Raw genomic sequence first — 110,809 nt, 5'->3', positions numbered from 1 at the left:
TGAACCCGTACCCGGAGTCGGTGCCCATCAACAGCCTGGTGCGCGTGCCCGGCACGCCGCTGGCCGACTCGGAGCCGGTCGACCCCTTCGACTTCGTGCGCATGATCGCGGTCGCGCGCATCACCATGCCGACCGCGCGCGTGCGGCTGTCGGCCGGGCGCCAGCAGCTGGGCGACGCGGTGCAGGCGCTGTGCTTCATGGCCGGCGCGAATTCGATCTTCTACGGCGACAAGCTGCTGGTGACGGGCAACCCCGATGTCGAGGCCGACACGGTGCTGCTGCGCAAGCTCGGCCTCGGCGCGCGCCAGGTGCAGGAAACAAGCGAGGAAGGTTGCGCCGCATGACCACCACGACGACCACGACCGCCATCCACACAACCCGCCCCTTCAAGGTGCTGGGCATCCAGCAGATCGCCATCGGCGGCCCCGACAAGCTGCGCCTGCAGACGCTGTGGGTCGACATGCTGGGGCTCGAGGTCACCGGCACCTTCAAGAGCGAGCGCGAGAACGTCGACGAGGACATCTGCGCGATGGGCGTGGGCCCGTTCAAGGTCGAGGTCGACCTGATGCAGCCGCTGGACCCCGAGAAGAAGCCGGCCGTGCACACCACGCCGCTGAACCACGTGGGCCTGTGGATCGACGACCTGCCCAAGGCCGTGGAATGGCTCACGGCGCAGGGCGTGCGCTTTGCGCCGGGCGGCATCCGCAAGGGCGCGGCGGGCTTCGACATCTGCTTCCTGCACCCGAAGGCGAACGACGAGTTCCCGATTGCGGGCGAGGGCGTGCTGATCGAGATGGTGCAGGCGCCGCCGGAAGTCGTTGCGGCATTCAGCGCGTTCGGCGCGTCCGCCGCGTCCGCCGCGTCCGCCGCGTCCGCCACTACGCGTTGAGCACCTTGCGGATCGGCGGCCTCACGTCGGAGCGCTGCGGCGGCAGCATGGCCTGGTGCTCGCGCGCGGGGTTCAGGATGATCGAGGTGGCCGTCTCGGTCAGGATGCAGAACTTGGTGACCACCGCGTCGAGGTGGCTCACGTCGATGACCGCGATTTCCAGCACCCAGCTGTCCTCGCCGGTCACGTTGTAGGCATTGACGCACTCGGGCGTGTCCTGCACCAGCTTCACGACCAGGTCGTAGTCGGCGCGGCCGACGCGGATGATGGCGCGGATGCCGTAGCCCAGCTTGCCCAGGTTGACGGTGGCGCGGTAGCCGCTGATGACGCCGGCCGCCTCCAGCTTTTTCACGCGCTCGGTCACGGCCGGCTGGCTCAGGTGCACGCGTCGGCCAAGCTCGGCCATCGAGAGGCGCGCGTCGGCCTGCAGCTCGGCAAGGATGCGGGTGTCGTGCGCGTCCAGCGCGGGGTTCAAGGCGAAGTCCATGCAAGTCCTTCAAATCGACGGTGGGGCGGTGGAAGAACCATGAAACCTGCATGGCTCGCGGGGGATGGCTTTCATACCATGCTTGGCATTCAACACCAAGAACCCAGAGACACCTCGCCATGTCGACACTCGTTTCTTCCACCAATGAAATTTCCACAGCACGTTCAGGCTTGCCGCCGCTGCTGTGGCTCTGCCTTGCCGCCACGTGGGTGGTCTGGGGCTCGACCTACCTCGCGATCAAGTACGCGCTGATCAGCTTTCCGCCGTTCCTGCAGATGGGCTCGCGCTTTCTGGTCGCCGGCGTGCTGCTGGCGGTGTGGATGCGCTGGCGCGGCGCACCGTGGCCCACGCGCGTGCAGTGGCGCAACGCCTTCGTCGTCGGCGCGCTGATGCTGGGCGGCGGCATGGGCGGAACGGCGAACGCCGAGGTGTCGATCGGCTCGGGGCTGGTGGTGGCGTTCATCGCGGTGATTCCGCTGTTGATCGCCTTGCTGAACCTGATCTGGGGCGTGAAGCCGTCGAAGCTGGAAGCCGCCGGCATCGCGCTTGGGCTGGTCGGCGTGCTGATGCTCACGCAGGGCAGCGGCTTCAAGTCGTCGCCCGCGGGGCTGGTGGCCATCTGCATCGCGTGCGTGTGCTGGTCGCTCGGCAGCGTGCTGAGCCAGCGCAGCCTGCCGCTGGCGCCGGGCGCGATGGGTTTCGCGAGCGAGATGCTGTGCGGCGGCGTGGTGCTGATGGCGTTGGCCGCGGTGTCCGGCGAAACCATGGGCTGGCCGTTGCAGGCCGAGGCCGTGGCCGCATGGGTCTACCTGGTGGTGTTCGGCTCGCTCATTGCCTTCAACGCCTACATGGTGTTGCTGGCGAAGGCGCCGGCCGCGCTGGCGGCAAGCTACACCTTCGTGAACCCGGTGATCGCGATGCTGCTGGGCGTGTGGATCGCCCACGAGACGGTGACGCGCTTCGAGTGGTACGCCGTGGGCGTGGTGCTGTCGGGGGTGCTGCTGCTGCTCTTCAAGCGCAGGGGCTGAAGGCGCGCTGCGTGCGTCAGGCGCCGGGGCGGCGCCACACGGCCAGCGTTGCCGCGAGCAGCCACATGCCCACCGCGCAGCCGCGGTTCATCGCCTTCAGCCCGCGTTGCGAAAGAAAGCGCACAGCCTGCGTGCCGGCGCCCGCGTAGGCCAGCATCACGCAGGTGTCGAGCGCCACGAACATCGCGCCGAGCAGCAGGTACTGCGGACCCTGCGGCTTCGCGATGTCGACGAACTGCGGCAGGAAGGCCGCGAAGAACAGCACCGTCTTCGGGTTCGACAGCGCCACGGCCAGGCTGCGCATGAGCGCGATGCGGCCCTGCGGGCGCTCCTGAGACGACGACCTGGCCATCGCGGTGCGCAGGTCGGCCGCTTCGCTTCGCCACAGCTTCACGCCCAACCACACCAGGTAGGCCACACCGGCGACGCGGATCGCGTTGAACAGCCATTCGGACGCCGCGAGCAGCGAGCCCAGGCCGAGCGCGACCACGGCGATCAGCGTGATGCTGCCGAGCGAGGCGCCCGCGATGCCCCAGCTCGCGCGGCGCATGCCGCCCTCGATGCCGTTGGACAGCGCCAGCAGCATCGTCGGCCCCGGGATCAGCGCAAGCGCGAGCGAGGCGACGACGTAGATCAGCAGGGTGTCGAGCGTCATGGCGTGCGTTATGGCTTGGGCGTCGGCGGGCGCTGCGATGCGGCGCGGGCCCGCGCCAGGGCTGCTTCGACGATGGAGCGCTTGCGCTCGCTGGCGTCTTGCGGGGCTTGCGCCGCGGCGGGCTGTTCTGCCAGCCGGGTGTCGGTGTTGCGGTGCTTGCCGTGCACCTCGTAGCGGTGCCGCGCATGGTCGGCCTGCTCGGCGGACCACGCCTGCCAGCCGCTGAGGCCGGGTGTCTCGACCTCGAGCGAGATGCAGTCGACGGGGCACACCGGAATGCACAGCTCGCAGCCGGTGCAGTGCGCCTCGATCACCGTGTGCATGCGCTTGTTGATGCCGACGATGGCGTCGGTCGGGCAGGCGTCCAGGCACAGGGTGCAGCCGATGCACCAGGCCTCGTCGATGACGGCCATGGCGCGCGGGCCTTCGGTACCAAACTCGGGGTTCAGCGGGAGCGCAGGACGCCCGGTGATGAGCGCCAGCCGTTCGATGCCTTGCGCGCCGCCTGGCGGGCACTGGTTGATGCCCGCTTCTTCATCGGCCACGGCCTGCGCGTAGCCTGCGCAGTCCGGGTAGCCGCACCGGGTGCACTGCGTTTGGGGCAGTGCGTTGTTGATGCGTGCGGCGAGTCCGTTCACTGGAGGAGGCGGGCGCGCTTCAGCGCGCGGCGCGGGTGCCGGGCTTCTTGCGGGCGGCGGCTTTCTTGGCGGCCGGTGCAGTCGCTGGGATGGGAGCGGCAGGCGCTGCCACGGTGGCGGCCTTTCTGGCCGGCGCCTTCTTGGCGGCGACAGCGGCGGTTCGGCGGGTCGGTTTCACCGTGTCTTCGGCGGCAAGCTCGCCCCGGTCGCCAGCGCGGCTCTGCGGCTCGTCGTTGGCGGCGATGAACTTCACCACCTTCGGGTACACCAGCTCGCGCCAGCGGCGGCCGCTGAAGATGCCGTAGTGGCCCGCGCCCTTGACTTCGTAGTGTTCGCGCTTGCTGTCGGAAATGCCGGTGCACAGGCTGTGCGCGGCCTCGGTCTGGCCCGAGCCGGAGATGTCGTCGAGCTCGCCTTCGACGGTGAGCAGGGCGGCGCCGCGAATGTCCTGCGGGCGCACGCGCTCCACCTGGCCGTCGGGGTTCTTCACGTCCCACGTGCCGTTGACCAGGTCGAACTCCTGGAACACGGTGCGGATGGTTTCCAGGTAGTAGTCGGCGTCCATGTCGAGCACGGCGTTGTACTCGTCGTAGAACTTGCGGTGGGCCTCGGCGCTGGCGTCGTCGCCCTTGATGAGGTCCTTGAAGTAGTCGTAGTGGCTGGTGGCGTGGCGGTCGGGGTTCATGGCCACGAAGCCGGTGTGCTGCAAGAAGCCGGGGTACACGCGGCGGCCTTCACCCGGGAAGCCTTGCGGCACGCGGTAGATCACGTTGTTCTCGAACCACTCGAAGCTCTTGTTCATCGCGAGGTTGTTCACCGCGGTGGGCGACTTGCGCGCGTCGATGGGGCCGCCCATCATGGTCATGGTCAGCGGCAGCGCTTCGCCGCGGCTGGCCATGAGCGACACGGCCGCCAGCACCGGCACGGTCGGCTGGCACACGCTCACCACGTGGCAGTTGCCGTACTCGGCCTGCAGCAGGCGGATGAACTCCTGCACGTAGTTGATGTAGTCGTCGAGGTGGAACTCGCCTTCGGCCAGCGGCACGAGGCGCGCGTTCTTCCAGTCGGTGATGTAGACCTTGTGGTCCTGCAGCATGGTGCGCACGGTGTCGCGCAGCAGCGTGGCGTAGTGGCCCGACAGGGGCGCCACGATCAGCACCACGGGCTGGCTCTTCAGCGTCTTGAGGATGTGCGGCTCGTCGGTGAAGCGCTTGAAGCGGCGCAGCTCGCAGAAGGGCTTGTCGAGCTCGATGGCTTCCTGGATGACGACGTCTTCGCCGTCGACCTTCACCGACTTGATGTTGAATTCGGGCTTTTCGTAGTCCTTGCCCAGGCGATACAGCAGGTCGTAGCCGGCCGCCATGCGTTGCGCCATGGGCAACTGGCCCCAGACGGCGCCCTGACCATAGAGTTTGGAGGCTGCCTGGGCGAAGTCCGAGAAGGGCTCCATCAAGGAACGCTGGGCTTCGTAGAGTTGATAGAGCATCGCTGGTCTTGGAGTGGAATGTTGCAGTGCAATATATCAGCGCATTCGCAGCGGTGCAGGGGGCCTAACCCCTATGCCGACGCTGTTGCGCGGCTACTTCTTCCACGGAGCGTGAAGGAATTGCCACGCAGGCGATTCCCTCACACTTTGCTGTCACCTAGATGACTTTGGCAATCGAGGCACACACGTGCTCGATGTTCTTGCTGTTCAGCGCGGCCACGCACATGCGGCCGGTGTCGGTGCCGTACACGCCGAACTCATTGCGCAGGCGCACCATCTGGTCCTTGGTGAGGCCCGAGTAGCTGAACATGCCGATCTGCGTGGTGATGAAGCTCATGTCTTCCTTCACGCCGGCGGCCTTCAGGCCGTCGACCAGCTTCTGGCGCATGGCCTTGATGCGCACGCGCATCTCGCCGAGTTCCTTTTCCCACAGAGCGCGCAGCTCGGGGTTGCCGAGCACCGCGGCCACCACGGCGCCGCCGTGCGTGGGCGGGTTGCTGTAGTTGGTGCGAATGGCGATCTTCAGCTGCGACAGCACGCGGCCGGCCTCTTCCTTGCTCTCGCACAGCACCGACAGGGCGCCCACGCGCTCGCCGTACAGGCTGAAGCTCTTGGAGAACGAGGTCGACACGAAGAAGGTCAGGCCCGCTTCGACGAACTTGGCGACCGCGGCGCCGTCTTCCTTCAGGCCGTAGCCGAAGCCCTGGTAGGCCATGTCGAGGAAGGGCACGAGGTTCTTCGCCTTGACGGCGGCAACCACCTGGTCCCATTGCTCGGACGTGATGTCGTAGCCGGTCGGGTTGTGGCAGCAGGCGTGCAGCACGACCACGGTGCCCGCGGGCGCCGCGTTCAGGGCGGCGAGCATGCCGTCGAAGTTGATGCCGCGCCTGGCGGCGTCGTAGTAGGGGTAGCTTTCGACTTCGAAGCCGGCGTTGGTGAACAGCGCGCGGTGGTTTTCCCAGCTCGGGTCGCTGATCAGCACCTTGGCGCTGGGGTTGAGCTTCTTCAGGAAGTCGGCGCCGACCTTCAGGCCGCCGGTGCCGCCGATGGCCTGGATGGTGGCCACGCGGCCGGAGGTGACGGGTTCGCTGTCGGCGCCGAAGACCAGCGCCTTCACGGCGTTGTCGTACGCGGCGATGCCGTCGATGGGCAGATAACCACGCGCCGTGGGCGCTTTCATCATGTTCTGCTCGGCCGCCTGCACGCATTCGAGCAGGGGCAGCTTGCCGTTGTCGTCGTAATAGACGCCGACGCCGAGGTTGACCTTCTGGGGGTTGGTGTCGGCGGCAAATTGCTCGTTGAGGCCGAGGATCGGGTCGCGCGGTGCCATTTCGACCGCGGTGAACATAGACATGGAAAGGTCCTTTGGGATGAAAGCTTCGCTGGCAACCGGACTTGCGCTACGCTTTCCGGTTGCCTTGAATTTTACCGGCGTGATCGCCACCTGTCGGGAACAGCCATGCCAGAGAACAACGAAGCCATAGCAGACCTGAAGAAACTGGACCCGATCGGTCCGGCGAAACAGGGCGAATTCATCACCTACCCGGGCTCGCCGTTCGAGCTTTTCCAGCCGTATCCGCCGGCCGGCGACCAGCCCAAGGCCATCGAAGGGCTGGTGGAAGGGGTGATCGACGGCGAGGTGTTCCAGACGCTGCTGGGCGTCACGGGTTCGGGCAAGACCTTCACCATGGCCAACGTGATCGCCCGGCTGGGCCGCCCGGCCATCGTGTTCGCGCCCAACAAGACGCTGGCGGCGCAGCTTTACAGCGAGTTCCGCGAGTTCTTTCCGAAGAACGCCGTCGAGTACTTCGTCAGCTACTACGACTACTACCAGCCCGAGGCCTACGTGCCCCAGCGCGACCTGTTCATCGAGAAGGACTCGTCGATCAACGAGCACATCGAGCAGATGCGCCTGTCGGCCACCAAGAGCGTGCTGGAGCGGCGCGACACGGTCATCGTCGCCACGGTGAGCGCCATCTACGGCATCGGCACGCCCGAGGACTACATGGAGATGCGGCTGATTGCCCGCGTGGGCGACAAGGTGGGCCAGCGCGACCTGATCTCCCGGCTCATCCGCATGCAGTACACGCGCAACGAGCAGGACTTTGCGCGCGGCACCTTCCGCGTGCGGGGCGACACCATCGACGTGTTTCCGGCCGAGCACAGCGAGCTGGCGATCCGCTTCGAGCTGTTCGACGACGAGATCGAGTCGCTGCAGCTGTTCGATCCGCTGACCGGGCGCATCCGCCAGAAGGTGCCGCGCTTCACCGTGTACCCGTCGAGCCACTACGTGACGCCGCGCGACAAGGTGCTGGCGGCGGTGGAAACCATCAAGCTGGAGCTGAGCGACCGGCTCAAGGAGCTGGTGGGGGCGGGCAAGCTGGTCGAGGCGCAGCGGCTGGAGCAGCGCACCCGTTTCGACCTTGAAATGCTCGCCGAAATCGGCCATTGCAAGGGCATCGAGAACTACACGCGCCACCTGTCGGGCGCCGCGCCCGGCCAGCCGCCGGCCACGCTGACCGACTACATGCCGAAGGACGCGCTGATGTTCCTCGACGAGAGCCACCAGATGATCGGCCAGCTCGGCGGCATGTACAACGGCGACCGGGCGCGCAAGACCACGCTGGTGGAGTACGGCTTTCGCCTGCCGAGCGCGCTGGACAACCGGCCGCTGAAGCTGGAAGAGTTCGAGACGCGCATGCGCCAGTGCATCTTCGTGTCGGCCACGCCGGCGCAGTACGAGAAGGACCACTCCGGCAACGTGGTCGAGCAGCTGGTGCGGCCCACGGGGTTGATCGACCCCGAGGTCGAGGTGCGCCCGGCCACGCACCAGGTGGACGACGTGCTGGGCGAAATCCGGATTCGCGTCGACAAGAACGAGCGCGTGCTCATCACCACGCTGACCAAGCGCATGGCCGAGCAGCTGACCGACTACCTGGGCGACAACGGCGTGAAGGTGCGCTACCTGCACAGCGACGTCGACACGGTGGAGCGGGTGGAAATCTTGCGCGACCTGCGACTGGGCACCTTCGACGTGCTGGTGGGCATCAATCTGCTGCGCGAGGGGCTGGACATTCCCGAGGTGTCGCTGGTGGCCATCCTCGATGCGGACAAGGAAGGCTTCCTGCGCGCCGAGCGCTCGCTGATCCAGACCATCGGCCGGGCGGCGCGCAACCTGAACGGCAAGGCCATTCTTTATGCCGACCGGATGACCGAGTCGATGAAGAAGGCCATCGGCGAAACCGAGCGCCGCCGCACCCGGCAGATTGCCCACAACGAGGCCAACGGCATCACGCCGCGCAGCATCGTGAAGCAGGTGCGCGACCTGATCGACGGCGTGTACAGCGAGAAGACCGGCAAGGAAATGGCCAAGCTCGACCTGGAGCGCGCCAAGGTCGAGGACATGAGCGAGAAGGACATCGCCCGCGAAATCAAGCGGCTCGAGAAGCAGATGCTCGAGCACGCGCGCAACCTCGAATTCGAGAAGGCAGCCCGTGTGCGGGACCAGCTGGCGCTGCTGCGGGAGCAGGCTTTCGGGGCGTCCGGCGGGGACAACATCGTTGTTTCGCCTTAGCAGGTCCGGCGTTAGGTCAAACGTTCGCTTTCTTCAAGTGACCTGCGCTGGGGTTTACCCCAGCAGACCTCGGGGGCTTCTGTTATACTTGAGCGAAACAGTCAACAACAAAAAAAGAACTTCGCGATGAAGGACCGACTCCTACCAGCTGGTTCACCAGCGTTCGGGGTCGGGCAGGGCGGAGACGAAGTCACCGCGGTCCAGGACCAAGGTGTCATTTCAACGGTAAGCACTTGAAGGAGCTTGCGATGCGTCTCACTACCAAAGGCCGTTTTGCGGTCACAGCAATGATCGACCTGGCGCTGCGTCAGAACACCGGTCCGGTCACGCTGGCGGCAATCAGCCAACGGCAGCAGATTTCTCTGTCGTACCTCGAACAGCTGTTCGGCAAGTTGCGCCGTCACGAGCTGGTCGAGTCGACCCGCGGCCCCGGCGGCGGCTACAGCCTCGGCCGCAAGGCTGCGGACATCACCGTGGCCGACATCATTGTGTCCGTCGATGAACCCATCGACGCCACCCAGTGCGGCGGCAAGGAAAACTGCCTCGGCGAAGCCGGTCGCTGCATGACGCACGAGCTGTGGGCTTCGCTGAATCAGCGCATGGTCGAGTTCCTCGACTCCGTCACGCTGCAGAAGCTGGTCGACGACCAGATCGCCAAGGGCGTGCAGATCGAGAACAAGCCGGTCGTCAAGCGTGCGATCTCGGCCCAGCCGGTCGTCAAGCCGATTCGCGTGAATGCCCCGAATTCGGTGTTTGCGCTAGGCAACGCCTTCGCCAAGTCCTGAGCCCTGTGATTTCCCGGCAGCGCCTTCGGGCGCGGCCACGAGCAGCCCAGATCAAGAACAACCCCCACGCCAGCACGAGCCAGCCATGGACGTAACTCCTCATTTCCCGATCTATCTCGACTACGGCGCGACCACGCCGGTGGACCCCCGTGTGGTCGACGCCATGATTCCCTGGTTGCGCGAGCACTTCGGCAACCCGGCATCGCGCAGCCACGCCTGGGGCTGGGAGGCTGAAGAGGCGGTCGAGAAGGCGCGCGGCCAGGTTGCCGACCTGATCAACGCCGACCCGCGCGAAATCGTCTGGACGTCGGGCGCTACCGAGTCGATCAACCTCGCCTTGAAGGGCGCGGCCCAGTTCTACAAGGGCAAGGGCAAGCACCTGATCACGTTGAAGACCGAGCACAAGGCCGTGCTCGACACCATGCGCGAGCTCGAGCGTCAGGGCTTCGAAGTGACCTACCTCGATGTCGAGGAAAACGGTCTCGTCGACCTGGACAAGTTCAAGGCGGCCATCCGCCCCGACACCATCCTGGCCAGCGTGCTGTTCGTGAACAACGAAATTGGCGTGATCCAGGACGTGGTCGCGCTGGGCAACGCCTGCCGCGAAAAGGGTGTGATCTTCCACGTCGATTCGGCGCAGGCCACCGGCAAGGTCGACATCGACATCACGAAGCTGCCCATCGACCTGATGAGCCTCGCCTCGCACAAGACCTACGGCCCCAAGGGCATCGGCGCGCTGTACGTGCGCCGCAAGCCGCGCATTCGCCTCGAAGCGCAGATGCACGGCGGTGGCCACGAACGCGGCATGCGTTCGGGCACCTTGCCCACGCACCAGATCGTCGGCATGGGCGAGGCCTATCGCATCGCCAAGCTCGAGATGAAGGACGACATCGCCCACGCGCGTCGCCTGCAGCAACGCCTGCTGAACGGCCTGAAAGATGTCGAGCAAGTGTTCATCAACGGCGACCTCGAGCACCGCGTGCCGCACAACCTGAACATGAGCTTCAACTACGTCGAAGGCGAGTCGCTGATCATGGGCATCAAGGGCCTGGCGGTGTCGTCGGGTTCCGCTTGCACCTCGGCCAGCCTGGAACCCAGTTATGTGCTGCGCGCCCTCGGTCGCAGCGACGAGCTGGCGCACAGCAGCCTTCGCATGACCATCGGCCGTTTCACGACCGAAGAAGAAATCGACTACGCCATTTCGACCATCAAGCACAACGTTGCCAAGCTGCGCGAGCTGAGCCCCTTGTGGGAGATGTTCCAGGACGGCGTCGACATCAGCACGATCCAGTGGTCGGCCCACTGACCCCGGCCAGCCCACGGCTCCACGATTGAACAAAGTTTGAGAGGTACACCATGGCATATTCTTCCAAGGTCATCGACCACTACGAAAATCCCCGCAACGTCGGTTCCTTCGAAAAGGGCGACGACTCGGTAGGCACCGGCATGGTCGGCGCGCCGGCCTGCGGCGACGTGATGAAGCTGCAGATCAAGGTCAATCCGGAAACCGGCGTGATCGAAGACGCGCGCTTCAAGACCTACGGTTGCGGCTCGGCCATCGCCTCGTCGTCGCTCGTGACCGAATGGGTCAAGGGCAAGACGCTCGACGAAGCGGCTGCGCTGAAGAACGCGCAAATCGCCGAAGAACTGGCGCTGCCCCCCGTGAAGATCCACTGCTCCATCCTGGCCGAAGACGCGATCAAGGCCGCCGTGAGCGACTACAAGGCCAAGCACGGCGTCAAGACCGAAGCTGCTGCCGAAGCCGTCCACTGACATGGCCGTCACGCTGACCGAAGCCGCTGCGAGACACGTGACCCGCTACCTCGGCAAACGAGGCAAGGGCGTGGGCGTGCGGCTGGGCGTGAAGACCACCGGTTGCTCGGGCCTGGCCTACAAGCTCGAGTACGTGGACGAGTTCACGCCGGAAGACGTGGTGTTCGAAGACCACGGCGTGAAGGTGCTGGTCGACCCGAAGAGCCTGGCCTACATCGACGGCACGCAGCTCGACTTCGTGCGCGAAGGCCTGAACGAAGGCTTCAAGTTCATCAACCCGAACGAACGCGACCGTTGCGGATGCGGCGAGAGTTTTCGCATCTGATGCACCGTCGCTGACCGCGACAACAGCCGCCACCATGTCATGTGCTGGCGGTTTTTTCTTGCCATGAACCTGAACGACACCGACTTTCAACTGTTCGCCGTCCCGGCGACTTTTGCGCAGGACCGCGCCGCGCTCGACGCACGCTGGAAAGAGCTGCAACGCGAAGCCCACCCCGACCGCTTCGCCGCGCAAGGCGCCGCGGCGCAGCGCGTGGCCATGCAGTGGTCGGTGCGCATCAACGAGGCCTACCAGCGGCTGAAGGACCCGGTTCGCCGCGCCAGCTACATCTGCGAACTGCACGACGCGCCGGTCAACGCCGAGAACAACACGGCGATGCCGCCGGAGTTCCTCATGCAGCAGATGGAATGGCGCGAGTCGCTCGACGAGGTCGGTGACCTGCCCGCGCTCGAAAAGCTCCAGCAGGAAGTCGAGGCCGGCCGGGCACGCGCGCTGTCGTCGCTCGACTGGCTGATCGACGAGAAGGGTGACTACCCGGCCGCCGCGCAGCAGGTGAGAGCCCTCATGTTCATTGAGCGCTTCGGACAGGACGTCGAAGCCAAATTCGATCAGTTGGGACAATAGCGGCATGGCTCTTCTTCAGATTTCCGAACCCGGCCAGGCGCCCGACCCGCATCAGCGCCGCATTGCCGTGGGCATCGACCTTGGCACCACGCATTCGCTGGTGGCCTCGGTGCGCAATGGCGTGGCCGAGTGCCTGCCCGACGACCAGGGCCGCGTGCTGCTGCCTTCGGCCGTGCGCTACCTCGAGGGTGACCGCCGCCAGATCGGCTTCGACGCCCTGGCCGCGCGCGCGCAGGACCCGGCGAACACCATCACTTCGGTGAAGCGGCTCATGGGCCGCGGCCTGGCCGACATTGCGAACCGCGACGCCATGTCGTACCGCATCGGCAGCAGCGACGGTGGCATGGTGCAGGTGCACACGCTGGCAGGCGAGAAGTCGCCGGTCGAGATCAGCGCCGAGATCCTGGCCACGCTGCGCTACCGCGCGCAAGACACCTTCGACGACGACGAGCTCTATGGTGCCGTCATCACCGTGCCCGCGTACTTCGACGAGGGCCAGCGCCAGGCGACCAAGGACGCCGCGCAGCTTGCCGGCCTCAACGTGCTGCGCCTGATCAGCGAACCCACGGCCGCGGCCATCGCCTACGGCCTGGACAATGCCAGCGAAGGCGTCTACGCGGTCTACGACCTCGGCGGCGGCACCTTCGACATCTCGATCCTGCGGCTCACGCAGGGCGTGTTCGAGGTGATTGCGACCGGCGGCGACTCGGCGCTGGGCGGTGACGACTACGACCACGCGCTGGCCGACTTCGTGCGCGAGCAAAAGGGCCTGCAGGCCGGCAGCGACGCCGACAAGGCCGCGTTGCTGGTCGCCGCGCGTGCGGCCAAGGAAGCGCTGACCGAAGCAGCATCGACCGTGTTCAGCGCAAACGTCGCGGGTGAACCCGTCAGCTGCGATCTGGCCCGCGAGCAGTTCTATGCCGCCACCAAGCCGCTCACCGACCGCACCATCGCGGCCGTGCGCAAGGCACTGCGCGATGCCAAGCTGAAGCCTGAAGACCTGCAGGGCATCGTGCTCGTCGGCGGCTCGACACGCATGCCGCAGGTGCGCAGTGCGGTGGCCGAGTTCTTCGGTCGCGAACCGCTCGTCAACCTGAATCCCGACGAAGTCGTGGCGCTCGGCGCGGCCATCCAGGCGAACCAGCTGGCCGGCAACAACGGTGCGGGCGAACTGCTGCTGCTCGACGTGATTCCGTTGTCGCTCGGCATCGAGACCATGGGCGGGCTGGTCGAACGCATCGTGCCGCGCAACCAGACCATCCCCACCGCGATGGCGCAGGACTTCACGACCTACAAGGACGGCCAGACCGCGCTGGCGCTGCATGTGGTGCAAGGTGAGCGCGACCTCGTGTCCGACTGCCGCAGCCTCGCGCGCTTCACGCTGCGCGGCATTCCGCCGATGGCGGCCGGTGCCGCGCGCATTCGCGTCACCTTCACCGTCGACGCCGACGGCCTGCTGAGCGTGAGCGCGAAGGAGCAGGGCAGCGGCGTCGAGGCAAGCGTGGCGGTCAAGCCGTCGTACGGCCTGTCGGACGACCAGATCGCGACCATGCTGCAGGAGAGCTTCTCCACCGCGCAGCAAGACATGAAGGCCCGCGCGTTGGTCGAGGCGCGCGTGGACGCCGACCGCATGCTGCTCGCCACGCAGAGCGCGCTCGACGCCGATGGTGACCTGCTGAACGACGAGGAGCGCAGCGTCATCGATGCATCGATGGCGCAACTGCGCGAAGCCGCCAAGGCCAGCAACGAAGCCGCCGCCATCGAGGCCGCCACCAAGAAGCTTGCCGACGACACCGAGGCCTTTGCCGCCCAGCGCATGAACGCGGGCATTGCGCGCGCGCTCGCCGGTCGCAAGGTCGAATCTCTCTAGAACAACAACATGCCCACGATCAAGATCTACCCGCATCCCGAGTACTGCCCGCAGGGCGCCGAAATTACCGCGCCCGCCGGCACCTCGATCTGCGAGGCGCTGCTCGACAACCACATCAACATCGAGCATGCGTGCGAGATGAGCTGCGCCTGCACCACGTGCCACGTCATCGTGCGCGAGGGCTTCAATTCGCTCAACGAAGCGGAAGAGGGCGAGGAAGACCTGCTCGACCGCGCCTGGGGCCTGGAGCCGCAGTCGCGCCTGAGTTGCCAATCGATCCTGGCGCAGGAGAATGTGACCATCGAGATTCCGAAGTACTCGATCAACCACGCCAAGGAAAACCACTGATGTCCAGACTCATCGTTCTCGATACCGAAACCACCGGCCTCTCCGCGGAGAACGGCGATCGCGTCATCGAGCTCGGCTGCGTGGAGCTGTTCAACCGCAAGCTCACCGGCAACGACCTGCACATCTATTTCAACCCCGAGCGCGAGAGCCATGAAGACGCGCTGAAGGTCCACGGGCTGACCACCGACTTTCTGCGCGACAAGCCGAAGTTCGCGACGCTGGGCAACGACATCATCGAGTACCTGCGCGGCGCCGAGTTGATCATTCACAACGCGGCCTTCGACGTCGGCTTTCTCAACAAGGAGTTCGAACGGGCAGGCCTGCCGCCGCTGCGCACCTTCGTCAGCGAAGTGACCGACACGCTGGCCATGGCCAAGCTGGTGTACCCGGGCAAGCGCAATTCGCTGGACGCGCTGTGCGATCGCTTCGGTGTCGACCGTTCGAACCGCACCTTCCACGGCGCCAAGCTCGATGCGCAGTTGCTGGCCGACGTGTACATCAACCTCACGCGCGGACAGGATGCGCTGCTGATCGACGTGGCTTCGAACGAGCCGGCGCAGGGGACGACCATCGTGGCCGTCGACCTGAGCCAGTTCGAGCTGCCGGTGATCGTTGCGGGTGAGCAGGAGCTGGCCGCGCACGAAGCTGTTTTGACGCAACTTGATAAATCTAGTGGTGGTCGCACGCTGTTTCGTCAAAACAGCGAAAAAGCTGTGGCATAATCTGAGGCTTCGCACAACGCGATACGTGTTCAAGACACTGAACTCAAAAGCAGTGTCTCAGGGCGGTTAGCTCAGGGGTAGAGCACAGCATTCACACTGCTGGGGTCGGAGGTTCGAAACCTCCACCGCCCACCAAACAGAAAAAGCGACTTGGACTTCCAAGTCGCTTTTTTCTTGCCCGTCTGGTTTTGAGTTTGCTCATTTCGTCGTGACGGATCTGTCGGCTCTCGCCGACGGCAAATGGCGCCAAGAGATGGCGCACCGGTCGCCGCTGGGGTCTAGAACCGAAGCTGCAAAAGGAGCAAGACCATGGCCACCCATCCCGATCTTCCGACCCCCGTCACACCAGACTTGCCCGTCGAGCCCGACGAGGGCCCGAACACCGCACCCGACGAACCCACCGACCCCGAGCCGCCACCCAGCGTGTCCTGAGTGACTGAGCGCAGCGAGCCGCGCTAAGCTCGCGCGATGGATGAAATCGATTGCGCCGTCATCGGCGCCGGAGTGGTGGGCTTGGCTGTCGCGCGTGCTTTGGCGCTCGCGGGCCGGGAGGTGCTGGTGCTCGAATCGGAAGGTGCCATCGGCACTGGGACAAGTTCGCGCAACAGCGAAGTGATTCACGCGGGCATCTACTACCCGCAAGGTTCGCTCAAGGCGAAGCTCTGCGTCGAGGGCAAGCAACTGCTCTACGCCTACGCGGCGGAGCGCGGCTTGCCGCATCGGCGGTGCGGCAAGCTCATCGTCGCCACGTCGCCGGAACAGGCGGCCCAACTCGAAGTCATTCGAACAAAGGCTGCAGCCAATGGTGTCGATGACCTGGAGTTGTTGACTGCGGAGCAGGCGGTCGCCATGGAGCCGCAATTGCGGTGCGTGGCGGCGCTTCATTCGCCCAGCACGGGCATCGTCGACAGCCACGTGCTCATGCTGAGCCTGCTCGGCGATCTCGAGAATGCGGGCGGCATGCTCGCGTTGAAATCGCCCATCACGCGCGCTGAATGCGGAGGCAACGGGATCGTCTTGATCGCCGAAGACGGCACGGCGCTGCGCTGCCGCAGCGTGGTGAACGCGGCGGGCTTGGGAGCGCCCGCGCTGGCGCGTCGCTTCGAGGGCTTGCCTTCCGCAGCGGTGCCCAAAGAGTACTTCGCCAAGGGCAACTACTTCACCCTGTCGGGACGGGCGCCGTTCAGCCGCCTCGTCTACCCGGTGCCCGAGCCCGGCGGCCTGGGCGTGCACTTGACGATCGACCTAGGCGACCAGGCCAAGTTCGGCCCTGACGTGCAATGGGTCGAATCCGCCAACGACCTCGTCGTGGACCCGGCGCGTGGCGACGGCTTCTACGCCGAGGTGCGCAAGTACTGGCCCGCGCTGCCGGACGGCGCGCTGATTCCAGGCTACGCAGGCATGCGCCCCAAGATTTCCGGCCCGGGCGAGCCGGCGGCTGACTTCATGATCGACGGACCCGCCTCACATGGCGTGCCGGGCCTGGTCAATCTGTTCGGCATCGAGTCGCCAGGGCTCACGAGCAGCCTGGCCATTGCGCGCCACGTCTCGGACCTGCTGGCGCGCGCGTGACGCGTGGCCTCTCAAACTCTGCACTTCGTCGTGCATGAGGGTCTTTTGAGCCTGTAACATGACAGCACGCCATATGCTGGCGTGAAGCCGCCGGCGCGGTGCCGGTGTCATCACGGAGGAAAGATTCCAATGAGTGCATCCCAAAATCTTGAAGCAGCAGCCGAAGACATCGCAAGCGACGTGCGCGGCGTGCTGGCCAGCAAGGACCTGGATTCGGTTCCCCACATCAAGGCGCTGCGCCAGCGCATCGACACCAAGCTGGCCATCGCACGCGAACTCGCGGCCGAGAAAAGCAAGCTGGCCGCCAAGAAGGCCCGCGAAGCGGCCAATTCCGCCAACGCCTACGCCCACGACGAACCGTGGCAGATCGCCGGTGCCGCCCTGGCCGTCGGCGTGCTGGTGGGTCTGCTGCTTGGCCGCCGCTGACCTGAACACACACTGCAGCATCGTTCACCCGAACACCGCGGGAGCCGGCCGATGAGGCTGCTGTCCCTGTTCGGGCTGGATGCCCGCATCCGCCGGTTGCGCATCGCCGCGGCCGAAGGCGCCCTGGCGGCCGAAGACCGGGTGCAGTTGCTGCGCATGGCCTGGGAGGACGAGAAGCAGCGCCTGAAGCTGATGCCCCTGCTCGTGGTGGCCGTGCTGGGGCTGACCACGGTCACGGTGGCCTTGCTGTCCGTGGCGGTGGTGGTTCATTTCTGGGAAACGCCTTACCGCATCACGGCCGCATGGTCCGTGGCGGGCGTGTGGGTGGTGCTGTGGCTGGCGGCTGCCGTCGGCTTGCTGCTCACGCTGCGCAACGCTTCCAACAGCTTCGTGCCGGCACGCGACGAGTTCGGTCGTGACTGGACCTGGGTGCAGGACCAGTTCGGCCTTGGCAAGGATCCGGACCAGGACGACGAGGCGCCGCGTCCGCCGCGCCCCGCCACGCGCGAGGAACTGCTCGCGCGCATGGAGCGACAGCGCCAGCGCATTGCGACCCTGCAAGGCGGCCGCGAGACTCAGCCGGCCAGTGCTGACGGCATGGGTGGTTCGGGCGAGGCCGAAGCGCCTCCGCCCAACGAATCGGCTGGCGCTGCTGCGCTGCGCATGGCCCGCGCCCACCCGGTGGCTGCAGGCGTCGTGGCGGCAGCCGCCGTCGTGGTGATCCGGCCGAAGCGCCTGCTGCGCCTGGCCGCGTTCATTGCGCCCATTCTCTGGCGCATGCGCTGAAGAAAAAGCCGGAAAAGGCTCAGGCCTTGCTGCGATCGCGCAGCAGCGCCTGGGCGGCTTCGCGGACCAACCCCGGTCCGCGGTAGATCAGCCCGGTGTAGACCTGCACCACGTCCGCGCCCGCGGCGATCTTGGCCTTGGCATCGGCCGCGCTCAGGATGCCGCCCACTCCGATGATCGGAAACCCTGCACCCAGCGCCGCGCGCAGCTGAGAAATTACGCGGTTGCTCGACTCGCGCACCGGCGCGCCCGATAGGCCGCCGGCTTCCTCCGCATGGGGCAGGCCCTTCACCGCATCGCGCGCCAGCGTGGTGTTGGTGGCGACCACGCCGTCCATGCCGTGGCGTTTCAGCGTAGCCGCGATGACCGCGACCTGCGCTTCGTCCAGGTCGGGTGCGATTTTCACGAACAGCGGCGAGCGCTTGTTGTGGCGCGCGGCCAGCGCTTCGCGCCGTTCGGCCACCGCGCCGAGCAGCGCGTCGAGCGCTTCGTCGCTCTGCAGCGAGCGCAGGTTGGCGGTGTTGGGGCTGGAGATGTTGATCGTCACGTAGTCGGCATGCGGGTACACGCCGTCGAGGCAGGCGAGGTAGTCGTCCGTCGCGCGTTCGATCGGCGTGGCGGCGTTCTTGCCGATGTTCAGGCCCAGCAGCATCGGCGGCTTCGCGGTGCCGCCGGCCTTGCGAAAACGTGCCTTCTGCACATTGGCCAGGAAGGCGTCGAGCCCGTCGTTGTTGAAGCCGAGGCGGTTGATGAGCGCGTCGCGCTGCGGCAGCCGGAACATGCGCGGCTTCGCGTTGCCGGGCTGGGCCTTCGGCGTGACCGTGCCGACCTCGACGAAGCCGAAGCCCATCGCGGCAAAGGCGTCGATGCAGCGGGCGTTCTTGTCGAGCCCGGCGGCCAGGCCCACGCGGTTGGGAAAGGTCAGACCGGCGAGCTGGACCGGGTCGCTCACGCGCGGTGACGAGTAGGCGCAGGCCAGCGGCGTGTTTTGTGTGCGCGCCAGCCCGTCCAGCGTGATTTCATGGGCGTGCTCGGGGTCGAAACCGAACAGGAACGGGCGGGCGAGGCCGTAGAGCGAGGAGGGCATCAGCAGGGGCATCGGATAATTCTGGACTTCTATGAGCCAAGGATTCTCCGCGATGACCGCATCCGCCTCCCCAACCCCCTCCAACCCACTGTCTCCGCTGTCCCAGGACGAACTCAAGGCCCAGGTCGGCCATGCCGCGCTGGCCTATGTGGTCAAGGGCGAGATCGTCGGCGTGGGCACCGGCTCGACCGTGAACAAGTTCATCGACGCGCTGGCCACCATCAAGGACGAGATCAGGGGCGCCGTCTCCAGCTCGGTGGCCTCCACCGAGCGCCTGCGCGCGCTGGGCATTCCGGTGTTCGACAGCAACGAGGTCGAAGAGCTGGCCGTGTACATCGACGGTGCCGACGAGATCGATCACCGCGGCTTCATGGTGAAAGGCGGCGGCGCCGCGCTCACGCGCGAGAAGATCGTGGCGGCCCAGTCGCGCAAGTTCATCTGCATCGCCGATGCGTCCAAGCTGGTCGAAACGCTGGGCGCCTTTCCGCTGCCGGTCGAGGTGATTCCGATGGCCGCGCGCCGCGTGATGCGGCAGTTTGCCGCGCTGGGCGGCATTGCCCAGGTGCGCGAGAAAGACGGTCTGCCACTGGTGACCGACAACGGCCAGCACATCGTCGACGTGACGGGCCTGCGCATTGCCGAGCCGCTGGCTTTCGAATCCGAGGTGAGCCAGTGGCCTGGCGTGGTGACGGTCGGCGTCTTCGCGCACCAGAAGGCCGACGTGTGCCTGCTGGGTACCTCGGCTGGCGTGAAGACGCTGAAGTTCGACTGAGTGGTCGCCTGAGTGGTTGCCTGAGTTCATGCGGTCGCGGGCGCGGCCGTTTTCAGAACTTGATGCCCGCCGGGTTGCTCGGGCTGGGCTCGCTCGATGGGGCGGGTGGCACGGACTGCGTGGCCGGCGTTGCGGGGGCGCGTGGCGCGGGCGCCGCCTGCTGTGCGACCAGCGGACGCGCAAGCCCGTTGCGGTAGCCAGCGGGCAGGCTGTTGCTCTTCGGATAACCGGCCGCGTCCAAGTACTGCGACCACTCGGCGTCCGAGAAGCCCTTGAGCTGCTGCGAACCGATGGTCAGCAGCGGCACTGAACCCTGGCCGCTCAGACGCTGCAGCGCCTCGATGTCTTCGTTGCTCTTGACGGTGCGTTCGTCGAAGGGAACGCCGCGCGTCACGAGCAGCGTACGGGCGGTGCCGCAGGGCGAGCAGTCTTCACCGGTATAGAGCAGCACGGGGTAGCGCTGGACCACCTGCCGGATCTCGTACGGGAGACCGGCGTTGGCTGGCGAGCTCGGGCCGCCTTGCGCGCCCGAGCCGGGCTCGGTGCTGGCGGTGGGGGCGCGGTCGGAGAAGGTGACCTTGCCGTTCTTGTCCACCTGGCGATAGACCGGCTGCGCCATGGCGCCCGCGGCCGCCAGTGCCATGACCAGGACAGGGGCGAAGCCGCTCAGGCGATGCAGTGAGAATTTGTAAATCGAATGCATCGCCCGAGTATCGCAAGCTTCAGCGCCGCATCAAGCGGGCTGGGCCTGCGCCATGCCCTGGTGTCGCAGCAGCGCATCAAGCTGCGGCTCGCGGCCGCGGAAGGCCTTGAACGAGTCCATCGCGCTGCGGCTGCCGCCGGCTTCCAGGATGGCCTGGCGGTACTTGCGGCCGGTCTCGATGTTCGGCTCGCCGTCGGCGCCCACGGTTTCCTCGAAGGCCGCGTAGGCGTCGGCGCTCAGCACCTCGGCCCACTTGTAGCTGTAGTAGCCGGCCGCGTAGCCGCCCGAGAAGATGTGGCTGAAGGTGTTCGGCGTGCGGCTGAACGGGGGCGACGGCATCACCGCCACTTCGGCGCGCACCTTGCCCAGCAGCGCCATCACGTCGCCCGGCTTCGCGTCGGCCGCGTGGTACTCGGTGTGCAGCAGCATGTCGAACAGCGAGAACTCGATCTGGCGCAGCGTTTGCAGCCCGCTCTGGAAGTTCTTGGCGGCCGTCATCTTGTCGAACAGCGCGCGCGGCAGCGGCTCGCCGGTGTCGACATGGGCGGTCATGTGCTTGAGTACGTCCCACTCCCAGCAGAAGTTTTCCATGAACTGGCTCGGCAGCTCGACCGCGTCCCACTCGACGCCGCTAATGCCGGAGACATCGCGCTCGTTCACCTGCGTGAGCATGTGGTGCAGGCCGTGGCCGAACTCGTGGAAGAGGGTGGTCACGTCGTCGTGCGTGAGCAGCGGCGGCTTGCCGTCGACGCCGCTGGCAAAGTTGCACACCAGTTGCGCGATGGGCGTCTGCAGCACGCCGTTGTCGGGGCGCAGCCAGCGGGCACGCACGTCGTCCATCCAGGCGCCGCCGCGCTTGGCGGCGCGGGCGGAGGGGTCGAGGTAGAACTGGCCGACCTTCTGGACACCCTGAGGTGTCTGGCGCTCGATGCGATAGAACTCGACGCTCGGGTGCCAGGTGGGCGCGCTGTCGCGGCGGATCGCCACTTCGAACAGCGTCTCGACGATCTTGAACAGGCCGGCCATGACCTTGGGCGCGGGGAAGTACTGCTTTACCTCCTGCTCGCTGAAGGCGTAGCGCGCTTCCTTGAGCTTTTCGCCGATGTAGCTCCAGTCCCAGGGCTGCGGGTCGGTGATGCTCAGCTGCTCGGAAGCGAAGACGCGCAGGTCGGCCAGGTCGCGCTCGCCGTAGGGCTTGGCCTTGATGGCCAGGTCGCCCAGGAACTTGACGACCTGCTCGGGCGATTCGGCCATTTTCGGCACGACCGACAGCTCGCCGAAATTGTTGTAGCCCAGCAGCCTGGCTTCTTCTTCGCGCAGCGCGAGGATCTCGGTGATCAGCGCGGTGTTGTCGAAGGCCGTGTCGCCGAATTCGCTGGCGCGCGTGACGTAGGCGCGGTACAGCTTTTCGCGCAGCGCGCTGCTCTTGGCGAACTGCATCACGGGCAGGTAGCAGGGCATCTTCAACGTGAGCTTGTAGCCGTCCTTGCCCTCGGTTTCCGCGGCCGAGCGCGCCGCGCTCACCACGTCCTCGGGCACGCCGTCGAGTTCGCCGAAGGCGGCGTAGTAGGCGAAAGCGTCGGTCGCGTCGAGTGCGTTCTCGCTGAACTTCTGGCTCAGCTCGGCCTGGCGCTCCTGGATGTCGGCGAAGCGCTTCTTGGCGTCGCCTTGCAGTTCGGCGCCGCCCAGCACGAAGTTGCGCACCGCATTGCGATGCGCCTGGCGCTGCTCGGCGTTGAGCGTGGCCACGTCGATGGCCTTGTACTTGGCGTAGAGGCGCTCGTCGGAGCCCAGGCGGGTCCAGAAGGCGGTGACGCGCGGCATCGCTTCGTTGTAGGCGGCGCGCAGCTCGGGCGTGTCCGCCACGGCGTTCAGGTGGCCGACGGCGCCCCAGGCACGGCTGAAGCGTTCGGAGGCCACGTCGAGCACCTTCGAAATGGCATTCCAGTCCGCCGGGAATTCGGGGGCGGTCACGGTCTGCAGCGCGGTTTCCGCATCGGCCAGCAGCGCGTCGACGGCGGGCGCGACGTGCTCGGGCTTGATGCGATCGAACAGCGGGAGGTCGGTGAAGTCGAGGAGGGGGTTGTTCGTCATGGCCATGAAAGTTACTTGGCGGCGCGTTCGGCCGCTTCAAGGGTGTTGGCGAGCAGCATGGCGCGCGTCATGGGGCCGACGCCGCCGGGCACCGGCGTGATCCAGCCGGCCACTTCCTTCACGCCGTCGAAATCGACGTCGCCGGCCAGCTTGCCGTCGTCCTTGCGGTTCATGCCCACGTCGATCACGACCGCGCCGGGCTTCACCATGTCGGCGGTGAGCAGGTTGCGCTTGCCGACGGCGGCGACGATGACGTCGGCCTGGCGCGTGATGGCGCCCAGGTCTTGCGTGGCGCTGTGGCAGATGGTGACGGTGGCGCTCTTGGCCAGCAGCATCATCGCCATCGGCTTGCCGACGATGTTGCTGCGGCCGATGACCACCGCGTGCTTGCCGCGCAGGTCGTAGCCGATCGATTCGAGCATCTTCATGCAGCCGTGCGGGGTGCAGGGCCAGAAGCCGGGGGCGCCGGTCATCAGCGCGCCGGCGCTGGCCACGTGGAAGCCGTCGACGTCTTTCGCGGGCGAGATGGTCTCGATGACCTTCTGGCTGTCCATGTGCTTGGGCAGCGGGAGCTGCACCAGGATGCCGTGCACCTTCGGGTCGTCGTTGAGCGCGCGAATGCGGGCCAGCAGGTCGGCTTCGCTCATGTCCGCGGGGTAGGTCTCAAGCGTGGCCTCCAGGCCGGTCTGGGCGCTGTCGTTGACCTTGTGCTTCGTGTAGACCTGGCTGGCCGGGTCTTCGCCCACGAGGATGATGGAAAGGGCCGGGTTCACGCCCTTGGCCTTGAGCGCGGCGGTGCGGCCGGCGACTTCGGCGCGAATGGTTTTGGCGAGGGCGTTGCCGTCGATCAGTTGGGCGGTCATCGGTTTCGATTTTCCAAGTAAAAACGCCCGCTTGCGCAGGCGTGGTGGACATCCATTGCTATCGCGTGGATAGCTTCTAGGCCTTGGCTGCGGGTGCCGCCTGCCCCAGTGCGATCTTCAGCAGATCGGCCACGGTGTTGGCGTTGAGCTTTTCCATGATGTTGGCGCGGTGCGCCTCGACCGTCTTGATGCTGATGCCGAGGTCGTCGGCAATCTGCTTGTTCAGCCGGCCGGCGACGATGCGTTCGAGCACCTGCGCCTCGCGGCCCGTGAGCTTGGACAGCAGCGCGTCGCGGCTGGCCGACTGCTGGTGCTGCGTGAAGGCGCCGCGCGCGTGTTCGAGCATGCGCTCGACCAGCGTGACGAGTTCTTCGTCGTTGAAAGGCTTCTGGATGAAATCCATCGCGCCCTTCTTCATGCTGTCGACCGCCATGGGCACATCGCCGTGGCCGGTGATGACCACGATGGGCAGCGGGGAGCGCCGCTCGATCAGACGATCCTGCAATTCGAGGCCGGTCATGCCGGCCATGCGGATGTCGACGATGAGACACGCGACTTCGCGCGGGTCGTATCGGGAGAGAAAGGATTCGGCGGAATCGAAACAGCGGACTCTGTAGTCCTTGCCTTCGAGCAGCCATTGCAGCGAATCGCGTACGGCTTCGTCGTCATCGACGACATAGACCGTGCCCTTCTTCGGAATCAAACTCATGCAGGTACCTTTGTCTCGTCGCTAGCTACGGAACTGATAGCGTCCAACACCGGAATCCAGAAGGAAAAACGGCATCCGATCACATCCGGACCATTGTAGATGTTCTCCGCCTGCATCCGGCCGCGGTGCGACTCTACGATGGTGCGGCACAGGTTCAGCCCGATGCCCATGCCCTCGGGCTTGGTGGAGAAGAATGCTTCGTAGAGCCGGTCCATCACTTCGGGGGCCAGGCCCTTGCCGGTGTCCTGCACCGAAAACTCGATGGCGTTGTGCCCCTCGATGACCTTGGGCAGCACCCGCAGCTCGACGCTGCGGCGCGCCAGCGGCCGGTCGGCAATGTCGATGGACTCGGCCGCGTTCTTCAGCAAATTGACCATCACCTGCTCGATCAGGATCGGGTCGACGCGCACCACCGGCAGCCGCGCGGCCACGTAGTGGTTCAGCCGCACGTTGCGCCGGCGCAGCTCGATGCCGGCCAGCTCGACCGCCTCGCTCACCATGGTGGCCACGTCGGCCGGGGTGCGATTGGGCTCGCTGCGCTTCACGAAGGAGCGGATGCGCTGAATGATCTGCCCCGCGCGCTGCGCCTGCTTCGAGGTTTTCTCCAGCGCGGCCAGCAACGCCTCGGTGTCGATCGTCTGGCCCTTGATGCGCGACATCATCCCGTTGCAGTAGTTGGTGATGGCGGTCAGCGGCTGGTTGAGCTCGTGCGCCACGCTGGAGGCCATTTCGCCCATGGTGATGAGGCGGCTGGCCGACTGCGCCTTGTCGGCCTGGGCGGCGGCCTGTTCCTCGGCGTCGCGGCGCGGCGTGATGTCGGTGGCGATCACCAGCTGCGCCAGCCGGCCGTCGACCCACGTCAGGTAGCGGGAGCGCACTTCGAGCCACTTGCCCAGGTGCGGCACGAAGATCTCGTTGTTGGCCGCCTGCGCGGCGGTGAGCGTGTCGATGGGCAGGCCCGCGTACGGGTCGACGTCGTCCAGCCCTTCGTCGTGCGCGTTCGATGCCGGCACGCCGGCCTGCGCCACCATGCCCAGGTGGCCCACCGTGTCCGAGCCGAACCACAGGCGGTACAGCTTGTTGGCGAACAGCAGCTCCTCGCTGCCGATGGGCGCCACCGACACGGCGGCGTCCAGCGCCTCCAGCACGGTGGTGAAGCGCTCGTACGAAGCGGAGAGCTGCTCGCGAATGCGCGTGGGCTCGGTGATGTCGGTCATCGACGTCATCCAGCCGGTCTGGTGGCCGCGCGCGTCGATCAGCGGCGACACGTACAGCCGCGCGTTGAACACGCTGCCGTTCTTGCGCTTCACGCGCACCTGGAAGCCGCCGGGCAGGGCGCGGCCGTGCAGCTCTTCTTCGAGCCGCTCGTTCATCACTTCGCGGTCGGACTCGAGCCAGTAGGGGAAAGGCGGCGACTGGCCGACCAGTTCTTCCTCGCTCCAGCCCGTCATGGCGCAGAACGCGGCGTTCACATAGGTGATGCGGCCTTGCAGGTCGAGCACGCGCATGCCGGTGAGCATGGAGTTTTCCATCGCGCGGCGGAAGTTGGTCTCGGCCACCAGCCGCTGCTGGGCCTGCAGGCGGCGGCGCGTATGGCGCCAGGTGCCGATCAGCATCCAGCTGGTGAGCACGCTCAGTGCGCACACCAGCCAGAACAGGCCGTTGCCGACCACGCCCTGCGAGGTGCGGTAGGCCTGGGCGCGCAGCACCAGCGCATTGCCGACGGGAGACACCGGCACCTCGTATTCGTTGGTGCGCTCGGTCCAGGGCAGCAGGCGGGTGCCGCTGTCCTTCAGGTTGGTGGTGTTGCCGGCGATGACGTGGCCCTTGGCGTCGAGCAGCGATACCGCGTAGCGCGCCTGCACCTCCGAGGGCATGCCGTAGCGCAGCAGTCCATCGACCGAGAACTCGCCCAGCACCACGCCCGCGAACAGGCCCTGGTCGAAGAGCGGAATGTGCAGCTGCAGCATGGCCGCCGGGTCGCCGCCGGCCACGGGCTGCGAATACACCGGCTGGCGCAGTTCACGCGCCAGCGCGTAGTTGCTTTCGATGTCTCCTGGGCGCAGCACGTCGCCGATGAGATGCTGCTGCGCCGGGTGCACGCTGGGCGCCGCGTAGCCGGCCTTGAAGCGCCGGCGGTCGTCGATCCAGGTGATGGTCTGGAGCTCAGGGAACTGGCTGACCAGCGACTCGGCGCGGCTGGTGAACTCGACCGGGTCGATCTCGCGGTTGGAGGCGTCGCGCGCAATGCGCATCAGCTGCTCCTGGCGTTCCAGCAGCCGCAGGCGCATGCGCTGCTGCGCGTACTCGACGTCGCGGCGCACCGACTCCTGCTCGCGCTCGACCTCCTCGGTGCGCAGGTACCAGAAGGCGGAGACGATGGCGGCGAGAAAAAGAAGCACGGCCGCCATCGGCGCGAGCATGGCGACGGCGTCCTGCAGCACCGGCGTTTGCCGGCGCCACCATTTGCGCCACCAGGACAGGGGTGACGCGTTCACGGCACTGCGGGCAACCGCCAGCGGGGAGGAGAAAGGCATGGCCCGAGTTTAGGTGAACGTCCCCTGCAAACGACGGGAAAGCAGCAGCGGCAGCGCCCTTGGCAGGGTTGCCCCTGAGACGCGAAAAGTCATCAAAATATCACATTAAGAAACGAGTGCGCACTATTTGAAATCTCGATGTTTCTATGAGAAACTCCGCCGCGCTGAGCGCTTAGCGCACTAAATTACCGCCACAGCCCTAAAAGGAGAGACAAGCATGTCGGCAAATCCCGAGAACCTGTTCGGCTCGGCCGCGAATGACGCGGACGCCCAGGAGACCCGTGAATGGATGGATGCACTGTCCTCCGTCATCCAGAGCGAGGGCCCCGAGCGGGCTCACTTCCTTCTCGAGCAGCTGCTCGAGCATGCCCGCCAGAACAGCGTCGACATGCCGTTCTCGGCCAACACGGGCTATGTCAACACCATCGAACCCGGTGTTGAAGCCCGCAGCCCCGGCAACCTCGAGATCGAACAGCGCCTGCGCGCCTACATGCGCTGGAACGCCATGGCCATGGTGGTCAAGGCCAACCGCCACCACCCCGCCGAAGGCGGCGACCTGGGCGGCCACATCGGCTCCTTCGCCTCGCTGGCCAGCATGTTCGGCGCCGGCTTCAACCACTTCTGGCGCGCCGAGAGCGAGAACCACGGCGGCGACCTGCTGTACATCCAGGGCCACGTGTCGCCCGGCATCTATGCCCGCGCCTACCTGGAAGGCCGCCTTTCCGAAGAGCAACTGCTGAACTTCCGCCAGGAAGTCGACGGCAAGGGCCTGTCGAGCTACCCGCATCCCAAGCTGATGCCCGAGTTCTGGCAGTTCCCCACGGTCTCGATGGGCCTGGGCCCGCTGATGGCCATCTACCAGGCCCGCTTTCTCAAGTACCTGCATGCCCGCGGCATCGCCAACACCGAGAACCGCAAGGTCTGGGTTTTCTGCGGCGACGGCGAGATGGACGAGGTCGAATCGCTGGGCGCCATCGGCCTGGCGGCGCGCGAGAACCTCGACAACCTGATCTTCGTCATCAACTGCAACCTGCAGCGCCTGGACGGCCCGGTGCGCGGCAACGGCAAGATCATCCAGGAGCTCGAAGGCGAGTTCCGCGGCGCCAACTGGAACGTCATCAAGCTCATCTGGGGCAAGGGCTGGGACGCCCTGCTCGAGAAGGACCATGACGGCGCGCTGCGCAAGATCATGATGGAGTGCAACGACGGCGACTACCAGTCGTTCAAGGCCAACGACGGCGCCTACGTGCGCAAGAACTTCTTCGGCCGCGACCCGCGCACGCTGAAGATGGTCGAGCACCTGAGCGACGACGAGGTCTGGGCGCTGCAGCGCGGCGGCCACGATTCGCAGAAGGTGTACGCCGCCTTCCACGCCGCGCAGAACCACCAGGGCCAGCCCACGGTGCTGCTCGTGAAGACCGTCAAGGGCTTCGGCATGGGCAAGATCGGCGAGGGCAAGAACAACGTCCACCAGACGAAGAAGCTCAGCGACGACGACATCATGACCTTCCGCGACCGCTTCAACATCCCGATTCCGGACAGCCAGATCGCCGAGCTGCCGTTCTACAAGCCGGCCGACGACACCCCGGAAATGAAGTACCTGCACGAGCGCCGCAAGGCCCTCGGCGGCTACCTGCCGCACCGCCGCACCAAGGCCGAGGAGAGCTTCACGGTTCCTTCGCTGGAAACCTTCAAGTCGGTGATGGAGCCCACGGCCGAAGGCCGCGAAATCTCGACCACGCAAGCCTACGTGCGCTTCCTCACGCAGCTGCTGCGCGACAAGGCCCTGGGCCCGCGCGTGGTGCCCATCCTGGTGGACGAGGCCCGCACCTTCGGCATGGAAGGCCTGTTCCGCCAGATCGGCATCTACAACCCGCACGGTCAGCAGTACACCCCGGTCGACAAGGACCAGGTCATGTACTACAAGGAAGACAAGGCCGGCCAGATCCTGCAAGAGGGCATCAACGAGGCCGGCGGCATGTCCAGCTGGATCGCGGCGGCCACCTCGTACAGCACGAACAACCGCATCATGGTGCCGTTCTACGTGTACTACTCGATGTTCGGCTTCCAGCGCATCGGCGACCTGGCCTGGGCCGCCGGCGACATGCAGGCCCGCGGCTTCCTGCTGGGCGGCACCTCGGGGCGCACCACGCTCAACGGCGAAGGCCTGCAGCACGAAGACGGCCACAGCCACATCCTGGCCAACACCATCCCGAACTGCGTGAGCTACGACCCCACCTTCGCGCACGAAGTGGGCGTCATCCTGCACCACGGCCTGAAGCGCATGGTCGAGAAGCAGGACAACGTGTACTACTACCTCACGCTGCTCAACGAGAACTACGCGATGCCCGGCCTTCAGCCCGGCACCGAAGAGCAGATCATCAAGGGCATGTACCTGACCAAGCAGGGCCCGGTGGTGAAGGCGGCCAAGGGCGCCAAGGACGCACCGACCGTGCAGCTGCTGGGCAGCGGCACCATCCTTCGCGAGAGCTTCGCCGCGCAGGAGCTGCTGGAAAAGGACTGGGGCGTGTCGGCTTCCGTGTGGAGCTGCCCGAGCTTCAACGAGCTCACCCGCGACGGCCAGGACGCCGACCGCTGGAACCTGCTGCACCCCGACCAGACCCCGCGCGTGCCCTTCGTGGCCGAGCAGCTCGCACCCTCGAGCGGCCCGGTGGTGGCATCGACCGACTACATGAAGGCCTACGCCGAGCAGATCCGCCCCTTCATCCCCAAGGGCCGCACCTACAAGGTGCTGGGCACCGACGGCTTCGGGCGCAGCGATTTCCGCAACAAGCTGCGCGAGCACTTCGAAATCAACCGCCACTACATCGTGGTGGCCGCGCTGAAGGCGCTGAGCGAAGACGGCACCGTGCCGGTGGCCAAGGTGGTGGAAGCGATCAAGAAGTACGGCATCAATGTCGACAAGGTCAACCCGCTCTACGCTTGAACATCAACAACCAACGAACGAACGGCGCCTTACGGCGGGAGACAACGATATGGCAGCAGTGGAAGTAAAGGTGCCGGACATCGGCGATTTCGATGAAGTCGCGGTGATCGAGGTGCTCGTGAAGGTGGGCGACACGGTCAAGGCCGAACAGTCGCTCATCACGGTCGAATCGGACAAGGCGTCGATGGAGATCCCGTCGTCGACCGCCGGTGTCGTGAAGGAAATCAAAGTCGAGGTCGGCGGCAAGGTGAAGGAGGGCTCGGTGGTCCTCCTGCTCGAGGCCGAGGAGGCCGCCGCGGCTGCAGCTCCCGCAGCCGCGGCACCCGCCCCGGCGGCAAGTGCGCCAGCGCCCGCGGCGGCGCCTGCCCCTGCGGCTGCGGCACCCGCGGCGTCGGGCCCGGTCGAGGTCAAGGTGCCTGACATCGGCGACTTCAAGGACGTCGCGGTCGTCGAGCTGCTGGTGAAGGTGGGCGACACGGTCAAGGCCGAGCAGTCGCTCATCACGGTGGAGTCGGACAAGGCGTCGATGGAAATCCCGTCGTCGGCCGCCGGCGTGCTCAAGGAGCTCAAGGTCAAGGTCGGCGACACCGTCAACATCGGCGACCTGATCGCGGTGCTCGAAGGCTCGGCCGCCAGCGCGGCACCTGCGCCTGCTCCGGCGGCGCAGGCCGCTGCTGCACCGGCCACGGCAACCGCCAGCGCCCCGGCGCCGGCAGCAGCTGCCGCTTCGACGGCACCGGCACCGGCCGCCGCCGCCCCGCACAACCCCACGAGCGCCCCCAGCGGCAGCCTGCCGCACGCCTCGCCCTCGGTGCGCAAGTTCGCCCGCGAACTCGGCGTGCCGCTCGACGAGGTCAAGGGCTCGGGTCCCAAGGGCCGCATCACGCAGGACGACATCCAGAACTTCACCAAGGCCGTGATGAGCGGCCAGGCGAGCACCAAGGCCTCCGCGGCCAAGGCGCCGGCCGGCGGTGGCGACGGCGCGGCGCTGGGCCTCATTCCGTGGCCCAAGGTCGACTTCGCCAAGTTCGGCACGGTCGAGCGCAAGGACCTGTCGCGCATCAAGAAGCTCAGCGGCGCCAACCTGCACCGCAACTGGGTGATGATTCCGCACGTCACCAACAACGACGAAGCCGACATCACCGAGCTCGAGGCCTTCCGTGTCTCCACCAACAAGGAGAACGAGAAGTCGGGCGTGAAGGTCACCATGCTGGCCTTCGTGATCAAGGCGGTGGTCTCGGCGCTGAAGAAATTCCCCGAGTTCAACACCAGCCTGGACGGCGACCAGCTCGTCTACAAGCAGTACTACAACATCGGCTTCGCGGCGGACACGCCCAATGGCCTGGTGGTGCCGGTGCTGAAGGATGCCGACAAGAAGGGCATCCTGCAGATCAGCCAGGAGATGGGCGAGCTCGCCAAGAAGGCGCGCGACGGCAAGCTCGGCTCGGGCGACATGCAGGGCGGCTGCTTCTCGATCAGCTCGCTCGGCGGCATCGGCGGCACGCACTTCACGCCCATCATCAACGCCCCCGAAGTGGCCATCCTCGGCCTCTCCAAGGGCCAGATGAAGCCGGTGTGGGACGGCAAGCAGTTCGTGCCGCGCCTGACGCTGCCGATGTCGCTGTCGTACGACCACCGCGTGATCGACGGCGCCCTGGCTGCGCGCTTCAACGCCTACCTGGGGCAAGTGCTCGCGGACTACCGTCGAATCCTGCTATGACCACGGTAGTGGCCGTCCGCAAGGGCGGCCAGGTCACGATGGCGGCGGATTCTCTGGTGACCTTCGGCGACACGCGGCTTTCGCACCGCGCCGAGGCGAACCAGAAGATCTTCAGCGTCGAGGACGCGGCGGGCCAGAGCCTGTTCGCCGTGGCCGGCGCCGCCGCGCACTTCCTGGTGCTGCAGCATGCGCTGGCCGCGCAACCGCGCGAGCAGCTGCTGTTCGGCAGCAAGCACGAGATCTTTCGCACCTTCACGCTGCTGCACCCGGTGCTGAAAGAGTCGTTCTTCATGCAGACCAAGGAAGACGAGCACGAGCCCTACGAGTCCAGCCAGTTCACGATGCTGATGGCCAACCGCAGCGGCATCTACGGCATCTACAGCTACCGCGAGGTGTTCGAGTTCAAGGAGTTCTGGGCCATCGGCTCGGGACGCAGCTTTGCGCTCGGCGCCATGCACGCGGCCTATGACATCAAGTCGCGCACCGCGCGCGACGTGGCGGAAGCCGGCATTGCCGCCGCCTGCGAATTCGATCGCAATTCGGCCCCCCCGGTCGACGTTCTCACACTCAAACTGAAAGTGTCCAAATGAGCGAACAACAAATCAAGGTGCCCGACATCGGCGACTTCGACGAAGTCGCGGTGATCGAGGTGCTGGTCAATGTCGGAGACACGGTCAAGGCCGAGCAGTCGCTGATCACGGTCGAATCGGACAAGGCCTCGATGGAAATCCCGTCGTCCGCCGGCGGCGTGGTGAAAGCCATTGCCGTGAAGGTGGGCGACAAGGTCAAGCAAGGCTCGGTCGTGCTGACGCTGGACGCCGACGGCGCCGCCGCGGCCGCACCTGCGCCTGCGCCCGCCGCATCGGCGCCTGCCCCAGCCGCGGCCTCGCCCGCACCGAAAGCCGCCGCTCCTGCGCCGGCACCGGTCGCCGCACCCGCGGCCTCCAGCTACGGCGGCAAGGTCGACGTCGAATGCGACGTGGTCGTGCTCGGCGCCGGCCCCGGCGGCTACTCGGCCGCCTTCCGCGCGGCCGACCTGGGCCTGAAGGTCGTGCTGATCGAGCGCTACGCCACCCTGGGCGGCGTGTGCCTGAACGTCGGCTGCATCCCCTCGAAGGCGCTGCTGCACGTGGCGTCCGTCATGGACGAGGTGAAGCACTTCGCCGACCTGGGCGTGAGCTTTGCCGCTCCCACGGTCGACCGCGCCAAGCTGCTCGGCCACAAGAACAAGGTGGTGGGCAAGCTCACCGGCGGCCTCACCGCCATGGCCAAGATGCGCAAGGTGACGGTACTGCGCGGCGTGGGCAACTTCATCGATCCGTACCACCTGGAAGTGGAAGAAACCTCCGGCACCAGCTGGGACACCACCGGCAGCAAGCAGACGGTGAAGTTCCGCAACGCGATCATCGCGGCGGGTTCGCAGTCGGTGAGCCTGCCGTTCATGCCGAAGGACCCGCGCGTGGTCGATTCCACCGGCGCGCTCGAGATGGGCACCGACCCCAAGCGCATGCTCGTCCTGGGCGGCGGCATCATCGGGCTGGAAATGGGCACCGTGTATTCCACGCTGGGCGCACGCCTCGATGTGGTCGAGATGCTCGACGGCCTGATGCAGGGCGCCGACCGCGACCTGGTGAAGGTCTGGCAGAAGATGAATGCGCCGCGCTTCGACAACATCATGTTGAAGACCAAGACGGTGGGCGCCGAAGCCACGAAGGAGGGCATCAAGGTGACCTTCGAGGGCGAGAACGCGCCCAAGGAGCCGCAGGTGTACGACCTGGTGCTGCAGGCCGTGGGCCGCAGCCCCAACGGCAAGAAGATCGGCGCCGAGAAGGCCGGCGTTGCCGTGAGCGACCGCGGCTTCATTCCGGTCGACATCCAGATGCGCACCAACGTGCCGCACATCTTCGCCATCGGCGACATCGTGGGCCAGCCCATGCTGGCGCACAAGGCGGTGCACGAGGCGCACGTGGCCGCCGAAGTGATCGCCGGCGAGCAGAAGGGCGACAAGGAGCTTTCCAGCGCCGCCTTCAACGCCCGCGTGATCCCCAGCGTGGCCTACACCGACCCCGAGGTGGCGTGGGTCGGCCTGACGGAAGACCAGGCGAAGGCCGAAGGCATCAAGGTCAAGAAGGGGCACTTCCCCTGGACGGCCTCGGGCCGCGCCATTGCCAACGGCCGGGACGAAGGTTTCACCAAGCTGCTGTTCGACGCGGAAACGCACCGTATCCTGGGCGGCGGCATCGTGGGCACGCACGCGGGCGACATGATCGGCGAGATTGCCCTGGCCATCGAGATGGGCGCGGACGAGATCGACATCGGCAAGACGATCCACCCACACCCGACGCTGGGCGAAAGCATCGGCATGGCGGCGGAAGTGGCGCACGGCACCTGCACGGACCTGCCGCCGCAGAAGAAGGGCTGAAGGGCCTGGGCGGGCTGGGTGCCCGCTCGAAGGAAAAAGGGCGCCCACCAAGCCCACTGGGCGCCCATAAAAAAATCCCGCCGCGGCGGGATTTTTTTCGTCTGGAGCGCTGGAAGCTCAGTCGCCGGTGCGGGCCATGGCCGCCGCGGCCTTCACTTCGTCGGTCGGGCCGCCGAGCACGCGGCGGGCGCCGTCGAAGCGGCGTTGCCAGTAGCTGCCGTTCATGTCTTCCACACGAACCTGTGCGCCGGAGCGGGGGGAATGGATGAACTTGCCTTCGCCAACATAGATGCCGACATGGCTGAAGGCGCGGCGCATGGTGTTGAAGAACACGAGGTCGCCGGGCTTGAGCTGGCTGGCGTCGATCTTCTCGGTGGCGGCTGCCTGCTCTTCGGCGCGGCGGGGGAGCATGTGGCCGACCGTCTGGTTGTACATGGCGCGGACGAAGCCGCTGCAGTCGAAGCCCGATTCGGCGGTGTTGCCCCCGCGGCGGTACGGGACGCCGAGAAAACCGATGGCGGTCACGACCAGGTCGGACGTGCGCTCGGTGACGGTCTGGCGGACCTGCTTGAGCTGCCCGATCAGGCCCTTGTCGGCCAGCATTCGTGCCAACTCGTCATCGGTTTTATCCTGTTGAGGGGCTGCATGGACAGCGACGGCAAATAGGAGGGACGCGGGTAGGACGAAAAAACGCATGGCGCGTAGGATATTGATGACGCGCGGTTATGTCAATTTAAAAAGAATTAGCGAAAACTAATGTAAGTCATTGATTTACATTGAGTTTTTCGAATCGGCCGAAGAAAAAATGTAACGGCGAACGTTTATTGACCATAAGTGGTTGACCTGCAGTGGGCCTTCGGAGCGCGGGTGGATTGATGGCCTGGATGGATCTGGCGGCTATCTTTCGTCAAGATCGCCTCAACTCTCGACAAAAGCCATGAACTTTCAATACAAGCCGTTTCTCAGCCTCTTAGGCGCCGTTATGGCGCTCGCGGGAACCGGTTTCGCGGGCTCCGCCATGGCGCAAGCAACGCCCGAAGTCGTCGCGTCGGGCCTCGAAAACCCCTGGGGCGTCACCTTCTTGCCGGGCGGCCGCTTCGTGGTCACGGAAAAGCCGGGGCGCCTTAGGCTCGTCGAGGCGAATGGCAAGGTCGGAGCGCCGATCACCGGGCTGCCGCGCATCGCGGCCAGCGGCCAGGGCGGCCTGCTCGACGTGCTGGCCGACTCGGGCTTCGATAAGAACCGCACGCTGTACTTCTGCTTCTCCGAACCGGCCGCCAGCGGCGGGGCCAACAGCACCGCGCTGGCGCGCGCCAACCTGTCGGCCGACGGCAGCAGGCTCGAGGCGCTGAAAGTCATCTTCAGCCAGCAGCCGAAGGTTGCGAGCAGCGCGCATTTCGGCTGCCGCATCGTCGAGGCGCGCGACGGCACGCTGTTTCTCACGCTGGGCGATCGCTTCAGCCGCAAGGAAGACGCGCAGAAGCTCGACAACCACCTGGGCAAGGTCGTGCGCATCGCCAAGGACGGCTCGGTGCCCAAGGACAACCCCTTCGTCGGCAAGGCGGGCGCGCTGCCCGAAATCTGGAGCTACGGCCACCGCAACGGGCAGGGCGCCACGCTTGCGCCCGACGGCCGCTTCTGGATGACCGAGCACGGTCCGCAGGGCGGCGACGAAATCAACATTCCGCAGGCCGGCCGCAATTACGGCTGGCCCGTGATCACCTACGGCGAGAACTACGGCGGCGGCAAGATCGGCGACGGCATCACCGCCAAGGACGGCATGGAGCAGCCGCTGCACTACTGGGTGCCGTCGATCGCGCCGTCGGGCATGGCGTTCCTGACCAGCGACCGCTACGGCGCGGGCTGGAAGGGGAACCTGTTCGTGGGCTCTCTCAAGTTCGGCTACCTCGACCGCATCGAGCTGAACAACGGCAAGGTGGTCGCCGAGCACAAGCTGCTGGAAGAAGGGCGCGCGCGCATCCGCGATGTGAAGCAGGGGCCGGACGGCCTGCTGTACGTGCTGACCGATGAAGGCGACGGCAAGCTGTTGCGCCTGAAGCCGAACTGAGCCGCCCCGCGCTGTCCCGCGACGCTAGCCGGGGCAGCCCGGCAACGGCAGCGTGGGCAGCATGCGCTGCCACAGGCGCCGCCATTCGGGCCAGTCGTGACCGCCTTCGGTCGTGAAGACGCGCGCCGGCGGCAAGGCCCCGGCCAGCAGCCGGTGGCTGAAGACGAAGCGGTCGTCCAGGCCGTAGCCGAGGTAGAGCGGTGGCCGCGCGCCGCCGGTCTGCGTGAAGCCCACGTAGCCGCGCAGCCATTGCCACAGCTGCGTTTCGTTCGGTGTGCGCGGCGTGCCGGCGGACGCATCGCCCAGCGGCCCGTTCCACTTCGCCAGCCCGCCCGCGTTGGCGATGTCGGTGCCCAGCGTGCGCTCGCCCAGGTACGGCGCGATCGTCACGAGCCCGGCCAGTTCGCCGGGGTGCGTCTGCGCATAGAGCAGGCTGCCGAAGCCGCCGAGCGAAATGCCGACCAGCCAGATGTGCGCGTAGCCCTGGCGGCGCGCGGGCGCGATCACGTCCGCGGCCAGGCGCTCGAGGATCTTCTTGTCTTTGTAGTAGCCGATGTGCGCGTCGACCAGCATCACGTCGGCGGCCAGCCGGTTGTCGCGCACCGCGCGCACGAAGCCTTCGCGCTCGAATTCGTCCGGGGTCGAGTACAGGCCCGGGAGCATCACGAGCAGGGTGTCGGCGTTGCGCACGCAGGTGGTCTTGTCGAGCGAAGTCGCCAGCGGCACCGTCGTCTTGCGCATGCCGCCGCACGCCGAGAAGAACAGCGCGGCGCCCAGGCCCAGCGCCACCAGGCCCCATCGCTTCGGGAAGAACTTCATGCGCGCCAGTCTAGGGGCGCAAGGAGGCAGGCAGGTCGACCATCACCGGCTGGCCGGGCGTGGTGCAGCCGGTGTCGCAGCATTTGCCGGGCTGGCGGTTCTTCGTGATGGCGCGGGCCGGGTCGTGCGGCGCGGCGGCGGGCGAGCCATCGGCCGCAATGCCGCGCTCGAGGATGCGTTCGACCAGCTCCACCTTCGAGCCGACCGGGTAGTTGCGCCAGATTTCCTGCTTCATGGCGGCTGGCGAGCCGCCGCCGTGCAGGCTGATCACGCTGTACCAGCCGCCCTGGTAGCCGGCCGCGAGGTCTTCGATGAAGCGCGCCGTCTCGATGCGCTGCTCGTACGGAATGGCCGGGTTGGCGCGCAGCACCTCCGACAGGCGCGCGGCGGTCTCGGGGTTGTGGTCTTCGTCGGGGCCGGGCAGGGTGACGATGAGGCCGCCGCTCACGTAGTGCGCGATGCGGTGCATGTCGTAGATCTTCGTGGCCAGCAGCAGCTTGCCGATGTTGCTGAACACCGGGTCGGGCATGAACACCTCGCAGTGCGCGTCGGCCTTGCCGTACACGCTGGCCGCCACGCCGCAGGCGAAGAAGCTCTCGGTGATGGTGATGAGCTCGACCATCTGCTCGCGCAGGTGGCTTTCCTTGCCGGGGTCGAAGCCGTTGGCCTCGCACATGAGCGCGCCCGCGCCGATCAGCAGGTCGCCGAAGCCGGCGCGCGCGCCGATGCAGCTGTGGCGGTGGTGCGTGGCGTAGCTGTAGGTGAGGTGGCCCGAGTGCTCCCAGGTGCCGTTGTCGCCCGCGTAGAACACGCGCTCCCAGGGCACGAACACCTTGTCGAACATGCACACGCCGGTGCTCTGGCCGTACTTGCGGCTGAACAGGGCGTCGCCGTGCTCCAGCTTCTCGCCGGGCCGGCCCGCGGGGCGCGCGACGATGGTGAGGCCGGGCGCGTCCAGCGGCACGGCGCAGCAGACGGCGAAGTCGGCGTCTTCGCGGCCCATGTTGCGGCAGGGCATGACCAGCAGTTCGTGCACGTAGGGTGCGCCGGTCACGATGGCCTTGGTGCCCGAGATGACGATGCCGCGCGCGTTGCGCTCGACCACGTGCAGGTAGCTGTCGACGTTGGCCTGCTCGTGCGGGCGGCGGCTGCGGTCGCCCTTGGCGTCGGTCATGGCCACGCCCAGCGTCAGGTCCTGGTCCTGCACGCGGTGCAGGTAGTCGTGGAAGCGCGCGGTGTGCTCGGTGCTGCCGCGCGCGTCGTCGATGCGCGCCGACACCTGCGCGATGGCGTTGAGCGCGTCGTGCGTCAGGTAGCGCTGCGCGCAGCCGGTTTCCTGGCACACCAGCCGCACGGCCTCGAGCTTGTTGAGCAGGTCGCCCGAGCTGGTGTTGATGTGCGAGAGCCGGTTCACCCGCTTGCCGCTGGTGTGCTGCACGGCGGTCATGAGCGGCTCGTATTCCTGCTTGCGCGCGTAGTCGTAGGTCAGCGCGATGGCGTTGATGCCGGGCTGGAACGCCGGCTCGTCGGCCACGCTGTCGACACGGCGGCCGTCGACGAACACGGTGGGCTTGTAGCGGCGCAGCGATTCGCGGTAATCGAGCGCGGACATCAGCGAAGGGCCGGGGAGCGGGGCGTTCATCGTGCTTGTCTCCAATGTCTGCGATGGCTCCGATGGCGCCAGAGAGGCGGAAGCGGCCGTGGCCGACCATCGGTTCGATAATTGGAGCACCGATCGATTTGTTCGGTGGTACGGTTTAACCCGCCAACCCCTGTCTCTCACCCGCCCCCTCTCTGTTTCCCGGAAAGAAGAATTCATGCTGCTCGACGCCTCGCTCTCCCAACTCGTGCTGGTCGACTACCAGGCGCGGCTGATGCCTGCCGTCTTCGAGAGCGAGGCCGTGGCGCAGAACGCGGTGCGGCTCGCAAAGATGGCGCAGATGGTCGAGGTGCCCGTGTGGGGCACCGAGCAGAACCCGTCCAAGCTGGGCGAGAACCTGCCGGACATTCGCGCGCTGTGCCGCAAGACGCTGGCCAAGATGCATTTCAGCGGCGTGGAAGAGGGGCTCGGCGAATGGCTGCGCGCACCGGCCAAGGCCGCGCCGCAGGGCAATGCCCGCAGCCTGCCCAAGCACCTGCAGAAGCCGCAGGCCGCGGCCGAAGAGCGCAACACCATCGTCATTGCCGGCTGCGAAGCGCATGTCTGCCTGCTGCAGACGGCGCTCGACCTGCTCGAAGACGAGTTCGAGGTCTGGGTGGTCACCGACGCCTGCAGCTCGCGCACCGAGCGCAACCGCGATGCCGCCTTCGACCGGCTGGCGGGCGCGGGCGCCGAACTGGTGACGACCGAGATGGTCGGCTTCGAGTGGCTGCGCACCGCCGAACACCCCGCGTTCCGTGAGCTGCAGGCGCTGATTCGCTGAACTGAGGCGCGGCCCCGAGCAGGTCGCTGGAGGGCTGTGAAAGGGTTGTTGAGGGGCTGCTGATGGGGCTTGACCGGGTTGTCCCGGTCGTCAGCTTGCTGCAAGATCGGTCTCCATAATTATGAATTCAGTTTCTGGCCTTGCCCGCCCGAACCGGATGCACATAACAAGGAGACACCGCCAGATGAGCCGCTACGAAGAGTTCTATCGCCAGTCCATCGACGCGCCCGAGGCCTTCTGGGCCGAACAGGCCAGGCTGATCGACTGGCAAACGCCCGCCCGGCAGATCCTCGACGCCAGCAACCCGCCGTTCGCGCGCTGGTTCGTCGGCGGTACCACCAACCTGTGCCACAACGCGGTCGACCGGCACCTGGCCGCGCGGGGTGAGCAGCCGGCGCTGGTCTTCGTGTCGACCGAAACCGGCGTCGAGAAGAGCTACAGCTTCACCGAGCTGCACGCCGAGGTGCAGCGCACCGCGGCCAGCCTGCTGGAACTGGGCGTGGGCAAGGGCGACCGCGTGCTCATCTACATGCCGATGATTCCCGAGGCAGCCTTTGCGATGCTGGCCTGCGCCCGCATCGGGGCGGTGCACTGCGTGGTGTTCGGCGGCTTTGCCAGCGGCTCGCTGGCCACGCGCATCGAAGACGCCGAGCCCAAGGTGATCGTGAGCGCCGACGCGGGTTCGCGCGGCGGCAAGGTCATTGCGTACAAGCCGCTGCTCGACGAGGCGATCCGCCTGTCGACGCACAAGCCCGCGGCCGTGCTGCTGACCGACCGCGGCCTCGCGCCCATGGACCTGACGGCCGGGCGCGACCACCTGGCGAGCGAGTTGCGGCACAAGCACATGGACGCGGTGGTGCCCTGCACCTGGCTGGCCTCGACCGACATCAGCTACACCATCTACACCAGCGGCACCACCGGCAAGCCCAAAGGCGTGCAGCGCGACGTGGGCGGCTACGCCGTGGCGCTGGCCGCGAGCATGAAGCACATCTTCGACGGCCGGCCCGGCGAAACCTATTTCTCGACCAGCGACATCGGCTGGGTGGTGGGCCACAGCTACATCGTGTACGGCCCGCTCATCGCCGGCATGGCCACGCTGATGTACGAAGGCCTGCCCACGCAGGGCATCGACCGGCAGCCCGACGGCGGCATCTGGTGGCGCCTGGTCGAGAAGTACAAGGTGACGGTGATGTTCAGCGCGCCCACCGCGGTGCGCGTGCTGAAGAAGCAGGACCCGGCCTTGCTGAAGAAGTACGACCTGTCGAGCCTGCGCGCGCTGTTCCTGGCCGGCGAGCCGCTGGACGAGCCCACGGCGCGCTGGATCAGCGAGGGGCTGGGCGTGCCCATCATCGACAACTACTGGCAGACCGAATCGGGCTGGCCGATGATCACCATCGCCAACGGCGTGGAGGCCAAGGCCAGCAAGTTCGGCAGCCCGGGCGTGCCCATGTACGGCTACCGCATCAAGATCCTTCACGAATCGACCGGCGAGGAGCTGACCGGCGCGAACGAAAAGGGCGTGGTCGTGGTCGAGGGGCCGACGCCGCCCGGCTTCATGCAGACCGTGTGGAAGGACGACGCGCGCTTCGTCAAGACCTACTGGCAGAGCGTGCCCGGCAAGATGGTCTATTCGACCTTCGACTGGGGCATTCGGGACGCGGACGGCTACTTCTACATCCTCGGACGCACCGACGACGTGATCAACGTGGCGGGCCACCGGCTGGGCACGCGCGAGATCGAGGAGAGCATCTCCGGCCACGCCAACGTGGCCGAGGTGGCGGTGGTGGGCGTGGCCGACGCGCTGAAAGGGCAGGTCGCCATGGCCTTCGTCGTGCCCAAGGACGGCAAGGCCGTGGCCGACGCAGACGCGGCGCTCAGGCTGGAAGGCGAGATCATGAAAGTGGTGGCCGACCAGCTCGGCGCGCTCGCGCGGCCGGCGCGCGTGCGCTTCGTGAGCGGGCTGCCCAAGACCCGCAGCGGCAAATTGCTGCGCCGCGCCATCCAGGCCGTGTGCGAGCAGCGCGACCCCGGCGACCTGACCACCATCGACGACCCGGCGACGCTGCAGCAGATCAAACAGTTACTCTCTTCGCCCTGAGTTAGCCCTGGAGGGGGTTGCAGTCCCCCTTGGAACCGTCATATGGTTGACGTGGCACAATGCCAAGGTACTCAGGCCCTTCCCCAGCCACAGTCGCATCCGCCAATCGGTTCAGCCGTGTCGCGGAAGGTTTCTTAACCAGCTAGTGCTTCCCTCAGGGAAGCGAAGGTCAGCGGATCATGAGCGATTCATCGACGCCATCGGCGTACACCGCCTATCAAGGCAACACCTACCTCTTCGGCGGCAACGCGCCCTATGTCGAAGAGATGTACGAAAACTACCTCGCCAACCCCGGCAGCGTTCCAGACAACTGGCGCTCGTACTTCGACGCCCTGCAGAACGTTCCCGCCGGCGACGGCACGAACACCCGCGACGTTCCCCACCTGCCCGTCATCAACGCCTTCGCCGAACGCGCGAAGCAGGGCACGACCAAGGTCGTGGTGGCCAGCGGCGCCGACTCCGAGCTCGGCCGCAAGCGCACCGCCGTCCAGCAGCTGATCGCCGCCTACCGCAACGTCGGCGCCCGCTGGGCCGACCTCGACCCGCTCAAGCGCGCCGAGCGTCCCGTCATCCCGGAACTCGAGCCCTCGTTCTACGGCTTCACCGACGCCGACCTCGAGACGGTGTTCAACACCAGCAACACCTTCTTCGGCAAGGACACCATGTCCCTGCGCGACCTGCTGAACGCGCTGCGTGAAACGTACTGCGGCACCATCGGCGCCGAGTACATGTACACCACCGACCACACGCACAAGCGCTGGTGGCAGCAGCGGCTCGAAAGCGCCCGCACCAACCCCAAGCTGAGCGGCGAGCAGAAGAAGCACGTGCTGAACCGCCTCACGGCCGCTGAAGGCCTCGAGCGCTTCCTGCACACCAAGTACGTCGGCCAGAAGCGCTTCTCGCTCGAAGGCGGCGAAAGCTTCATCGTCTCGATGGACGAGCTGATCAACCAGGCCGGCGTCAAGGGCGTGCAGGAAATCGTGATCGGCATGGCCCACCGCGGCCGCCTGAACGTGCTGGTCAACTCGCTCGGCAAGATGCCGGCCGACCTGTTCGCCGAGTTCGACCACACCGCACCCGAAGAGCTGCCCAGCGGCGACGTCAAGTACCACCAGGGCTTCAGCTCCGACGTGACGACCCCCGGCGGCCCGGTGCACCTGAGCCTCGCGTTCAACCCCTCGCACCTCGAAATCGTGAACCCCGTGGTCGAAGGCTCGGTGCGTGCCCGCATGGACCGCCGCGGCGACCCGCTGGGCAAGCAGGTGCTGCCCGTGATCGTGCACGGCGACGCCGCCTTCGCAGGCCAGGGCGTCGTGATGGAAACGCTGGCGCTGGCCGAGACGCGTGGCTATTCCACCGGCGGCACGGTGCACATCGTCATCAACAACCAGATCGGTTTCACCACCAGCGACCCGCGCGACAGCCGCTCGACGCTGTATTGCACGGACATCGTGAAGATGGTCGATGCGCCGGTGCTCCACGTGAACGGCGACGACCCGGAGGCCGTGGTGCTCGCCACCCAACTCGCGCTGGACTTCCGCATGGAGTTCCAGAAGGACGTGGTCGTGGACATCATCTGCTTCCGCAAGCTGGGGCACAACGAGCAGGACACCCCCTCGCTCACCCAGCCGCTGATGTACAAGAAGATCGCCCAGCACCCCGGCACGCGCAAGCTGTACGCCGACAAGCTGGCTACGCAAGGCCTGGGCGACACGCTCGGCGACGACATGGTCAAGGCGCAGCGCGCGGCCTTCGACGAAGGCAAGAACACCGTCGACCCGGTGCTCACCAACTTCAAGAGCAAGTACGCCGTCGACTGGAGCCCGTACCTCAACAAGAAGTGGACCGACGCCGGCGACACCGCCATTCCGTCCACCGAATGGAAGCGCCTGGCCGAGAAGATCACCACCGTGCCGCAAGGCTTCACCGTGCACCCGCTGGTGAAGAAGGTGCTGGACGACCGCGCCGCCATGGGCCGCGGCGACGTGAACGTCGACTGGGGCATGGGCGAGCACATGGCCTTCGCCTCGCTGGTGGCCAGCGGCTACCCGGTTCGCCTGTCGGGCGAAGACTCGGGCCGCGGCACGTTCACGCACCGCCACGCCGTGCTGCACGACCAGAACCGCGAGAAGTTCGACACCGGCACCTACACGCCGCTGCAGAACGTGGCCGACAACCAGGCCCCGTTCGTCGTCATCGACTCCATCCTGTCGGAAGAGGCCGTGCTCGCGTTCGAATACGGCTATGCGTCGAACGACCCGAACACGCTCGTGATCTGGGAAGCCCAGTTCGGCGACTTCGTGAACGGCGCGCAGGTGGTGATCGACCAGTTCATCGCCTCCGGCGAAGTGAAGTGGGGCCGCGTCAACGGCCTGACCATGATGCTGCCGCACGGCTACGAAGGCCAGGGCCCCGAGCACAGCTCGGCACGCCTGGAGCGCTTCATGCAGCTGAGCGCGGACACCAACATGCAGGTGGTGCAACCCACCACGGCCAGCCAGATCTTCCACGTGCTGCGCCGCCAGATGGTGCGCAACCTGCGCAAGCCGCTGGTCATCCTCACGCCGAAGTCGCTGCTGCGCAACAAGGACGCGACCTCGCCGCTGGGCGAGTTCACCAAGGGCAGCTTCCAGACCGTCATTCCCGACAGCAAGGGCCTGAAGGCCGAGAAGGTCAAGCGCCTGATCGCCTGCTCGGGCAAGGTCTACTACGACCTGGCGAAGAAGCGCGAGGAGCAGGGCAACGACGACGTGGCGATCATCCGCGTCGAGCAGCTCTACCCGTTCCCGCACAAGGCCTTTGCCGCGGAAATCAAGAAGTACCCCAACCTCGTGGACGTGGTGTGGTGCCAGGACGAGCCGCAGAACCAGGGCGCCTGGTTCTTCGTGCAGCACTACATCCACGAAAACATGCAGGACGGCCAGAAGCTCGGCTACTCCGGCCGTGCCGCTTCGGCATCGCCGGCGGTGGGCTACTCGCACCTGCACCAGGAACAGCAGAAGGCGCTCGTGGATGGCGCATTTGGCAAGCTCAAGGGCTTCGTGCTGACCAAGTAAAACCCGTTCCCTTTCACACGAACACCCTCAAGAACAAAACGGAGCTCTCTCCAAATGTCTATCGTAGAAGTCAAAGTTCCCCAGCTCTCCGAATCCGTGGCCGAGGCCACCATGCTCACCTGGAAGAAGAAGGCCGGCGATGCCGTCGCCGTCGATGAAATCCTGATCGAGATCGAGACCGACAAGGTCGTGCTGGAAGTGCCCGCGCCTTCGGCCGGCGTGCTGGCCGAGATCGTGCAGCCCGACGGCGCCACCGTGGTGGCCGAGCAGCTGATCGCCCGCATCGACACCGAAGGCAAGGCTTCGGCCCCCGCACCGGCGGCAGCAGCCCCCGCGGCCGCGCCGGCCGCAGCGGCACCTGCCCCGGCAGCCGCTGCCGCCGCCACCGGTGGCTCGAAGTCGGACGTGGCCATGCCCGCCGCCGCCAAGCTGCTGGCCGACAACAACCTGAAGACCGGCGACGTGGCCGGTACCGGCAAGGACGGCCGCGTCACCAAGGGTGACGTGCTCGGCGCGGTCGCCTCGGGCGCCAAGCCTGCCGCCGCCATTCCCGCGCCGGCTGCCAAGCCCGCGCTGCAACAGGTGAGCGCACCCACCGGCGCGCCCGACCTGGGCGAGCGTCCGGAACAGCGCGTGCCGATGAGCCGCCTGCGCGCCCGCATCGCCGAGCGCCTGCTGCAATCGCAGTCGACCAACGCCATCCTGACCACGTTCAACGAAGTGAACATGGCGCCCGTCATGGAGCTGCGCAAGCGCTTCCAGGACAGCTTCACCAAGGAACACGGCGTGAAGCTGGGCTTCATGTCCTTCTTCGTGAAGGCCGCGGTGCACGCGCTGAAGAAGTACCCGGTGATCAACGCATCGGTCGACGGCAACGACATCCTGTACCACGGCTACTTCGACATCGGCATCGCTGTCGGTTCGCCGCGCGGCCTGGTCGTTCCGATCCTGCGCAACGCCGACCAGATGAGCTTCGCCGACATCGAGAAGAAGATCGCCGAGTTCGGCAAGAAGGCGCAAGACGGCAAGCTGGGCATCGAAGACATGACCGGCGGCACGTTCTCCATCTCCAACGGCGGCACCTTCGGTTCGATGCTCTCGACCCCGATCATCAACCCGCCCCAGTCGGCCATCCTGGGCGTGCACGCCACCAAGGACCGCGCCGTGGTGGAAAACGGCCAGATCGTGATCCGTCCGATGAACTACCTGGCCATGAGCTACGACCACCGCATCATCGACGGCCGCGAAGCCGTCCTGGGCCTGGTCGCCATGAAGGAAGCGCTGGAAGACCCGTCGCGCCTGCTGTTCGACATCTGATCGGTATCTGATCCCTCCCAGGCTGCGCGCACCCGTGTCGCTTCGCCCGGCCCCCTGAAAGGGGGGCGACACCCGCGGTCCGGCGATGCCGGTTCCGCGGTGTCCCGCGAAGGTCACCCCTCCAGTGACGCGCGCCAACTGAAACGGAAACCCAATGAGCAAACAATTCGACGTCATCGTCATCGGCGGCGGCCCCGGCGGCTACATTGCCGCCATCCGCGCCGCTCAACTCGGCTTCAACGTGGCCTGCATCGACGAGTGGAAGAACGCCAAGGGCGGCCCCGCCCTCGGCGGCACCTGCACCAACGTCGGCTGCATCCCCTCGAAGGCGCTGCTGCAATCGTCGGAGCACTTCGAGCACGCCGGTCACGGCTTTGCCGACCACGGCATCAACGTGTCGGGCCTGTCGCTGGACATCGGCAAGATGCTGGCCCGCAAGGACCAGGTCGTGAAGCAGAACAACGACGGCATCACCTACCTGTTCAAGAAGAACAAGATCGCGTCGTTCCACGGCCGCGGCTCGTTCGTGAAGGCCGCCGAAGGTGGCTATGAAATCAAGGTGGCCGGTGCCGCCGAAGAAACCATCGTCGGCAAGCACATCATCCTGGCCACGGGCTCCAACGCCCGCGCGCTGCCGGGTGCGCCGTTCGACGAAGAAAACATCCTGTCGAACGACGGCGCGCTGCGCGTCGGCGCCGTGCCCAAGAAGCTGGCCCTGATCGGCTCCGGCGTCATCGGCCTGGAAATGGGTTCGGTGTGGCGTCGCCTCGGCGCGGAAGTCACGGTGCTCGAAGCACTGCCGACCTTCCTGGGCGCGGTGGACGAGCAGATCGCCAAGGAAGCCAAGAAGGCCTTCGACAAGCAGGGCCTGAAGATCGAGCTCGGCGTGAAGGTCGGCGAGATCAAGTCCGGCAAGAAGGGCGTGTCCATCGCCTGGACCAATGCCAAGGGCGAAGCCCAGGTGCTGGACGTCGACAAGCTCATCGTGTCGATCGGCCGCGTGCCCAACACCATCGGCCTGAACCCCGAAGCCGTGGGCCTCGCGCTCGACGAGCGCGGTGCGATCAACGTCGACGGCGAGTGCAAGACCAACCTGCCCAACGTGTGGGCCATCGGCGACGTGGTGCGCGGCCCGATGCTGGCGCACAAGGCCGAGGAAGAGGGCGTTGCCGTGGCCGAGCGCATTGCCGGCCAGCACGGCCATGTCAACTTCAACACGATTCCGTGGGTGATCTACACGCACCCCGAAATCGCGTGGGTCGGCCAGACCGAGCAGCAGCTCAAGGCCGAAGGCCGCGCCTACAAGGCCGGCACCTTCCCGTTCCTGGCGAACGGCCGCGCACGCGCGCTGGGCGACACGACCGGCATGGTCAAGTTCCTGGCCGACGCCACGACCGACGAGATCCTGGGCGTGCACATGGTGGGCCCGCAGGTGAGCGAGCTGATCTCCGAAGCCGTGGTGGCCATGGAGTTCAAGGCCAGCGCCGAGGACATCGCCCGCATCTGCCACGCGCACCCGTCGCTGTCGGAAGCCACGAAGGAAGCGGCACTGGCCGTGGACAAGCGCACGCTGAACTTCTGATCGCCAGATCTCTTGACCAGCGTCAAACAGGCCTATGAGGCGGAGCTCGCCACGCGCGGGTTCCACAGCGATCCCGCGCAGCTGCGTGCCGTGGAGGCGCTGGACCGTTGCGCCAACGAATGGGCCGAGTACAAGGCCCAGCGTTCGAACGCGCTGAAGAAGTTCATCAACCGGCCGGAGCTTCCGCGCGGCGTCTACATGTACGGTGGCGTCGGGCGGGGCAAGAGCTTCCTGATGGACCTGTTCTTCAACGCCGTGCCGCTGCGGCGCAAGACGCGGCTGCACTTTCACGAGTTCATGCGAGAAGTGCACCGCGAACTGCGCGAGCTGCAGGGCACGGTCAATCCGCTGGACGAACTGGGCCTGCGCATTTCCAAGCGCTACAAGCTCATCTGCTTCGACGAGTTTCATGTGGCGGACATCACCGACGCGATGATTCTTCATCGGCTGCTGGTGTCGCTGTTCGAGAACGGCGTGGGCTTCGTGACCACCTCGAACTTCAAGCCCGACGACCTGTATCCCGGTGGCTTGCACCGCGACCGCATCCTGCCGGCCATCGCGCTGCTGAACCAGAAGCTCGAGGTGCTGAGCGTGGACAACGGCACCGACTACCGGCGCCGCACGCTCGAGCAACTGCGCATGTACCTCACGCCGAACGACGCGGCCGCCGAGAAGGAAATGCGCAAGGCCTTCGACAAGCTGGCCGAGACGGCCGACGAAAGCCCCATCCTGCACATCGAGCAGCGCGAGATCCGCGCGCTGCGCAAGGCCGGCGGCGTGGTCTGGTTCGATTTCAAGACGCTGTGCGGCGGCCCCCGCTCGCAGAACGACTACCTCGAGATCGCCAGCCAGTACCACACGGTGCTGCTGTCCGACGTGCCGCACATGCCGGTGCGCATGGCCTCGGAAGCACGCCGTTTCACCTGGCTGGTGGACGTCTTGTACGACCGGCGCTGCAAGCTCATCATGTCGGCAGAGGTTCCGCCCGAGGCGTTGTACACCGAGGGGCCGCTGTCGCACGAGTTTCCGCGCACGGTCTCCCGGCTCACTGAAATGCAGTCGAGCGAGTTTCTTGCCCTGGAACGCCGCATCGTCGACACCCGACTCACATGAAAAAAATCGTCCTTGCCCTGCTCATGACCTTGGCCAGCCTGCCGATGTGGGCGCAGTCCAATGCCGCGGCGGGCAATGCCGACCTGGAAGCCGAGAAGCGCCGGCTGTCGACCGAGCGCGAGGCCATCGAGAAGCGCTTTCTCGAAGAGCGGGCCGTCTGCTACAAGAAATTCGCCGTGGAAGACTGCCTGCGCGAGAGCCGCGAGCGGCGCCGCAAGGAAGCCGACAACATCAAGCGCCAGGAAACCGCGATCAACGACATCCAGCGCCAGCGCAGCGGCGCGGCCGAGCTGCAGAAGCTCGACCAGAAGGCCGGCCAGCAGCGCGCGCAGGACACGCCCCAGAAGCAGCAGGAATCGGTGCAGAACCAGAAGGACCGCGAGCAGCGCGCCGCCGACCATGCCACCAGCCGCGCCGCGACGGCCGCCGATGCGGCCCAGCGCGAGCGCGAGTTCCAGTCCAAGCAAAAGGCACATGCCGACGAGCAGGCCAAGGCCGCCCAGCGCAAGGCCGACGCGCCAGTGGCAGTCCAGCGGTACGAAGACAAGCTCAAGCGCGCCGAGGCGCACAGGGCCGACCGGGAACGGCGCAACGCCAACCCGGGTAAGCCGCGTGGTGCGCCATTGCCGGCGCCGGCCCCGGAGGCTGCGGCCTCGTCGCCGGCGCGCCGAGCGCGCCGGGACAACCTTCGGTTGAAAACGCTCAGGCGCTCGGCGGCAGCGCGTCGAGCTTCAGCACGGCGATCGAGATGTTGTCGCCCGTGCCGCGAGCGCGGCGTCGCGCTTCACCCACCAAAATCTCGGCCGCGTCGCGCGGCGGATGCGAATAAAGCACGCTCGCCATTTCCTCGACGCTGAAGTAGTGCCACAGACCGTCGCTGCATGCCATCAGCAGGTCGCCGGGCTCCAGCTTCTCGATATAGTGTGGGTCGACCGGCGGCGGCGTGGTCGCCATGCCCAGGCAGCCGAGCAGGATGTTGCCCTGCGGATGGATATTGGCCTCGGCCTCGGTGATCTGGCCGCGGTCGATGAGCACCTGCACGTACGAATGGTCGCGCGTGCGCTTCACCAGCAGCCCGTCGCGGAAGTGGTAGATGCGCGAGTCGCCGGCGTGGATCCAGGCGCAGTCGCCCTTCGGGTTCATGAGGAAGGCGGCCAGCGTGCTGTGCGGTTCCTGCTCGCTGGACACGGCGGTCAGCTTGATGACCATGTGCGAGTCTTCCAGTATCTGCCGCAGCACTGCTTGCGGGTCGTCTCGGCCAGGCTGGTAGCGCGCGAAGAGCTGGCGCGCGGTCATCAGCACCTGGTCGGAGGCCTTGCGGCCGCCGCTGCGCCCGCCCATGCCGTCGGCCACCACGCCGAGCACGCAGCCCGCCACGCGGGGGTGACTCATGACCATCACCTGGTCTTGTTGGTACGGGCGGTCTCCCTTGTGGAGTCCGGTGGCCGCGGCAAGTCGAAAGCCTTGAGTCATGAGGCATATGCGCCTGAAGCGCGTGAGTCTGTCGTCGCTGGGGGTCGTGTCAGGACGTATTATCGAATGAACAAGCGCCGCGAAAACCCAGGCGAGCGCGCCCCACCGTTGGACTCCAATCTTCACTCCCTTTCCCGCCAGCTGATCGAACTGCGCATCGAGCATGCCGATCTCGACGCCACCATCGACCGGTTGTCCGAAGGCTCGCCGCAAGACGAGCTGCTGCTGCGCCGGCTGAAAAAACGCCGGCTCGCGCTGCGCGACCAGGTCACGCGCCTCGAGAACGTGCTCGACCCGAAAGAGCCGGCGTGAGCGGTACGCTCGAAGACCAGGTGCGCGACGCCTTCGCGCAGGACGGCGCGCTGTCGCGTGCCGCCGAGCAATTCCGCGAACGCTCGGGCCAGACCGAAATGGCCATGGCCGTGGCACGCACCATCGACCAGGGCGGCGTGCTGGTGGTCGAGGCGGGCACGGGGGTCGGCAAGACCTTCTCCTACCTCGTGCCGGCCCTGCTGAGCGGCGAGCGCGTGCTGCTCTCGACCGCCACCAAGACCCTGCAGGACCAGCTGTTCGGCCGCGACCTGCCGCGACTGGTCGAAGCCTTCGGGCTGCCGGTGCGCACCGCGCTGCTCAAGGGGCGCGGCAGCTACCTGTGCCTGCACCGGCTCGACATGGCGCGCCACGACGCCTCGCTGCCCGAGCGGGGCAGCCTGCGCACGCTGGCCAAGATCGAGCAATGGTCGAAGGCCACGCGCACCGGCGACCTGGCCGAGCTGCCCGGGCTCGACGAGCGCTCGCCGCTCATTCCCTTGATCACCTCCACGCGCGAGAACTGCCTGGGCGCGCAGTGTCCGCAGTTCAAGCCGTGCCACGTCAACCTGGCGCGGCGCGAGGCGCTGGCGGCCGACATCGTGGTCATCAACCACCACCTGTTCTTCGCCGACCTCGCGGTGCGCGAGACGGGCATGGCCGAACTGCTGCCGACCGTGAGCGTGGTGGTGTTCGACGAGGCGCACCAGCTCAACGAAACGGGCGTGCAGTTCCTGGGCGCGCAGCTCGGCAGCGGGCAGGCGCTGGACTTCGCGCGCGACATGCTTGGCGCGGGCCTGCAGCACGCACGCGGTTTGGTCGACTGGCAGCAACTGGTGGCCGGCGTCGAGCGTGCGGCGCGCGAGCTGCGGCTGGTGGTCGGCAAGCAATGGCCTGGCGCCAAGCTGCGCTGGCTGGGCGCGTCGCCCGAAGGCGTGGACCCCGAGGCATGGCAGCGCGCGCTCGACGACCTGCAGCATTCGTTCGAGCTGGCGGCCGAAGGCCTGGCGACCGTGAGCGAGATTTCGCCCGACTTCGTGCGGCTGCACGAGCGCGCGAGGCAGATCGCGAAGCGCACGGCGCGCTTCGCCTTGCCGTGCGCGGTCGATTCGGTGCGCTGGGTCGACGTGGGCTCGCAGCTGCGGCTGGTCGAGTCGCCGCTGGACATCGCCGATGCGATGCGCAAGCGCGTGTTGAAGATCGTGGACGAGCAGTCTGAAGACGACGACGCCGAAGACGGTTTCGAAGGCCGCGCCGGCGAGGTCGAAGACGACGGCCTGGACGCGTACGGCGAGCGCTCTGCGGCGGAGCGGCCGGCAAAGGAAATCAGGGAAAACGGCGGCCGCGCCTGGGTCTTCACCTCGGCCACGCTGGGCGACGAGCCCACGCTGCGCTGGTTCACCGAACCCTGTGGCCTGCACGACGCGGAAGTGCTGCGCGTGAAGAGCCCGTTCGACTATGCGTCGCAGGCGGCGCTGTACGTGCCGCGCGCCTTTCCCAAGCCCAACGATCCGTCGCACAGCCAGCGGGTGGCGCAACTGGCCGCGCGCGGCGCGACCGAGCTCGGCGGGCGCACGCTGGTGCTGACCACCACACTGCGCGCCTTGCGCACCATCGGCGACACCATGAAGCAGCAGTTCGAGCTGCTCGACGCCGCGCTGCGCCCCGAGGTGCTGGTGCAGGGCGAGCTGCCCAAGCGGGTGCTGATGGAGCGCTTTCGTGAAGGCGCGAGCGACGGGCGCACCGGTTGCGTGCTGGTGGCGTCGGCGTCGTTCTGGGAGGGCTTCGATGCCCCGGGCGATGCGCTGCAGCTGGTGGTGATCGACAAGCTGCCGTTCCCCCCGCCGAACGATCCGCTGGTCGAGGCGCGCTCGCAGCGGCTGGAGGCGCAGGGCCGCAGCTCGTTCGCGGACTATTCATTGCCAGAGGCCGCGGTGGCGCTCAAGCAGGGGGCGGGGCGTTTGATTCGGCGGGAAACCGACAGCGGCGTGCTCGCGATCTGCGACACGCGCCTGGTCGCCATGGGCTACGGCCGCCGGTTGCTGGCGGCGTTGCCGCCGATGCGGCGGCTGGAAAGCGAAGCGGACTTCGACGCCGCGGTGGACGCGCTCAAGAACTGAGCGTGGCGCGCCACCGCGCGCGGGCCGGCTTTACCAGAGCTTCCACCAAGGGTCGTCCTTGCCCTTGAAGCCGTTCGCCAGGTAGGCGCTCTTCGGATAGTTGGTGGTCAGCACGCGTTGCGCGTCGTCGCGCAGGTCCTTCATGCCGAGCGCGTCGTACGACTTGACCATGATGAACAGGGCCTCTTCGAGGGCCGGCACTTCGCGGTAGTCGGACAGCGCGATCTGCGCGCGGTTGATGGCGGCCAGGTAGGCGCCGCGCGAGTAGTAGTAGCGGGCCACGTGAACTTCATACTGTGCGAGCGAGTTCACGATGTAGTTCATGCGCTGGCGCGAATCGGGCGCGTAGCGCGAATCAGGGAAGCGCGTGACGAGGTCCTTGAACGACTCGAACGACTCCTTGGCCGCCTTCTGGTCGCGCTCGGACAGGTCCTGGCGCGTCATGAAGGCGAACATGCCGAGGTCGTCGTTGAAATTGATCACGCCCTTCAGGTAGAGCGCATAGTCCATCGCGGGGCTGGCCGGATGCAACTTCATGAAGCGGTCGATGGTGGCGATGGCCGCCGCCTTTTCGCCCGACTTGTACTGGGCGTAGGCTTTTTCGAGCTGGGCCTGCTGCGCGAGCGGGGTGCCGGCGGCGCGCCCTTCGAGCTTCTCGTACAGGGGAACGGCCTTGTCGTAGGCGCCCGAGCCGGCTTCGTCCTTGGCTTCCGCGTAGATCTTGTTGGGACTCCAGTTCGCGGTCTTGTCGACGGAGGTCGACGAGCAGCCAGCTGCTAGCAGAGCCGCCGCGCTGAGCGCGATCCAGGTGGGGACCGATAATTTGGCGCGAAACATCACATACGGCTTTCGTGAAACAGTTACCCTCAATTATATCGACCGACCCCCTGGGCTCCATCCTTGAAGTCCCCGAGTCCGCGGAGGCGGCCGAACTCGAGGAGGGCGCCGACCCCATCGAGCCCAGCGAGTTGCGGCCCTTCGTCATCGACGCGGCGCAGCACGGCCAGCGGCTGGACCGTGCGCTGGCCGCGCTCGTGCCCGAGTTTTCCCGGAGCTACCTGCAGCAGCTGATCGAGGCCGGCGCGGTCGAGCTGCAGGGGCGGACGCTCAAGAAAGTCTCCGCCGCCGTCAAGGCCGGGCAGGCCGGGCAGATCGAACTGCGGCCGACGCCCCAGAGCCAGGCCTTCCGGCCCGAGGCGATGGACATCGTCACCGTGTACGAGGACGAGCACCTGCGCATCGTCGACAAGCCCGCCGGGCTGGTCGTGCACCCCGCGCCGGGCCACTGGAGCGGCACGCTGCTCAACGGCCTGCTCGCGCTGGACCCCAAGGCCGTGCTGCTGCCGCGCGCCGGCATCGTGCACCGGCTGGACCGCGACACCAGCGGGCTGATGGTGGTGGCGCGCACCCGGGCCACCATGGACGCGATGGTGGCGCTGATTGCGGCGCGCGATGTCAAGCGGCAGTACCTGGCCGTCGGCCACAAGCCGTGGGAGGGCGCGGCCGCCCGGCAGGTGGACGCCCCCATCGGCCGCGACCCGCGCAACCGGCTGCGCATGGCGGTGGTCGACCTCGAGCGCAACGCGGGCAAGACGGCGCGCACGCTGATCGAGCGGCTCGACAGCAACACGCTGGGCTGCGCCGTGCGGTGCACGCTCGAAACTGGCCGCACGCACCAGATCCGCGTGCACATGGCGTCGATCGGCCATCCGCTGGTCGGCGATGCGCTGTATGGCGGTGCGCCGGCTGCGGGGCTGTCACGCCAGGCGCTGCATGCGTTCAGGCTGGCGTTCGTGCACCCGGTCACGCAGGCGCCGCTGGAGTTTCGTTCGCTGCCGCCGGCGGACCTGGTGCTGGCTTTGCAGTCGTGGGGGCTGGATTACAATCGCGCCTGACGGCCCGAGGGCCGCGCCGGCCACCCGAGGCCGGCCTTGCGTTGCAACTGCCGCGTGCCTGCAGCGCCTACTCCTTTCATCCTTCTGAACAAGCGTCCCCGAGGCGCCTTTTCCCGGATAACGCGAACCATGAATACGGCGGATGCCAAGCGCATTCTCGAAACCGCCTTGATCTGTTCGAGCCAACCGTTGCCGGTGCGCGATATGCGCGTGCTGTTCGACGACGAGTTGGGTGTGGACACCATCAAGGTGCTGTTGCTTGAATTGCAGGAAGACTGGGCGCAACGCGGCCTGGAGCTTGTGAGCGTGGGCAGCGGCTGGCGCTTTCAGAGCCGGCCGGAGATGCGCGACCACCTCGACCGCCTGCACCCCGAGAAACCGCCGCGCTACACGCGCGCCGCGCTCGAGACGCTGGCCATCATCGCGTACCGCCAGCCGGCCACGCGCGGCGACATGGAAGACATTCGCGGCGTGACGATCAACTCGCTGATCCTGAAGCAGCTCGAGGACCGTGGCTGGGTCGAGGTCATCGGCCACCGCGAGACCGTGGGCCGCCCGGGGCTGTACGCGACCACGCGCCAGTTCCTGGACGACCTGGGCCTGGCCTCGCTCGACCAGCTGCCGCTGATCGAGACGCCCGCACAGCAGGCCGCACTGGTCGATGCGCTGGAGCGTGCCTCGGGCGAGCAGCAGGGCTTGCCGATGGACGCTGCGCCTGAAGTGGTCGATGCCGCTGCGGTGGCAGAAGCTGCGGTGGCGATCGAAGCGGCCCAGGCGCAAGTTGTCGAGGCTGCCGAAGAAGTTGCGTCCGTCGAGCGTACGGAGGCTCTGCCCGTCGAGCCCGAAGCGCCGGCAACAGCCGAGCCCGAACCCGAAACCCTCCAACCCGAAGCGCCGGAGCCTGCGTCCGCTCAAGCCTCGCTACCGGCCCCCGAACCCGATGCCCCGTCCGCGGACGAGGCCGACCCCCACGCTCCTTCCTCCGGAAAAACCTCATGAGCACAAACGACACCGAAGACGCGGCCATGCTGCCTGCCGAACCCGAAGTCAAAAAGAAGAAACGTGCGACCACGCCCAAGAAGGCTGCAGGTGATGCTATCGAATCGGTAGCGCCGGAAGCTGTTGCGTCGGAGTCCGCCGCACCCGTGGAAGCCGAGCCGCCCAAGAAGCCGCGCGCGCCTCGCAAGAAGAAGCCGGTGGCTGAAGAAGCTGCGGTCGTTTCCGAGGCGCCGGCGGTGGTCGATGCGCCCGAAGCCGTCCAGCCCGTGGTGGCCGCGGCTGCGCCTGTCGAAGTGGCGGCGCCGGTCGCTGTCGCTCCCGTGGCCGAACAAGCAGCCCAGCCGGCGCCTGCGCCTGAAGCCCGGCAGCAACCGCAGCCCGAGCAGTCGGACCGCGATGGCGGGGACGACGGGGACAACGGGGACGACGAGGACTACGACGACGAGGAAGAGCCCGACGAGGAAGAAGACGACCTCGATCGCGCCCGCCGCGTCGCCGAGCGCGAGCAACGCAACGCCCTGCCGCCCGAGCCGATCCGCTTCGCCGACGTCATCTCCGGCCAGTTCGATGCCGACGAGGAAAGCCCGGAAGTGCCGCCTCTCAAGCGCGTGCTGCTGCCCGAGGCCGATTCGCCCAAGCTGCACAAGGTGCTGGCGCAGGCGGGCCTGGGTTCACGGCTCGAAATGGAAGCATTGATTCTCCAGGGCCGCATTTCCGTCAACAACGAGCCGGCCCACATCGGCCAGCGCATCCAGTTCGGCGACCAGGTCAAGATCAACGGCAAGCCGATTCGCTTCCGTATCGCGCCGCCGCCGCCGCGCGTCATCGCGTACCACAAGCCCGTGGGCGAAGTGGTGACGCACGACGACCCGCAGAACCGCCCGACCGTGTTCCGCAAGCTGCCGCGCCTGCAACAGGGCAAGTGGCAGTCGGTCGGCCGCCTCGACCTGAACACCGAAGGCCTGCTGCTCTTCAGCAGTTCCGGCGACCTGGCCAACCAGCTCATGCACCCGCGCTTCGGCCTGGAGCGCGAGTACGCGGTGCGCGTGCTGGGCGCGCTCACCACCGAAGAGAAGCACAAGCTGCTCGACGGCGTGCGCCTGGACGACGGCATGGCGCAGTTCGGCACCATCGAAGAGGGCGGCGGCGAAGGCTCCAATTGCTGGTACCGCGTGACCATTTCCGAAGGTCGCAACCGCGAAGTGCGCCGGCTGTTCGAGTCGGTGGGCCATGCGGTCAGCCGGCTCATTCGCATCCGCTACGGCGCGATGGTGCTGCCGCGCGGGCTGAAGCGCGGTGCGTGGATGGAGCTCGACGAGCGCGACATCCGTGCGTTGTTCCAGGCGTCCGGCGGCGCGGCTGCGCGCCCGGCGCCGCAACAGGCGCGAGGCCCCGGCCAGGACGGCGGCGGAAACGGTCGCAATGGCCGCAACAAGAAGCGCCGCGGCAATCGCAACGCGGGTGGTACGGGTGGCGGCCAGCCGCGCGACATGCGTGACGATGGCGGTCGCGAGGCCCCGATTCCGAGCCCGCTGAGCGATGGCCGCCCTCCGCGTGGTGACCGAGGTGACCGTGGTCCCCGGAACAACCGCGGTCCCGGCAATGGCGGGCCTCCGCAAGGCGGCCAGGCCCGTCGTGGGAACGGTGGGAATGGTGGAAATGGCGGCGGTGGTGGAGGCGGCAACGCCGGCAACCGCCAGGGCGGCAATCGCCAGGGCGACGACCGCCAACCGAGCGGCGCCAACCAGCCCGATCCGATGAAGACCTCGCTGGGCTACATCGGCGCCGACAGCTTCTCGCGCCAGCGCAAGGAGCAGCGCGGAGGCCAGGGCCGCCGCAGCGGCGGCGGTGGTTTCGGCGGGCCGGCCGGGCAGGGCGGCGGACGGCGTCGCGGGCGCTGAAAGCCTGCCGCCGCAGCGCGGCCTTTCGCGGGGTTTTCACCATTCCGCAAGGCTGCGCCGGTTAAAATCAGAGGCTTTGTCGACAGGTGACGCAAGCAATGCGTTGCAGTTGTGACAAAACACTTCAAAATCAAAGCTCCAGGAAGCATTTCAATGGCTATCGAACGTACCCTCTCCATCATCAAGCCCGACGCAGTCGCAAAGAACGTCATCGGCAAGATCGTTTCCCGTTTTGAAGCTGCCGGCCTCAAGGTCATCGCCGCCAAGCTGGTGCACCTGTCGCGCAACGAAGCCGAACAGTTCTACGGCGTGCACAAGGAACGTCCCTTCTTCAAGGACCTGGTCGAGTTCATGATCTCGGGCCCCGTGTTCGTGCAAGTGCTCGAAGGCGACAACGCCATCGCCAAGAACCGCGACCTGATGGGCGCCACCGACCCGAAGAAGGCAGCCGCCGGCACCATCCGCGCCGACTTCGCCGACAGCATCGACGCCAACGCCGTGCACGGTTCGGACGCTCCGGAAACCGCAGCGAACGAAATCGCCTTCTTCTTCGCCGGCCTCAACGTCTACGCACGCTGAAGCCCGTATCTCGACCGATTCCATGACCACAGTCAATCTGCTCGACTTCGATCTCGAGGGGGTGGCTGCGTTCTGCGAAAAACTCGGCGAGAAAAAATTCCGCGCCACGCAGTTGTATCGCTGGATCCACCAGCGTGGCGCGAGCGATTTCACCCAGATGACCGATCTGGCGAAGTCGCTGCGAGAAAAGCTCGCGACCACCGCGCGCGTGGAGGCCCTGCCGGTCGTCACGCAGCACGAATCCAAGGACGGCACGATCAAGTGGCTGTTCGACGTCGGCGACGGCAATGCCGTCGAAGCCGTATTCATTCCCGAGGACGACCGCGGCACCCTGTGCGTGTCGTCCCAAGCCGGCTGTGCGGTCGGTTGCCGCTTTTGCTCGACCGGGCATCAGGGCTTCAGCCGCAACCTCGGCACGGGCGAAATCATCGCCCAGCTGTGGTTTGCCGAGCACTTCCTTCGCAAGCACCTCAAGCGCAGCGAGCGCGTCATCTCCAACGTGGTGATGATGGGCATGGGTGAGCCGCTGCAGAACTACTCGGCGCTGGTGCCCGCACTGCGCACCATGCTCGACGACAACGCCTACGGGCTGTCGCGCCGCCGCGTAACGGTGTCGACCTCCGGCGTGGTGCCGATGATCGACCGCCTGGGCACCGATTGCGCCGTGGCCATGGCCGTGTCGCTGCACGCGCCCAACGACGCGCTGCGCGACGACCTGGTGCCGCTCAACCGCAAGTACCCCATCGCCGAGCTGCTCGAAGCCTGCAAGCGCTACCTGGTGCATGCGCCGCGCGACTTCATCACCTTCGAGTACTGCATGCTCGACGGTGTGAACGACCAGCCTGAGCACGCGCGCCAGCTGATCGAGCTCGTGCGCAAGCACGACGTGTCGTGCAAGTTCAACCTGATTCCGTTCAACCCGTTCCCGGCCTCCGGCCTGCTGCGCTCGCCGCAGCCGCGCGTGCTGGCGTTCGCGAAGATGCTGAGCGAAGCAGGGCTGGTGACCACGGTGCGCAAGACGCGCGGCGACGACATCGACGCCGCCTGCGGCCAGCTGGCCGGCGACGTCAAGGACCGCACCCGCGCCGCCGAGCGCATGGCCCAGCGCCGTGCGGCCGAGCGCCCCATCGTTCTGCATCCGACTCGCAAGACCGTTCCCCAGGAGCACTGACCCCATGAGCATGGCCTTTTCGATGACGACCGTGAGCGCGCCGCGGCTGCTTGCCGCGAGCTTTGCCGGCGTCGCCGTGGCGTTTCTGCTCTCGGGCTGCGTGAACACGCGCACCACCACGACCAGCCTGGCCGACAGCAGCTCCGGCAAGGGCGTGGAGATCGTGACCGAGTCCGACGAAAGCTCGCGCCAGCGCCGTGCGCGGCTGCGGATGGAGTTGGCCTCGGGCTATTTCGAGCAGGGCCAGACCACCGTGGCGCTTGACGAGATCAAGCAGGCGCTTGCCGCCGACCCCAACAACGCCGACGCCTACAACCTGCGCGGCCTGGTCTACATGCGACTGGACGACGCCGGGCTGGCGGAAGACAGCTTCCGTCGCGCCATCGCCATCAACCCGCGCGACGCCAATGCGCGCCACAACTACGGCTGGCTCCTGTGCCAGCAGAACCGCTACGGCGACGCCGCGGCGCAGTTCAACGAGGCACTGGCCGTGCCCAGCTACCCCGACCGCGCCAAGACGCTGATGACGCAGGGCGTGTGCGAGCTCAAGGCCGGCCAGCGCGTGCAGGCCGAGCGCAGCCTGATGCAGGCCTACGAAATCGATGCCAGCAACCCGGTGGTCGGCTTCAATCTGGCCTCAGTGCTGGCGCAGCGCGAGGAATGGTCGCGCGCGCAGTTCTACATTCGCCGCGTGAACAACAGCGCGTCGGCCAGCGCCGAGACGCTCGCGCTCGGCATCAAGATCGAACGAAAGCTCAACAACCGCGAAGCCGCCGCGCAGTTGGGTGGTCAATTGCAACGACGCTTCCCCCAGTCGCGGGAGGCAACGGCGTACGAGCGCGGGAATCTCAATGACTGATCGGGTTTCGGAGTTCGGCACTTCTGTGGCACAGGCACTCGAAGAAGGCGACATCACGCACAAGACGGCTGGCGACCTGCTTCGCGAGGCGCGCGAGGCCCACGGCCTGCACATCGAAATGGTGGCCGCCGCGCTCAAGGTGCCGCCGCAGAAACTGCTGGCGCTCGAGGCGGACGACATCGCGTCGCTGCCCGATCCGGTGTTTGCACGTGCCCTGGCCAGCAGCGTCTGCCGCGCATTGCGCATCGACCCGGCGCCGGTGCTGGCCAAGCTGCCCACCACGCAGAAGGTGTCGCTGGCCGAGTCCGACCGCACGCTCAACTCGCGCATCTCGTCGGGCACGCCGCGCTGGAGCGGCAGCAGCAACCGTTCGAGCGGACTGCCGTCGCGTGCATTGCTCACGGTGGTGGTGTTGCTGCTCATCGGCGCGGGCGCGCTGTTCTGGCTGCCCCAGTCGGTGTTCGACCAGATCGGCGCTTCCGTCTCCAGGCTCACCGCGCACAGCGGTTCCGACGCGGGCTCTGGCACCGACGCATCTGCTACCGGCACGGCGCCTGCTGGCGGCGTGACCGCCGAAACCGCTCCCGTGCAGGCCGTGGCGCCCAGTGGACCGGCGGTGCAGTCGCCATCGGCCGCGGCCCCCGTTGCCATGACGCCGGCCGCCGCAGCGTCCGCGCCCACGGCGGCTGCCGAAAGCAGCAGCCAGCAACTCGTTTTCGTGGCGCGTGAAGAATGCTGGGTCACGGTGACCGAGGCCGGCGGCAAGCAGCTGCTGCGCCGCAGCTTGAAGGCCGGCGAAACGCTGGGCCTGTCGGGCACGCTGCCGTTGTCGGTGGTGGTCGGTCGCGCATCGAGCGTCGATGTTCAGGTGCGCGGCCAGCCTTACGATTTGAAGCCCGTCACCAAGAACGGTGGCGTGGCGCGTTTCGAGGTGAAGTCATGACCGACGAGTGCCTGCCCGTTCCCATTGAAGCGGCTGCCCCCAAGGCGCGCCGCTCGCGCCAGGCCAGCGTGACCTGGGGCCCGCGCGTGGTCACGGTGGGCGGCGACGCTCCTGTGCGCGTGCAGTCCATGACCAACACCGACACCGTCGATGCCATCGGCACGGCGATCCAGGTGAAGGAGCTGGCCATCGCCGGCTCCGAGATGGTCCGCATCACCGTCAACACGCCCGAAGCCGCGGCGCAGGTGCCGTACATCCGCGAGCAGCTCGACCGCATGGGCATCGACGTGCCGCTGATCGGCGACTTTCACTACAACGGCCACCGCCTGCTCACCGACTATCCGGCCTGCGCCGAGGCGCTGAGCAAGTACCGCATCAACCCCGGCAACGTGGGCAAGGGCGACAAGAAGGACAAGCAGTTCGGCCAGATGATCGACGCCGCCATGCGCTGGAACAAGCCGGTGCGCATCGGCGTGAACTGGGGCAGCCTCGACCAGGAACTGCTCGCCAGCCTGATGGATACCAACAGCCAGCGCGCCCAGCCGTGGGACGCCAAGCAAGTGATGTACGAGGCGCTGATCACCTCGGCCATCGAGTCCGCCAAGCTGGCCGAGTCGATGGGCATGGCCGGCAACCAGGTCATCCTGTCGTGCAAGGTCAGCGGCGTGCAGGACCTGATCTCGGTCTACCGCGAACTGGCCCGCCGCTGTGACAACCCGCTGCACCTGGGCCTGACCGAGGCCGGCATGGGCACCAAGGGCACGGTGGCTTCGGCCACGGCGCTGTCGATCCTGCTGCAGGAAGGCATCGGCGACACCATTCGCGTGTCGCTCACGCCGCAGCCGGGCGAGTCGCGCACGCAGGAAGTGCTCATTGCCAACGAAATCCTGCAGGCCCTCGGCCTGCGCGTGTTCGTGCCCAGCGTCACGGCCTGCCCGGGCTGCGGCCGCACCACCAGCACCACGTTCCAGGAGCTGGCCAAGCAGATCGACGACTACCTGCGCCTGCAGATGCCGGTCTGGCGCAAGAAGTACCCGGGCGTGGAGACGCTGAAGGTGGCCGTCATGGGCTGCATCGTCAACGGCCCCGGCGAGAGCAAGCACGCGGACATCGGCATCAGCCTGCCCGGCACCGGCGAGGCGCCGGCCGCGCCGGTCTTCATCGACGGCGAAAAGGCCCTTACGCTGCGCGGCGACAATATCGCCAACGAGTTCCATCAACTCGTCGAAACCTACATCGAAAAGCGCTTCGGCGGCGAACACGCTGTCGCGGCCTGACACCTCCGCAGGATCCATGGCTGACAAATTGAATGCCGTCAAGGGCATGAATGACATATTGCCGCCTGAATCGGCGCGCTGGGAGTGGCTCGAGGCCACCGTGCGCGACCTGATGGGGCGCTTTGCATACCGCAACGTGCGCACGCCCATCCTGGAGCACACCGCGCTGTTCGTGCGCGGCATCGGCGAGGTGACGGACATCGTCGAGAAGGAGATGTACGCCTTCGAAGACCGCTCCGACAAGCACGGCCAGTCCGAGCACCTGGCGATGCGGCCCGAGAACACCGCCGGCCTGGTGCGCGCGGTGATCGAGCACAACATGCTCTACGACGGCCCCAAGCGCCTCTGGTACACGGGCCCGATGTTCCGCCGCGAGAAGCCGCAGCGTGGGCGCTATCGGCAGTTCCACCAGATCGGCGCCGAGGCCCTGGGCTTCGCTGGCCCGGATGTGGATGCCGAGCTGATCCTGCTGGCCAGCGCGCTCTGGAAGGTCATCGGCCTGACCGATGTGCGCCTCGAGCTCAACAGCCTGGGCCAGCCCGCCGAGCGTGCGCAGCATCGCGCGCAGCTGATCGCCCACTTCGAGCAGCACGCCGACAAGCTCGACGAGGACGGCAAGCGCCGCCTGCACAGCAACCCGCTGCGCATCCTCGACACGAAGAACCCGGCCATGAAGGACGTGGTCGAGTCGGCGCCGAAGCTGATCGATTTTCTCGGTGCCGAGTCGCTCGCGCACTTCGAGGGGCTGCAAGCCATCCTCAAAGCGAACGACATTGCGTTCACCATCAACCCGCGCCTGGTGCGCGGGCTCGACTACTACAACCTCTCGGTGTTCGAGTTCGTCACCGACCGCCTCGGCGCGCAGGGCACCGTGTGCGCCGGCGGCCGCTACGACGACCTGATCGTGCAGATCGGCGGCAAGCCCGCACCGGCCGTGGGCTGGGCGATGGGCGTGGAGCGCGTGCTCGACCTGCTCAAGGAGCAAGGCGCCAACGTGCCGACGCCGGTGCCTGATGCCTACGCCATCGTGCCCGACGCCGCCTCGATGCCCGTCGTGCTGCGCACGCTGCAGCAGTTGCGCGAAGCCGGTGTGCGCGTGCAGATGCACGGCGCCACCGCCGAAGGCCTCGCCAGCTTCAAGTCACAGATGAAGAAGGCCGACGCCAGCGGTGCCACCCACGCGCTGATCTTCGGCGCCGATGAACTTGCGCGCGGCGAAGTGACTCTGAAAGCGTTGCGCGACGCGAGCGTCCCGCAGACCGCACGGCCTCTCGCAGAAGTGGCCGCCTGGGCCGTCACCCTACAATCGCCGGCTCCCAACACCTGACAGCGCATGGCAACCCATCTCGACCTCGAAGAACAGGAACAGCTCGACCAGCTCAAGCATTTCTGGAACACCTACGGCACCCTGATCACCTGGGCCGTGCTGCTCGTCGCCGGCGCCTTCGTGGCCTGGAACGGCTGGCAGTACTACCAGCGCAGCAAGGCAACGCAGGCCGCAGCCCTTTACGACGAGGTCGAGCGCAGCACGCAGTCCGGCGACGTCGAGCGCATCCAGCGCGTGCTGGGCGACATGAAGGAACGCTTCGCCTCCACCGCCTACGCGCAACAGGCCGGCCTGCTGGTCGCCAAGACGCTGTACGAGAAGGGCAACACCGAAGGCTCGCGCGCCGCGCTCACGTGGGTGGCGCAAAGCGCCGTCGACCCGGGCTACCAGGCCATCGCCAAGCTGCGCCTTGCAGCCGAACTGCTCGACAGCAAGTCGTACGACGATGCGCTCAAGCAGCTCGACGGCAGCGTGCCCAAGGAATTCGAGCCGCTGGTGGCCGACCGCAAGGGCGACATCTACCTGGCGCAGGGCAAGCGCGCCGAGGCGCAAACCGAATACCGCAAGGCCTGGACCGGTCTGGGCGCCACCTCCGACTATCGCCGCCTGGTCGAGATCAAGCTCAACGCGGTCGGCGTCGACCCGAAGAGCCTGGCGCCCGTCGTCACCGTTACCCCCGCAGCCCCCAAAACTCCCTGACCGCATCATGAATTTCAAGCGTTTCATGCCTGAATCGACCGCCCTGCGTGCGGGATCAGCCCTTGTTTTGGTTGCCTTCCTCGCCGCCTGCTCGGGCAGCGCCAAGCCCAAGCCCGAAGAACTCCCGGCGAACCCGGCCCTGGTGGGCGTTCGCCAGGCCTGGACCGTGCGCATTCCGGAGGTGAAGTTTCCGCTGACCACCGACGTCAGCGGCGACATCGTCACCGTGGCCGGCAGCGACGGTACGGTGGTCGCCATCGACGCCCGTGCGGGCCGCGAGACCTGGCGTGCCAGCGTCGGCGCGCCGCTGGCCGCTGGTGTCGGCAGCGACGGCACGCTGGCCGCGGTCGTCACCGCCAACAACGAACTGGTCGCGCTCGAGAACGGCAAGGTGCTGTGGAAGCAGAAGCTCACGGCCCAGGCCTTCACGGCACCGCTGGTGGCAGGCCGCCGCGTGTTCGTGCAAACCGCCGACCGCAGCCTGAGCGCCTGGGACGGCCAGAGCGGCCGCCGCCTCTGGATCCAGCAACGCACCGGTGAAAACCTTGTGCTGCGCAAGTCGGGCGTGCTGATCGCCGTGGGCGACACGCTGGTCGCCGGCATCGGCGGGCGCCTGGTCGGCATCAATCCGGCCAACGGCACTTCGCGCTGGGAGTCGCCCATCGCGGCGCCCCGCGGCACCAACGACGTCGAGCGCCTGGTCGACCTGACCGGCAGCGTGAGCCGCTATGGCGACACGGTCTGCGCACGGGCGTACTACGCCAGCGTGGGCTGCGTCGAGACCGTGCGCGGTTCGCTGGTGTGGAGCAAGCCGGCTTCTGGCGCCGACGGCGTGAGCGGCGACGAGCGCTTCGTGTACGGCACCGAATCCGACGGCAGCGTCGTGGCATGGCGCCGTGCGGACGGCGAACGCGCGTGGCAGATGTCGCGCTTGAAGAACCGCGTGCTGACCGCACCGCTGGCCGTGGGGCGCTCGCTGATCATCGGCGAAGGCACCGGCACGCTGCATTTCGTGTCGCGCGAAGACGGTGCGCTGCTCAACCGCGTCACGCCCGATGGCTCCGCCATCACCGTCACGCCGGTGCTGACCGGCAACACGGTCGTGGTCGTGACTGCCAAGGGTGGCGTGTTTGGCTATCGCCCTGAATAACTTTTACTTTTTGCAAGGCCCGATCATGAAAACCGCGCCATCGAAAGGCCGGCCATGAAGCCGGTCGTGGCCCTGGTCGGGCGGCCCAATGTTGGCAAGTCGACCCTCTTCAACCGCCTGACGCAGACGCGCGACGCCATCGTCGCCGACTTCGCCGGCCTTACGCGCGACCGCCACTACGGCAATGGTCGCCTTGGCAAGCACGAGTTCATCGTCATCGACACCGGTGGCTTCGAGCCCGACGCCGGCAGCGGCATCTACAAGGAAATGGCCAAGCAGACGCGGCAGGCCGTGGCCGAGGCCGATGTGGTGATCTTCGTGGTCGATGCCCGCGAAGGCCTCTCCGCGCAGGACCACGACATCGCCAACGAGCTGCGCCGCCTGGGCAAGCCCTGCGTGCTGGCGGCCAACAAGGCCGAGGGCATGCACGACGGCACCAAGCTCGTGGACTTCTACGAACTCGGTTTCGGCGACGTCTACGGCGTGTCGGCGGCGCACGGGCAGGGCATGCGTGACCTGGTCGAACTGGCGCTCGCGCCGCTGAACCTGGCCGACCCGGAAGACGATGCCGACGAAGACGACGTCAACAAGCCCATCAAGCTGGCCGTCGCCGGCCGGCCCAACGTGGGCAAGTCGACGCTGATCAACACCTGGCTGGGCGAAGAGCGCCTGGTGGCCTTCGACATGCCTGGCACCACGCGCGACGCCATTTCGGTGCCGTTCGAGCGCAACGGTCAACGCTTCGAACTGATCGACACGGCCGGCCTGCGTCGCAAGGGCAAGGTGTTCGAAGCCATCGAGAAGTTCTCGGTGGTCAAAACGCTGCAGGCCATCGAGTCGGCCAACGTCGTGCTGCTGCTGCTGGATGCCACGCAAGGCGTGACCGACCAGGACGCGCACATCGCGGGCTACATCCTCGAGAGCGGACGCGCCGTGGTGATCGCCATCAACAAGTGGGACGCGGTCGACAGCTACCAGCGCGAGCAGATCCAGCGGCAGATCGAGACACGGTTGCCGTTCTTGAAGTTCGCGGCGCTGCATTTCATCTCGGCCATCAAGCGCCAGGGCCTGGGTCCGGTGTGGCAGGCGATTGCGCAGGCCCACAAGTCGGCCACCCGCAAGATGTCGACACCGGTGCTGACCCGGCTGCTGCTGGAGGCGGTGCAGTTCCAGGCGCCCAAGCGCGGCGGCATGTACCGTCCCAAGCTGCGCTATGCGCACCAGGGGGGCATGAACCCGCCGGTGATCGTGATCCACGGCAATTCGCTCGAACATGTGACCGAGGCGTACAAGCGCTTCCTTGAAGGGCGCTTCCGCAAGGAGTTCGACCTGGTGGGCACGCCGCTGCGCATCCAGTTCAAGAGCTCCGCGAATCCGTTCGCCGACAAGGACGATTGACTGCGCTGCGGGTCTTGGCTGCTGATGGCGGCCAATGACTTGCTGCTGTCATGGAAGTTCCGCCTTTTGAGAGACGTTATTTTCTCAAGGCTTTACGCCCTGGTTGCTGCAGCGCGGAAACCCTGTGTTAAGGTCATCTCTCCAACAACTACTCTTGAACACGGAGAATATCGTGAGCAATAAAGGGCAACTTCTGCAAGACCCGTTTCTGAACACTTTGCGTCGCGAGCATGTGCCGGTTTCCATTTATTTGGTGAACGGTATCAAGCTGCAAGGCCAGATCGAGTCTTTTGACCAGTACGTCGTGTTGCTTCGCAACACGGTGACACAAATGGTCTACAAGCACGCCATTTCCACCATCGTGCCGGGTCGTGCCGTCAACTTCTCGGCCAACGAGAACGACGACGCTGCTGCCTGATCGCGCGGAGCGCGGCGGCCCCGGCTGCCGCGCTTTTTCCCAATTCTGATCCCGCTTGTCTGAACTGATCCCCCGCCAGGAAGGCGCCGCCGTTCTCGTCGGCGTCGATTTCGGGCTGCCCCATTTCGACAGCGAACTCGAGGAACTCGGCCTGCTCGCGCAGACCGCGGGCCTCACGCCTGTCGCCCGTCTCGCGTGCAAGCGCAAGGCCCCCGACGCCGCATTGTTCGTTGGCAGCGGCAAGGCCGAAGAAATCAAAGAGCTGGCTGCCCTGCACAGGGCCAGCGAAGTCATCTTCGACCAGTCCCTGAGCCCCGCGCAGCAGCGCAACCTCGAGCGACAGCTCGATGTTGCCGTCTACGACCGCACTTTCCTCATCCTCGAAATCTTCGCCCAACGCGCGCGTTCGCACGAAGGCAAGCTGCAGGTAGAGCTCGCCCGGCTGCAGTACCTCAGCACGCGCCTTGTTCGCCGTTGGTCCCACCTGGAGCGCCAGACCGGCGGTGCGGGTGTGCGCGGCGGCCCGGGCGAAAAGCAGATCGAGCTTGACCGCCGCATGATCAACGAGTCGATCAAGCGCACGCGCGAGCGCCTCGCCAAGGTGCAGAAGCAGCGGGGCACGCAGCGCCGCCAGCGCGAGCGCCGCGAGACCTTCAACATCTCGCTGGTGGGCTACACCAACGCGGGCAAGTCGTCGTTGTTCAATGCGTTGGTGAAGGCCCGCGCCTATGCGGCCGACCAGCTGTTCGCCACGCTCGACACCACCACGCGCAACCTCTACCTGGGCGACGCGCGGCGCCAGGTGTCCATTTCCGACACGGTGGGCTTCATCCGCGACCTGCCTCACGGGCTGGTCGACGCCTTCAAGGCGACGCTGCAGGAGGCGGTCGATGCCGACCTGCTGCTGCATGTGATCGATGCCGCCAACCCCCACTACCCCGAGCAGATGGCCGAGGTGCAGTCGGTGCTGCGGGACATCGGGGCGGACGCGGTTCCGCAGCTTCTTGTATTCAACAAGCTCGACGCCCTTGAAAGCGCGCAGCATCCGCTGCATCTGCAGGACGAGATGGAAATCGACGGCGTGCAGGTTCCTCGCATCTTCCTCAGCGCCAGGAGCGGGGAGGGCGTGCCGCTGCTGCGCGCCGAACTCGCCCGGCAGTCGGGCTCCGTAGCCGATACGATGACCCCTGAGGCGGACGCTGAATTGCACGATTCCGCCGATTGATTGGGCACAATCCCGCCACTGACAAGAGAACGAAGCGAATGAATTCAAAGCCAGCGTGGAGAGGGTTTCTGGGCATGTTCAATCTGAACGATGGCCGATGGGGTCGCGGCGACGAGCCGTCCTCCAACGGTGATCGCCCGGCCGGCAATCGGCCCCCCGATGCCAATCCTCCAGGCGCCCCGACCCCGCCGCCTTCGGGCAACAACAACGACAACCGCCCCCGCGGACAAGGCCCCAACCAAGGCCCCCCCGACCTCGACGAACTCTGGCGCGACCTCAATCGCAAGCTCGGTGGATTCTTCGGTGGCAAGGGCGGCGGCAACCGCCCCAACGGCGGCAGCAGCGGCGGTGGCGGCAATGGCTACAAACCCGACATGAAAAACGCAGGATTCGGCCTCGGCCTCGTGGCTGCCGTGGCGATCCTGATCTGGCTCGGCACCGGCTTCTTCATCGTGAACGAAGGCCAGCAGGCCGTGGTTACGCAGTTCGGCCGCTACAAGTCGACCGTGAACGCGGGCTTCAACTGGCGCCTGCCTTATCCGATCCAGCGCCACGAAGTGGTGGTGACCACGCAGATCCGCTCCACCGACGTCGGCCGCGATGCCATCGTGCGCTCCACCGGCCTGCGTGAATCGGCGATGCTGACCGAAGACGAGAACATCGTTGAGATCAAGTTCGCCGTGCAGTACCGCCTGAGCGATGCGCGCGCCTGGCTCTACGAGAGCAAGGCACCCGCCGAAACCGTCGTTCAGGTGGCTGAAACCGCCGTGCGCGAAGTGGTCGGCAAGATGAAAATGGACGCCGCGCTCGCCGAAGAACGCGACCAGATCGCACCGCGCGTGCGCACGCTGATGCAGACCATCCTGGACCGCTACAAGGTCGGTGTCGAGGTGGTCGGCATCAACCTGCAACAAGGCGGTGTGCGTCCGCCCGAGCAGGTGCAGGCCGCGTTCGACGACGTGCTCAAGGCCGGCCAGGAACGCGAGCGCGCCAAGAATGAAGCCCAGGCTTACGCCAACAACGTGGTGCCCCTGGCCACCGGTACCTCTTCGCGCCTGAAGGAAGAGTCCGAGGCGTACAAGGCGCGGATCGTGGCGCAGGCGCAAGGTGATGCAGGCCGCTTCAGCGCCGTGCTCGCCGAGTACCAGAAGGCCCCGCAGGTGACGCGCGACCGCATGTACACCGACGCCATGCAGCAGATCTACGCCAGCACCACGAAGGTGCTGGTCGACAGCAAGCAGGGTTCCAACCTGCTCTACCTGCCGCTCGACAAGCTCATGCAGATGGGCGGCAACAGCGCAGCGGCCACGCCGGTCGATGCGGCCAGCCCGAACGTCGCCGGCACCGCGCCGGCCCAGTCCTCGGTGATTCCCGTGGCCCCCGTGACCGGTGACGTGCGTGCCCGCGACGGCCGCTCGCGCGACCGCGACGTGCGCTGAAGAACAAGGACTAGAAGAACATGAACAGAATCGGACTCATCGCCTCGTCGATCCTCGTCTTGCTCGTGCTGCTGAGCTCGACCCTCTTCGTGGTCGACCAGCGCCAGTTCGGCGTGGTGTACGCCCTCGGCCAGATCAAGCAGGTCATCACCGAGCCGGGCCTTAACTTCAAGCTGCCGCCGCCGTTCCAGAACGTGTCGTACATTGACAAGCGCCTGCTGACGCTGTCCAGCCTCGACACCGAACCCATGCTGACCGCCGAAAAGCAGCGCGTGGTGATCGACTGGTACGTGCGCTGGCGCATCAGCGATCCGCAGGCCTACATCCGCAACGTCGGCCTCGACGAGAACGCGGGCGCCATGCAGTTGAACCGCGTGGTGCGCAATGCGTTCCAGGAAAACATCAACAAGCGCACCGTGCGCGACCTGATCTCGGTGCGCCGCGAGGCCCTGATGGCCGACGTGCAGCGTGAAGTGCTCGCCGTGGTAAAGGGCGCCAAGCCCTGGGGCGTGGACGTGGTCGACGTGCGCATCACGCGTGTGGACTATGTGGAAGCGATTACCGAATCGGTCTATCGCCGCATGGAAGCCGAGCGCAAGCGCGTGGCCAACGAGCTGCGCTCCACCGGTACGGCCGAAGGCGAAAAGATCCGAGCCGACGCTGATCGCCAGCGCGAAGTGATCGTGGCGAATGCCTACCGCGATGCGCAGAAGATCAAGGGCGAGGGCGATGCGCAGGCCGCAGCGGCCTATGCCGACGCGTTCGGCCGCGACCCGCAGTTCGCGCAGTTCTACCGCAGCCTCGACGCCTACAAGCAGAGCTTCAACAAGAAGAGCGACGTGATGGTGCTCGACCCGTCGTCGGACTTCTTCCGCGCCATGCAAGGCTCGGGATCGGGCGCCAGCGCACCTCGCCGCTGATTCGCCAGGAGCCGTGAGCGCCGACACTTTCTGGAGCGCGCTGGCGCTCGTCCTGGTGATCGAAGGCATCCTGCCTTTCGTCTCGCCAGGAGGGTGGCGGCGCGGCTTCGGGCAGCTCATGCAGCTGCGCGACGGCCAGCTTCGTTTCTTTGGACTTTGCAGCGTCCTGCTGGGTTTGGCACTGCTCTGGGTCTTGGGGTAGCGCGGTCCCGGTAGAATCCCGGTTTAACCACGCCCCCGATCCCCATGTCCGCCTGGGTCCTCCCGGATCACATTGCCGATGTGCTGCCTTCCGAGGCGCGCCACATCGAAGAACTTCGACGCCAGCTGCTCGATACCGCCCGTGGCTATGGCTACGAGCTGGTGATGCCGCCGCTGCTCGAGCATCTCGAGTCGCTGCTTTCGGGCACCGGCGAGGCGCTCGACCTTCAAACCTTCAAGCTTGTCGACCAGCTCTCCGGCCGCAGCATGGGCCTTCGCGCCGACACCACCCCCCAGGTGGCGCGCATCGATGCCCATCTGCTGAACCGCGACGGCGTGGCCCGCCTGTGCTACTGCGGCCCGGTGCTCCACACCCGGCCCGACCGGCCGCATGCGACCCGCGAGCCGCTGCAGTTCGGCGCCGAAATCTATGGCCATGCCGGCCTCGAGGCCGACACCGAGACCCTGCTGCTGGCGCTCGACTGCCTGCAGGCCGCAGGCCTGGACGAGGGTGTGATCGTCGACCTGGCCGATGCCCGCATCGTGCGTGCGCTGTTCGAAGGCGTACCCATCGACGCCGCCGGCTTGGCCCGCGTGCACGCCGCACTGGCCGCCAAGGACGCGAGCGAACTCGATTCGCTCACCAAGAATTTCCCCGCCGCGGCCCGTGACGGCCTGCGCGCGCTGGTCCAGTTGTACGGCGATGCGTCGGTGCTCGACGAGGCCGCCAAGGCCTTGAAGGGCACGCCGGCCGTGGCCGCCGCACTGGCCGACCTGAAGCAACTCGCCGCCGGCCTGCAAGGCGTCGACGGTGTGAAGGGCCGCGAGATCAGTTTCGACCTGGCCGACTTGCGCGGCTACGCGTACTACAGCGGCATGCGCTTCGGCATCTATGTGCCCGGCGCGGCCGACTCGCTGGTGCGCGGCGGCCGCTACGACGAGGTGGGCGCCGTGTTCGGTCGCAACCGCCCGGCCGTCGGCTTCAGCCTCGACGTGCGCGAGCTGGTCGGCGTGCTGCCGGCGCGGCCGCTGCGCGCGGCCATTCGCGCGCCATGGAGCGACGCGGCAGGCCTGCGTCAGGCGATTGCCCAATTGCGCAAGGCCGGCGAAACGGTAGTCTGCGTGCTGCCGGGCCACGGCAGCGAAATCGATGAATTCCACTGCGACCGCGAGCTCGTCGAGCAAGCGGGCCAGTGGAATGTCCGAGCGATCTGAATTTTTGAAGTAATGGAACGAGCATGAGCGTAACCACCGGAAGAAACGTGGTCGTCGTCGGTACCCAATGGGGCGACGAAGGCAAAGGCAAGCTGGTCGACTGGCTGACGGAGAGCGCCCAGGGCGTGGTCCGTTTCCAGGGCGGCCACAACGCGGGCCACACGCTGGTCATCAACGGTGTGAAAACCGCGTTGCACCTGATCCCGAGCGGCATCATGCGCCCCGGCGTCAAGTGCTACATCGGCAACGGCGTGGTGCTGTCCGCCGCCAAGCTCTTCGAGGAAATCGAAGGGCTGGAAAAGGCCGGCGTCGAGGTGCGTTCGCGCCTGCGCATCAGCGAGGCCTGCCCGCTGATCCTGCCGTTCCACGCCGCGCTGGACATCGCCCGCGAGGCCTACCGCGAAAAGGGTGGCATCGAGAAGATCGGCACGACCGGCCGCGGCATCGGCCCGGCCTACGAAGACAAGATCGCGCGCCGCGCACTGCGCGTGCAGGACCTGAAGCACCCCGAGCGTTTCGCGGCCAAGCTGCGCGTGCTGCTCGACCTGCACAACCACGTGCTGACGCAGGTGCTGAGCGCTCCGGCCATCGACTTCGACGAAGTGTTCGACGAAGCCATGAAGCATGCCGAACTGCTCAAGCCCATGATGGCCGACGTGTCGCGCGAGCTGAACGACGCCCACAAGAACGGCGCCAACCTGCTGTTCGAAGGCGCACAGGGCACGCTGCTCGATGTGGACCATGGCACCTACCCGTACGTGACCTCCAGCAACTGCGTGGCCGGCAATGCCGCCGCCGGTTCGGGCGTGGGCCCGGGCATGCTGCACTACATCCTGGGCATCACGAAGGCCTACTGCACCCGCGTGGGCGGCGGTCCGTTCCCCACCGAGCTCGACTGGGCCACGCCCGGCACCGCGGGCTATCACATGAGCACCGTGGGCGCCGAAAAGGGCGTGACCACCGGCCGCAGCCGCCGTTGCGGCTGGTTCGACGCCGCGCTGCTCAAGCGCTCGGCGCAGGTCAACGGCCTGTCGGGCCTGTGCATCACCAAGCTCGACGTGCTCGACGGACTCGAGAAGCTCGAGCTGTGCACCGGCTACGAGCTGGATGGCGAAATCACCGACATCCTGCCGATGGGCGCGGACGAGATCGAGCGTTGCACGCCGATCTACGAAACCCTCGAAGGCTGGACCGAAAGCACCGTCGGCGTCACGCAATACGACAAGCTGCCCGTCAACGCGCGCCTGTACCTGCAGCGCATCGAGCAAGTCACCGGCGTGCCGATCCACATGGTGTCGACCAGCCCCGACCGCGATCACACGATCATGATGCGCCACCCCTACCTGGCCGACTGAAGAGGAACCCCACACCCATGTTGACCGAAGACGGCAAACATCTCTACGTCAGCTACGACGAGTACCACAACCTGATCGAGAAGCTCGCGATCAAGGTGCACCAGTCGGGCTGGCAGTTCGACACCATCCTGTGCCTGGCACGTGGCGGCATGCGCCCCGGCGACGTGCTTTCGCGCATCTTCGACAAGCCGCTGGCCATCATGTCGACCAGCTCGTACCGCGCCGACGCAGGCACGGTGCAGGGCCACCTCGACATCGCGCGCTTCATAACCACGCCCAAGGGCGAGATCGCCGGACGCGTACTGCTGGTGGACGACCTGGCCGATTCGGGCCACACGCTGCACGCCGTGATGGACATGCTGCGCAACAACTACCCGCCCATCACCGAGCTGCGCAGCGCCGTGATCTGGACCAAGGCGCTGTCGACCTTCACGCCCGACTACCAGGTCGAATTTCTGGCCACCAACCCGTGGATCCACCAGCCTTTCGAAGGCTATGACTCGATGGGCGCCGAGAAGCTCATCGAGAAGTGGTCGGTCTGACGACGCACTCCCGCCGGGTCATCCGGCGGGGTTGAGCAGCATGGCGGTATAGCGCCGCTGCATTTCCTCCGGCGTCAGCGTCTCGATGCTGTGCCCCACGTTCCAGCGATGGCCGAAGGGGTCGCGAAAGACGCCGGATCGCTCCCCATAGAACTGGTCTTGCGGCGCCATGTCCAGCGTGGCGCCGGCGGCCACTGCGCGCGCCACCACCGCATCGGCATCGTCCACATGCAGGTGCAGCGTGACGGCCGTGCCGCCCAGCGTCTTCGCGCTGCGGATGTCGTATTCGGCAAACTCGTCCGACAGCATCAGGATCGCGCCGTTGTGAAAGTCCAGCTCCGCGTGGCCGATGCGCCCGCTGGGCTCGGTCAGGCGAAAGATCTCCTTCACCTCGAACACCTTGCAATAGAAATCGATGGCTGCGCCCGCGTCGTGGACGCAGAGGTACGGAAACAACTCGTGGATTGCCATGAGGGTTGCCTTTCGCTGTCGAAGAGGAACGAGGCCCGAGGATGACGCAAACAATGCGGGGCGGCAACCAGGAGCGACCTGATTGCCGCCCCGCATCGGGCGCGAGGCCTGCGCCAGTTACTTGCCCGAGTCGATGCGTTTCTGCATCCGGGCCGCGCGGTCCGCGGAAGCGGGGTGCGAGCTGAGCATCGAACTGCTGCTGCTGCCGCCGCTGAGCTTGCCCAGTTTCTGGAACGCGGTGACCAGGCCTTCGCGCTTGAGCTTCTGCTGCGTCAGCAGGTCGAAGGCATAGTTGTCGGCATCGCTTTCCTGCGACTGCGAGAACTGGGCGTTGACGAGCTTCTCGGCAAAGTCGCCGAGCTGCGACGATGAAAGCGTCGTTGCCGCCGCATTGCCGCTGGCGCCGGCCAGTCCACGCACCGCCGATGCGGCGTACGCGGTCTGCATGGCCTTCTTGCTGTGGCCGAGCGCCACATGGCCGATTTCGTGGCCGATAACGCCACGCCACGCAACTCGTCATCGTTCATCAGGTCTATCAGGCCGCTGTACACGCGGATGCAGCCGTTGCCCATGGCCCATGCATTCACGTCTTTGGTGAGGTAGACCTTGTAGCTCGCCGGTTGGCCGTTGATGGTGTTGGGCAGCCCCTGGCGCACGCGTTCGAGGCGCTTGCCGTAGGCATCGGTGGGTGCTGCGATCTTCGACTTGGCGTCGATGGCCGCGCACGACTGGTTCGCCAAGGCCTGCACATCGCTGTCGGTGAGCGACATGGCCTTGAAGGCGTTGCCGCCCGCGCCGGCCAGGCCGGCGGAGTCGATGTTCTTCACGCCGCCGCACGCACACAAGGCCGCGGCGGCTGTCATGGAAATCAAGAAATGACGCATTGGAAATCCTCCCTTTTTGTTGGAAGGGCGACTCTAGCGGCCATGAAAAGCACCGCGCTTCCATCACTTCGCAGCGGCGCAAAGAAAGTCACGTTCGGGCTCGGTTCCTTGTGCCGCGCTAGCATCGGCACATGAGCAAGCCTTCGACGCAACTGATCCACCACCCCTACACCCCGCCCGCCACCTTTTCCGCGCCGCAGCCCGGCGTGTTCAAGGCGTCGACCGTGTTCTTCGCCGACGTGGCCGCCATGCGCGCGCGCGACTGGAAGACCAAGGCCGGCTACACCTACGGCCTGCACGGCACGCCCACCACCTTCACGCTCGAGGAGCGCCTGGCCACGCTCGAAGGCGGCACCGAATGCCTGCTGGTGCCCAGCGGCCTCGCGGCCATCGCGCTGGTGGCCTTCGCCTTCCTGAAGACCGGCGACGAGGTGCTCATTCCCGACAACGCCTACGGCCCCAACAAGGCATTGGCCACGGGCGAGCTGGCCAACTTCGGCATCACGCACCGCATGTACGACGCCATGAACCCGGCCGACCTCGCGGCCAAGCTGTCGGAGCGCACGCGGCTGGTGTGGGTCGAGGCGGCGGGCTCGGTGACGATGGAGTTTCCCGACCTGCCGGCGCTGGTGGGCCTGTGCCGCGCGCGCGGCGTGATGACGGCACTGGACAACACCTGGGGCGCAGGCCTGGCCTTCGCGCCCTTCGACTTCAACGGCACGGGGCAGGGCGTGGACATCTCGGTGCACGCGCTCACCAAGTACCCCAGCGGTGGCGGCGATGTGCTGATGGGCAGCGTGGTCACGCGCGACGAGCGGCTGCACCGCGCGCTCAAGCTCACGCACATGCGCATGGGCTACGGCATCGGCGTGGGCGACGTCGAGACGCTGCTGCGCTCGCTGCCGAGCATCTCGCTGCGCTACGCCGCGCACGACCGCGCGGCGCGCGAACTGGCCGGCTGGCTCAACGGCTGCGAGGAAATTGCGCAGGTGCTGCACCCCGCGCTCGAAGACTCGCCGGGCCATGTGCACTGGCGCGCACTGTGCGGCGAGACCGACCTGGCCGCGGGCCTGTTCTCGGTGGTGTTCGACGCGCGCTACAGCACCGAGCAGGTCGACCGTTTCTGCGACAGCCTGAAGCTGTTCCGCCTGGGCTACTCGTGGGGTGGCCCCATCAGCCTCGTGGTGCCCTACGACATCGGGCTGATGCGCGATGCCACCGTGGCGCGCTGGCCCTACAAGGGCACGCTCGTTCGTTTTTCGATCGGCCTGGAGGACGTGGGCGACCTGCGCGCCGATCTGCAGCAGGCGCTGGCGCGTATGTAAAAAATCGCTTCCGGCTCCTGGGGCGGTGCTTTGGGTACCGTCTTGAGACTGCACCGTTATCGCTTACAGTAGGCCACGCGCAGTCACCCTGACTGCCTCGCCCAAGGAGAAGCAGTGGCAACACCCAATTACGGCTACGAGAAGCGCCAGAAAGAGCTGGCAAAGAAGAAGAAAAAGGAAGAGAAGCTCCGCGAGAAGGCGCATCGCAAACTCTCCCCGAGCAGCGACGGGCTGGCTCCCGGAGACCCGGAGACCGACGTGGCCTCGCTCGAACACGATGCCCCCACCGTGCCCGAGTTGCCCACCAAGAACGGTTGATCCGTTCCTGGCCTACCGACCAAGAAGCCGCCGCAGGTTCGCGCCTGCGGCGGTTTTTTATTTGGGCAGCAGCTTGCGCAGTTCGGGCCAGACGTTGTCCAGCAGCTGAGGCTGCGCCGCGGCCGTGGGATGGATGCGGTCGGCCTGGAACAGCGACGTCGCATCGGGCGCGTCGGCCATGCCCTTGAGCAGGAAGGGCACCAGCGCGGACTTCGTCGCGCTCGCCACCTTCGAGAACACCGCCTCGAAGCGCCGCGTGTAGTCGCCGCCGTAGTTGGGCGGCACCTGGATGCCGACGATCAGCACCTGCGCGCCCGCGGCCTGCGCGGCCTTGGTGATCTGCAGCAGGTTGGCCTCGGTGTCCGACAGCGGGAGCCCGCGCAGTGCGTCGTTGGCGCCCAGCTCGACCACCACGTAGCCGGGCTTGTGCTGCGCAAGCAGCGACGGAAAACGCGAGCGTCCGCCGGAGCTGGTGTCGCCGCTGATGCTGGCGTTGACCACGGTGGCCGCGACCTTCTGCTGCGCAAGCCTTTTTTCGAGCAAGGGTACCCAGCCTTCGCCGCGCTTCAGGCCGTACTCTGCGCTCAGCGAATCGCCGAGCACCAGGATCACCGGCTTGCCTGCCGGGCCTGCCGAAGTTGAAGTCGGAGTCGAAGCCTGGGCCTGCGCCGCGGTCGTCCATAGCCCCGCGCTGCCAAGCGCGGCGGTGGTCAAGATAAAGTCACGTCGATTCAAAACCAAAGCCTTTCCATGTCCCAACCCCCGTCTGTTGCCATTGTTGCCGTCGAGCATGTCTTCAAGTCCGTCACCGACTCGACCGGTACGTTGGACATTCTGCAGGACATCGATTTCACCCTCGGGGCGAGGGAAACCGCCGCCATCGTCGGCGCCTCGGGCTCCGGCAAGAGCACCTTGCTGTCGATCATCGCCGGCCTGGACACGCCCACGCGTGGGACGGTGCGCATCGCCGGCGAGGACATCTTCGCCATCGACGAGGACGAGCGCGCCGCGGTGCGTGCCCAGCGCGTGGGCTTCGTGTTCCAGAGCTTCCAGTTGCTGGGCAACCTGAGCGCGCTGGAAAACGTGATGCTCCCGCTCGAGCTCGCCAACCGGAAGGACGCGCGCAAGGCCGCCACCGAGATGCTGGGCCGCGTCGGCCTGGGCCAGCGCCTGGGCCACTACCCGAAGGTGCTGTCGGGCGGCGAGCAGCAGCGCGTGGCGCTGGCCCGCGCCTTCGTCGTGCAGCCGGCGCTGCTGCTGGCCGACGAGCCCACTGGCAGCCTCGACTTCGCCACCGGCGAGCAGGTCATGCGGCTGATGTTCGACCTGAACCGCGAACTCGGCACCACGCTCGTGCTGGTCACGCACGACCGCGGCATCGCGGACCAGTGCGAAAGGCGCATCACCATCGAGGCCGGGCGCGTCGCCATTAATGAAAAAGCTGCCGTAGCGCCCGCCTGACAAGCGCGATAAGCTATTAAATAAATAGCAGAGCAGACAAAAAAGCATTTCCGAGGAGACCGCATGGAAGAACTTCCCCCCGACGCCGTTCGCGCGCTGCAGAGCGGAAGGCTGATCGAGGCCATCAAGATCGTGCGCGACCGCACCGGGCTGGACCTCAAGTCCGCCAAGGAAGCCGTCGATCGTTATGCCGATCGCATTGAGGCGGGGGACGAAGAAGGCGCCACAGAGGGGCGCAGCGCGCCCAGCGCCGCCATGCAAGACCGTGGCTTTGCCGCGATGCCGTCGACCGCGCTCGCGGCGCTGGCGCAGGGCAACAAGCTCGAGGCCGTGCGCCTCACGCGCGAAGCCACCGGGCTGGGCCTGGCCGCCGCCAAGCGGCTGGTCGAGCAGCACGACGACCCCTCGGTCGGCGGCTTCGGGCCGCTCCCCTCGGCCATGCCGCGGCGGCATGTCGAGGAGCCGGGCCGGGTGCAGGGCAGCGGCTACAAGTGGCTGCCCGTGGTGATCGTGGTGCTGGCCGCATTGATGGTGTGGCTGTATTTCGGCGGAGAGATCTGACGCGATGATCGTTCCGCAGTTCTGGGCCGAAGGCCGCATCCAGGAGCGCACGGCCGGCAAGCAGCTCACCGTTCGCCGCTACGGCTGGTCCGACGAGAGCCCGCTGGCCGCGCAGGCCCATGCCGACCAGCGCACGCGCGAGGCCTTCGAGCGCATCGCACAGGGCGAGAAGCTGGAACGCCGCGAGCCCAAGCGGGCCTACAACGGCGCCGACGGCGTGCCGATCCGCGAGGAAATCGTCGAGCGCCAGGGCGACACCGTCGTCACGCGCAACACCTACGGCGCGCGCTGCCTGAACACGCCCGACGTGCTGTTCGTCGACATCGACTTCGAGGAGCCGCTGCGCACCAGCGTGTTTCTCTTCGCGTTCATGCCCGCGCTGATCGCCGGCGTGGTCGGGGGCTGGGCCGCCAAGACCTGGCTGGGCGGGCTGATCGCCTTCTTCGTGGTGTTCGCGGTGGCCTGGGTCATCGGCCAGCGCAAGAAGCGCGGCGAGCCCAGCGGCAACCCGATTCTCGAGAAGCAGGCGGCCGAGCGCATCGGGCGTTTCATGCACCAGCACCCCGAGTGGCACCTGCGCGTGTACCGCACGCCCGCGGGCTTTCGCCTGCTGGCCATGCACGACGTGTTCAACCCCGCGGACATCGGCGTGGCCGATTGCTTCCATGCGCTGGGCGTGGACAAGGTCTACGCGCGCATGTGCCGCAACCAGAACTGCTTTCGCGCCCGCCTGAGCGCCAAGCCCTGGCGCATCGGCATCGACGAACACGTGCGGCCGCGCCGAGGCGTGTGGCCGGTGGCCCCCGACCGGCTGGCCGAGCGCGATGCCTGGATCGCGCGCTACGAACAGGTGGCGGACGGCCACGCCGCCTGCCAGTACCTGGAAAGCGTGGGCAAGCTCGAGAACGTGCACCCTAGCGCGAAGGCGGTGCAGGAACTGCACGACGAGCGCACCCGCGCGCTGAGCGGTCTGCCCATCGCCTGAAGGCGCCAGCGGGTTCCGGCGGGCGTCAAGGGCCGGTTTATGGGCCGTTTCAAGGGCGGTTTCAAGGGCGGTTTCAAGGGCCAGCCGCCGCCGCACTCGATAATCGGGGGACTATGTCTTCTCCCAAAGTGATCTTCGGCTTCCATGCCGTGGGCGTGCGCATCAAGACCGCGCCCAAATCGGTGCTCGAAGTGATGTTCGACACCAGCCGGCGCGATGCGCGCATGAAACAGTTCATCGCGCGTGCGCAGGAGGCCGGTGTGCGGCTGGTCGAAGCCGACGGCCTGCGGCTGTCCAAGCTCAGCGGCAGCCACGGCCACCAGGGCGTGGTGGCGCGCGTGGAACCCGTCGCGCAGATCCATTCGCTCGACGAACTGCTCGAAGGCCTCGAGGCGGCCGGCACCGTGCCGCTGCTGCTGGTGCTCGACGGCGTGACCGACCCGCACAACCTCGGCGCCTGCCTGCGCGTGGCCGACGGCGCGGGCGCGCACGCGGTCATCGCACCCAAGGACCATGCGGCCGGCATCAACGCCACCGTGGCCAAGGTGGCGAGCGGCGCGGCCGAGACGGTGCCGTACTTCATGGTGACCAACCTCTCGCGCACGCTGAACGAGCTCAAGGAGCGCAACATCTGGTGCGTGGGCACCAGCGACGACGCGCCGGGCACCATCTACCAGAGCGACTTCAAGCGCCCCCTGGCGCTGGTGCTGGGCGCCGAGGGCGAGGGCATGCGGCAGCTCACGCGCAAGACCTGCGACGAGCTGGTGAGCATTCCCATGGCCGGCGCGGTCGAGAGCCTGAACGTCTCGGTGGCCAGCGGCGTGTGCCTCTACGAGGCGATGCGCCAGCGCGGCGCCTGACCCACCCGGCGCTCATCCCTCGGGCAACGCCGTGCCCTTGCGGTGGAAGTAGATGAGCTCCGCCACGCGCCGCATCTGCGGCGTGCCCAGCAGGTGGTTGAACATCCAGTCGCTCTGGAAGTGGTCGAAGGCCCAGCGCAACGTGCGCTTGAGCCGAAAGCCCGGGTAGCCGCGCACGAACCACGTGGCCGGGTCCCCGACCTCGCCGCGCACGAAGCGCGCGACAGCCTTGCCGGCGCCCTCGCCATGCAGCAGCGCGGTGTGGATGCCGCCGGCCGTCACCGGCGACACCATGCCCGCCGCGTCGCCCACCAGCAGGGCTCGCTCCCTTGCCACCACCGGCAGCACGCCGCCGCAGGGAATCATGCCGGCGCGGACCGCAACGGGCGGTGCGTCGCCCGGCGTGACCACCGAGGCGATCTTGCGCAGCAGCGGGTCCAGCTTCAATGCGGCAACATCGCTGGGCCCCTTGCGGCCCAGGCGCCGCGCCAGGCCGATCTGGCTCACCCCCACGCCGTCGAGCGCCCAGCCGATGTAGCCCGGCGCGAGCTTGCGGTCGATGAAGCAGTGCAGCAGATCGGGTGCCATGCGCGCGCCCTGGTATTCATGCTCGATGCCGTACAGGAAGTGGGTGTTGCGCGACAGCCCCAGCGCCTTGGCCACCCGCGAATGAGGCCCGTCGGCACCCACGAGGTACCTGGCCGTGATGCAGGGGCCCTGGGTCACCGGCACCTCCCAGCGCCCATTGATCCACAGCGCCTGCTCGAACAGCGTGCCCAGCCGCACGTCGACGCCGCAATCGCGCACCGAGTCGACCATCCAGTCGAGCAGCGCGGGCGCATCGGTGGCCCAGAACCAGTAGCCGGGCGCGTGCAGGTCCACATGGCGCATGTTGGGGGCGTAGAGGCGAACGCCGTCGATGCGGCGCACCAGCGCGGGCGGCACCTCGGAAAGCCAAGGGACGCTGTCGACCGCGTCCTTCACGATGATGCCGGTGGTGTGCAGCTTTGCGCCGGCGCTGGTCTTCTTCTCGAGCACCATCACGCTCAGACCCGCGAGGGCGGCGGCGCGGGCGCAGGCCAAGCCCGCGAAGCTGGCGCCGACCACGAGCAGGTCGACCTTGATGCTGCCCAGGCCATGGGCAGCGGCTGGCAATGCCGCAGGCTGCGGCGCGATCAGTGAAGAGGCGAGGGGAGCGAAGAGAGTAGAGGAGGTGTGCATGAGGCAGCTGACTTGGGTTCGATGCGCACGGCCTGTTGGCGGTGCGGCGATGCGAAGCCGAAGTTAGCTGCCGCCTGTGCGAGCGGCGTGAAGCCTGTGTGAACTCAGGAAGGGTCCTTGCCGCGCGTGCGACCGACCGCGCTGAAGATGCCGATGCCCAGCAAAATCATCGCGCCGATGCCGATGTACAGCGTGGGCACGCCCGCTACCGAGGCACCCCAGATGACGCCACCCAGGAAAATCACAAAGCCGATCATGTAGAGCGCGAAAGACATCGTCGTTCCTCCAAAGCTGAGATGCCTTGCAGTATCCCGAGCCAGGCCGGGCGCCGCACCGGTGGGTGCCGCCAGTGTGCGTGGGAGCCTGCCTACGCTGCGAGGCTGCCTTGTCAGGGCTCGCCCGTTGCTCGCCTATTCCGGGCTGGCCACCAGCAGGTAGCGGCAGCCGCTGCGCCCGAGCGCCTTGAAGACCAGCGGGCGGTCCACGCCGAAGTCCAGGCAATCGCCCGGCGCGAGCTCGAAGCGCTCGTCGCCGTAGTCCACCCGCAGCGCGCCCTCCAGCATCCACAGGCACTGCCGGTAGGGCTTGCCGCTCCATCGCGGATAGCCGACCTGCGCCGAGCGCGGCAGTTCGACCTCGACCAGCTCGACGCCGCTGCCCGCCTGCCGCTCGGCCACCTGCCGGCGCAGGTAGCCGGCCTCGGGGTCGCGCCACACCTCCTGCGCGGCCCGCTGGCGCAGGCGCTGGGGCTGCCCCTTGTCTTGCGTCAGCAACTGCGCCAGCGGCACGCCGAGCCCGGCGGCCAGCCGGCCGAGCAGCACGGCGGTGGGGCTGCTCTGCGCGCGCTCGACCTTCGAGATCATCGCCTTGCTGACGCCCGAGCGCTCCGCCAGTTCGGCAAGGCTCAGGTCCTGCGCCTGCCGCAGCGCGAGCAGCCTCGAGGCGATGAGCGCATCGATGTTGTCGCCGGACGTGTCCGGTGTCCCAGGTGTCCCAGGTGTCCGGGGTGGAGCGGAGGGGGATGAATCGTTTCTCATATGAGATTATTATTCTCTTATATTGAACGACTGACTCACCGAGGACCCCATGCGTCTCATCCCCTGCACCGAAGAAGCGCACGCCGCGGCGATTCTTGCCATCCTGAACGACGCCATCGTCACCTCCACCGCGCTGTACGACTACAAGCCGCGCACGCCCGAGAACATGGTCACCTGGTTTGCCACCAAGCGCGCCGGCGGCTTCCCGGTGATCGGCGCCGTGGACGACGACGGCAAGCTGCTGGGCTTCGCGAGCTACGGCGCGTTCCGCGCCTTTCCCGCCTACAAGTACACGGTGGAGCACTCGGTGTACGTCGACAGCGCCCACCGTGGCGAGGGCCTGGGCCGCACGCTGATGGAGGCCATCGTGGCGGAGGCCATGGCCCGCGATGTGCATGTGATGGTCGGCGCCATCGATGCCGCCAATGCCGGCAGCATCGCGCTGCACGAGCGCCTGGGCTTCGAGCATTCGGGCACGGTGCGCCAGGCCGGCTTCAAGTTCGGGCGCTGGCTCGACGTCGCGTTCTACCAGCGCATCCTGGCGACGCCGCTGAACCCGGTCGACGGTTGAGCGGTGCTGACGCGCTTGCTCAGGCCAGCGCGTAGAAGCGCATCACCACCTCGGCCGGGTGGCGCGCACCCGCCCCCACGAACATGCGCTCGTTGATCCACTTCAGCGAGGGCGACTCGGTTTCGAAGCGCGGGCTGCAGCGAAAGTAGACCTGAGCGGCATCCACCGGCTCGCCGCGCAGCAGCTTGCCCATGACCTCGGGCGAGGCCGAGCGCACCGCGTGGTTCTGCACGTAGACGAGGTCGCCCGCATCCGTTTCCAGCCCGTAGCGCGCATCGAGCTCGGAGAGCGTGTCGCTCACGATCAGCTGAAAGTCGCTGCCGCCGGGCAGCACGCGCGCCCGCCAGCCGTGCCCGATGGCTTCGCCGCCGGTGATCGGCACGACGCGGCGCAGGCCGCGCGCGCTGTTGCCCAGCACCTGCGGCACGCCCACCTCGACGCGCAGGTCGGCGAAGTGCTCGAGCGCCGGCGCGGCGATGGAATCGAAGACGCTCATCGCCTGCACCCTTGTCAGGCGGCGGCGGTTTCGTCGCTGGCGCGGTCGAGCATCTCGATGGTGCCGGCGTCCAGCTTCAGCTGCGTGGCGACCACCAGCTCTTCGAGCTGGGCGATCGAGGTGGCGCTAGCAATGGGGGCCGTCACGCCGGGCCGCGCGATCTGCCATGCAATGGCCACCTGACCGGGCTTGGCGTTGTACTGCTGGGCCACCTTGTCGAGCGCGTCGAGGATGCGCAGGCCGCGCTCGTTGAGGTACTTCTTGGTGGTGTTGGCGCCGCGCGCGCTCTTGCCCGCGTCGGCCTCGGTGCGGTACTTGCCGGTGAGGAAGCCGGCGGCCAGCGCGTAGAAATTGATCACGCCCACCTCGCGCTTCACGCACAGCGGCTCCAGCGCGTCTTCGAACACCGCGCGGTCGTACAGGTTGTACAGCGGCTGCAGGCTTTCGTAGCGGGCGATGCCCAGGCGCTCGGACACGTCCAGTGCTTCTTCGAGCCGCGGCGCGGTGTAGTTCGACGCGCCAATGGCGCGCACCTTGCCCTCCTTGATCAGCTCGTCGAAGGTGCCCAGCGAATCTTCGAGCGGGGTGTTGGCGTCGTCGTCGTGCGACTGGTACAGGTCGATGTGGTCGGTCTGCAGGCGGCGCAGCGACGCCTCGACGGCCTCGCGGATGTAGGCGGGCGACAGGCCCACCTTGCCTTCGCCCATCGGCTTGCCGACCTTGGTGGCCAGCACCACGCGGTTGCGCTTGCCGCTTTGCTTGAGCCACTTGCCGATGATGGTTTCAGACTCGCCGCCCGTGTGGCCCGGCACCCAGGCCGAGTACACGTCGGCGGTGTCCACGAAGTTGAAGCCCGCGTCCAGCCAGGCATCGAGCAGCTTGAACGAGGCCGCCTCGTCCACGGTCCAGCCGAACACGTTGCCGCCGAAGGCGAGCGGGGAAACCAGGAGGCCGGAGCGGCCGAGCGGGCGAAGTTGCGACATGTGGAAGTGGTCCTGATGAAGAAGAAGGAAGAAGGAAAAGTGAAAAAAGTTGGACGGTCAGACGAAGCCCACGGCGCCCAGCACCGCCCCGGCACCCAGCAGCCAGAGCAGATGCACGCGCGTGCGCCAGACGATAAGCGCGGCCACGCCGCTGAGCAGCCACAGGTGCCACGCGGGCGCATTGCCAGCATGGTTACCGCCGGCCAGCACCCAGCCGGTGGCGATCAGCAGGCCCACCACCACGGGCGCCATGCCCTGCTTGAAGGCGCGCACCTCGCGCCGGGTGCGGTTGCGGTGGCCCCAGCGCGTGGCGAAGTAGGTGAGGGTGGTGCTCGGCAGCATGATGCCGACCATGGTCACCATGAGCCCGAAGAAGCCGAGCAGCCAGGCGCCCGGCCCGGCGCCGATGCCGCCGCCCGCGTTGAGTCCGACGTTCCAGCCCATCAGCGCCACGAACAGCACGTTGGGCCCGGGCGCCGCCTGGGCGATGGCCACCGAGGAGCTGAACTGCGCATCGCTGAGCCAGCCGTGCTGCGCCACGAGGTAGCGGTGCATGTCGGGCACCGTGGTGATGGCGCCGCTGATCGACAGCAGCGACAGCAGCATGTACTGGCCGAAGAGAGCCAGCCAATCGTGCCAGTGCATGGCGATGGTCATCGCGCAGCCTCCGCCTTCGGCCGCGGCGCGAGCTGGTTGGGGGTGGACCGGCGCGCGCTCATGGAGCGATCCGCTTCCAGGTCCATACGCACGCCACCCCGCCCACCACCAGCAGCACCCAGCCCAGCGGCACCTTGAACACCGCGATGGCCAGGAACACCAGCGTCATGATGGCCAGGCAGGTGGCGAAGCCCAGCGGGTGCTTGCGCAGCTGCGGCACCAGCTTGATGCCGGTGGCCGCAATGAGCCCGCCCGACACCGCGCCCATGCCGCGCAACGCGGCCGCCACCTGCGGGTTGCCCGCGTAGTGCGCATAGAGCACCGCCAGCGCGAGGATGACGAACAGCGGCACCGTCAGCATGCCCGCCACCGCGGCCAGCGCGCCGCGCAGGCCGAAGTAGCGGTCGCCGATCATCAGGGCCAGGTTGATCACGTTGGGGCCCGGCATGACCTGGGCAACGGCCCAGTCCTCGAGGAACTGCTCGGGCGTGAGCCACCTTTTCTTCTCGACCATCTCGCGCTGCACGATGGCCAGCACCCCGCCGAAGCCCTGCAGCGCCAGCCAGGTGAACGACACGAACAGGTCGCGCGGCGACTGCGGATGCGCGACAGCTGGCGTGGAAAGCGGCGCGGCGGCTGGGGGAGACGGGTGCATGTGGAGCGATTATCGTAGGCATGCTTTCAACATGCCGGGCACCGCGCTGACAACGCGCGGCAGGCCACCACGGGGACACTTACGCATGATCACGCAACTGCGCGCACTCTTCGACCTCTGCAAGCGAGCCTTCAATTCCTGGTCGAACGACTACGCCCCGAGCATGGGGGCGGCGCTGGCCTACTACACGGTGTTTTCCATCGCGCCGCTGCTGCTGATCGTGATAGCCGTGGCCGGCCTGGTGTTCGGCCAGGAGGCCGCGCGCGGCGAGATCTTCGCGCAGCTCTCGGGGCTCATGGGCGCGCAGGGCGCGGCGGCGGTGCAGGGGATGCTGCAAGCCGTGAACAAGCCGGCCGAGGGCATCGTGGCCACGGTCATCGGCATCGGGCTGCTGGTGGTGGGCGCGACCACGGTGTTCGGCGAACTGCAGGACGCGCTCGACCGCATCTGGCGCGCGCCGGCCCGCGCGAAGAACAAGGGCCTGTTCAACATGCTGCGCGTGCGGCTGCTGTCGTTCAGCATGATCATGGGCATCGGCTTCTTGCTGATGGTGTCGCTGGTGGCCAGCGCCGCGCTGGCCGCGCTGGGCAAGTGGTGGTCGCCGATGTTCGGCGCCTGGGAGACCACGGCGCAGGTGGTCAACTTCGTCTTCAGCTTCGCGATGGTCACGGTGATCTTCGCGATGATCTACAAGATCATGCCGCGCGCCCGGGTGCAGTGGCGCGACGTGTGGGTGGGCGCGGCGGTGACGGCGCTGCTGTTCACCGTGGGCAAGCACCTGATCGGCCTGTACATCGGCAAGAGCAGCGTGGCCTCGGGCTACGGGGCCGCCGGCTCGCTGGTGGTGGTGCTGGTGTGGGTGTACTACTCGGCGCAGATCTTCCTGCTGGGGGCCGAGTTCACCTGGGTCTATGCGCGCACCTACGGGTCGATGAAGGACATGAAGGGCATCGGCGACCTCAACCCGTCGCCCACGCGCGAGGTGCCGCTGGCGGCGCATACGGACGCTTGATGGATGCTTGATGGACGCCTGACCTCGTCGACCCGTTGACCCCCGAACCGTTCAGCCCGAGAACCCGCCCTCGTCCAGGTACTTCTGCTCCTCCGCGGTGCTCTCCCGGCCCAGCAGCTTGTTGCGATGGGGAAAGCGCCCGAAGCGCGCCACGATGTCGCGGTGCAGCACCGCGAAGCGCCGGGTGTTGGCGTCGAGCGTGGCATTGAGTTCGACCGAGCGTTCCTGCTCGGCCAGCACTTCGGAGTGCATGAACGGCAGGTAGAAGAACGGTCGCAGCGGTGCTTCCACCTGCTGGTCGAAACCGGCCTGCACCGCCTTCTTCGCGATGGCCAGCGCCTGGCCGTCGGTGGCCAGCATGTGCGGGTTGTTGCGCCACGCGTTGCGCGGGAACTGGTCGAGCAGCACCAGCAAGGCCAGCGCGCCTTCGGCATCGGCGAGCCAATGGTTGAGTTCGCCGCGGGCCGCTGCCTGGTGGGTTTCGGAGAAGCGCGCGATGAAGGCGGCGTCGAAGGCTTCGCTCTTGGCGAACCAATGTCCGGGGCCGGCCCTGCGCCAGAAATCGACCACGTCGCGGGCGGTCGGAAGGGGAGAAGACTTCATGGGCCGGATTGTCTTTCAGCCCATGCCCGCGGCTGCAGGAGCCCTGCACGCCGCACGCCCAAGTCGGGACGATGGCCGACAAGACAAGCCCGCCCGTGCTGCCTATGCTGTGGACGCTTTCACAACCCAGGAGATCAAGCTCATGACCAAATATGGCACCCTTTTGCGCGCAGCCCTCATCACCGGGGTGGCCAGTGCCGCGCTGGTCGGCTGCGGAATGATGTCGAAGTCGAACGTGGCCAGCTTCAGCGGCGCCATGAACGCCGCCAGCGAAGTGCCGCCCAACATGACCCGTGGCAGCGGCACCGCCGAAGCCTGGCTCGACCGCGACACCAACGTGCTCAAGTACAAGATCACCTACACCGGCCTGAGCGGCCCCGCCACCATGGCGCACTTCCACGGTCCCGCGGCCGCCGGTGCCAACGCCGGCGTGGTGCTGCCCTTTGCCAACCCGGCCAGCCCCATCGAAGGCCAGGCCACGCTCACGCCGGCGCAGGCGGCCGACCTGGTCTCGGGCAAGTGGTACGCCAACGTGCACACGGCGGCCAACCCGGGCGGCGAGATTCGCGGCCAGCTGCTGCCGAAGATGTGACCCTTGCGCCAGCGGCCCAGCCGCTGGCGGCACGAGGCCGAGGCGCTTCCAAGGCCTAAGTCCCTCGTCAGGTTGGTGTCGCACTGCTGGTGTCAAATGAACGCATGACGACACCCCCGAAGAAGAAAACCCGTGCCGCCGCCCAACCCCTCAACCCTTTTGCTTCGCGCCGCGAAGACATGCGCAGCGCCCGCAAGGCGCTGGTGCTGCAGGGTGGAGGCGCGCTGGGTGCCTACCAGGCCGGCGTGTACGCCGCGCTCAGCGAGACCGAGCTGGAGCCGCACTGGATCGCGGGTGTATCCATCGGGGCCATCAACGCGGCGCTGATCGCCGGCAACGCACCCGAGCAGCGCGTGGAGCGCCTGCGCGAGTTCTGGCATCTGGTGTCCTCGGGCCCGTCGCAGCGCCTTCCTTCGTGGATGGGCGACCGCGCCACGCAGAACCAGTACAGCGCCACGATGGCCTCGCTGGTGGGCATTCCGGGCTTCTTCGAGCCGCGCTACTCGCCGGCCTTTCTCATGGGCGGCGCCGCGCCCTTGCTCAGCTACTACGACACCTCGCCGCTGAAGGCCACGCTGGAACGGCTGGTCGACTTCGACCGCATCAACGCCTGCGAGGCCCGCTTCAGCGTGGGCGCGGTCAACGTGCGCACCGGCAACTCGGTGTACTTCGACAACACGCGACAGCGCATCGGCCCCGAGCACATCATGGCCAGCGGCGCGCTGCCACCGGGCTTCGCGCCCATCAGCATCGACGGCGACGACTACTGGGACGGCGGCATCGTGTCGAACACGCCGCTGCAGTACGTGCTGGACACGCACCCGCGCAACGAGCCGCTGGTGGTGCTGCAGGTCGACCTGTTCAACGCGCGCGGCGAAATGCCGCGCACCATGGCGGGCGTGCTGGAGCGGCAGAAGGACATCACCTACTCCAGCCGCACCCGCATGAACACCGACGCGCTGGCCGCCAACATGAACCTGCAGCAGGCCATTGCCGACCTCATCACCAAGCTGCCGGCCAGCCTGCGCAACGACCCGAGCGTGCTTGCGGTGCAGTCGCAGCTCACGCACGAGCCCATCGACATCTTTCACCTGATCTACCGCGACAAGCCCTACGAACTCGAATCGAAGGACTACGAGTTCTCGCGCGCCGCCGTGGAAGAGCATTGGGATTCGGGCGCGCGCGACATGCGCGTGACGCTCGCGCACCCCGAGACGCTGCGCGCCGACGCCACCGTCAACGGCGTGACCACCTTCGACCTGGGCGAGCATGGGTCGGGGCGCGTCAAGCGGCCGGGCCTCTCGCGCTAACAGCGACAGCGGCAGAGGCAGCACGCGATTCAGCTTCGACTAAGAAACCAGCGCCAGACTGGGCTCGTCACTTCAACAGGAGGAAATGTTCATGAACATTGAAGATGTGCGACGAACGGCATTCGCGATGCCGCTGACCAGCCCCGCGTTCCCGCCCGGCCCCTACCGCTTCGTGCGGCGCGAATTTCTCATCGTCACCTACCGCACCGACATGGACGCGCTGCGCGCCGTGGTGCCCGAGCCGCTCGAGGTGGTCGAGCCGCTCGTGAAGTACGAATTCATCCGCATGCCCGACTCCACCGGGTTCGGCGACTACACCGAGTCGGGCCAGGTCATTCCGGTGCAACTGCGCACCGCCAAGGGCGTGGAGAAGGGCGCGTATGTGCACGCCATGTACCTGAACGACCATCCGCCCATCGCTGGTGGCCGCGAGCTCTGGGGCTTTCCGAAGAAGCTCGCGTCGCCGGTGCTCGACTACGAGACCGACGTGGTGGTCGGCACGCTCGACTACGGCAAGGTGCGCGTCGCGAAGGCCACCATGGGCTTCAAGCACCGCGCGCTCGACCCCGAGCCCATCCTCGCGGGCATCGCGCAGCCCAACTTCCTGCTGAAGATCATTCCGCACGTCGACGGCACCGCGCGCATCTGCGAGCTGGTGCGCTATCACATGGTCGACGTGAACCTGCACGGCGCATGGGGCGGACCGGCCTCGCTCGAGCTGCACCCGCATGCGCTGGCCCCGGTGGCCGACCTGCCGGTGCTGAAGGTCGAGTCGGCCGTGCACTACATCGCGGACATGACGCTCGCGCTCGGCACGGTCGAGCACGACTACCTCGCGTGATTTCTCTCGCCTGATTCATCTCGCCTGATTTCCAACCCCTCAACCCTTTCACCCTTCAAGGACACGCACCATGCAACTCAAGGACAAGGTCGCCTACATCACCGGCTCGGCCAGCGGCATCGGCAAGGAAATCGCCATTCTTTTCGCGCAGGAAGGCGCGAAGATCATCATTGCCGACCTGAACAAGGAAGCGGCCGACGCCACCGCCGCCGAGCTCAAGGCCACGGGCGCGCAGGCCATCGGCGTGGCGGTCGACGTGACCAACGAAGACCAGGTCAACGCCTCGGTGGAAGAGGGCGCGAAGGCCTTCGGCGGCATCGACATCCTCATCAGCAACGCCGGCATCCAGATCGTGCATCCGGTGGAAGAGTTCAGCTTTGCCGACTGGAAGAAGATGCTCGCCATTCACCTCGACGGCGCCTTCCTCACCACCAAGGCCTGCCTGAAGCACATGTATGCGCAAGGCCGTGGCGGCAGCGTGATCTACATGGGTTCGGTGCATTCGAAGGAAGCCTCGCTGCTGAAGGCGCCCTATGTGACGGCCAAGCACGGCCTCATCGGGCTGGCCAAGACGGTGGCCAAGGAAGGCGCCAAGCACGGCGTGCGCGCCAACGTGATCTGCCCCGGCTTCGTGCGCACGCCGCTGGTGGAAAAGCAGATTCCCGAGCAGGCGAAGACGCTGGGCATCAGCGAGGAAGAAGTCGTCAAGAACGTGATGCTGAAGGAAACGGTCGACGGCGAATTCACGACCACGGAAGACGTGGCGCGCGTGGCGCTGCTGTTCGCGGGCTTCCCGACGAATGCGCTGACGGGGCAATCGCTGGTGGTGAGCCACGGGTGGTTCATGCAGTGAGTTTCTCCCTCCCCTTCCGGGGGAGGGCAGGGGTGGGGGCACGACGGCCTGCGCTCTACAACAGCGCTCGTTGGGCGCTTGCCCCCATCCCAGCCTTCCCCCGGAAGGGGAAGGGGCAACACAGAAGCCTCGCGTCGCGCTACAGCTTCAACTCCCAAGTCTCCCCCACAAGCTCCTTGCCGTACCCCTTGTGCGGCTCCGACTGCGTCAGCGTGAACCCGCGCTTCGCATAGATGCCACGTGCAGCCAGCAGGCAGCTGTTGGTCCACAGCGTCATCTTCTTGTAGCCCTTCAGGCGCGCGAAGGCGATGCACGCGTCCACCAGCGTGCCGCCCAGCCCCAGCCCGCGTGCGCCCGGCGCCAGGATCAGCATGCGCAGCTGCGCCACGGTGGGTGACTTGCGCACCACGAAGATCGCGCCCACCCGCTCGCCGTTGAGTTCCGCGATCCAGCCGCGCTCCCATTCGGGCTGGAACTTGAGCAAGAACTCGCTCGCGATGCCTGCCACCAGCGCCTCGAACTCGCTGTTCCAGCCGTACTCGCGCGCGTAGATCTCGCCGTGCTGCTGCACCACCCAGCCCATGTCGCCGGGCGCGAGGTCGCGCAGCACGGCCGCCTGGGGCTTGGCCGGCGAAGCCTGCGGCGCCAGCAGTGCCTGCACCGTGGCCATTGCCTGCACCAGCTGCTGGCGCTGCGCCGGCGCCAGCGGCGCGAGCAGGGCGGCCGCCTCGTCGCGCGATTTCTGTTGCAGCGGCGCAAATGCGGCGTGGCCGGGCTCGGTCAGCCGCAGCACGCTTTGCCGGGCATCGCGCGGGTCCGGCGCGCGCGTGAGCCAGCCTTCGGTTTCGAAGCGGCGCAGGATGCGGCTCATGTAGCCCGCGTCGAGCCCGAGGTCGCGCGCAATTTCGCCGGCCACCGCGGTTTCGCGGTGCGCCAGCTCGTACAGCACGCGCACATCGGTGAGCGACATGGGGCTGCCGAGGTAGGGATCGAGGGCGCCGATGCGGCGCGTGTAGAAGCGGTTGAACTGCCGCATCGCCTTCACGGCGGCGGCTTCGACGGTAGTTTGCGAGGTGGACATGCTTGCCATTGTCATTCGGTTGATTGACTTTGGCAATCAAATGAAGGCCTCCTGCGGGCGCGGTCACAGGATGTTTGTGGCGACACGGATGGTGGAAAACCCTAAAATCGAGGGTTGCCCACAACGGCGCTCCCACAGCGCTGCCGTCCCCCACCGATGAACGCCCCCGTCGACGTCTCCTTTTTCGCGCGCGCCGCCAAGCCGCTGACCAGCTACCGCAAGTACTGGGCGGCCCGCTTCGGCACGGCCAAGTTCCTGCCGACCACGCGCAAGGAAATGGACGCGCTCGGCTGGGACAGCTGCGACGTCATCGTGGTCACGGGCGACGCCTACGTCGACCACCCCAGCTTCGGCATGTCGGTGATCGGGCGCATGCTCGAGGCGCAGGGCTTTCGCGTGGGCATCATCGCGCAGCCCGACTGGCAAAGCGCCGAGTCCTTCAAGGCGCTGGGCAAGCCGAACCTGTTCTTCGGCGTCACCGCCGGCAACATGGATTCGATGATCAACCGCTACACCGCGGACCGCAAGATCCGCAGCGACGACGCCTACACCCCCGGCGACGTCGGCGGCTCGCGTCCCGACCGCGCGGCCATCGTGTATTCGCAGCGCTGCAAGGAAGCCTGGAACGACGTGCCCATCATCCTGGGCGGCATCGAGGGCTCGCTGCGCCGCATCGCGCATTACGACTACTGGTCGGACAAGGTGCGCCGCTCGGTGGTCGTCGACGCCAAGTGCGACCTGCTGCTGTACGGCAACGCCGAGCGCGCCATCGTCGAGATTGCCCACCGCCTGGCCGCCAAGGAGCCGGTGCAGCAGATCACCGACGTGCGCGGCACCGCCTTCGTGCGCCGCAGCGGCGACGAATCGGCCGAAGGCTGGTTCGAGATCAATTCCACCAGCGTGGACGAGCCCGGCCGCGTCGAGGCGCACGTCAACCCGTACCTGATGGTGTCCGACCAGGCCAAGGCCAACGGGGCCACCTGCGCGAAGGAAGACGAGGCCGAAGCCGTCGCCAAGGCCGCGGAAGCCGCGGCTTCGGGCGCGCCGATCGCGTTGCCTGCGTCGGTGTCCGCATCGGTCGCTGCATCTGTGGTCAACCCTGCCATCAAGCCGCTGACCTTCGTGCCCAACCCGGCGCTGGCCTCGCGCGCCAAGATCAAGGTGCCGCCGCGCGACCGCTCGGTGATCCGCCTGCCGTCCTACGAGCAGGTGCGCAGCGACCCGGTGCTCTACGCCCACGCCAACCGCGTGCTGCACCTGGAAACCAACCCCGGCAACGCTCGCGCCTTGGTGCAGGCGCACGGCGAGGGCGCCACGGCGCGCGACGTGTGGATCAACCCGCCGCCCATTCCGCTGACCACGGCCGAGATGGACCACGTGTTCGACCTGCCTTACGCGCGCAGCCCGCACCCGTGCTACGCCGACGAGAACGGCAGCCACGACGGCGCCACCAAGATCCCCGCGTGGGAAATGATCCGCTTCAGCGTGAACATCATGCGCGGCTGCTTCGGCGGCTGCACCTTCTGCTCGATCACCGAGCACGAGGGCCGCATCATCCAGAGCCGCTCCGAAGACTCGATCATCAAGGAGGTCGAGGCCATCCGCGATTCGGTCAAGGGCTTCACCGGCACCATCTCCGACCTGGGCGGCCCCACGGCCAACATGTACCGCGTGGGCTGCAAGTCGCCGGCCATCGAGGCGGCCTGCCGCAAGCCCAGCTGCGTGTACCCGGGCATCTGCCCGAACCTGAACACCAGCCACGACCCGCTCATCAAGATCTACCGCCGCGCGCGGGCGCTCAAGGGCATCAAGAAGATCCTCATCAGCTCCGGCCTGCGCTACGACCTGGCCGTGCAGTCGCCCGAGTACGTGAAGGAGCTGGTGCAGCACCACGTGGGCGGCTACCTGAAGATCGCGCCCGAGCACACCGAGCAGGGCCCGCTCACCAAGATGATGAAGCCCGGCATCGGCAGCTACGACAAGTTCAAGCAGATGTTCGAGAAGTTCTCGGCCGAGGCGGGCAAGAAGCAGTACCTCATTCCGTACTTCATCGCCGCGCACCCGGGCACCAGCGACGAGGACATGATGAACCTCGCGATCTGGCTCAAGAAGAACGGCTTTCGCGCGGACCAGGTGCAGACCTTCTACCCGTCGCCCATGGCCACCGCGACGACGATGTACCACACCAACAAGAACCCGCTGCGCAAGATCACGCGCGAGAGCGAGACGGTGGACATCGTGCGCGGCGACAAGCGCCGCCGCCTGCACAAGGCCTTCCTGCGCTACCACGACGCCAACAACTGGCCGCTGCTGCGCGAGGCGCTGAAGAGCATGGGCCGCGCTGACCTCATCGGCAACGGCAAGCAGCACCTGATCCCGACGTGGCAGCCGCTGACCGATGGCGGCTACACCAGCGCGCGGCGCAAGAATTCGACCGCCGCGCCCGCCGCCAAGTCCGCCGCGCCGGTGAAGCTGGCGCCGGTGAAGCCCTCGAAGGGCCGCATCCTCACGCAGCACACCGGCCTGCCGCCGCGCGACAACGGCTCGGCGCCCGCCTCGCGCAAGGCCGCCGGCCCGGTGCGCGGCAGCATCCGCAAGCCGCGCTGAGGTTCAGAGCGCCAGCAGCCCCGCTGGCAGCCACCTGGCCACCCAGGCGCCCACGGCCGCCATGTGCAGGAGCACAGTGGCCCAGTAGCCGGCCATGAAGCTGGTCTTGCGCACCTTGTGGTGGAACAGCCGCTGCGCCACCCACGCGCCCGGCCAGCCACCGGCCAGCGACAGCAGGTGCAGCGTGTTCTCGGCCGTGCGCCAGCGGCCCGCCTGCGCGGCGTTCTTGTCGAAGCCGTAGACGGCGAAGGTCAGCAGGCTCAGCAGCAGCAACACGCCCAGCGCGATCGGCGGGACGCGCGCGGCGAGCACGCCGTAGGCCAGCAGCGCCGCGTAGCCCGCGAACAGCAATGCCATCGGCAGCGACGAGGAAGAGGAGGGCGCGGCTCCTCGGCGGCGGCTGGTGGCCCGGGAGTTCGGTGGACGAGCCCCGCTTGCCGACCGCTGCGGCTGCCGTTGCCGCCGGTCCTGGCCTTCACGGCGATCAGGGCGCTCCGAGCGCTCTGAGCGTCCCTGCACCCGCTGCTGCGCCGCCCCTTCGGCCTGCACCGCCACCGCCCGCGGCCCCTTGCCGCCCACATGGATCTCTTCGAAGCTGAGCTTCATGCCGACCTGCGGCGCCGTGCCGCGGTCCGTGAAGTCGCGCAGGTGCACGAACACATCGGCGGAAATGTCGGGGCTGCGAATGAAGCCGAAGCCCCGGTCCTTTTCCCATCGAACGAGCGTGCCTTGGCGTTTCATGGGCGGCATTGTCACCGCGGGTTGGGGCCAAGCTCATGGTGCGGCGCACCACGACCGCATCGTCCGACCGGCGGCACGGCGGGCCGCGCCGATGTATGGTGTGGCCCCATGAGCAGTTCGCCCCACCCGCCGGCTTCATGGACGCACATTCTTGCTAGCGCGCTCGAAAAGGCGCTCGTGAACACGCTAGCGGGGGCGCTGCTCGTTTCGGCCTCGCTGCAGGCGGCCGCCGCCCCCGAGCCCTCGAACGCCCAGGCGCTGCGCGCCACGCACCAGCGGCTGAGCGACAAGCTCGACCACAGCAGCTTCGGCCGTCCCGTGCAGCTCGACTCGGTGGAGACGGCCGACGGCCTGCAGGGCGACGTCTACGCGGTGGTGGAGCATCCGCTGGCCGAGATCAGCGCCGCGCTCAAGGGCTCGGCCCACTGGTGCGACGTGCTCACCCTGCACATCAACAATCGCCGCTGCCTGGTGGCCGGCGCCCCGGGGCGCGAGACGCTCACGCTGTACGTGGTGCGGCGCTACGACAAGCCGCTGGACGACGCCTTCGAGCTGCCCTTCGCCTACCGGGTGGCCAGCGCCACGCCGGAGCACCTGTCGGTCGAGCTGAAGGCCGAGAGCGGGCCGCTGGGCACCAGCAACTACAACGTCACGCTGGAAGCCATTGCGCTCGACGAGCGAAAGAGCTTCCTGCACTTCAGCTACAGCTACGACCACAACGCCATGGTGCGGCTGGGCACCATGGCCTACCTGGCGACCTTCGGCAGCGACAAGGTCGGCTTCACCGTGGTGGGCAAGACGCCCGAGGGCCAGCCCGACTACATCCGCGGCCTGCGCGGGCTGGTGGAGCGCAACGCCATGCGCTACTTCCTGACGCTGGACGCCTACCTCGTGGCGCCGGGCGCGGACCAGGCCGAGCGCCGGCAGCGCCGGTGGTATGCCGGGGCCGAGCAGTACCCGCGGCAGTTGCACGAGGTCGACCTCGACACCTACCTGGCGCTCAAGCGCGAAGACCGGCAGCGCGAAGGCGCGGGCAAATAGCCAACCAAACAACCAGGCCGCTCAGCCGGCCAGCGTGAGCAGCGGCACGTCGCGCTCGCGGCCCATGGCCTCGAGTTCGGCCCGCGTGCGGCCGGCCAGCCAGGCGGCCAGTGCTTCGTGCGTGCCCGGCGCCATCATGTTGCGCGAGGCGATCTGCGCCGCCTCGCACAGCCGCGCCGCGAAGTGCGGCTCCAGCGCCGCCACCGCGACACGGCCATCGGCGCAGGGGTACACGCGGTAGCCCGCATGCGCGCCGCCGACCGCGCCCGAGGGCTGCGTCAGGCCCCAGGTGCGGGGCAGGGCGAGCCAGTCGGCCGAGGCGTTCAGCGCCACCTCCAGGTACACACCGTCGGCGCCGCCAGCCTTGCGCGCGCGCAGCAGCATGGCCTTCAGCACCGCCTCGCTCGCGAGCAGCGCGCCGCCCATGTCGGCGTAGAGCGTGGGCGGCAGTTCGGTGCCGGTGACCAGGCCGCTTTCCGCGAGGTAGGTCAGGTCGTGCCCCGGCTCCTCGGCCCGCTCGCCCGGCGCGCCGACGATGGCCACCTGCGACAGCGACGGGTGCCGCGCGTGCAAGGTGGCCCAGTCGAGCCTGAGCTTGTCGAGTGCCGACGGGCGGAACGAGGTCAGCAGCACGTCGGTGGTCGCGAGCTCGGCGTGCAGCTGCTGCTGGCCGGTTTCGCTCTTCAGGTCGACGGTGCGCACCTCGACGCCCTCGTGCAGCGCGGCATAGGCCGGCGGGTTGTACAGCCGCATCGGGTCGCCGCCCGGCGGCTCCAGCTTGAGGCAGGTGGCGCCCATCTGGCGGCAGCGCAGCAGTGCTGCGGGGCCGGGCAGATTGAGTGCAAGGCTGAGGACGCGAACGCCCGACAGCGGGTCTGCATGGTCACGGGGGGAATTGGCTGAACCGGCGGAACTCGCGGAATGCGGCATTGGTGTCGTCTCCAGAAAAATCGTTTCGCCCATTCTCACCCGAGCCCCTGCCAGAGCCACTTCCCGCAAGCGCCACGGCCGCAGCGCGCGTAGCATGCGCGCCGTGGCAGCCACCCCTTGCCGCTGCCCGAACGAACAGGAGACAACGCATGTTTGAAACTTCCCTCATGAGCGGCCAGCGCATCCTCGTGACCGGCGGGGGCACCGGCCTCGGCCGCGCGATGGCCGAGCGCTTCCTGGCCCTGGGTGCCGACGTGGCCATCTGCGGGCGCCGCCAGGCGGTCTGCGAAGAAACCGCGGCCGAATGGCGCCAGCAGTTTCCAGGCCGGCGCATCGACACCTTCGGCGTGGACATCCGCATCGCGCAGCAGGTCGACGACATGGTGCAGGGCCTGTTCGACAGCGGCGGCCTCAGCGGCCTGGTCAACAACGCGGCGGGCAACTTCGTCTCGCCCACCGAGAACCTCTCGCCGCGTGCCTTCGACGCGGTCGCCAACATCGTGTTCCACGGCAGCTTCTACGTGACGCAGGCCGTGGGCAAGCGCTGGGTGGCGCAGGCCAAGGCGGGCGAGTGGAAGGCGGGCGACGCCTACCGCAGCGTCATGAGCATCATCACCACCTGGGTCGACAACGGCAGCCCCTACGTGGTGCCCTCGGCCATGAGCAAGGCCGGCATCGACGTGATGACCAAGTCGCTGGCGGTCGAATGGGCGCGCCACGGCATCCGCCTGAACGCCGTGGGCCCCGGCGAGATTCCCACCGAAGGCATGAGCAAGCGCCTGAACCCCGGCGAGGAGCCCGGCGCGCGCAGCAAGCTGCACAACCCGATGGCGCGCACCGGCCGCATGAGCGAGCTGCAGAACCTCGCCGCCTTCCTGATGGCGCCGGGCCAGTGCGACTGGCTCACGGGCCAGAGCATCATGATGGACGGCGGCAACGCGCTGGCCACGGGCGGCAACTTCTACGAGCTGCGCCAGTGGAGCGATGCCGACTGGCTGGCCGCGCGCGAACGCATCGAGGCGCAGAACCAGAAGGACAAGGCGCAGCGCTGAACTGCGGGGCGGGGCGGCAGAGTTAGGCGGCAGGGCGGGGCGGCTATTTTTTCGGCTGTTTCACCGCGTGCACCGTCACGTGCTTGTTCACCGGGCTCGACAGCACCAGCGACGTGGTCACCGCGCCGTCGACCGCCAGCGCGTCCACCACGCGCTCCAGGTCGGCCGGCTCGGCGATGGCGCAACGCACGATGAAGCAGTCTTCGCCCGTCACGCGGTCTGCCGACAGCACCTCGGGCATGGCCTCGAACAGCTTCAGGTACTTGGCGATGCCCGCGTGCGTGGTCTCGATGCGGATGATGGCCTGCAGCCCCACGCCCAGCGCGCGCAGGTTCACGCGCGCGCCGTAGCCCAGGATCACGCCCGCCTCTTCCAGCTTGCGCACGCGCTCGCTCATGGCCGGCTGCGAGAGGCCGATGCGCTTGCCGATGGCGGCCAGGCTCTGGCGCGCGTCGGCCTGCAGCGCCTCGAGGATGAGCCGGTCTTTCTTGTCGATGTTCATGCGGAGGCGGGCAAATTCACTTGCCGATGGTTGATCGGTTCGGGGCCGCGATTTTCGATGGATTGCGCTTCTTCGCCCGCGGCGTGACCGCTATCGTGGTGCCGACCTTTCTTCCAGGACACCCCATGCAACTCGTCGGCATGCTCGACTCCCCTTACGTGCGGCGCGCCGCCATTTCGCTGCGACTGCTCGGCGTGCCCTTCGCGCACCGGTCGCTCTCGGTGTTCAGCACCTTCGCGCAGTTTCGCGACATCAACCCGGTGGTGAAGGCGCCCACGCTGGTGTGCGACGACGCCACGGTGCTGATGGACTCGACGCTCATCATCGACCACGCGCAAGCGTTGAGCGGCCGCAGCCTGGTGCCTGCCGACCCGGCGCAGCGGCTGCGCGACTTGCGCCTGACGGGGCTCGCGCTCGCGGCCTGCGAGAAGACGGTGCAGATCGTCTACGAGCACAACCTGCGCCCAGCCGAGAAGCTGCACCAGCCGTGGGTCGACCGGGTGCGCAGCCAGCTGGTGGCCGCCTACGCAGGGCTCGAAGCCGAGCTGGCGGCGCAGCCGCTTTCAGCGCAGCAAGAAACGATGACGCAGGCCGGCGTGTCGAGCGCCGTGGCGTGGTCGTTCACGCAGTTGATGCTGCCCGAACTCATTTCGGCGCAAGACTTTCCGGTGCTGGCCGCGCACGCCGCGCAGGCGGAGCGCCTGCCCGTGTTCCTCGACACACCGCAGGTCTGACGTAACGCAGGTCTGATGCAATGCAGGTCTGACACACCGCAGGTCTGATGCAACGCAGCCTCGGCAGACGCTCAATCGACGATGTCCGCCCCGCGCTCGGCCAGCAGGCCGCGCAGCACGCCGCGGTGGCAGCGCGACTCCTGCTCGCAGTAGCAGCCCACGGACAGCGCGGTGCCGTGCGACAGCGCCGCCAGCAGGTCGAGGCTGCGGCTCGCGTCCGGCGCCGCCATCTCGGCCTTGAACCTGCGCACGAAGGCGTTCCATTGCGCGGTCGATCCGCTGGCCTGCGCCTCCTGCGCCTCCTGCGCCTGCTTCATCGTTTCGACCGACGGCGACAGGTTCGGGTACCACACGTCGTACCAGTCGTGCGAGGCGAACTCGGTCTTGGGCACGCCGCGCGGCGGGCGGCGCACGGTGCCCACGCGAAGGCCTTCGCCGGGTGCGCGCGGCGTGCCGAGGCGAACGATGCGGATGCTCATGGCGCTGCTCCTTCTTGTTCCGGTTCGTGGCTTCAGGTGCCGACGATGCCGCCGTCGCGCCGGCGGATCGCCAGCGTGGCCGAGCGCGGCCGCTTGCTGCCCGGCGCGGTGCCGTCGGGCCAGGCGCTGTTGTGCCCGCCGTCGCCGTCGTCGCGCGCCTCGCCCGGATGCTGGATGTTCACGAACAGCGTGCGCCGGTCGGGCGTGACCACGCAACCCGTGATCTCGCAGCCGTTCGGCCCCGTCAGGAAGCGCTTGATGCGACCCGAGGCCGGGTCGGCGCACAGCATCTGGTTGTTGCCCAGCGAGGTGTAGGGCGGCTTGCCGATCGCCTGGCCGCTCATGTCGGTCTGGATCCACAGCAGCCCGCCCTGGTCGAAGTGCAGCCCGTCGGGCGCGCCGAACATGTCGGCCTCGGCGCTGGGGTAGCGCGCGCCGCTGCCTGGCTGCGCGGGGTCGCCGGCCAGCGCGAAGTGGTCCCAGGCGAAGCCGTTGGCCGCGGCGTCGCCACCGTCCTCGCGCCAGCGCAGGATGCCGCCGAAGAAGTTGTCCGCGCGCGGGTTGGCGGCGTCGGGGCCGGGCTTGCCGGCGTCGCCGCGCTGGGTGTTGTTGGTGAGGGTGACGTACACCTCGCCCGACTGCGGATGCACGGCGATCCATTCGGGCCGGTCCATCTTCGTGCCGCCGACCACGTCGCCGGCCAGCCGCGCGTGCACCAGCACCTCGGCCTGGTCGGCGAAGCCGCGTGCCGCGTCGAGCCCGTCGCGGCCGTGGACCAGCGGCAGCCACCGGCCGCGCCCGTCGGCGTCGTAGCGCGCCACGTGCAGCGTGCCCTCGTCGAGCAGGTGGCGGTTGGCCGCGCGCGCGGCGGCGTCGGTGCCGGGGCGCACCTTGTCGCGGCTGACGAACTTGTAGATGTATTCGAAGCGCGAGTCGTCGCCCATGTAGACCACCAGGCGGCCGTCTCGGGCCACGTTGCAGGTGGCGCTTTCCTGCCGCTTGCGGCCCAGCGCGGTGCGCTTGACGGGCGTGCCGGTGGGGTCGAAGGGGTCGATTTCCACCACCCAGCCGAAGCGGTGCGGCTCGTTCGGGTGGCGGCTCAGGTCGAAGCGCTCGTCGAAGCGCCAGTACTCCACCCACTGCGTGCCGGGCACCGTGCCGTAGCGGCGCTGCGCGGGCGTGAGGCCCTGCGCGGCTTCCTTCGGGCCGCCGAAGTAGCCGTGAAAGTTCTCCTCGCAGGTCAGGTAGGTGCCCCAGGGCGTGACGCCCATCGCGCAGTTGGCGAAGGTGCCCAGCACCGCGTCGCCGGCGGGGTTGCCGGCGGTGCGCAGCAGCGGCGTGCCCGCGGCCGGGCCGGCGATGCGCATCGGCGTGTTGCCATGCACGCGGCGCGCGAAGGGCGACGGGCTCACCTGCTGCCAGCCATGCGCGGTGCGCCGGATTTCGATGACCGAGACGCCCATCGCGTGCAGCGACTTGCGGACCTTGGCGGCGGTCCAGCCCGTTGCACTCGTTCCACCCGCTGCACCTTTCACGCCGTCGGTGTGCAGCAGCTGCTCGTCGGTGTACTCGTGGTTCATCACGAGCAGGCCGCGCTCGCCGGTGGCGTCGAGCGCAAAGAAGTGCATGCCGTCGTGGTGCATGCCGGCCTGCACGGCCTGGTCTTCGGCGCTGTTGGCGGCGTCGGGCGCAAAGGCCGGCATGCGGCCCGCCACGCCGGTGGGCGTGCCCCAGGGGTAGAGCAGCTGCCATTCGTATTCGGGCGGGATCACGACGCCGTCGCGCAGCGACGCGGGCACGCCGGTGAAGCCGAGCACGCCGCCGCGGGTGGCGGTGACAGGGGTGGCGCCGGTGGCATCGGGCCTGGCCGGCGCAACGGTGGCGGCGCACCCCTGGCCGAACAGCGCGACCACGGCCGCAGCCGAACCCGATTGAAGAAGAAACTGGCGGCGATCCAATGGCATGGCGAAGGTGCTCGGGACGTGTTGTGTAGGCGACAGCCGCGATCATCGCCCAGCGCCTGCCGGCGCGATACTGCGCGCGACCACCGCCCCCAAGGAGACAACCGAAATGAACGCCGACCGCATCGCATCGACCCGCCACGCCGACGGCGTGGTGGAACTCCAGCTCACCCGCGTCGACAAGATGAACGCGCTCGACCCCGCGATGTTCGACGCGCTCATCGAGGCCGGCGAAGCGCTGCGCCACGACCGCACGGTGCGCGCGGTGGTGATCTCGGGCCGCGGCAAGGCCTTTTGCGCGGGGCTGGACATGGCTTCGTTCCAGCGCATGAAGGAACAGGGGCAAGGGCAGGGCGCTGAAGACCTGGGCGCCGGCGTGCTGGGTCAGGGCGCCGCGGGCGCCGACCTCGTGGTGCGCACGCACGGCATCGCCAACGCGGCGCAGCAGGTCGCCATGGTCTGGCGCGACGTGCCGGTGCCGGTGATTGCCGCGGTGCACGGCGTGGCCTTCGGCGGCGGCCTGCAGGTGGCGCTGGGCGCGGACGTTCGCATCGTGGCGCCCGACACAAAACTGTCGGTCATGGAGATCAAGTGGGGCCTGGTGCCCGACATGGCCGGCATGGTGCTCATGCGCACGCTGGCCCGCGACGACGTGGTGCGCGAGCTGACCTACACGGGCCGCATCTTCTCGGGCGAAGAGGCCTTGCGCATCGGCTTCGCCACGCGCGTGTCGGCCGACCCGCTGGCCGAGGCGCTGCAGATGGCGCACGACATCGCGCAGAAAAGCCCCGACGCCATTCGCGCGGGCAAGCGGCTGCTCAACGGCTCGGCGTCGATGAGCGCCGCCGAGCTGCTGCTGGCCGAGTCGGTGGAGCAGAAGGCGCTGATCGGCAGCGCCAACCAGGCCGAGGCCGTGATGGCCAACATGGAGCGCCGGACGCCGCGCTTCTCTGACGAAGGCTGAGCGAGCCGGGCTGAGCCAACCTGGTGGATTGAGCAGGCCCTCGTCAGCGCGACGGGGCTCCAACCTTTTCCCAGCCGCCCGGTGTGGCGGCGACCAGACGTTCCCGGGTAATCCACCGGTCCGCGAGGGCCGGTTGTCGCGCACGCTCGCGACCCCTTTGTCTCATTTCTGTCACCGGCGCCGGGCAGCGCCGCGCTGCCCGTGCGCGGCCGCTTTTCACATTTATTAACCCCGGGGCAACGAAAAGTGCTTTTTTGGCGCCGTTATGTAAGAATAAAGTAGTTGTTTTACGGGGAATATTCCTGAATTTGCACACAGTTAGTGTGCAGAAGGTCACGTCTCCCCTCTGATAACACCCGGGGAGGGTGGCCCCTGAGGCCGCACTCATAAACAATTGGATGCTTTCGTTTCGCGACGGCGATCCTGCATGTCGACCACTACGTTTTTCTGTAACCTCAGCGTTCCCATTCTGGTGGGAGAGGATCGCTACAAGTACGTCCCCATCGTCGGGGTCTTTCGCAGCATTCCGTTCGACCAGGTCGACGAGTGGGTGATGGACACCGACGGCGCACCGCGCAGCGACCGCGAGCTCGCGGCCGAAGTCCTTGTAGAGATCCGCAAGCCGCTCGGCGCCAGCGGGCGCACGGCGCCGCACGCGTTCGACGTGGCGGACATCCTCCAGCTCGATCGCGCCGCTGCCATCGTCGTGTCCACCTTCCTCGCGGCGCTGCCGCGCGTGTGAAGGCGCGCGGACGTTTTCACGCGTCCAACACGTTCACGCCTTCTCGCTTTCACGGATGCTCACGCTCAATCGCACCTGAACAGCACGCCGCTGCCCGGCGTGTTGGGTGCGTCCGCCGCCTCCAGGAAGCGGATCGGGTTGCCATCCTTGCGGCAATAGGCCTCGGCCTCCGGTGCGCTCGCCGCGCGAAGAATGCCGTCGTACAGGCGGACCACGCCCGTCACGGGGGTGGCGCAGCCGGAAAGCAGGGCCATGGCGGCCAGGGTGAGGGGAGCGAAGGCGAGCAGGGGGCGCATGAAAAGAAAGGGAAAGAAAGGGTCCGGTCTGAAGACCCGCGACTTTAAGCCCCCGGCGCACGCACAGCACGCACAGCACACGGCGCTCCCCGTGCCCCGCCCTCGAGATCAGGAAGCGATCGCCCCCACCGCCCAGTAGAACGTAGGCCGCGCCCCGTTCAGCAGATGGTCGCCCACCACGCGGCCCTTGTAGATCGTCGGGTTGTGCGAAGCCAGCGTGCGCGCGTTGCGCCAGTGCCGGTCGAGCCGGCGGTCTTCCTGCAGCGCCGAGGCACCGCCGATGTCGAAAAGCCGCGTGCCCGCCTGCAGCACCGCATCGACGATGCCGGCCTGTGCCTTGGCCGTGTTCAGTTCCACTTCGAACAACAGGCTTTCCGGAACCGTCTCCCCGCGCACGCGGTAGCGGTCGATGTCGCCCAGCCCGCGCGCCACCGCCTGCACCGTGGACGCCGCGATGAACGCCGTGCTCGCCAGCTGCCCGATGACCTGCTGCACCAGCGGATCTTCGCGCGGCGTGCTGCCGCTGCCGTGGCTGTACACGCGCTTGCGCGGCTGCACGAAGGCCACCGCGTCGCGCACGATGGCGCGCGAGATGCCCGCCAGCGTCGCCAGGTGCGTGAGCTGGAAATGCGCGGTCATCGGCGTGGGCTGGTCGCGCACGTAGAGCAGCACGTTCTCGGGCTTCACGCGCACGCCGCGAAACCGCGTGGTGCCCGAGGCCGTCAGCCGCTGGCCGAAGCCGCGCCAGTCGTCCACGCGTTCCACGCCTTGCGCCTCCGAGGGCACCAGGGCAATCACGCGGTCGGTGCTGCCGTCGTCGTTCAGACGCTGGGCCGACACCGCGATCCAGTCGGCGTACAGCGTGCCGGTGCTGTAGTACTTGTCGCCGTCCAGGCGCCATGCGTCACCGTCACCGTGGGTGTCGCGCTTCAGCGAGGTCTGCATCGTGGCGATGGTGCCGTCCCCCAGCTCGGTGGTGGCGTTGCCGAACACCACGCCTTCGGCCGCCAGGCGCATCCACGGGCCGTGCAGCGCGGGGTCGATTTCGGCGAGCAGCCGCTCGATGAAGCCGAAGTGCGCGCGCAGGATCTGCGGCAGGTTGGAGTCGGCCTCGCCGAGCTCGATGAGCAGGTCGTACAGCTGCTCGACCGACGCGCCGATGCCGCCGTGCTCCACCGGCACGCGCAGCGCGCCGAAGCGCTCGGCGTTGAGCCAGGCCACGGGCTCATAGGCCAGCTCGCGATCGATCTCGCGTTGCGTCGCGCGTTCGGCGATACGCTGGAAGACGGGGCGAAAGCGCTCGAAGAGCTGTTGCGAGCTGGGGGCGTGCGCGGCGGTGACGTGCTGCACAGCGGTGACATGCTGCGCAGGGCGCGACGTGGCGGGGGTGGATTCCATGGGGGGCGGGGCGGCGCCTGGGCGCGCCCGGAAAGAGAAGGGACAGGCCGACGACTTTCCCCTGCACCGCCACCGTTGTGAAATACGCTTTTCGCGTTTTCTTATGCCCGGTTCGAGTACCCGCGCGCACCACCGAACACCCGCAAGCACCAGCGTGTGCCCACGCGCCGGCCGCGCTCGGCGCTTCGCCTCAGCGCTTGCCGCGCGCGTCCACCGGCCAGATGCCCACCAGCGTGCCGCCCTCGACCACGTGGTACGTGTCGTGCAGGTTCACCGTCGGGTCGCAGTGCGGGGTCACGAACTCCACCCGCGCGCCCAGCACCGGCCGGGCTCCGCCCGCGCCGCCCGCGCTTTGCGCGAGCAGCAGCTTGCCGTGCTCGTCGCCGAAGAAGGCGTAGCGCGTGGCAGCGTCCACGCCGCGCGCCACCAGCGGCACGCCGCTGTCAGTCGAAAAGCACTTGGTGCCGCCGTCCACCGTCACCCAGTCGGCCGCGTTGGTGCTCACCACCGCCGTCTGCACGAACAGCGACACCTCGAAGGGCGAAGGCTCGCCGCCGCTGGCCAGCACCTGCGTGTACTCGGCGTCCATGAACACGTACGAGCCGGCCTGCAGCTCGGTGAAGGCGTTTTCCTGCGAGTCGAGGTCGTGCGTGCCGGTGCCCGCGCCGGTGACGATCTCGAAGTGCAGGCCCTGGCGCTTGGCCGCTGCGACGATGCCGGCCACGGTTTCGCGCAGGCCGGCGGCGGCCTCGCTGCGCTGCTCGCGCGCCACGATGTGCTGCAGGTTGCCCGCGTACGACTGCAGCCCGCGCAGCCGCAGCCGGGGCTCGGCCGCCACCGCCGCGGCAAGCTCCAGCACCTTGGCCTGGGTGGCGGCGCCGGTGCGGTTGTAGCCGGCGCCGTAGTCCACCAGCACGTCCAGCGGGTGCGTGAGCTCGCTCGCGGCCTGGGCCAGGTCGGCCAGGTTGCGCGGGTTGTCGACCACCACCATCACGTCGCCGGGGCGCGCGCGCTGCGCCAGCTTGACGAGCCGCGCGATCTTGCTCGGCGTGACCGCCGGCGAGGTGATGAGCACGCCCGGAATGCCGCCCGCCACCATCACCTCGGCCTCGCCCAGCGTGACGCAGCTCACGCCGATGGCGCCCGCGGCCACCTGGCGCCGCGCGATCTCCACCGACTTGTGCGTCTTCACGTGCGGGCGCAGGTTGACGCCGCGCGACTTGGCAAAGGCCGCCATGCGTTCGATGTTGCGTGTCATGGCGGGCAGGTCGATCAGCAGCGCGGGGGTGTCGAGCAGGTGGCGGCCGCCGGGAACGCCGATGAGCGGCGCATTGACTTGCAGGTCTTGGAACATCGAAGGGAGCCTTTGTGCGGAGCGTTGAAAAGCGTGTGGGGAGTTGTTGCGAGCGGGCAGGGCGCGCGTCGCGGGCCCTGCGGAAATACTTCGGCTGTGAAATGATCGCATCGAAATGTTCGCCAGATTCTTCGTAGTTTCCCAAATGGCCCTGCCGCGATGAAGACCCTCGACATCGAGGCGGTGCAGGCCTTCGTGCACGTGGCCGACCTGAAGAGCTTCACGCGCGCGGCCGAAGCCATGGACAGTTCGCAGTCGGCCGTGAGCCTGAAGGTGAAGCGGCTCGAAGAGTCGCTGGCGCGCCGCCTGCTGGAGCGCACGCCGCGGCTGGTGCGGCTGTCCGCCGAGGGCATGGCCTTTCTGCCGTCGGCGCGGCAGTTGCTGGCCGCGCACAGCGGCGCGCTCGAAGCCTTCGGCGCGCCGACGCGGCGGCTGGTGGTGGGCATCAGCCACCACATCGTCGGTGCCGAGCTGCCGCTGCTGCTGCGCCAGATGAAGGACGCCGAGCCGCGCGTGGTGATGGAGGTGCGCGTGTCCACCTCGCGCGAGCTGCTCGATGACTTCGACCGCGGCGTGCTCGACGTGGCCATCGTGCTGCGCCACGACAGCCGCCGCCTCGACGGCGAGTTGCTGCTGCAGGAGCACTTCGGCTGGATGGCCGCGCCCGACTTCGTGCACCGCTCCGGCGAGCCGCTGCGCCTGGCCACGCAGGCCGAGCCGTGCAGCGTGCGCAGCATGGCCGTGGCGGCGCTGGCCGAGGGCGGCGTCGCATGGACCGAGGTGTTCGTCGGCGGCGGCGTGATGACGGTGGGTGCCGCCGTGTCGGCCGGGCTGGCGGTGGCGGCGCTGGGGCGCCGCGTGGCACCGGTGGGCACGGTGGACGTGGGCGCGCTGCTGGGCCTGCCGCCGCTGCCCTCGCGCGACGTGGTGATGCACAGCAGCGTGTCCGATGCGCAGGCGCGCAGCGCGTTGCGCACGCTGGCTGCGGCGATACGTTCGACCGCGGCGTAGCGGCCCGTACCGCGTTCTACGGCGCGACAAGCCGGTGAACCACCGCGGCCGCCAGCGCCGCCAGGCCGCAGAGCAGCACCGCCGCCACGCCGACGCTGGCCAGGTGCGCGAGCCACATGTCCGAAGGGCGGGGCGGCTTCATGGCAGCAGCCCGATGCCGGGCCGGGCGAGGTGCAGCACTTCGTAAAGCTTGCTGCTTTCGGCGTGCGCCGCAGCCTTTGCAATCTGCGCCGACAGCGTGAAGCGCACCAGCCGCCATGCGTCGAGGTCGAGCACCGTCCACACGGCCACGGTGTCGGGCTCAGATGCGCGTTGGCGGTTGGCCTCGACCTGTGTTGCAAGCAGCGCCGCGCGGTCGGTGGCAGCGTCCACCGTGTGCTCCTCGCGCAGCAGCCACGCGGCCTTCTGCGCCCTGCCCGCGCCGGCGCGCGCGTCCAGCGGCAGCCAGCTTTCCACGCGCGGCCGGCCGAAGGAATCGACCACGCCCTGGAAGCGCTCCCCCATCAGGAAGCGCGCCGCCTCGCCCGCGTCGTGCCACAGATAGACCGACGCATACAGGTGGCCGACGGCGCCGTGCCGGCCGCGCTCCTGCGAGACGAAGGCCTTGAACACCAGCCCCGGCGTGTCGTCCCACACCGGCCCGCGCCGTGCCGCGCGTTGGCGAATGGCCTGCATGTCATGCTCGGCCGGAAGTCTGTGCGAGTACTGCATCGCGAACATCGAAAAGCTCCTTGTGAGTCCTGCTGGACGGGTCACGAAGAGCTTGCGCGTGCGCGCGCGCCGCAAGAAGAGGGCGGCCGATATAGCTGTGATGCGCCGGCGCAATGGCTGGCCGGCATGGCCTGTTGTGTCGCTTGGCTAGCGCTCGGTCAGCGCTCTGCGGGCACGCTCGCCTTCAGCGCGCTCATCAGCAGGCGCCCGGTCGTCTGCAGGTGCTCGGCCATCAGCACCTGCGCGGCCTGGATGTCGCGGTTGAGCACCGCGTCCAGCAGCGCCTGGTGCTCGGCGCCCACGTCGCGCGATTCCTTGCCCAGCGGCGCCGACAGCTGCCGGTAGCGCTCGCTCTGCTGGTAAAGCATCTGGTGCATGCGCAGCAGCCAGCTGTTCGGGCAGCCCGAGACCAGCGCGTTGTGAAAGTCGGCGTGGCTGCTGGTCCATTCGGCGCTCAGCACCGTGGGCATGGCGGCGTCGCGCTCGGCCTGGCGCGACAGCCGGTGGTGCGCCGACACCACGCTGCCTTCCCAGGCCAGGTCGCCGTGGCGGATGGCCTCGGCCAGGCAGAGCTTCTCGATCTCGATGCGCGCCTTCACCAGCTCCTCGAGGTCTTCCGGCGAGATCGGGCTCACCCGGTAGCCGCGCGAGGGCTCCGACACCACCAGCGACTCGGCCTCCAGCATGGCCAGCCCTTCGCGCACCGCGCCCGCGCTCACGTCCAGTTCCTCGGCCAGCGCGGCAATGTTGAGCTTGGAGCCCGGCAGCAGGCGCCCGCCCACGATGGCCGTGCGCAGCTCGGCGAACACCTGTCGCGTCTGGCTCGGGCCCTTGGTTTTTTCGTTCATTGCGCTCCCATTCATCGCGAAAACCGGTCGATGTTACTTGTTAACCCTAATTATGGATAAACAGCCAAACAATAGACTAACGTGCAAAGAATATATTATTCAACGCAAAATGGACAGCCGATTGGAGACACGCCTCATGCCAGAGATCCAGCTTCGTACCCAGAAAAGCCCGCACCGCGCCGCGCTGCACGGCGTTCATTCGCTCGACGCCTTCGTCTTCACCGTGCCCGACCTCGACGAGGCGCAGCGCTTCTACAGCGACTTCGGCATCGAGCCGCGGCGCGAGGCAAACCGGCTCGACCTGTACACCGCCGGGCATCCGCACGCCTGGGGTTCGCTGTACCAGGCCAGCGGCGTGAAGAAGCTGCAGTACCTGCGCTTTGCCTGCTTCGCCGAAGACTTCGACGCCATTGCCGCGCGCATCGAGCGCCTGGGCGTGCCGCGCTGCGCGCCGCACGCGCTGGGCGACGACCGCGGCCTGTGGGTGCTGCACCCCGACGGTTTTCCGGTGCAGGTGGTGGTGGCCGCCAAGAGCTCGCCCGACGCCGGCAGCGAGCCGGTGGTGGCGCCGCGCCCGCCCACGGGCACGGGCGCCTCGCTGAACCGGGCGCGCATTCCGAAGGTGCATCCGCGGCGGCTGTCGCACATCCTGCTGTTCAGTGGCAAGGTGCCCGAGGCCGTGCGCTTCTTCGAAGAGGCGCTGGGCCTGCGCGTGACCGACCGCTCGGGCGACCTCATCGTCTTCATGCACGGCGCGCACGGCAGCGACCACCACCTGATCGCCATGGCGCATTCGAACGGCCCGGGCCTGCACCACCTGAGCTGGGACGTGGCCAATATCGACGAGGTCGGCCGCGGCATGGAGCAGATGTACGCCGCCGGCCACGTGCGCGGCTGGGGCGTGGGGCGGCACGTGCTGGGCTCGAACTACTTCCACTACGTGCGCGACCCGTGGGGCAGCTACTCGGAG

108 protein-coding genes, 1 tRNA gene and 1 pseudogene (2 of these 110 only partly in view) are annotated in these 110,809 nt (G+C 67.4%); 71 read left to right on the top strand and 39 right to left on the bottom strand.

The window, feature by feature from the left end; genetic code table 11:
- Both bioB and AB6807_RS25560 read left to right on the top strand, forming a co-directional pair.
- On the top strand, positions 1–344 hold the end of the coding sequence (bioB, locus tag AB6807_RS25565) for a biotin synthase BioB (protein WP_371086733.1). It extends 703 nt beyond the left edge of the window; the window shows 344 of its 1,047 coding nt (coding positions 704–1,047); the start codon falls outside the window, past its left edge; the stop codon is at positions 342–344.
- Positions 341–889 (top strand): VOC family protein, encoded by a 549-nt coding sequence (locus AB6807_RS25560; protein ID WP_371086732.1) that lies wholly within the window; start codon positions 341–343, stop codon positions 887–889. The genes bioB and AB6807_RS25560 overlap by 4 nt, the downstream gene beginning before the upstream one ends.
- Here AB6807_RS25560 and AB6807_RS25555 read toward each other — a convergent pair.
- The gene (locus tag AB6807_RS25555; RefSeq protein WP_116907247.1) at positions 879–1,376 is read right to left on the bottom strand and encodes an Lrp/AsnC family transcriptional regulator; all 498 of its coding nucleotides are present in this window, start codon (positions 1,374–1,376) and stop codon (positions 879–881) included. The two genes, AB6807_RS25560 and AB6807_RS25555, sit on opposite strands and share 11 nt — an antisense overlap.
- Positions 1,377–1,495: 119 nt before the next feature.
- Between AB6807_RS25555 and yedA the strand changes: the two genes are divergently transcribed.
- A complete protein-coding gene (gene yedA / locus AB6807_RS25550; RefSeq protein ID WP_371086731.1) occupies positions 1,496–2,404 on the top strand; it encodes a drug/metabolite exporter YedA in 909 nt (302 codons plus the stop codon).
- 16 nt (positions 2,405–2,420) lie between these two features.
- Here yedA and AB6807_RS25545 read toward each other — a convergent pair whose 3' ends face one another.
- The 4 genes from AB6807_RS25545 to AB6807_RS25530 all read right to left on the bottom strand — a co-directional run bounded on the left by AB6807_RS25545 (position 2,421) and on the right by AB6807_RS25530 (position 6,537).
- Positions 2,421–3,059 carry a LysE family translocator gene (locus tag AB6807_RS25545; protein ID WP_371086730.1) on the bottom strand — a complete coding sequence of 213 codons (639 nt, stop codon included), beginning with the start codon at positions 3,057–3,059 and terminating at the stop codon, positions 2,421–2,423.
- Between the two features lie 8 nt (positions 3,060–3,067).
- Positions 3,068–3,697 (bottom strand): RnfABCDGE type electron transport complex subunit B, encoded by a 630-nt coding sequence (locus AB6807_RS25540; RefSeq protein WP_371086729.1) that lies wholly within the window; start codon positions 3,695–3,697, stop codon positions 3,068–3,070.
- Between the two features lie 19 nt (positions 3,698–3,716).
- Positions 3,717–5,183: a polyhydroxyalkanoate depolymerase gene (locus AB6807_RS25535; protein WP_371086728.1), complete on the bottom strand. Its 1,467-nt coding sequence runs from the start codon at positions 5,181–5,183 to the stop codon at positions 3,717–3,719.
- 157 nt (positions 5,184–5,340) lie between these two features.
- Positions 5,341–6,537: an amino acid aminotransferase gene (locus AB6807_RS25530; RefSeq protein WP_371086727.1), complete on the bottom strand. Its 1,197-nt coding sequence runs from the start codon at positions 6,535–6,537 to the stop codon at positions 5,341–5,343.
- A gap of 105 nt (positions 6,538–6,642) precedes the next feature.
- Between AB6807_RS25530 and uvrB the strand changes: the two genes are divergently transcribed.
- From uvrB to AB6807_RS25460, 14 genes are all read left to right on the top strand, one after another.
- On the top strand, positions 6,643–8,757 hold the full coding sequence (gene uvrB / locus AB6807_RS25525; protein ID WP_116907253.1) for an excinuclease ABC subunit UvrB: 2,115 nt from the start codon (positions 6,643–6,645) through the stop codon (positions 8,755–8,757).
- A gap of 248 nt (positions 8,758–9,005) precedes the next feature.
- Positions 9,006–9,542: a Fe-S cluster assembly transcriptional regulator IscR gene (gene iscR, locus AB6807_RS25520; protein ID WP_007828186.1), complete on the top strand. Its 537-nt coding sequence runs from the start codon at positions 9,006–9,008 to the stop codon at positions 9,540–9,542.
- 85 nt (positions 9,543–9,627) lie between these two features.
- A complete protein-coding gene (locus AB6807_RS25515; protein WP_371086726.1) occupies positions 9,628–10,848 on the top strand; it encodes an IscS subfamily cysteine desulfurase in 1,221 nt (406 codons plus the stop codon).
- 50 nt (positions 10,849–10,898) lie between these two features.
- Complete coding sequence (iscU, locus tag AB6807_RS25510; protein ID WP_116907255.1) at positions 10,899–11,315, top strand: Fe-S cluster assembly scaffold IscU; 417 nt, start codon at positions 10,899–10,901, stop codon at positions 11,313–11,315.
- A gap of 1 nt (position 11,316) precedes the next feature.
- Complete coding sequence (gene iscA / locus AB6807_RS25505; RefSeq protein WP_007828190.1) at positions 11,317–11,640, top strand: iron-sulfur cluster assembly protein IscA; 324 nt, start codon at positions 11,317–11,319, stop codon at positions 11,638–11,640.
- Between the two features lie 63 nt (positions 11,641–11,703).
- A complete protein-coding gene (gene hscB / locus AB6807_RS25500; protein WP_371086725.1) occupies positions 11,704–12,222 on the top strand; it encodes a Fe-S protein assembly co-chaperone HscB in 519 nt (172 codons plus the stop codon).
- A 4-nt stretch (positions 12,223–12,226) separates the two neighbouring features.
- On the top strand, positions 12,227–14,092 hold the full coding sequence (gene hscA / locus AB6807_RS25495) for a Fe-S protein assembly chaperone HscA (protein WP_371086724.1): 1,866 nt from the start codon (positions 12,227–12,229) through the stop codon (positions 14,090–14,092).
- Between the two features lie 9 nt (positions 14,093–14,101).
- A complete protein-coding gene (gene fdx / locus AB6807_RS25490) occupies positions 14,102–14,440 on the top strand; it encodes an ISC system 2Fe-2S type ferredoxin (RefSeq protein WP_013542153.1) in 339 nt (112 codons plus the stop codon).
- Positions 14,440–15,162 carry a DNA polymerase III subunit epsilon gene (gene dnaQ / locus AB6807_RS25485; protein ID WP_371086723.1) on the top strand — a complete coding sequence of 241 codons (723 nt, stop codon included), beginning with the start codon at positions 14,440–14,442 and terminating at the stop codon, positions 15,160–15,162. The genes fdx and dnaQ overlap by 1 nt, the downstream gene beginning before the upstream one ends.
- Positions 15,163–15,222: 60 nt before the next feature.
- Positions 15,223–15,297: transfer RNA gene (locus AB6807_RS25480), tRNA-Val, on the top strand.
- 174 nt (positions 15,298–15,471) lie between these two features.
- Positions 15,472–15,594 (top strand): stereocilin, encoded by a 123-nt coding sequence (locus AB6807_RS25475; protein WP_116907259.1) that lies wholly within the window; start codon positions 15,472–15,474, stop codon positions 15,592–15,594.
- 36 nt (positions 15,595–15,630) lie between these two features.
- The gene (locus tag AB6807_RS25470) at positions 15,631–16,734 is read left to right on the top strand and encodes an NAD(P)/FAD-dependent oxidoreductase (protein ID WP_371086722.1); all 1,104 of its coding nucleotides are present in this window, start codon (positions 15,631–15,633) and stop codon (positions 16,732–16,734) included.
- A 129-nt stretch (positions 16,735–16,863) separates the two neighbouring features.
- Positions 16,864–17,160, top strand: a complete 297-nt coding sequence (locus AB6807_RS25465) for a DUF883 family protein (protein ID WP_007828200.1) — start codon at positions 16,864–16,866, stop codon at positions 17,158–17,160.
- A gap of 51 nt (positions 17,161–17,211) precedes the next feature.
- Positions 17,212–17,946 (top strand): phage holin family protein, encoded by a 735-nt coding sequence (locus AB6807_RS25460; protein WP_371086721.1) that lies wholly within the window; start codon positions 17,212–17,214, stop codon positions 17,944–17,946.
- 19 nt (positions 17,947–17,965) lie between these two features.
- Here the strand turns inward: AB6807_RS25460 and AB6807_RS25455 are convergent, their stop codons facing one another.
- On the bottom strand, positions 17,966–19,045 hold the full coding sequence (locus AB6807_RS25455; RefSeq protein WP_371086720.1) for a quinone-dependent dihydroorotate dehydrogenase: 1,080 nt from the start codon (positions 19,043–19,045) through the stop codon (positions 17,966–17,968).
- A 40-nt stretch (positions 19,046–19,085) separates the two neighbouring features.
- On the opposite strand from AB6807_RS25455, the gene rpiA reads away from it, so the two are divergent.
- On the top strand, positions 19,086–19,805 hold the full coding sequence (rpiA, locus tag AB6807_RS25450) for a ribose-5-phosphate isomerase RpiA (RefSeq protein ID WP_116907263.1): 720 nt from the start codon (positions 19,086–19,088) through the stop codon (positions 19,803–19,805).
- Positions 19,806–19,857: 52 nt separating this feature from the next.
- On the opposite strand, the gene AB6807_RS25445 is transcribed toward rpiA, so the two are convergent.
- From AB6807_RS25445 to AB6807_RS25425, 5 genes are all read right to left on the bottom strand, one after another.
- Positions 19,858–20,448, bottom strand: a complete 591-nt coding sequence (locus tag AB6807_RS25445; RefSeq protein ID WP_371086719.1) for a glutaredoxin family protein — start codon at positions 20,446–20,448, stop codon at positions 19,858–19,860.
- 90 nt (positions 20,449–20,538) lie between these two features.
- Entirely contained in the window at positions 20,539–22,608 is a 2,070-nt protein-coding gene (locus AB6807_RS25440; protein WP_371086718.1) for a M3 family metallopeptidase, read from the bottom strand.
- 5 nt (positions 22,609–22,613) lie between these two features.
- Positions 22,614–23,465: a bifunctional methylenetetrahydrofolate dehydrogenase/methenyltetrahydrofolate cyclohydrolase FolD gene (gene folD, locus AB6807_RS25435; RefSeq protein ID WP_371086717.1), complete on the bottom strand. Its 852-nt coding sequence runs from the start codon at positions 23,463–23,465 to the stop codon at positions 22,614–22,616.
- 76 nt (positions 23,466–23,541) lie between these two features.
- Positions 23,542–24,174 (bottom strand): response regulator transcription factor, encoded by a 633-nt coding sequence (locus AB6807_RS25430; protein ID WP_012747279.1) that lies wholly within the window; start codon positions 24,172–24,174, stop codon positions 23,542–23,544.
- Positions 24,171–26,711: a PAS domain S-box protein gene (locus tag AB6807_RS25425; RefSeq protein ID WP_371086716.1), complete on the bottom strand. Its 2,541-nt coding sequence runs from the start codon at positions 26,709–26,711 to the stop codon at positions 24,171–24,173. Before AB6807_RS25425 ends, AB6807_RS25430 begins: the two co-directional genes overlap by 4 nt.
- A 217-nt stretch (positions 26,712–26,928) precedes the next feature.
- Here AB6807_RS25425 and aceE point away from each other — a divergent pair, with 217 nt between their 5' ends.
- Genes aceE through lpdA (AB6807_RS25405) form a run of 4 tightly spaced genes read left to right on the top strand, consistent with a single transcriptional unit; the run spans position 26,929 to position 33,800 of the window.
- Positions 26,929–29,658, top strand: coding sequence for a pyruvate dehydrogenase (acetyl-transferring), homodimeric type (gene aceE / locus AB6807_RS25420; RefSeq protein ID WP_371086715.1), 2,730 nt, complete (start codon positions 26,929–26,931; stop codon positions 29,656–29,658).
- Positions 29,659–29,707: 49 nt separating this feature from the next.
- Positions 29,708–31,378 (top strand): dihydrolipoyllysine-residue acetyltransferase, encoded by a 1,671-nt coding sequence (gene aceF, locus AB6807_RS25415; RefSeq protein WP_371086714.1) that lies wholly within the window; start codon positions 29,708–29,710, stop codon positions 31,376–31,378.
- Positions 31,375–31,968, top strand: a complete 594-nt coding sequence (locus AB6807_RS25410) for an MFS transporter (protein WP_116907270.1) — start codon at positions 31,375–31,377, stop codon at positions 31,966–31,968. Before aceF ends, AB6807_RS25410 begins: the two co-directional genes overlap by 4 nt.
- Complete coding sequence (gene lpdA, locus AB6807_RS25405) at positions 31,965–33,800, top strand: dihydrolipoyl dehydrogenase (RefSeq protein WP_371086713.1); 1,836 nt, start codon at positions 31,965–31,967, stop codon at positions 33,798–33,800. Before AB6807_RS25410 ends, lpdA (AB6807_RS25405) begins: the two co-directional genes overlap by 4 nt.
- Before the next feature lie 117 nt (positions 33,801–33,917).
- Here the strand turns inward: lpdA (AB6807_RS25405) and AB6807_RS25400 are convergent, their stop codons facing one another.
- The gene (locus tag AB6807_RS25400) at positions 33,918–34,496 is read right to left on the bottom strand and encodes a C40 family peptidase (RefSeq protein ID WP_116907272.1); all 579 of its coding nucleotides are present in this window, start codon (positions 34,494–34,496) and stop codon (positions 33,918–33,920) included.
- A 286-nt stretch (positions 34,497–34,782) separates the two neighbouring features.
- Between AB6807_RS25400 and AB6807_RS25395 the strand changes: the two genes are divergently transcribed.
- On the top strand, positions 34,783–35,868 hold the full coding sequence (locus AB6807_RS25395) for a PQQ-dependent sugar dehydrogenase (RefSeq protein ID WP_371086838.1): 1,086 nt from the start codon (positions 34,783–34,785) through the stop codon (positions 35,866–35,868).
- 24 nt (positions 35,869–35,892) lie between these two features.
- Here the strand turns inward: AB6807_RS25395 and AB6807_RS25390 are convergent, their stop codons facing one another.
- Both AB6807_RS25390 and AB6807_RS25385 read right to left on the bottom strand, forming a co-directional pair.
- Positions 35,893–36,687 carry an alpha/beta fold hydrolase gene (locus tag AB6807_RS25390; RefSeq protein ID WP_371086712.1) on the bottom strand — a complete coding sequence of 265 codons (795 nt, stop codon included), beginning with the start codon at positions 36,685–36,687 and terminating at the stop codon, positions 35,893–35,895.
- A 10-nt stretch (positions 36,688–36,697) separates the two neighbouring features.
- The gene (locus tag AB6807_RS25385) at positions 36,698–38,329 is read right to left on the bottom strand and encodes a 4-hydroxyphenylacetate 3-hydroxylase family protein (protein ID WP_371086711.1); all 1,632 of its coding nucleotides are present in this window, start codon (positions 38,327–38,329) and stop codon (positions 36,698–36,700) included.
- A gap of 175 nt (positions 38,330–38,504) precedes the next feature.
- Here AB6807_RS25385 and AB6807_RS25380 point away from each other — a divergent pair, with 175 nt between their 5' ends.
- The 6 genes from AB6807_RS25380 to zapE all read left to right on the top strand — a co-directional run bounded on the left by AB6807_RS25380 (position 38,505) and on the right by zapE (position 48,276).
- Positions 38,505–39,110, top strand: a complete 606-nt coding sequence (locus AB6807_RS25380) for an isochorismatase family protein (RefSeq protein WP_116907276.1) — start codon at positions 38,505–38,507, stop codon at positions 39,108–39,110.
- 157 nt (positions 39,111–39,267) lie between these two features.
- The gene (locus AB6807_RS25375) at positions 39,268–41,208 is read left to right on the top strand and encodes a propionate--CoA ligase (RefSeq protein ID WP_371086710.1); all 1,941 of its coding nucleotides are present in this window, start codon (positions 39,268–39,270) and stop codon (positions 41,206–41,208) included.
- Positions 41,209–41,387: 179 nt separating this feature from the next.
- The gene (locus tag AB6807_RS25370; RefSeq protein WP_116907278.1) at positions 41,388–44,264 is read left to right on the top strand and encodes a 2-oxoglutarate dehydrogenase E1 component; all 2,877 of its coding nucleotides are present in this window, start codon (positions 41,388–41,390) and stop codon (positions 44,262–44,264) included.
- Between the two features lie 54 nt (positions 44,265–44,318).
- The gene (odhB, locus tag AB6807_RS25365) at positions 44,319–45,581 is read left to right on the top strand and encodes a 2-oxoglutarate dehydrogenase complex dihydrolipoyllysine-residue succinyltransferase (protein WP_371086709.1); all 1,263 of its coding nucleotides are present in this window, start codon (positions 44,319–44,321) and stop codon (positions 45,579–45,581) included.
- Between the two features lie 154 nt (positions 45,582–45,735).
- A complete protein-coding gene (gene lpdA, locus AB6807_RS25360; RefSeq protein WP_116907280.1) occupies positions 45,736–47,163 on the top strand; it encodes a dihydrolipoyl dehydrogenase in 1,428 nt (475 codons plus the stop codon).
- A 12-nt stretch (positions 47,164–47,175) separates the two neighbouring features.
- Complete coding sequence (zapE, locus tag AB6807_RS25355; RefSeq protein ID WP_116907281.1) at positions 47,176–48,276, top strand: cell division protein ZapE; 1,101 nt, start codon at positions 47,176–47,178, stop codon at positions 48,274–48,276.
- Between the two features lie 702 nt (positions 48,277–48,978).
- Here the strand turns inward: zapE and AB6807_RS25350 are convergent.
- Entirely contained in the window at positions 48,979–49,749 is a 771-nt protein-coding gene (locus AB6807_RS25350; RefSeq protein WP_116907283.1) for a PP2C family serine/threonine-protein phosphatase, read from the bottom strand.
- A gap of 108 nt (positions 49,750–49,857) precedes the next feature.
- On the opposite strand from AB6807_RS25350, the gene AB6807_RS25345 reads away from it, so the two are divergent.
- Both AB6807_RS25345 and AB6807_RS25340 read left to right on the top strand, forming a co-directional pair.
- Positions 49,858–50,061, top strand: a complete 204-nt coding sequence (locus AB6807_RS25345; RefSeq protein WP_116907835.1) for a YdcH family protein — start codon at positions 49,858–49,860, stop codon at positions 50,059–50,061.
- Positions 50,058–52,178, top strand: a complete 2,121-nt coding sequence (locus tag AB6807_RS25340; protein ID WP_371086708.1) for an ATP-dependent DNA helicase — start codon at positions 50,058–50,060, stop codon at positions 52,176–52,178. The genes AB6807_RS25345 and AB6807_RS25340 overlap by 4 nt, the downstream gene beginning before the upstream one ends.
- 30 nt (positions 52,179–52,208) lie before the next feature.
- Here AB6807_RS25340 and AB6807_RS25335 read toward each other — a convergent pair whose 3' ends face one another.
- A complete protein-coding gene (locus tag AB6807_RS25335) occupies positions 52,209–53,015 on the bottom strand; it encodes an outer membrane protein assembly factor BamD (protein ID WP_116907285.1) in 807 nt (268 codons plus the stop codon).
- Between the two features lie 32 nt (positions 53,016–53,047).
- Here AB6807_RS25335 and AB6807_RS25330 point away from each other — a divergent pair, with 32 nt between their 5' ends.
- The 20 genes from AB6807_RS25330 to AB6807_RS25235 all read left to right on the top strand — a co-directional run bounded on the left by AB6807_RS25330 (position 53,048) and on the right by AB6807_RS25235 (position 73,691).
- Positions 53,048–54,073 carry an RluA family pseudouridine synthase gene (locus AB6807_RS25330; protein ID WP_371086837.1) on the top strand — a complete coding sequence of 342 codons (1,026 nt, stop codon included), beginning with the start codon at positions 53,048–53,050 and terminating at the stop codon, positions 54,071–54,073.
- Positions 54,074–54,202: 129 nt separating this feature from the next.
- Positions 54,203–55,072: an SMC-Scp complex subunit ScpB gene (scpB, locus tag AB6807_RS25325; protein WP_371086707.1), complete on the top strand. Its 870-nt coding sequence runs from the start codon at positions 54,203–54,205 to the stop codon at positions 55,070–55,072.
- Entirely contained in the window at positions 55,069–56,973 is a 1,905-nt protein-coding gene (locus AB6807_RS25320; RefSeq protein WP_371086706.1) for a pseudouridine synthase, read from the top strand. Before scpB ends, AB6807_RS25320 begins: the two co-directional genes overlap by 4 nt.
- Positions 56,974–57,126: 153 nt before the next feature.
- Positions 57,127–57,552: a nucleoside-diphosphate kinase gene (ndk, locus tag AB6807_RS25315; protein ID WP_116907288.1), complete on the top strand. Its 426-nt coding sequence runs from the start codon at positions 57,127–57,129 to the stop codon at positions 57,550–57,552.
- A gap of 22 nt (positions 57,553–57,574) precedes the next feature.
- A complete protein-coding gene (gene rlmN, locus AB6807_RS25310; RefSeq protein WP_371086705.1) occupies positions 57,575–58,723 on the top strand; it encodes a 23S rRNA (adenine(2503)-C(2))-methyltransferase RlmN in 1,149 nt (382 codons plus the stop codon).
- 4 nt (positions 58,724–58,727) lie between these two features.
- Positions 58,728–59,582 carry a type IV pilus biogenesis/stability protein PilW gene (gene pilW / locus AB6807_RS25305; RefSeq protein ID WP_371086704.1) on the top strand — a complete coding sequence of 285 codons (855 nt, stop codon included), beginning with the start codon at positions 58,728–58,730 and terminating at the stop codon, positions 59,580–59,582.
- Entirely contained in the window at positions 59,575–60,525 is a 951-nt protein-coding gene (locus AB6807_RS25300; RefSeq protein WP_371086703.1) for a helix-turn-helix domain-containing protein, read from the top strand. The genes pilW and AB6807_RS25300 overlap by 8 nt, the downstream gene beginning before the upstream one ends.
- Positions 60,522–61,802, top strand: a complete 1,281-nt coding sequence (gene ispG, locus AB6807_RS25295; protein WP_371086702.1) for a flavodoxin-dependent (E)-4-hydroxy-3-methylbut-2-enyl-diphosphate synthase — start codon at positions 60,522–60,524, stop codon at positions 61,800–61,802. Before AB6807_RS25300 ends, ispG begins: the two co-directional genes overlap by 4 nt.
- A gap of 16 nt (positions 61,803–61,818) precedes the next feature.
- Complete coding sequence (gene hisS / locus AB6807_RS25290) at positions 61,819–63,129, top strand: histidine--tRNA ligase (protein WP_371086701.1); 1,311 nt, start codon at positions 61,819–61,821, stop codon at positions 63,127–63,129.
- 6 nt (positions 63,130–63,135) lie between these two features.
- Complete coding sequence (locus AB6807_RS25285; protein ID WP_116907294.1) at positions 63,136–63,828, top strand: tetratricopeptide repeat protein; 693 nt, start codon at positions 63,136–63,138, stop codon at positions 63,826–63,828.
- A gap of 7 nt (positions 63,829–63,835) precedes the next feature.
- Positions 63,836–64,978, top strand: a complete 1,143-nt coding sequence (gene bamB, locus AB6807_RS25280) for an outer membrane protein assembly factor BamB (RefSeq protein WP_371086700.1) — start codon at positions 63,836–63,838, stop codon at positions 64,976–64,978.
- 54 nt (positions 64,979–65,032) lie between these two features.
- Positions 65,033–66,376 (top strand): ribosome biogenesis GTPase Der, encoded by a 1,344-nt coding sequence (gene der, locus AB6807_RS25275; RefSeq protein ID WP_371086699.1) that lies wholly within the window; start codon positions 65,033–65,035, stop codon positions 66,374–66,376.
- A 172-nt stretch (positions 66,377–66,548) separates the two neighbouring features.
- Entirely contained in the window at positions 66,549–66,794 is a 246-nt protein-coding gene (gene hfq, locus AB6807_RS25270) for an RNA chaperone Hfq (RefSeq protein ID WP_056582504.1), read from the top strand.
- 55 nt (positions 66,795–66,849) lie between these two features.
- A complete protein-coding gene (gene hflX, locus AB6807_RS25265; protein WP_371086698.1) occupies positions 66,850–68,019 on the top strand; it encodes a GTPase HflX in 1,170 nt (389 codons plus the stop codon).
- A 74-nt stretch (positions 68,020–68,093) separates the two neighbouring features.
- Positions 68,094–69,458: an FtsH protease activity modulator HflK gene (hflK, locus tag AB6807_RS25260; protein ID WP_371086697.1), complete on the top strand. Its 1,365-nt coding sequence runs from the start codon at positions 68,094–68,096 to the stop codon at positions 69,456–69,458.
- 20 nt (positions 69,459–69,478) lie between these two features.
- Positions 69,479–70,378, top strand: a complete 900-nt coding sequence (gene hflC / locus AB6807_RS25255; protein ID WP_116907299.1) for a protease modulator HflC — start codon at positions 69,479–69,481, stop codon at positions 70,376–70,378.
- A gap of 13 nt (positions 70,379–70,391) precedes the next feature.
- Entirely contained in the window at positions 70,392–70,580 is a 189-nt protein-coding gene (locus AB6807_RS25250; protein ID WP_371086696.1) for a DUF2065 domain-containing protein, read from the top strand.
- A 44-nt stretch (positions 70,581–70,624) separates the two neighbouring features.
- Positions 70,625–71,794 carry an ATP phosphoribosyltransferase regulatory subunit gene (locus tag AB6807_RS25245; RefSeq protein WP_371086695.1) on the top strand — a complete coding sequence of 390 codons (1,170 nt, stop codon included), beginning with the start codon at positions 70,625–70,627 and terminating at the stop codon, positions 71,792–71,794.
- A 23-nt stretch (positions 71,795–71,817) separates the two neighbouring features.
- Positions 71,818–73,149: an adenylosuccinate synthase gene (locus AB6807_RS25240; RefSeq protein ID WP_116907301.1), complete on the top strand. Its 1,332-nt coding sequence runs from the start codon at positions 71,818–71,820 to the stop codon at positions 73,147–73,149.
- A 17-nt stretch (positions 73,150–73,166) separates the two neighbouring features.
- A complete protein-coding gene (locus AB6807_RS25235; RefSeq protein ID WP_081269111.1) occupies positions 73,167–73,691 on the top strand; it encodes a phosphoribosyltransferase in 525 nt (174 codons plus the stop codon).
- Positions 73,692–73,709: 18 nt separating this feature from the next.
- On the opposite strand, the gene AB6807_RS25230 is transcribed toward AB6807_RS25235, so the two are convergent.
- A complete protein-coding gene (locus AB6807_RS25230; RefSeq protein ID WP_371086694.1) occupies positions 73,710–74,162 on the bottom strand; it encodes a VOC family protein in 453 nt (150 codons plus the stop codon).
- Between the two features lie 117 nt (positions 74,163–74,279).
- A pseudogene (locus AB6807_RS25225) lies at positions 74,280–75,046 on the bottom strand (M48 family metalloprotease).
- A 131-nt stretch (positions 75,047–75,177) separates the two neighbouring features.
- Here AB6807_RS25225 and AB6807_RS25220 point away from each other — a divergent pair.
- Together AB6807_RS25220 and AB6807_RS25215 are read left to right on the top strand one after the other, a co-directional pair.
- Positions 75,178–76,371, top strand: a complete 1,194-nt coding sequence (locus AB6807_RS25220) for a PLP-dependent transferase (protein ID WP_371086693.1) — start codon at positions 75,178–75,180, stop codon at positions 76,369–76,371.
- Positions 76,372–76,485: 114 nt separating this feature from the next.
- Positions 76,486–76,689, top strand: a complete 204-nt coding sequence (locus AB6807_RS25215; protein WP_116907305.1) for a hypothetical protein — start codon at positions 76,486–76,488, stop codon at positions 76,687–76,689.
- 57 nt (positions 76,690–76,746) lie between these two features.
- Here the strand turns inward: AB6807_RS25215 and AB6807_RS25210 are convergent, their stop codons facing one another.
- Complete coding sequence (locus AB6807_RS25210; RefSeq protein WP_371086692.1) at positions 76,747–77,403, bottom strand: arylesterase; 657 nt, start codon at positions 77,401–77,403, stop codon at positions 76,747–76,749.
- Positions 77,404–77,439: 36 nt separating this feature from the next.
- Here AB6807_RS25210 and AB6807_RS25205 point away from each other — a divergent pair, with 36 nt between their 5' ends.
- The 4 genes from AB6807_RS25205 (at position 77,440) to rlmB (ending at position 80,556) form a co-directional block, all read left to right on the top strand.
- Positions 77,440–78,150, top strand: coding sequence for an ABC transporter ATP-binding protein (locus tag AB6807_RS25205; protein WP_116907307.1), 711 nt, complete (start codon positions 77,440–77,442; stop codon positions 78,148–78,150).
- Between the two features lie 63 nt (positions 78,151–78,213).
- The gene (locus AB6807_RS25200) at positions 78,214–78,711 is read left to right on the top strand and encodes a hypothetical protein (RefSeq protein WP_371086691.1); all 498 of its coding nucleotides are present in this window, start codon (positions 78,214–78,216) and stop codon (positions 78,709–78,711) included.
- 4 nt (positions 78,712–78,715) lie between these two features.
- The gene (locus tag AB6807_RS25195) at positions 78,716–79,696 is read left to right on the top strand and encodes a hypothetical protein (RefSeq protein ID WP_371086690.1); all 981 of its coding nucleotides are present in this window, start codon (positions 78,716–78,718) and stop codon (positions 79,694–79,696) included.
- Between the two features lie 113 nt (positions 79,697–79,809).
- Positions 79,810–80,556 (top strand): 23S rRNA (guanosine(2251)-2'-O)-methyltransferase RlmB, encoded by a 747-nt coding sequence (rlmB, locus tag AB6807_RS25190; RefSeq protein ID WP_116907310.1) that lies wholly within the window; start codon positions 79,810–79,812, stop codon positions 80,554–80,556.
- 12 nt (positions 80,557–80,568) lie between these two features.
- Here the strand turns inward: rlmB and AB6807_RS25185 are convergent, their stop codons facing one another.
- The 3 genes from AB6807_RS25185 to AB6807_RS25175 form a co-directional block, all read right to left on the bottom strand.
- The gene (locus AB6807_RS25185; protein WP_371086689.1) at positions 80,569–81,777 is read right to left on the bottom strand and encodes an NAD(P)/FAD-dependent oxidoreductase; all 1,209 of its coding nucleotides are present in this window, start codon (positions 81,775–81,777) and stop codon (positions 80,569–80,571) included.
- 104 nt (positions 81,778–81,881) lie between these two features.
- Positions 81,882–82,052, bottom strand: a complete 171-nt coding sequence (locus AB6807_RS25180) for a hypothetical protein (protein ID WP_165840258.1) — start codon at positions 82,050–82,052, stop codon at positions 81,882–81,884.
- Positions 82,053–82,187: 135 nt separating this feature from the next.
- Positions 82,188–82,814, bottom strand: coding sequence for a helix-turn-helix domain-containing protein (locus AB6807_RS25175; RefSeq protein ID WP_371086688.1), 627 nt, complete (start codon positions 82,812–82,814; stop codon positions 82,188–82,190).
- 49 nt (positions 82,815–82,863) lie between these two features.
- Here AB6807_RS25175 and AB6807_RS25170 point away from each other — a divergent pair, with 49 nt between their 5' ends.
- Positions 82,864–83,385 carry an N-acetyltransferase family protein gene (locus AB6807_RS25170; RefSeq protein ID WP_371086687.1) on the top strand — a complete coding sequence of 174 codons (522 nt, stop codon included), beginning with the start codon at positions 82,864–82,866 and terminating at the stop codon, positions 83,383–83,385.
- A 19-nt stretch (positions 83,386–83,404) separates the two neighbouring features.
- On the opposite strand, the gene AB6807_RS25165 is transcribed toward AB6807_RS25170, so the two are convergent.
- Genes AB6807_RS25165 through AB6807_RS25150 form a run of 4 tightly spaced genes read right to left on the bottom strand, consistent with a single transcriptional unit; the run spans position 83,405 to position 86,176 of the window.
- Positions 83,405–83,881, bottom strand: coding sequence for a DUF3237 domain-containing protein (locus AB6807_RS25165; RefSeq protein WP_371086686.1), 477 nt, complete (start codon positions 83,879–83,881; stop codon positions 83,405–83,407).
- A 14-nt stretch (positions 83,882–83,895) separates the two neighbouring features.
- Entirely contained in the window at positions 83,896–84,864 is a 969-nt protein-coding gene (locus tag AB6807_RS25160) for an aldo/keto reductase (protein WP_116907315.1), read from the bottom strand.
- A 57-nt stretch (positions 84,865–84,921) separates the two neighbouring features.
- A complete protein-coding gene (locus AB6807_RS25155) occupies positions 84,922–85,521 on the bottom strand; it encodes a chromate transporter (RefSeq protein WP_116907316.1) in 600 nt (199 codons plus the stop codon).
- Positions 85,522–85,579: 58 nt separating this feature from the next.
- Positions 85,580–86,176: a chromate transporter gene (locus tag AB6807_RS25150; RefSeq protein WP_371086685.1), complete on the bottom strand. Its 597-nt coding sequence runs from the start codon at positions 86,174–86,176 to the stop codon at positions 85,580–85,582.
- Between the two features lie 85 nt (positions 86,177–86,261).
- On the opposite strand from AB6807_RS25150, the gene AB6807_RS25145 reads away from it, so the two are divergent.
- A complete protein-coding gene (locus AB6807_RS25145) occupies positions 86,262–87,188 on the top strand; it encodes a YihY/virulence factor BrkB family protein (RefSeq protein WP_116907318.1) in 927 nt (308 codons plus the stop codon).
- 51 nt (positions 87,189–87,239) lie between these two features.
- Here the strand turns inward: AB6807_RS25145 and AB6807_RS25140 are convergent, their stop codons facing one another.
- Positions 87,240–87,791: a DUF924 family protein gene (locus tag AB6807_RS25140; protein WP_371086684.1), complete on the bottom strand. Its 552-nt coding sequence runs from the start codon at positions 87,789–87,791 to the stop codon at positions 87,240–87,242.
- A gap of 142 nt (positions 87,792–87,933) precedes the next feature.
- On the opposite strand from AB6807_RS25140, the gene AB6807_RS25135 reads away from it, so the two are divergent.
- From AB6807_RS25135 to AB6807_RS25120, 4 genes are all read left to right on the top strand, one after another.
- Positions 87,934–88,383 carry a CHRD domain-containing protein gene (locus AB6807_RS25135; protein WP_116907320.1) on the top strand — a complete coding sequence of 150 codons (450 nt, stop codon included), beginning with the start codon at positions 87,934–87,936 and terminating at the stop codon, positions 88,381–88,383.
- A gap of 179 nt (positions 88,384–88,562) precedes the next feature.
- Positions 88,563–89,693 carry a patatin-like phospholipase family protein gene (locus tag AB6807_RS25130; protein ID WP_371086836.1) on the top strand — a complete coding sequence of 377 codons (1,131 nt, stop codon included), beginning with the start codon at positions 88,563–88,565 and terminating at the stop codon, positions 89,691–89,693.
- 91 nt (positions 89,694–89,784) lie between these two features.
- Entirely contained in the window at positions 89,785–90,534 is a 750-nt protein-coding gene (locus AB6807_RS25125; protein WP_116907837.1) for an acetoacetate decarboxylase, read from the top strand.
- 70 nt (positions 90,535–90,604) lie between these two features.
- Positions 90,605–91,387 (top strand): 3-hydroxybutyrate dehydrogenase, encoded by a 783-nt coding sequence (locus AB6807_RS25120; RefSeq protein WP_371086683.1) that lies wholly within the window; start codon positions 90,605–90,607, stop codon positions 91,385–91,387.
- Between the two features lie 139 nt (positions 91,388–91,526).
- On the opposite strand, the gene AB6807_RS25115 is transcribed toward AB6807_RS25120, so the two are convergent.
- Positions 91,527–92,468 (bottom strand): GNAT family N-acetyltransferase, encoded by a 942-nt coding sequence (locus AB6807_RS25115; protein WP_371086682.1) that lies wholly within the window; start codon positions 92,466–92,468, stop codon positions 91,527–91,529.
- A 156-nt stretch (positions 92,469–92,624) separates the two neighbouring features.
- Here AB6807_RS25115 and AB6807_RS25110 point away from each other — a divergent pair, with 156 nt between their 5' ends.
- On the top strand, positions 92,625–95,075 hold the full coding sequence (locus AB6807_RS25110; protein WP_371086681.1) for a YgiQ family radical SAM protein: 2,451 nt from the start codon (positions 92,625–92,627) through the stop codon (positions 95,073–95,075).
- Between the two features lie 3 nt (positions 95,076–95,078).
- Here the strand turns inward: AB6807_RS25110 and AB6807_RS25105 are convergent, their stop codons facing one another.
- Positions 95,079–95,816 carry a DUF1294 domain-containing protein gene (locus tag AB6807_RS25105; RefSeq protein ID WP_371086680.1) on the bottom strand — a complete coding sequence of 246 codons (738 nt, stop codon included), beginning with the start codon at positions 95,814–95,816 and terminating at the stop codon, positions 95,079–95,081.
- Between the two features lie 108 nt (positions 95,817–95,924).
- On the opposite strand from AB6807_RS25105, the gene AB6807_RS25100 reads away from it, so the two are divergent.
- Positions 95,925–96,857 (top strand): hypothetical protein, encoded by a 933-nt coding sequence (locus AB6807_RS25100; RefSeq protein WP_371086679.1) that lies wholly within the window; start codon positions 95,925–95,927, stop codon positions 96,855–96,857.
- A gap of 21 nt (positions 96,858–96,878) precedes the next feature.
- On the opposite strand, the gene AB6807_RS25095 is transcribed toward AB6807_RS25100, so the two are convergent.
- On the bottom strand, positions 96,879–97,787 hold the full coding sequence (locus AB6807_RS25095) for a CoA transferase (protein WP_371086678.1): 909 nt from the start codon (positions 97,785–97,787) through the stop codon (positions 96,879–96,881).
- Between the two features lie 149 nt (positions 97,788–97,936).
- On the opposite strand from AB6807_RS25095, the gene AB6807_RS25090 reads away from it, so the two are divergent.
- On the top strand, positions 97,937–98,839 hold the full coding sequence (locus AB6807_RS25090) for an SDR family oxidoreductase (protein WP_371086677.1): 903 nt from the start codon (positions 97,937–97,939) through the stop codon (positions 98,837–98,839).
- Between the two features lie 43 nt (positions 98,840–98,882).
- Here AB6807_RS25090 and AB6807_RS25085 read toward each other — a convergent pair whose 3' ends face one another.
- Positions 98,883–99,341: an Lrp/AsnC family transcriptional regulator gene (locus AB6807_RS25085; protein ID WP_371086676.1), complete on the bottom strand. Its 459-nt coding sequence runs from the start codon at positions 99,339–99,341 to the stop codon at positions 98,883–98,885.
- Between the two features lie 125 nt (positions 99,342–99,466).
- Here AB6807_RS25085 and AB6807_RS25080 point away from each other — a divergent pair, with 125 nt between their 5' ends.
- Entirely contained in the window at positions 99,467–100,075 is a 609-nt protein-coding gene (locus AB6807_RS25080; RefSeq protein ID WP_371086675.1) for a glutathione S-transferase, read from the top strand.
- Between the two features lie 71 nt (positions 100,076–100,146).
- On the opposite strand, the gene AB6807_RS25075 is transcribed toward AB6807_RS25080, so the two are convergent.
- Both AB6807_RS25075 and AB6807_RS25070 read right to left on the bottom strand, forming a co-directional pair.
- Positions 100,147–100,554, bottom strand: coding sequence for a DUF488 domain-containing protein (locus tag AB6807_RS25075; protein ID WP_371086674.1), 408 nt, complete (start codon positions 100,552–100,554; stop codon positions 100,147–100,149).
- A 32-nt stretch (positions 100,555–100,586) separates the two neighbouring features.
- Positions 100,587–102,518 (bottom strand): PhoX family phosphatase, encoded by a 1,932-nt coding sequence (locus AB6807_RS25070; RefSeq protein ID WP_371086673.1) that lies wholly within the window; start codon positions 102,516–102,518, stop codon positions 100,587–100,589.
- Positions 102,519–102,624: 106 nt separating this feature from the next.
- On the opposite strand from AB6807_RS25070, the gene AB6807_RS25065 reads away from it, so the two are divergent.
- Both AB6807_RS25065 and AB6807_RS25060 read left to right on the top strand, forming a co-directional pair.
- Positions 102,625–103,479: a crotonase/enoyl-CoA hydratase family protein gene (locus tag AB6807_RS25065; protein ID WP_371086672.1), complete on the top strand. Its 855-nt coding sequence runs from the start codon at positions 102,625–102,627 to the stop codon at positions 103,477–103,479.
- A gap of 427 nt (positions 103,480–103,906) precedes the next feature.
- A complete protein-coding gene (locus AB6807_RS25060) occupies positions 103,907–104,221 on the top strand; it encodes a hypothetical protein (protein WP_116907334.1) in 315 nt (104 codons plus the stop codon).
- A gap of 65 nt (positions 104,222–104,286) precedes the next feature.
- On the opposite strand, the gene AB6807_RS25055 is transcribed toward AB6807_RS25060, so the two are convergent.
- From AB6807_RS25055 to AB6807_RS25045, 3 genes are all read right to left on the bottom strand, one after another.
- On the bottom strand, positions 104,287–104,517 hold the full coding sequence (locus AB6807_RS25055; RefSeq protein WP_371086671.1) for a hypothetical protein: 231 nt from the start codon (positions 104,515–104,517) through the stop codon (positions 104,287–104,289).
- A gap of 108 nt (positions 104,518–104,625) precedes the next feature.
- The gene (locus AB6807_RS25050; RefSeq protein ID WP_371086670.1) at positions 104,626–105,915 is read right to left on the bottom strand and encodes an acyl-CoA dehydrogenase family protein; all 1,290 of its coding nucleotides are present in this window, start codon (positions 105,913–105,915) and stop codon (positions 104,626–104,628) included.
- A gap of 190 nt (positions 105,916–106,105) precedes the next feature.
- Entirely contained in the window at positions 106,106–107,269 is a 1,164-nt protein-coding gene (locus AB6807_RS25045; RefSeq protein WP_371086669.1) for a DSD1 family PLP-dependent enzyme, read from the bottom strand.
- 159 nt (positions 107,270–107,428) lie between these two features.
- Here AB6807_RS25045 and AB6807_RS25040 point away from each other — a divergent pair, with 159 nt between their 5' ends.
- Positions 107,429–108,280 (top strand): LysR family transcriptional regulator, encoded by an 852-nt coding sequence (locus AB6807_RS25040; RefSeq protein ID WP_116907337.1) that lies wholly within the window; start codon positions 107,429–107,431, stop codon positions 108,278–108,280.
- A gap of 16 nt (positions 108,281–108,296) precedes the next feature.
- On the opposite strand, the gene AB6807_RS25035 is transcribed toward AB6807_RS25040, so the two are convergent.
- The 3 genes from AB6807_RS25035 to AB6807_RS25025 form a co-directional block, all read right to left on the bottom strand.
- A complete protein-coding gene (locus tag AB6807_RS25035) occupies positions 108,297–108,422 on the bottom strand; it encodes a hypothetical protein (RefSeq protein WP_286515851.1) in 126 nt (41 codons plus the stop codon).
- Positions 108,419–109,000: a DUF4865 family protein gene (locus AB6807_RS25030; protein WP_371086668.1), complete on the bottom strand. Its 582-nt coding sequence runs from the start codon at positions 108,998–109,000 to the stop codon at positions 108,419–108,421. The genes AB6807_RS25035 and AB6807_RS25030 overlap by 4 nt, the downstream gene beginning before the upstream one ends.
- A gap of 149 nt (positions 109,001–109,149) precedes the next feature.
- On the bottom strand, positions 109,150–109,839 hold the full coding sequence (locus AB6807_RS25025; protein WP_371086667.1) for a GntR family transcriptional regulator: 690 nt from the start codon (positions 109,837–109,839) through the stop codon (positions 109,150–109,152).
- Positions 109,840–109,975: 136 nt separating this feature from the next.
- Between AB6807_RS25025 and AB6807_RS25020 the strand changes: the two genes are divergently transcribed.
- Positions 109,976–110,809: the 5' portion of a VOC family protein gene (locus AB6807_RS25020; RefSeq protein WP_371086666.1), read on the top strand. Its footprint extends 141 nt past the window's final position; 834 of the gene's 975 nt are visible here — the first part of the coding sequence; its start codon is at positions 109,976–109,978; its stop codon lies beyond the right edge, outside the window.

The organism is Variovorax sp. RCC_210 (assembly GCF_041355175.1).
Lineage (GTDB): Bacteria > Pseudomonadota > Gammaproteobacteria > Burkholderiales > Burkholderiaceae_C > Variovorax.
This window is presented reverse-complemented; position numbering and strand designations above follow the sequence as displayed.

Excerpts from the sequence above, each read along its gene's own strand:
- AB6807_RS25075 (WP_371086674.1), bottom strand. The coding sequence starts at position 100,554 with ATGAGCATCCGCATCGTTCGCCTCGGCACGCCGCGCGCACCCGGCGAA.
- hscB (WP_371086725.1), top strand. The coding sequence starts at position 11,704 with ATGAACCTGAACGACACCGACTTTCAACTGTTCGCCGTCCCGGCGACT.
- AB6807_RS25560 (WP_371086732.1), top strand. The coding sequence starts at position 341 with ATGACCACCACGACGACCACGACCGCCATCCACACAACCCGCCCCTTC.
- rlmB (WP_116907310.1), top strand. The coding sequence starts at position 79,810 with ATGTCTTCTCCCAAAGTGATCTTCGGCTTCCATGCCGTGGGCGTGCGC.
- lpdA (WP_371086713.1), top strand. The coding sequence starts at position 31,965 with ATGAGCGAACAACAAATCAAGGTGCCCGACATCGGCGACTTCGACGAA.
- AB6807_RS25025 (WP_371086667.1), bottom strand. The coding sequence starts at position 109,839 with ATGAACGAAAAAACCAAGGGCCCGAGCCAGACGCGACAGGTGTTCGCC.
- AB6807_RS25145 (WP_116907318.1), top strand. The coding sequence starts at position 86,262 with ATGATCACGCAACTGCGCGCACTCTTCGACCTCTGCAAGCGAGCCTTC.
- AB6807_RS25370 (WP_116907278.1), top strand. The coding sequence starts at position 41,388 with ATGAGCGATTCATCGACGCCATCGGCGTACACCGCCTATCAAGGCAAC.
- AB6807_RS25430 (WP_012747279.1), bottom strand. The coding sequence starts at position 24,174 with ATGAGTTTGATTCCGAAGAAGGGCACGGTCTATGTCGTCGATGACGAC.
- AB6807_RS25535 (WP_371086728.1), bottom strand. The coding sequence starts at position 5,183 with ATGCTCTATCAACTCTACGAAGCCCAGCGTTCCTTGATGGAGCCCTTC.
- hscA (WP_371086724.1), top strand. The coding sequence starts at position 12,227 with ATGGCTCTTCTTCAGATTTCCGAACCCGGCCAGGCGCCCGACCCGCAT.
- AB6807_RS25300 (WP_371086703.1), top strand. The coding sequence starts at position 59,575 with ATGACTGATCGGGTTTCGGAGTTCGGCACTTCTGTGGCACAGGCACTC.
- AB6807_RS25515 (WP_371086726.1), top strand. The coding sequence starts at position 9,628 with ATGGACGTAACTCCTCATTTCCCGATCTATCTCGACTACGGCGCGACC.
- AB6807_RS25375 (WP_371086710.1), top strand. The coding sequence starts at position 39,268 with ATGCACATAACAAGGAGACACCGCCAGATGAGCCGCTACGAAGAGTTC.
- AB6807_RS25320 (WP_371086706.1), top strand. The coding sequence starts at position 55,069 with ATGAGCACAAACGACACCGAAGACGCGGCCATGCTGCCTGCCGAACCC.
- AB6807_RS25235 (WP_081269111.1), top strand. The coding sequence starts at position 73,167 with ATGTTGACCGAAGACGGCAAACATCTCTACGTCAGCTACGACGAGTAC.
- yedA (WP_371086731.1), top strand. The coding sequence starts at position 1,496 with ATGTCGACACTCGTTTCTTCCACCAATGAAATTTCCACAGCACGTTCA.
- AB6807_RS25390 (WP_371086712.1), bottom strand. The coding sequence starts at position 36,687 with ATGAAGTTCTTCCCGAAGCGATGGGGCCTGGTGGCGCTGGGCCTGGGC.
- AB6807_RS25055 (WP_371086671.1), bottom strand. The coding sequence starts at position 104,517 with ATGCGCCCCCTGCTCGCCTTCGCTCCCCTCACCCTGGCCGCCATGGCC.
- AB6807_RS25475 (WP_116907259.1), top strand. The coding sequence starts at position 15,472 with ATGGCCACCCATCCCGATCTTCCGACCCCCGTCACACCAGACTTGCCC.
- AB6807_RS25230 (WP_371086694.1), bottom strand. The coding sequence starts at position 74,162 with ATGGCAATCCACGAGTTGTTTCCGTACCTCTGCGTCCACGACGCGGGC.
- AB6807_RS25135 (WP_116907320.1), top strand. The coding sequence starts at position 87,934 with ATGACCAAATATGGCACCCTTTTGCGCGCAGCCCTCATCACCGGGGTG.
- bamB (WP_371086700.1), top strand. The coding sequence starts at position 63,836 with ATGAATTTCAAGCGTTTCATGCCTGAATCGACCGCCCTGCGTGCGGGA.
- AB6807_RS25555 (WP_116907247.1), bottom strand. The coding sequence starts at position 1,376 with ATGGACTTCGCCTTGAACCCCGCGCTGGACGCGCACGACACCCGCATC.
- rpiA (WP_116907263.1), top strand. The coding sequence starts at position 19,086 with ATGACCGCATCCGCCTCCCCAACCCCCTCCAACCCACTGTCTCCGCTG.
- odhB (WP_371086709.1), top strand. The coding sequence starts at position 44,319 with ATGTCTATCGTAGAAGTCAAAGTTCCCCAGCTCTCCGAATCCGTGGCC.
- AB6807_RS25030 (WP_371086668.1), bottom strand. The coding sequence starts at position 109,000 with ATGTTCGCGATGCAGTACTCGCACAGACTTCCGGCCGAGCATGACATG.
- AB6807_RS25050 (WP_371086670.1), bottom strand. The coding sequence starts at position 105,915 with ATGGAATCCACCCCCGCCACGTCGCGCCCTGCGCAGCATGTCACCGCT.
- AB6807_RS25105 (WP_371086680.1), bottom strand. The coding sequence starts at position 95,816 with ATGAAACGCCAAGGCACGCTCGTTCGATGGGAAAAGGACCGGGGCTTC.
- AB6807_RS25455 (WP_371086720.1), bottom strand. The coding sequence starts at position 19,045 with ATGCCCCTGCTGATGCCCTCCTCGCTCTACGGCCTCGCCCGCCCGTTC.
- AB6807_RS25470 (WP_371086722.1), top strand. The coding sequence starts at position 15,631 with ATGGATGAAATCGATTGCGCCGTCATCGGCGCCGGAGTGGTGGGCTTG.
- AB6807_RS25115 (WP_371086682.1), bottom strand. The coding sequence starts at position 92,468 with ATGTCCACCTCGCAAACTACCGTCGAAGCCGCCGCCGTGAAGGCGATG.
- AB6807_RS25155 (WP_116907316.1), bottom strand. The coding sequence starts at position 85,521 with ATGACCATCGCCATGCACTGGCACGATTGGCTGGCTCTCTTCGGCCAG.
- aceE (WP_371086715.1), top strand. The coding sequence starts at position 26,929 with ATGTCGGCAAATCCCGAGAACCTGTTCGGCTCGGCCGCGAATGACGCG.
- AB6807_RS25425 (WP_371086716.1), bottom strand. The coding sequence starts at position 26,711 with ATGCCTTTCTCCTCCCCGCTGGCGGTTGCCCGCAGTGCCGTGAACGCG.
- AB6807_RS25130 (WP_371086836.1), top strand. The coding sequence starts at position 88,563 with ATGCGCAGCGCCCGCAAGGCGCTGGTGCTGCAGGGTGGAGGCGCGCTG.
- hisS (WP_371086701.1), top strand. The coding sequence starts at position 61,819 with ATGGCTGACAAATTGAATGCCGTCAAGGGCATGAATGACATATTGCCG.
- AB6807_RS25060 (WP_116907334.1), top strand. The coding sequence starts at position 103,907 with ATGTCGACCACTACGTTTTTCTGTAACCTCAGCGTTCCCATTCTGGTG.
- AB6807_RS25410 (WP_116907270.1), top strand. The coding sequence starts at position 31,375 with ATGACCACGGTAGTGGCCGTCCGCAAGGGCGGCCAGGTCACGATGGCG.
- AB6807_RS25335 (WP_116907285.1), bottom strand. The coding sequence starts at position 53,015 with ATGTTTCGCGCCAAATTATCGGTCCCCACCTGGATCGCGCTCAGCGCG.
- ndk (WP_116907288.1), top strand. The coding sequence starts at position 57,127 with ATGGCTATCGAACGTACCCTCTCCATCATCAAGCCCGACGCAGTCGCA.
- iscA (WP_007828190.1), top strand. The coding sequence starts at position 11,317 with ATGGCCGTCACGCTGACCGAAGCCGCTGCGAGACACGTGACCCGCTAC.
- der (WP_371086699.1), top strand. The coding sequence starts at position 65,033 with ATGAAGCCGGTCGTGGCCCTGGTCGGGCGGCCCAATGTTGGCAAGTCG.
- AB6807_RS25530 (WP_371086727.1), bottom strand. The coding sequence starts at position 6,537 with ATGTCTATGTTCACCGCGGTCGAAATGGCACCGCGCGACCCGATCCTC.
- ispG (WP_371086702.1), top strand. The coding sequence starts at position 60,522 with ATGACCGACGAGTGCCTGCCCGTTCCCATTGAAGCGGCTGCCCCCAAG.
- AB6807_RS25175 (WP_371086688.1), bottom strand. The coding sequence starts at position 82,814 with ATGAGAAACGATTCATCCCCCTCCGCTCCACCCCGGACACCTGGGACA.
- AB6807_RS25080 (WP_371086675.1), top strand. The coding sequence starts at position 99,467 with ATGCAACTCGTCGGCATGCTCGACTCCCCTTACGTGCGGCGCGCCGCC.
- uvrB (WP_116907253.1), top strand. The coding sequence starts at position 6,643 with ATGCCAGAGAACAACGAAGCCATAGCAGACCTGAAGAAACTGGACCCG.
- dnaQ (WP_371086723.1), top strand. The coding sequence starts at position 14,440 with ATGTCCAGACTCATCGTTCTCGATACCGAAACCACCGGCCTCTCCGCG.
- AB6807_RS25040 (WP_116907337.1), top strand. The coding sequence starts at position 107,429 with ATGAAGACCCTCGACATCGAGGCGGTGCAGGCCTTCGTGCACGTGGCC.
- AB6807_RS25070 (WP_371086673.1), bottom strand. The coding sequence starts at position 102,518 with ATGCCATTGGATCGCCGCCAGTTTCTTCTTCAATCGGGTTCGGCTGCG.
- AB6807_RS25200 (WP_371086691.1), top strand. The coding sequence starts at position 78,214 with ATGGAAGAACTTCCCCCCGACGCCGTTCGCGCGCTGCAGAGCGGAAGG.
- fdx (WP_013542153.1), top strand. The coding sequence starts at position 14,102 with ATGCCCACGATCAAGATCTACCCGCATCCCGAGTACTGCCCGCAGGGC.
- AB6807_RS25140 (WP_371086684.1), bottom strand. The coding sequence starts at position 87,791 with ATGAAGTCTTCTCCCCTTCCGACCGCCCGCGACGTGGTCGATTTCTGG.
- iscU (WP_116907255.1), top strand. The coding sequence starts at position 10,899 with ATGGCATATTCTTCCAAGGTCATCGACCACTACGAAAATCCCCGCAAC.
- iscR (WP_007828186.1), top strand. The coding sequence starts at position 9,006 with ATGCGTCTCACTACCAAAGGCCGTTTTGCGGTCACAGCAATGATCGAC.
- AB6807_RS25125 (WP_116907837.1), top strand. The coding sequence starts at position 89,785 with ATGAACATTGAAGATGTGCGACGAACGGCATTCGCGATGCCGCTGACC.
- AB6807_RS25285 (WP_116907294.1), top strand. The coding sequence starts at position 63,136 with ATGGCAACCCATCTCGACCTCGAAGAACAGGAACAGCTCGACCAGCTC.
- AB6807_RS25035 (WP_286515851.1), bottom strand. The coding sequence starts at position 108,422 with ATGAAGCCGCCCCGCCCTTCGGACATGTGGCTCGCGCACCTGGCCAGC.
- AB6807_RS25440 (WP_371086718.1), bottom strand. The coding sequence starts at position 22,608 with ATGGCCATGACGAACAACCCCCTCCTCGACTTCACCGACCTCCCGCTG.
- AB6807_RS25220 (WP_371086693.1), top strand. The coding sequence starts at position 75,178 with ATGAGCAAGCCTTCGACGCAACTGATCCACCACCCCTACACCCCGCCC.
- AB6807_RS25150 (WP_371086685.1), bottom strand. The coding sequence starts at position 86,176 with ATGCACCCGTCTCCCCCAGCCGCCGCGCCGCTTTCCACGCCAGCTGTC.
- AB6807_RS25400 (WP_116907272.1), bottom strand. The coding sequence starts at position 34,496 with ATGCGTTTTTTCGTCCTACCCGCGTCCCTCCTATTTGCCGTCGCTGTC.
- hflC (WP_116907299.1), top strand. The coding sequence starts at position 69,479 with ATGAACAGAATCGGACTCATCGCCTCGTCGATCCTCGTCTTGCTCGTG.
- AB6807_RS25085 (WP_371086676.1), bottom strand. The coding sequence starts at position 99,341 with ATGAACATCGACAAGAAAGACCGGCTCATCCTCGAGGCGCTGCAGGCC.
- lpdA (WP_116907280.1), top strand. The coding sequence starts at position 45,736 with ATGAGCAAACAATTCGACGTCATCGTCATCGGCGGCGGCCCCGGCGGC.
- AB6807_RS25460 (WP_371086721.1), top strand. The coding sequence starts at position 17,212 with ATGAGGCTGCTGTCCCTGTTCGGGCTGGATGCCCGCATCCGCCGGTTG.
- AB6807_RS25160 (WP_116907315.1), bottom strand. The coding sequence starts at position 84,864 with ATGTCGCAACTTCGCCCGCTCGGCCGCTCCGGCCTCCTGGTTTCCCCG.
- AB6807_RS25170 (WP_371086687.1), top strand. The coding sequence starts at position 82,864 with ATGCGTCTCATCCCCTGCACCGAAGAAGCGCACGCCGCGGCGATTCTT.
- AB6807_RS25245 (WP_371086695.1), top strand. The coding sequence starts at position 70,625 with ATGTCCGCCTGGGTCCTCCCGGATCACATTGCCGATGTGCTGCCTTCC.
- AB6807_RS25100 (WP_371086679.1), top strand. The coding sequence starts at position 95,925 with ATGAGCAGTTCGCCCCACCCGCCGGCTTCATGGACGCACATTCTTGCT.
- AB6807_RS25395 (WP_371086838.1), top strand. The coding sequence starts at position 34,783 with ATGGCGCTCGCGGGAACCGGTTTCGCGGGCTCCGCCATGGCGCAAGCA.
- AB6807_RS25120 (WP_371086683.1), top strand. The coding sequence starts at position 90,605 with ATGCAACTCAAGGACAAGGTCGCCTACATCACCGGCTCGGCCAGCGGC.
- AB6807_RS25185 (WP_371086689.1), bottom strand. The coding sequence starts at position 81,777 with ATGCACACCTCCTCTACTCTCTTCGCTCCCCTCGCCTCTTCACTGATC.
- AB6807_RS25195 (WP_371086690.1), top strand. The coding sequence starts at position 78,716 with ATGATCGTTCCGCAGTTCTGGGCCGAAGGCCGCATCCAGGAGCGCACG.
- rlmN (WP_371086705.1), top strand. The coding sequence starts at position 57,575 with ATGACCACAGTCAATCTGCTCGACTTCGATCTCGAGGGGGTGGCTGCG.
- AB6807_RS25240 (WP_116907301.1), top strand. The coding sequence starts at position 71,818 with ATGAGCGTAACCACCGGAAGAAACGTGGTCGTCGTCGGTACCCAATGG.
- pilW (WP_371086704.1), top strand. The coding sequence starts at position 58,728 with ATGAGCATGGCCTTTTCGATGACGACCGTGAGCGCGCCGCGGCTGCTT.
- AB6807_RS25205 (WP_116907307.1), top strand. The coding sequence starts at position 77,440 with ATGTCCCAACCCCCGTCTGTTGCCATTGTTGCCGTCGAGCATGTCTTC.
- AB6807_RS25095 (WP_371086678.1), bottom strand. The coding sequence starts at position 97,787 with ATGCCGCATTCCGCGAGTTCCGCCGGTTCAGCCAATTCCCCCCGTGAC.
- AB6807_RS25110 (WP_371086681.1), top strand. The coding sequence starts at position 92,625 with ATGAACGCCCCCGTCGACGTCTCCTTTTTCGCGCGCGCCGCCAAGCCG.
- aceF (WP_371086714.1), top strand. The coding sequence starts at position 29,708 with ATGGCAGCAGTGGAAGTAAAGGTGCCGGACATCGGCGATTTCGATGAA.
- AB6807_RS25545 (WP_371086730.1), bottom strand. The coding sequence starts at position 3,059 with ATGACGCTCGACACCCTGCTGATCTACGTCGTCGCCTCGCTCGCGCTT.
- folD (WP_371086717.1), bottom strand. The coding sequence starts at position 23,465 with ATGACCGCCCAACTGATCGACGGCAACGCCCTCGCCAAAACCATTCGC.
- AB6807_RS25045 (WP_371086669.1), bottom strand. The coding sequence starts at position 107,269 with ATGTTCCAAGACCTGCAAGTCAATGCGCCGCTCATCGGCGTTCCCGGC.
- scpB (WP_371086707.1), top strand. The coding sequence starts at position 54,203 with ATGAATACGGCGGATGCCAAGCGCATTCTCGAAACCGCCTTGATCTGT.
- AB6807_RS25380 (WP_116907276.1), top strand. The coding sequence starts at position 38,505 with ATGCTGCTCGACGCCTCGCTCTCCCAACTCGTGCTGGTCGACTACCAG.
- AB6807_RS25090 (WP_371086677.1), top strand. The coding sequence starts at position 97,937 with ATGTTTGAAACTTCCCTCATGAGCGGCCAGCGCATCCTCGTGACCGGC.
- AB6807_RS25180 (WP_165840258.1), bottom strand. The coding sequence starts at position 82,052 with ATGTCTTTCGCGCTCTACATGATCGGCTTTGTGATTTTCCTGGGTGGC.
- AB6807_RS25385 (WP_371086711.1), bottom strand. The coding sequence starts at position 38,329 with ATGAACGCCCCGCTCCCCGGCCCTTCGCTGATGTCCGCGCTCGATTAC.
- AB6807_RS25165 (WP_371086686.1), bottom strand. The coding sequence starts at position 83,881 with ATGAGCGTCTTCGATTCCATCGCCGCGCCGGCGCTCGAGCACTTCGCC.
- AB6807_RS25445 (WP_371086719.1), bottom strand. The coding sequence starts at position 20,448 with ATGGCACTGGCGGCCGCGGGCGCCATGGCGCAGCCGGTCTATCGCCAG.
- AB6807_RS25065 (WP_371086672.1), top strand. The coding sequence starts at position 102,625 with ATGAACGCCGACCGCATCGCATCGACCCGCCACGCCGACGGCGTGGTG.
- AB6807_RS25465 (WP_007828200.1), top strand. The coding sequence starts at position 16,864 with ATGAGTGCATCCCAAAATCTTGAAGCAGCAGCCGAAGACATCGCAAGC.
- hflK (WP_371086697.1), top strand. The coding sequence starts at position 68,094 with ATGTTCAATCTGAACGATGGCCGATGGGGTCGCGGCGACGAGCCGTCC.
- AB6807_RS25350 (WP_116907283.1), bottom strand. The coding sequence starts at position 49,749 with ATGACTCAAGGCTTTCGACTTGCCGCGGCCACCGGACTCCACAAGGGA.